The sequence below is a fragment of the Paenibacillus sp. P4_E11 genome (genome assembly GCF_056401635.1).
The window spans coordinates 1-115,343 of sequence record NZ_JBFUIX010000002.1 but is presented as its reverse complement, the minus strand read 5'-3'; the positions used below and the strand labels follow the sequence as shown (position 1 = coordinate 115,343).

Annotated in this window: 91 protein-coding genes, 1 tRNA gene, 2 pseudogenes, 2 riboswitches and 1 other annotated feature (1 of these 97 running past the window's edge); of the genes and pseudogenes, 63 read left to right on the top strand and 31 right to left on the bottom strand. The window is 51.2% G+C overall.

Features of this window, described 5'->3' with window-relative positions:
• The 4 genes and pseudogenes from AC1DWB_RS01475 to AC1DWB_RS01460 all read left to right on the top strand — a co-directional run.
• Nucleotides 1-249, top strand: partial view of a branched-chain amino acid aminotransferase gene (locus tag AC1DWB_RS01475; protein ID WP_477539248.1) — the 3' end only. The gene continues 834 nt to the left of window position 1, outside the view; only the last 249 of its 1,083 coding nucleotides appear in the window; the start codon falls outside the window, past its left edge; its stop codon occupies nucleotides 247-249.
• A gap of 531 nt (nucleotides 250-780) precedes the next feature.
• Nucleotides 781-1,428 (top strand): carbohydrate-binding family 9-like protein, encoded by a 648-nt coding sequence (locus tag AC1DWB_RS01470; protein WP_477539247.1) that lies wholly within the window; start codon nucleotides 781-783, stop codon nucleotides 1,426-1,428.
• A gap of 88 nt (nucleotides 1,429-1,516) precedes the next feature.
• A riboswitch (cyclic di-AMP (ydaO/yuaA leader) is annotated at nucleotides 1,517-1,758 on the top strand.
• Nucleotides 1,759-1,761: 3 nt separating this feature from the next.
• A complete protein-coding gene (locus tag AC1DWB_RS01465) occupies nucleotides 1,762-2,628 on the top strand; it encodes a C40 family peptidase (RefSeq protein ID WP_477539246.1) in 867 nt (288 codons plus the stop codon).
• Between the two features lie 218 nt (nucleotides 2,629-2,846).
• Nucleotides 2,847-3,041: pseudogene (locus AC1DWB_RS01460) on the top strand (flagellin); the annotation flags it as partial.
• Between the two features lie 69 nt (nucleotides 3,042-3,110).
• On the opposite strand, the gene AC1DWB_RS01455 reads toward AC1DWB_RS01460, so the two are convergent.
• A complete protein-coding gene (locus tag AC1DWB_RS01455; RefSeq protein ID WP_477539245.1) occupies nucleotides 3,111-4,523 on the bottom strand; it encodes an extracellular solute-binding protein in 1,413 nt (470 codons plus the stop codon).
• A 241-nt stretch (nucleotides 4,524-4,764) separates the two neighbouring features.
• Here AC1DWB_RS01455 and AC1DWB_RS01450 point away from each other — a divergent pair, with 241 nt between their 5' ends.
• Nucleotides 4,765-5,784, top strand: a complete 1,020-nt coding sequence (locus tag AC1DWB_RS01450) for a Gfo/Idh/MocA family protein (protein ID WP_477539244.1) — start codon at nucleotides 4,765-4,767, stop codon at nucleotides 5,782-5,784.
• Nucleotides 5,784-6,716 carry a Gfo/Idh/MocA family protein gene (locus AC1DWB_RS01445; protein WP_477539243.1) on the top strand — a complete coding sequence of 311 codons (933 nt, stop codon included), beginning with the start codon at nucleotides 5,784-5,786 and terminating at the stop codon, nucleotides 6,714-6,716. The genes AC1DWB_RS01450 and AC1DWB_RS01445 overlap by 1 nt, the downstream gene beginning before the upstream one ends.
• A 43-nt stretch (nucleotides 6,717-6,759) precedes the next feature.
• On the opposite strand, the gene AC1DWB_RS01440 is transcribed toward AC1DWB_RS01445, so the two are convergent.
• Together AC1DWB_RS01440 and AC1DWB_RS01435 are read right to left on the bottom strand one after the other, a co-directional pair.
• A complete protein-coding gene (locus tag AC1DWB_RS01440; protein WP_477539242.1) occupies nucleotides 6,760-7,533 on the bottom strand; it encodes a M55 family metallopeptidase in 774 nt (257 codons plus the stop codon).
• Complete coding sequence (locus AC1DWB_RS01435) at nucleotides 7,530-8,843, bottom strand: neutral/alkaline non-lysosomal ceramidase N-terminal domain-containing protein (protein ID WP_477539241.1); 1,314 nt, start codon at nucleotides 8,841-8,843, stop codon at nucleotides 7,530-7,532. Before AC1DWB_RS01435 ends, AC1DWB_RS01440 begins: the two co-directional genes overlap by 4 nt.
• 225 nt (nucleotides 8,844-9,068) lie before the next feature.
• On the opposite strand from AC1DWB_RS01435, the gene AC1DWB_RS01430 reads away from it, so the two are divergent.
• The 5 genes from AC1DWB_RS01430 (at nucleotide 9,069) to AC1DWB_RS01410 (ending at nucleotide 13,802) form a co-directional block, all read left to right on the top strand.
• On the top strand, nucleotides 9,069-10,544 hold the full coding sequence (locus AC1DWB_RS01430; RefSeq protein ID WP_477539240.1) for an esterase-like activity of phytase family protein: 1,476 nt from the start codon (nucleotides 9,069-9,071) through the stop codon (nucleotides 10,542-10,544).
• A 121-nt stretch (nucleotides 10,545-10,665) separates the two neighbouring features.
• On the top strand, nucleotides 10,666-11,499 hold the full coding sequence (locus AC1DWB_RS01425; protein WP_477539239.1) for an inositol monophosphatase family protein: 834 nt from the start codon (nucleotides 10,666-10,668) through the stop codon (nucleotides 11,497-11,499).
• Nucleotides 11,500-11,612: 113 nt separating this feature from the next.
• Nucleotides 11,613-12,047, top strand: coding sequence for a hypothetical protein (locus tag AC1DWB_RS01420; protein WP_477539238.1), 435 nt, complete (start codon nucleotides 11,613-11,615; stop codon nucleotides 12,045-12,047).
• A 195-nt stretch (nucleotides 12,048-12,242) separates the two neighbouring features.
• Nucleotides 12,243-13,016: an amidohydrolase family protein gene (locus AC1DWB_RS01415; RefSeq protein ID WP_477539237.1), complete on the top strand. Its 774-nt coding sequence runs from the start codon at nucleotides 12,243-12,245 to the stop codon at nucleotides 13,014-13,016.
• A 3-nt stretch (nucleotides 13,017-13,019) separates the two neighbouring features.
• Complete coding sequence (locus AC1DWB_RS01410) at nucleotides 13,020-13,802, top strand: amidohydrolase family protein (protein ID WP_477539236.1); 783 nt, start codon at nucleotides 13,020-13,022, stop codon at nucleotides 13,800-13,802.
• A 152-nt stretch (nucleotides 13,803-13,954) separates the two neighbouring features.
• Here the strand turns inward: AC1DWB_RS01410 and AC1DWB_RS01405 are convergent, their stop codons facing one another.
• The 5 genes from AC1DWB_RS01405 to AC1DWB_RS01385 form a co-directional block, all read right to left on the bottom strand.
• Complete coding sequence (locus tag AC1DWB_RS01405; protein WP_477539235.1) at nucleotides 13,955-15,022, bottom strand: Gfo/Idh/MocA family protein; 1,068 nt, start codon at nucleotides 15,020-15,022, stop codon at nucleotides 13,955-13,957.
• A 202-nt stretch (nucleotides 15,023-15,224) separates the two neighbouring features.
• Nucleotides 15,225-16,559, bottom strand: coding sequence for a hypothetical protein (locus AC1DWB_RS01400; RefSeq protein ID WP_477539234.1), 1,335 nt, complete (start codon nucleotides 16,557-16,559; stop codon nucleotides 15,225-15,227).
• A 441-nt stretch (nucleotides 16,560-17,000) separates the two neighbouring features.
• The gene (locus AC1DWB_RS01395) at nucleotides 17,001-18,395 is read right to left on the bottom strand and encodes a sensor histidine kinase (RefSeq protein ID WP_477539233.1); all 1,395 of its coding nucleotides are present in this window, start codon (nucleotides 18,393-18,395) and stop codon (nucleotides 17,001-17,003) included.
• Between the two features lie 2 nt (nucleotides 18,396-18,397).
• The gene (locus AC1DWB_RS01390; RefSeq protein WP_477539232.1) at nucleotides 18,398-19,072 is read right to left on the bottom strand and encodes a response regulator transcription factor; all 675 of its coding nucleotides are present in this window, start codon (nucleotides 19,070-19,072) and stop codon (nucleotides 18,398-18,400) included.
• A 437-nt stretch (nucleotides 19,073-19,509) separates the two neighbouring features.
• The gene (locus AC1DWB_RS01385) at nucleotides 19,510-20,772 is read right to left on the bottom strand and encodes a M16 family metallopeptidase (protein ID WP_477539231.1); all 1,263 of its coding nucleotides are present in this window, start codon (nucleotides 20,770-20,772) and stop codon (nucleotides 19,510-19,512) included.
• 119 nt (nucleotides 20,773-20,891) lie between these two features.
• Between AC1DWB_RS01385 and AC1DWB_RS01380 the strand changes: the two genes are divergently transcribed.
• Nucleotides 20,892-21,014, top strand: a complete 123-nt coding sequence (locus AC1DWB_RS01380; protein ID WP_477539230.1) for a hypothetical protein — start codon at nucleotides 20,892-20,894, stop codon at nucleotides 21,012-21,014.
• Here the strand turns inward: AC1DWB_RS01380 and AC1DWB_RS01375 are convergent.
• Complete coding sequence (locus AC1DWB_RS01375; protein ID WP_477539229.1) at nucleotides 21,011-21,883, bottom strand: helix-turn-helix domain-containing protein; 873 nt, start codon at nucleotides 21,881-21,883, stop codon at nucleotides 21,011-21,013. The two genes, AC1DWB_RS01380 and AC1DWB_RS01375, sit on opposite strands and share 4 nt — an antisense overlap.
• A gap of 478 nt (nucleotides 21,884-22,361) precedes the next feature.
• Between AC1DWB_RS01375 and AC1DWB_RS01370 the strand changes: the two genes are divergently transcribed.
• The 3 genes and pseudogenes from AC1DWB_RS01370 to AC1DWB_RS01360 all read left to right on the top strand — a co-directional run bounded on the left by AC1DWB_RS01370 (nucleotide 22,362) and on the right by AC1DWB_RS01360 (nucleotide 28,024).
• Nucleotides 22,362-23,879: an ABC transporter substrate-binding protein gene (locus tag AC1DWB_RS01370; RefSeq protein ID WP_477539228.1), complete on the top strand. Its 1,518-nt coding sequence runs from the start codon at nucleotides 22,362-22,364 to the stop codon at nucleotides 23,877-23,879.
• A gap of 113 nt (nucleotides 23,880-23,992) precedes the next feature.
• A complete protein-coding gene (locus tag AC1DWB_RS01365) occupies nucleotides 23,993-26,710 on the top strand; it encodes a phage tail protein (RefSeq protein ID WP_477539227.1) in 2,718 nt (905 codons plus the stop codon).
• A 101-nt stretch (nucleotides 26,711-26,811) separates the two neighbouring features.
• Nucleotides 26,812-28,024: pseudogene (locus tag AC1DWB_RS01360) on the top strand (IS91 family transposase).
• Nucleotides 28,025-28,438: 414 nt separating this feature from the next.
• On the opposite strand, the gene AC1DWB_RS01355 reads toward AC1DWB_RS01360, so the two are convergent.
• Nucleotides 28,439-30,778, bottom strand: coding sequence for an alpha-galactosidase (locus tag AC1DWB_RS01355; protein WP_477539226.1), 2,340 nt, complete (start codon nucleotides 30,776-30,778; stop codon nucleotides 28,439-28,441).
• Nucleotides 30,779-31,000: 222 nt separating this feature from the next.
• Entirely contained in the window at nucleotides 31,001-31,138 is a 138-nt protein-coding gene (locus AC1DWB_RS01350) for a hypothetical protein (RefSeq protein ID WP_477539225.1), read from the bottom strand.
• A 218-nt stretch (nucleotides 31,139-31,356) separates the two neighbouring features.
• Here AC1DWB_RS01350 and AC1DWB_RS01345 point away from each other — a divergent pair, with 218 nt between their 5' ends.
• Nucleotides 31,357-31,686: a hypothetical protein gene (locus tag AC1DWB_RS01345; RefSeq protein ID WP_477539224.1), complete on the top strand. Its 330-nt coding sequence runs from the start codon at nucleotides 31,357-31,359 to the stop codon at nucleotides 31,684-31,686.
• A gap of 409 nt (nucleotides 31,687-32,095) precedes the next feature.
• Here AC1DWB_RS01345 and AC1DWB_RS01340 read toward each other — a convergent pair whose 3' ends face one another.
• Nucleotides 32,096-32,962 (bottom strand): helix-turn-helix domain-containing protein, encoded by an 867-nt coding sequence (locus tag AC1DWB_RS01340; RefSeq protein WP_477539223.1) that lies wholly within the window; start codon nucleotides 32,960-32,962, stop codon nucleotides 32,096-32,098.
• A 499-nt stretch (nucleotides 32,963-33,461) separates the two neighbouring features.
• Here AC1DWB_RS01340 and AC1DWB_RS01335 point away from each other — a divergent pair, with 499 nt between their 5' ends.
• The 6 genes from AC1DWB_RS01335 (at nucleotide 33,462) to AC1DWB_RS01310 (ending at nucleotide 39,465) form a co-directional block, all read left to right on the top strand.
• Nucleotides 33,462-34,748, top strand: coding sequence for a neutral/alkaline non-lysosomal ceramidase N-terminal domain-containing protein (locus AC1DWB_RS01335; RefSeq protein WP_477539222.1), 1,287 nt, complete (start codon nucleotides 33,462-33,464; stop codon nucleotides 34,746-34,748).
• A gap of 79 nt (nucleotides 34,749-34,827) precedes the next feature.
• The gene (locus AC1DWB_RS01330) at nucleotides 34,828-36,162 is read left to right on the top strand and encodes a DegT/DnrJ/EryC1/StrS family aminotransferase (RefSeq protein ID WP_477539221.1); all 1,335 of its coding nucleotides are present in this window, start codon (nucleotides 34,828-34,830) and stop codon (nucleotides 36,160-36,162) included.
• 55 nt (nucleotides 36,163-36,217) lie between these two features.
• On the top strand, nucleotides 36,218-37,228 hold the full coding sequence (locus AC1DWB_RS01325; protein ID WP_477539220.1) for a Gfo/Idh/MocA family protein: 1,011 nt from the start codon (nucleotides 36,218-36,220) through the stop codon (nucleotides 37,226-37,228).
• A 395-nt stretch (nucleotides 37,229-37,623) separates the two neighbouring features.
• Nucleotides 37,624-38,094 (top strand): hypothetical protein, encoded by a 471-nt coding sequence (locus AC1DWB_RS01320; protein ID WP_477539219.1) that lies wholly within the window; start codon nucleotides 37,624-37,626, stop codon nucleotides 38,092-38,094.
• Between the two features lie 126 nt (nucleotides 38,095-38,220).
• Nucleotides 38,221-38,796: a hypothetical protein gene (locus AC1DWB_RS01315; RefSeq protein ID WP_477539218.1), complete on the top strand. Its 576-nt coding sequence runs from the start codon at nucleotides 38,221-38,223 to the stop codon at nucleotides 38,794-38,796.
• Between the two features lie 81 nt (nucleotides 38,797-38,877).
• Nucleotides 38,878-39,465 carry a hypothetical protein gene (locus AC1DWB_RS01310; RefSeq protein WP_477539217.1) on the top strand — a complete coding sequence of 196 codons (588 nt, stop codon included), beginning with the start codon at nucleotides 38,878-38,880 and terminating at the stop codon, nucleotides 39,463-39,465.
• A 74-nt stretch (nucleotides 39,466-39,539) separates the two neighbouring features.
• On the opposite strand, the gene pepT is transcribed toward AC1DWB_RS01310, so the two are convergent.
• From pepT to AC1DWB_RS01270, 8 genes are all read right to left on the bottom strand, one after another.
• Nucleotides 39,540-40,781, bottom strand: coding sequence for a peptidase T (pepT, locus tag AC1DWB_RS01305; RefSeq protein WP_477539216.1), 1,242 nt, complete (start codon nucleotides 40,779-40,781; stop codon nucleotides 39,540-39,542).
• Between the two features lie 15 nt (nucleotides 40,782-40,796).
• Entirely contained in the window at nucleotides 40,797-41,111 is a 315-nt protein-coding gene (locus AC1DWB_RS01300; protein ID WP_477539215.1) for a hypothetical protein, read from the bottom strand.
• A gap of 219 nt (nucleotides 41,112-41,330) precedes the next feature.
• Nucleotides 41,331-41,984: an ABC-2 transporter permease gene (locus AC1DWB_RS01295; RefSeq protein WP_477539214.1), complete on the bottom strand. Its 654-nt coding sequence runs from the start codon at nucleotides 41,982-41,984 to the stop codon at nucleotides 41,331-41,333.
• A gap of 2 nt (nucleotides 41,985-41,986) precedes the next feature.
• Entirely contained in the window at nucleotides 41,987-42,841 is an 855-nt protein-coding gene (locus AC1DWB_RS01290; RefSeq protein ID WP_477539213.1) for an ABC transporter ATP-binding protein, read from the bottom strand.
• The gene (locus AC1DWB_RS01285; RefSeq protein WP_477539212.1) at nucleotides 42,841-43,221 is read right to left on the bottom strand and encodes a GntR family transcriptional regulator; all 381 of its coding nucleotides are present in this window, start codon (nucleotides 43,219-43,221) and stop codon (nucleotides 42,841-42,843) included. The genes AC1DWB_RS01290 and AC1DWB_RS01285 overlap by 1 nt, the downstream gene beginning before the upstream one ends.
• A gap of 347 nt (nucleotides 43,222-43,568) precedes the next feature.
• On the bottom strand, nucleotides 43,569-44,141 hold the full coding sequence (locus AC1DWB_RS01280; RefSeq protein WP_477539211.1) for a collagen-like protein: 573 nt from the start codon (nucleotides 44,139-44,141) through the stop codon (nucleotides 43,569-43,571).
• A 760-nt stretch (nucleotides 44,142-44,901) separates the two neighbouring features.
• Nucleotides 44,902-45,357 carry an MBL fold metallo-hydrolase gene (locus AC1DWB_RS01275; RefSeq protein WP_477539210.1) on the bottom strand — a complete coding sequence of 152 codons (456 nt, stop codon included), beginning with the start codon at nucleotides 45,355-45,357 and terminating at the stop codon, nucleotides 44,902-44,904.
• Nucleotides 45,358-45,360: 3 nt separating this feature from the next.
• A complete protein-coding gene (locus tag AC1DWB_RS01270; RefSeq protein WP_477539209.1) occupies nucleotides 45,361-45,681 on the bottom strand; it encodes a ferredoxin in 321 nt (106 codons plus the stop codon).
• Nucleotides 45,682-45,946: 265 nt separating this feature from the next.
• Nucleotides 45,947-46,192 (top strand) — a binding site (T-box leader).
• 58 nt (nucleotides 46,193-46,250) lie between these two features.
• On the opposite strand from AC1DWB_RS01270, the gene AC1DWB_RS01265 reads away from it, so the two are divergent.
• Nucleotides 46,251-48,293 carry an arginine--tRNA ligase gene (locus AC1DWB_RS01265; RefSeq protein WP_477539208.1) on the top strand — a complete coding sequence of 681 codons (2,043 nt, stop codon included), beginning with the start codon at nucleotides 46,251-46,253 and terminating at the stop codon, nucleotides 48,291-48,293.
• A 24-nt stretch (nucleotides 48,294-48,317) separates the two neighbouring features.
• On the opposite strand, the gene AC1DWB_RS01260 is transcribed toward AC1DWB_RS01265, so the two are convergent.
• A complete protein-coding gene (locus AC1DWB_RS01260) occupies nucleotides 48,318-49,229 on the bottom strand; it encodes an ArsR/SmtB family transcription factor (protein ID WP_477539207.1) in 912 nt (303 codons plus the stop codon).
• A 173-nt stretch (nucleotides 49,230-49,402) separates the two neighbouring features.
• Here AC1DWB_RS01260 and AC1DWB_RS01255 point away from each other — a divergent pair, with 173 nt between their 5' ends.
• The 4 genes from AC1DWB_RS01255 to AC1DWB_RS01240 all read left to right on the top strand — a co-directional run bounded on the left by AC1DWB_RS01255 (nucleotide 49,403) and on the right by AC1DWB_RS01240 (nucleotide 53,813).
• Nucleotides 49,403-51,193 (top strand): glycoside hydrolase family 2 protein, encoded by a 1,791-nt coding sequence (locus tag AC1DWB_RS01255; protein WP_477539206.1) that lies wholly within the window; start codon nucleotides 49,403-49,405, stop codon nucleotides 51,191-51,193.
• 137 nt (nucleotides 51,194-51,330) lie between these two features.
• On the top strand, nucleotides 51,331-51,969 hold the full coding sequence (locus AC1DWB_RS01250; protein WP_477539205.1) for an FMN-binding protein: 639 nt from the start codon (nucleotides 51,331-51,333) through the stop codon (nucleotides 51,967-51,969).
• 1 nt (nucleotide 51,970) lies between these two features.
• On the top strand, nucleotides 51,971-52,966 hold the full coding sequence (locus AC1DWB_RS01245; protein ID WP_477539204.1) for an FAD:protein FMN transferase: 996 nt from the start codon (nucleotides 51,971-51,973) through the stop codon (nucleotides 52,964-52,966).
• Nucleotides 52,950-53,813 carry an RnfABCDGE type electron transport complex subunit D gene (locus tag AC1DWB_RS01240; protein ID WP_477539203.1) on the top strand — a complete coding sequence of 288 codons (864 nt, stop codon included), beginning with the start codon at nucleotides 52,950-52,952 and terminating at the stop codon, nucleotides 53,811-53,813. The genes AC1DWB_RS01245 and AC1DWB_RS01240 overlap by 17 nt, the downstream gene beginning before the upstream one ends.
• A gap of 41 nt (nucleotides 53,814-53,854) precedes the next feature.
• On the opposite strand, the gene AC1DWB_RS01235 is transcribed toward AC1DWB_RS01240, so the two are convergent.
• The 6 genes from AC1DWB_RS01235 to AC1DWB_RS01210 all read right to left on the bottom strand — a co-directional run bounded on the left by AC1DWB_RS01235 (nucleotide 53,855) and on the right by AC1DWB_RS01210 (nucleotide 59,780).
• Nucleotides 53,855-55,114: a BaiN/RdsA family NAD(P)/FAD-dependent oxidoreductase gene (locus AC1DWB_RS01235; protein WP_477539202.1), complete on the bottom strand. Its 1,260-nt coding sequence runs from the start codon at nucleotides 55,112-55,114 to the stop codon at nucleotides 53,855-53,857.
• Between the two features lie 193 nt (nucleotides 55,115-55,307).
• Nucleotides 55,308-56,225, bottom strand: coding sequence for a hypothetical protein (locus tag AC1DWB_RS01230; RefSeq protein WP_477539201.1), 918 nt, complete (start codon nucleotides 56,223-56,225; stop codon nucleotides 55,308-55,310).
• Nucleotides 56,226-56,286: 61 nt separating this feature from the next.
• The gene (locus tag AC1DWB_RS01225) at nucleotides 56,287-57,945 is read right to left on the bottom strand and encodes a hypothetical protein (RefSeq protein ID WP_477539200.1); all 1,659 of its coding nucleotides are present in this window, start codon (nucleotides 57,943-57,945) and stop codon (nucleotides 56,287-56,289) included.
• Nucleotides 57,946-57,964: 19 nt separating this feature from the next.
• On the bottom strand, nucleotides 57,965-58,402 hold the full coding sequence (locus tag AC1DWB_RS01220; protein ID WP_477539199.1) for a divergent PAP2 family protein: 438 nt from the start codon (nucleotides 58,400-58,402) through the stop codon (nucleotides 57,965-57,967).
• A gap of 78 nt (nucleotides 58,403-58,480) precedes the next feature.
• Nucleotides 58,481-58,831 carry an SMR family transporter gene (locus tag AC1DWB_RS01215; RefSeq protein ID WP_477539198.1) on the bottom strand — a complete coding sequence of 117 codons (351 nt, stop codon included), beginning with the start codon at nucleotides 58,829-58,831 and terminating at the stop codon, nucleotides 58,481-58,483.
• Between the two features lie 28 nt (nucleotides 58,832-58,859).
• A complete protein-coding gene (locus AC1DWB_RS01210) occupies nucleotides 58,860-59,780 on the bottom strand; it encodes a decaprenyl-phosphate phosphoribosyltransferase (RefSeq protein WP_477539197.1) in 921 nt (306 codons plus the stop codon).
• Between the two features lie 280 nt (nucleotides 59,781-60,060).
• Here AC1DWB_RS01210 and AC1DWB_RS01205 point away from each other — a divergent pair, with 280 nt between their 5' ends.
• The 14 genes from AC1DWB_RS01205 to AC1DWB_RS01140 all read left to right on the top strand — a co-directional run bounded on the left by AC1DWB_RS01205 (nucleotide 60,061) and on the right by AC1DWB_RS01140 (nucleotide 73,475).
• Complete coding sequence (locus AC1DWB_RS01205; protein ID WP_477539196.1) at nucleotides 60,061-61,263, top strand: HEAT repeat domain-containing protein; 1,203 nt, start codon at nucleotides 60,061-60,063, stop codon at nucleotides 61,261-61,263.
• Nucleotides 61,260-62,714 (top strand): glycosyltransferase family 2 protein, encoded by a 1,455-nt coding sequence (locus tag AC1DWB_RS01200; RefSeq protein ID WP_477539195.1) that lies wholly within the window; start codon nucleotides 61,260-61,262, stop codon nucleotides 62,712-62,714. The genes AC1DWB_RS01205 and AC1DWB_RS01200 overlap by 4 nt, the downstream gene beginning before the upstream one ends.
• Nucleotides 62,715-62,764: 50 nt before the next feature.
• Nucleotides 62,765-63,586: a response regulator transcription factor gene (locus AC1DWB_RS01195; RefSeq protein WP_477539194.1), complete on the top strand. Its 822-nt coding sequence runs from the start codon at nucleotides 62,765-62,767 to the stop codon at nucleotides 63,584-63,586.
• Between the two features lie 15 nt (nucleotides 63,587-63,601).
• The gene (locus AC1DWB_RS01190) at nucleotides 63,602-63,799 is read left to right on the top strand and encodes a hypothetical protein (RefSeq protein ID WP_477539193.1); all 198 of its coding nucleotides are present in this window, start codon (nucleotides 63,602-63,604) and stop codon (nucleotides 63,797-63,799) included.
• A gap of 38 nt (nucleotides 63,800-63,837) precedes the next feature.
• Nucleotides 63,838-66,048 (top strand): hypothetical protein, encoded by a 2,211-nt coding sequence (locus AC1DWB_RS01185; RefSeq protein WP_477539192.1) that lies wholly within the window; start codon nucleotides 63,838-63,840, stop codon nucleotides 66,046-66,048.
• 312 nt (nucleotides 66,049-66,360) lie between these two features.
• Entirely contained in the window at nucleotides 66,361-67,599 is a 1,239-nt protein-coding gene (locus AC1DWB_RS01180; protein WP_477539191.1) for an NAD(P)/FAD-dependent oxidoreductase, read from the top strand.
• Nucleotides 67,600-68,237: 638 nt separating this feature from the next.
• Nucleotides 68,238-68,966: a DUF3221 domain-containing protein gene (locus AC1DWB_RS01175; protein ID WP_477539190.1), complete on the top strand. Its 729-nt coding sequence runs from the start codon at nucleotides 68,238-68,240 to the stop codon at nucleotides 68,964-68,966.
• Nucleotides 68,967-69,072: 106 nt separating this feature from the next.
• On the top strand, nucleotides 69,073-70,179 hold the full coding sequence (locus AC1DWB_RS01170; RefSeq protein WP_477539189.1) for a hypothetical protein: 1,107 nt from the start codon (nucleotides 69,073-69,075) through the stop codon (nucleotides 70,177-70,179).
• Between the two features lie 136 nt (nucleotides 70,180-70,315).
• Nucleotides 70,316-70,477 carry an anti-repressor SinI family protein gene (locus tag AC1DWB_RS01165; protein ID WP_477539188.1) on the top strand — a complete coding sequence of 54 codons (162 nt, stop codon included), beginning with the start codon at nucleotides 70,316-70,318 and terminating at the stop codon, nucleotides 70,475-70,477.
• A 162-nt stretch (nucleotides 70,478-70,639) separates the two neighbouring features.
• Complete coding sequence (locus tag AC1DWB_RS01160; RefSeq protein WP_477539187.1) at nucleotides 70,640-70,981, top strand: helix-turn-helix domain-containing protein; 342 nt, start codon at nucleotides 70,640-70,642, stop codon at nucleotides 70,979-70,981.
• Between the two features lie 112 nt (nucleotides 70,982-71,093).
• A complete protein-coding gene (locus tag AC1DWB_RS01155; protein ID WP_477539186.1) occupies nucleotides 71,094-71,915 on the top strand; it encodes a hypothetical protein in 822 nt (273 codons plus the stop codon).
• A gap of 115 nt (nucleotides 71,916-72,030) precedes the next feature.
• Nucleotides 72,031-72,435, top strand: a complete 405-nt coding sequence (locus AC1DWB_RS01150; protein WP_477539185.1) for a DUF3905 domain-containing protein — start codon at nucleotides 72,031-72,033, stop codon at nucleotides 72,433-72,435.
• 112 nt (nucleotides 72,436-72,547) lie between these two features.
• A complete protein-coding gene (locus AC1DWB_RS01145) occupies nucleotides 72,548-72,982 on the top strand; it encodes a BrxA/BrxB family bacilliredoxin (RefSeq protein ID WP_477539184.1) in 435 nt (144 codons plus the stop codon).
• Between the two features lie 142 nt (nucleotides 72,983-73,124).
• On the top strand, nucleotides 73,125-73,475 hold the full coding sequence (locus tag AC1DWB_RS01140; protein WP_477539183.1) for a P-II family nitrogen regulator: 351 nt from the start codon (nucleotides 73,125-73,127) through the stop codon (nucleotides 73,473-73,475).
• Between the two features lie 87 nt (nucleotides 73,476-73,562).
• Here the strand turns inward: AC1DWB_RS01140 and AC1DWB_RS01135 are convergent.
• From AC1DWB_RS01135 to AC1DWB_RS01125, 3 genes are all read right to left on the bottom strand, one after another.
• Nucleotides 73,563-73,639: transfer RNA gene (locus tag AC1DWB_RS01135), tRNA-Met, on the bottom strand.
• 87 nt (nucleotides 73,640-73,726) lie between these two features.
• The gene (locus tag AC1DWB_RS01130) at nucleotides 73,727-74,464 is read right to left on the bottom strand and encodes a hypothetical protein (RefSeq protein ID WP_477539182.1); all 738 of its coding nucleotides are present in this window, start codon (nucleotides 74,462-74,464) and stop codon (nucleotides 73,727-73,729) included.
• Between the two features lie 27 nt (nucleotides 74,465-74,491).
• Nucleotides 74,492-76,831, bottom strand: a complete 2,340-nt coding sequence (locus tag AC1DWB_RS01125) for an outer membrane protein assembly factor BamB family protein (protein ID WP_477539181.1) — start codon at nucleotides 76,829-76,831, stop codon at nucleotides 74,492-74,494.
• A 151-nt stretch (nucleotides 76,832-76,982) separates the two neighbouring features.
• Between AC1DWB_RS01125 and AC1DWB_RS01120 the strand changes: the two genes are divergently transcribed.
• From AC1DWB_RS01120 to AC1DWB_RS01100, 5 genes are all read left to right on the top strand, one after another.
• Nucleotides 76,983-77,498 carry a DinB family protein gene (locus AC1DWB_RS01120; RefSeq protein WP_477539180.1) on the top strand — a complete coding sequence of 172 codons (516 nt, stop codon included), beginning with the start codon at nucleotides 76,983-76,985 and terminating at the stop codon, nucleotides 77,496-77,498.
• A gap of 102 nt (nucleotides 77,499-77,600) precedes the next feature.
• Nucleotides 77,601-78,548, top strand: a complete 948-nt coding sequence (locus AC1DWB_RS01115) for an RNA polymerase sigma factor (RefSeq protein WP_477539179.1) — start codon at nucleotides 77,601-77,603, stop codon at nucleotides 78,546-78,548.
• 187 nt (nucleotides 78,549-78,735) lie between these two features.
• Nucleotides 78,736-78,912, top strand: a complete 177-nt coding sequence (locus tag AC1DWB_RS01110) for a hypothetical protein (RefSeq protein WP_477539178.1) — start codon at nucleotides 78,736-78,738, stop codon at nucleotides 78,910-78,912.
• Entirely contained in the window at nucleotides 78,905-79,492 is a 588-nt protein-coding gene (locus tag AC1DWB_RS01105) for an ATPase (RefSeq protein ID WP_477539177.1), read from the top strand. Before AC1DWB_RS01110 ends, AC1DWB_RS01105 begins: the two co-directional genes overlap by 8 nt.
• A gap of 164 nt (nucleotides 79,493-79,656) precedes the next feature.
• Nucleotides 79,657-81,366 (top strand): stalk domain-containing protein, encoded by a 1,710-nt coding sequence (locus AC1DWB_RS01100; protein WP_477539176.1) that lies wholly within the window; start codon nucleotides 79,657-79,659, stop codon nucleotides 81,364-81,366.
• A gap of 4 nt (nucleotides 81,367-81,370) precedes the next feature.
• Here the strand turns inward: AC1DWB_RS01100 and AC1DWB_RS01095 are convergent, their stop codons facing one another.
• Entirely contained in the window at nucleotides 81,371-82,117 is a 747-nt protein-coding gene (locus AC1DWB_RS01095) for a polysaccharide deacetylase family protein (protein WP_477539175.1), read from the bottom strand.
• A 303-nt stretch (nucleotides 82,118-82,420) separates the two neighbouring features.
• On the opposite strand from AC1DWB_RS01095, the gene AC1DWB_RS01090 reads away from it, so the two are divergent.
• From AC1DWB_RS01090 to AC1DWB_RS01010, 17 genes are all read left to right on the top strand, one after another.
• Entirely contained in the window at nucleotides 82,421-82,555 is a 135-nt protein-coding gene (locus AC1DWB_RS01090) for a hypothetical protein (RefSeq protein ID WP_477539174.1), read from the top strand.
• Between the two features lie 84 nt (nucleotides 82,556-82,639).
• Nucleotides 82,640-83,884 (top strand): MFS transporter, encoded by a 1,245-nt coding sequence (locus tag AC1DWB_RS01085; RefSeq protein ID WP_477539173.1) that lies wholly within the window; start codon nucleotides 82,640-82,642, stop codon nucleotides 83,882-83,884.
• A complete protein-coding gene (locus AC1DWB_RS01080; RefSeq protein WP_477539172.1) occupies nucleotides 83,881-84,864 on the top strand; it encodes a zinc-dependent alcohol dehydrogenase family protein in 984 nt (327 codons plus the stop codon). Before AC1DWB_RS01085 ends, AC1DWB_RS01080 begins: the two co-directional genes overlap by 4 nt.
• Nucleotides 84,861-85,127 carry a CD3324 family protein gene (locus AC1DWB_RS01075; protein WP_477539171.1) on the top strand — a complete coding sequence of 89 codons (267 nt, stop codon included), beginning with the start codon at nucleotides 84,861-84,863 and terminating at the stop codon, nucleotides 85,125-85,127. The genes AC1DWB_RS01080 and AC1DWB_RS01075 overlap by 4 nt, the downstream gene beginning before the upstream one ends.
• Before the next feature lie 212 nt (nucleotides 85,128-85,339).
• Nucleotides 85,340-85,451, top strand: a riboswitch (cyclic di-GMP riboswitch).
• 88 nt (nucleotides 85,452-85,539) lie between these two features.
• Nucleotides 85,540-89,721: a fibronectin type III domain-containing protein gene (locus AC1DWB_RS01070; RefSeq protein ID WP_477539170.1), complete on the top strand. Its 4,182-nt coding sequence runs from the start codon at nucleotides 85,540-85,542 to the stop codon at nucleotides 89,719-89,721.
• A gap of 1,590 nt (nucleotides 89,722-91,311) precedes the next feature.
• Nucleotides 91,312-93,996 carry a fibronectin type III domain-containing protein gene (locus AC1DWB_RS01065; protein WP_477539169.1) on the top strand — a complete coding sequence of 895 codons (2,685 nt, stop codon included), beginning with the start codon at nucleotides 91,312-91,314 and terminating at the stop codon, nucleotides 93,994-93,996.
• A gap of 25 nt (nucleotides 93,997-94,021) precedes the next feature.
• Nucleotides 94,022-94,957, top strand: coding sequence for a hypothetical protein (locus AC1DWB_RS01060; RefSeq protein ID WP_477539168.1), 936 nt, complete (start codon nucleotides 94,022-94,024; stop codon nucleotides 94,955-94,957).
• A gap of 19 nt (nucleotides 94,958-94,976) precedes the next feature.
• The gene (locus AC1DWB_RS01055) at nucleotides 94,977-95,906 is read left to right on the top strand and encodes a hypothetical protein (RefSeq protein WP_477539167.1); all 930 of its coding nucleotides are present in this window, start codon (nucleotides 94,977-94,979) and stop codon (nucleotides 95,904-95,906) included.
• A 44-nt stretch (nucleotides 95,907-95,950) separates the two neighbouring features.
• Entirely contained in the window at nucleotides 95,951-105,751 is a 9,801-nt protein-coding gene (locus AC1DWB_RS01050) for an RHS repeat-associated core domain-containing protein (protein WP_477539166.1), read from the top strand.
• Nucleotides 105,752-105,760: 9 nt separating this feature from the next.
• Nucleotides 105,761-106,198, top strand: coding sequence for a hypothetical protein (locus tag AC1DWB_RS01045; RefSeq protein WP_477539165.1), 438 nt, complete (start codon nucleotides 105,761-105,763; stop codon nucleotides 106,196-106,198).
• A 505-nt stretch (nucleotides 106,199-106,703) separates the two neighbouring features.
• Nucleotides 106,704-106,931, top strand: a complete 228-nt coding sequence (locus AC1DWB_RS01040) for a hypothetical protein (RefSeq protein ID WP_477539164.1) — start codon at nucleotides 106,704-106,706, stop codon at nucleotides 106,929-106,931.
• Nucleotides 106,932-107,660: 729 nt separating this feature from the next.
• The gene (locus tag AC1DWB_RS01035; RefSeq protein ID WP_477539163.1) at nucleotides 107,661-109,433 is read left to right on the top strand and encodes a sensor histidine kinase; all 1,773 of its coding nucleotides are present in this window, start codon (nucleotides 107,661-107,663) and stop codon (nucleotides 109,431-109,433) included.
• A gap of 4 nt (nucleotides 109,434-109,437) precedes the next feature.
• On the top strand, nucleotides 109,438-110,913 hold the full coding sequence (locus AC1DWB_RS01030) for a response regulator transcription factor (RefSeq protein ID WP_477539320.1): 1,476 nt from the start codon (nucleotides 109,438-109,440) through the stop codon (nucleotides 110,911-110,913).
• 108 nt (nucleotides 110,914-111,021) lie between these two features.
• Nucleotides 111,022-111,936, top strand: a complete 915-nt coding sequence (locus AC1DWB_RS01025; RefSeq protein ID WP_477539162.1) for an ABC transporter permease — start codon at nucleotides 111,022-111,024, stop codon at nucleotides 111,934-111,936.
• Entirely contained in the window at nucleotides 111,930-112,790 is an 861-nt protein-coding gene (locus AC1DWB_RS01020) for a carbohydrate ABC transporter permease (RefSeq protein WP_477539161.1), read from the top strand. The genes AC1DWB_RS01025 and AC1DWB_RS01020 overlap by 7 nt, the downstream gene beginning before the upstream one ends.
• A 14-nt stretch (nucleotides 112,791-112,804) precedes the next feature.
• Nucleotides 112,805-114,331, top strand: coding sequence for an extracellular solute-binding protein (locus tag AC1DWB_RS01015; RefSeq protein WP_477539160.1), 1,527 nt, complete (start codon nucleotides 112,805-112,807; stop codon nucleotides 114,329-114,331).
• A partial coding sequence (locus tag AC1DWB_RS01010) for a M14-type cytosolic carboxypeptidase (RefSeq protein WP_477539159.1) occupies nucleotides 114,321-115,343 on the top strand: 1,023 nt, incomplete at its 3' end. The genes AC1DWB_RS01015 and AC1DWB_RS01010, both read left to right, overlap by 11 nt.

The following is a 115,343-nucleotide window of genomic DNA, read 5'->3' as shown; positions in this document are numbered from 1 at the left end:
AGAGTGTCCATTCAGGAGCTGTATGACGCTTCTCAGAACGGTACGTTGGAAGAAGCATTCGGCACAGGGACGGCAGCTGTTATCTCACCGGTCGGCGAGCTGAACTGGGAAGACAAGAAGATTGTGATCAACGGCGCCAAGATCGGTGACCTTGCGCAACGTCTGTATGACACGATCACGGGCATTCAGAACGGCACGCTAAGCGATACGTTCGGATGGACGGTGCAAGTGGAGACGGCTAAGGCTTAAAGAAGACAACCGAAAAACATAAGCCCGATCAACTGCTTCTTGCAGCTGATTGGGCTTTTTTGCAACGATTCAGAATGATTAACTTCGCTGATTGTTCATCGTCTAGGTAAACGCACGGCGTTTATCCATGACATTATAAGAAAGTTTATGTTCTTCACCGTACTAAAGTGATTATGGGTGTAGAGCAAGGTTCATAAGGTGATTTCATCACTCTATCGGGCTGAAAAGTGCTGAAATCGGATGGAACAAGAGAAATAAGATGATCAAACAGCGTTACTTTGTGATTTTTTGTCATTCGAACAAAATAAGGTGATGAAACAACGCTATGGGTCGCAAACTGAACGAAACGACCAAGGACCCCACTCGCCGGGTTTTATTAACGAAAGTCGTGAATGACGTTGCCTGCGTATACTTTGACAAGAGCAGGAGATGAGGGCTGTGGCAGCGAATGTAATTTATTCATGCGGATTCTGAACACCAGGATCGAACCAAACAGACCAAAAGTTTATTTTCCGGGAGGAAGTCAATAACATGAGCGAGTACAAATACGTATGTCGTAGACTGCCGCTTGTAGGCAAACAGGTGTTACCACTAGAAGCTGCGGTATGGGAGCGGATTGAAGAAGTACAGTTGAGTGAAGTCGTATCCGGCGACAAGCCGATACTGCCTACTAGCGTTCGTGCCGCATGGAACAATTGGGGCGTGTATTACCGATTCGAATGCGAGGATGACTACATCTTGAGCACGATGACTGAGCGTGATGATCCGATCTATGACGAGGATGTCGTCGAAGTGTTCATGTCCCCGACCGGGGATTTGGCAAGGTACTTCGAGTTCGAGTTCAGCCCGGCTGGCGTCCTGTTCGATGCCAAGATCATCAACGATTTGTCCGATACTAGGGGTGATTCGATTGAAGTGGATACGGCTTGGGACAGTGCGGAGCTACAGTCTCATGTGAGTGTAGATTTGGATAACCGCCGTGTAGTTTATGAAATTGCGATCCCGGCAGCCGATCTGCTGGAAGGGAAATCCATCCAGGCTGGCGATGAGTGGAGGACGAATCTGTATCGCATCGACCGGAGCCCGAACCGTGATCAGGATGAGTATACCGCTTGGTCCCCGACGGGGATTGTCCGCTTCCATATTCCGCGACAATTTGGAACATTCGTCTTCGAATAGTGGATTTAGGGTCGTTTGGATGCCTTTTTCCAAGTATTAGATGTTGAATCCTGTTCATCCCTATGCTAGCCTAATTGATGAGAAGATTTACATAATCAAGCCGAATCTGGTCGTGCCGAACGACCGGTACGGGGGACCGACGGAAAGGAAGAAGCTGACGGATGCTACGGCGTCCTGTCGGCCTTTTCTTTCCCATGTGCATTCCGGCCGATGGCCGTGGATGCGCTAGTGGGGTGAATGCGAGCCGCTCTGTGAAGGAGCGATGACAAGCTAGGGAACACTCTCTTCCCGAACCCGACACCTAACCTCGGAGGCACTAGGAGGGAAGCAAGTTTGAATAATTTATTCAGAACCGTGGCCTATTCATGCGCCACACTGGGACTGGCTGCCTTGCTGTATGCAAGCACGCCGTCTGAAGCATCCGCAGCACCGGTCGATATGAGTGTCAAGCTGCAAGTAAACGACTCGCTAGTCGCGTTCCCTGAGGCTGGGCCGATGATGAGTCCGGCTGGTACACTGCTCGTTCCGCTGCGTGTCGTAGCCGAGCAGATGGGTTACAAGGTGGACTGGGCGATGGAAGGGGCGAACATCAAGCTGAAGCTTAGCGACGTCAAGCGCTCGATTAGCTTGCAGACCGGCTCTTCTGATGCCGTGGTGAACAGCCAGCCCGTGAAGCTAGAGACGGCGCCTGCCATCGTGAACAACACGACGTATGTACCGCTTCGGTTCATCTCCGAGAGCTTCGGCTACCTCGTGCAATGGGATAACGCCAACCAATTGGCGATCATCGGCCAGGACGGTAAGTACCATGCGCCAGCTTGGTATGCGCCGCCGAAGAAGTCTACGAGCGATCTTCTGCTCGAAACAGCTCAAACCTACATAGGCATCCGCTACATGTGGGGTGGGACGACGCCGGCCGGGTTCGATTGTTCGGGATTCGTGAACTATGTATTCGATCAATACGGCCTGGATCTGCCTCGCACTTCACGCGACATGTACGACAACGCAGGTTTCCAGACAGTTGGGCTCGTTCCAGGTGATCTTGTCTTCTTCAATATCGGGAAAGTAACCACGCATGTAGGCATTTACATGGGGGATGAGCGATTTATATCCGCGACTACCTCAAGAGGCGTGCAAATTGACTCGCTCAACAGCAGCTACTGGGGGTCCCGGTTTATTGGGGCTAAACGCGTAATGTAAGGAAGTTTTAGCGGTACGGGCCTGGCTTAGGCTCGTGCTTTTTTTTGTGTAGCGGAAACGTTCGAGCTAGAGCCAGAAGCGTGGAGATATAGGCAGGGATTCCGGCCGCTGCCATTGAATCCGCGTTACAGCCCCCGGCGCGGCCATCGGGCGGCACGAACGAGGCTGTCGGGGATACGACTTTTGGACTATTTGTAACCGATCAGGTTCGTAACTATCGGCTCGAGCATACGATCCATAACCTTGGCACCTCAAGCGAGAACTTGACTGCTTCTGAATCGAGAATTCGCGATGTCGATATGGCGAAGGAAATGCTGGGATTCACGAAGGACAACATCTTGTCGCAAGCGGCACAAGCGATGCTGGCGCAAGCGAACCAGCAGCCGCAGGGCGTTCTGCAGTTGTTGAAATAAGATTCTCCGTTAATAAACAAAGGCTATCCTTAAAGGTCGATTCAGACCTTGAGGGTAGCCTTTATTGTGTTACAAGCCCTTATCTTCCATCCACAGTACGCCCGCCTGCTCGTACAACTCTTCCTCCGTAATTAAATCCGCCCAATATTTCTTAAGCAGCTGTCGGAACTGTGGAAGAGCGCGGATCGGGAGATTAAGCTCTCGATGCAGCCGATAAGAGAACATGATTTCCCGGAATAGAAAATACCGAGACGGTCGATTCATCGCGTCTACAGTTGGGTCGATCGGTGCTTCCGCCACCTGCTTCCGCGCAGGTAGGCTTAGTGTGCGCTGCCGGATAATCTGCTGGGCCCTGGGAGAGGCGAGATAATCAGCTAGCAGCTTCGCGGCTTCCTTGACGAGTGATGCCTTGTTCACCGCTACGCCGATTACATTCAGCAGAGAACGAGGCTCGAACAAGTAGGGCAAGGGAGAGATGTCGTAGTCGATGTCTGAATGCTTGATCTCGTTAAGGGTCATGTAGTTCGTCATAATCATCGACACCTTGCCTTGCATGAACAGCTCATTAACGTCGTCGTTGTTCTCGGACATATAGGTTGGGAACAAGGAGCTGTCGGTTACGATCTGCTTGCATAAGCGGATGCTCGCCATCATCCGGGTACCTTTCAACTGCACGACACCCGACTCATCCGGCTCGAAGCGCATGCCGCTCTGTAGCAGAAACGCAGGCCAACGGTTGTCCGACATGAGGTGGAAATACAGCCCGTGGCGCTTGCCTGGAACGGTTAAGGCTGCAGCATGCCGGAGCGCTTCATCCCAAGTCCAACTGCCGTCAGGCTCTGGAACGCCTGCTTCACGGAAGTGATCGCGATTATAGGCGAGCAGAATCGGGGAGAAGACGATCGGCCGCGCTAGCAGCTTCTCCCCGCTCAGGAAGACATCGTTCGCGAAGCCATAACAGCCCGGATCAGGATCGAGCGGCTCCAGTAACTGCGTGGAGTCGTTGTCGACGCTGAACATGAAATCCATGTTATTGATCGTGAATAGGTCCAAGCTCTCATTCTGCAAATACTCCCGGGCAGTTCCTCGATAGTCGCCGGATACTAAGCGAACCGTTCTGACACGGATCGAAGGATGGAGGTTATGGAAGTCGTCCAGCAGCACCGACAAGTGAATGTCTCGCTCAATGGATGAATGACAGCCGAAGATCAGCGTGACCATAGTGCCGGTATCGGCAGCAAGCTCTGTCACTTGGCTCCCGATCCGATTGATCTTCACGACAAGCCCATCACGGATTAGCTGCTCCAGCCCTTTGCGCACAGATTTGTTGCTGAGTTTATATTGCTTCACAAGTGAAGTTTCTGAAGGCAAATAGTCGCCCGGTCTGTAGTCGCCGCCCCGAATCTGATCGCGCAGCTGCTTGACCATCTCGTTCAACCGGGTATGAAATGTGGTGCGGCTTGTCTTACCGATTTTGTCCATAATCGCCAAACCTTTCGAAGTCTCTACAGGAATCATACTGAAAAAGAAATCGATTGTACAGTAGGTTGCTGTATATGAAAGAAAAGTGTTGACAGTATTTTGGGTGATTGAGTAAACTGATCTCATAAATATACAGTAAGATATACAGCAGACCGCAATGATTTACTTTTTTTGATACTCATGTACAGCAGAGACTTGGGTTAGATCGATGTTAATTCATTAGAAAAGGACAGGTGTATCCATGGCAAACGTAAGAGTCGGTATCATCGGATGTGGCAATCTGGGTAGAACGCATGCGGAATGTATCCAACAGTTAGAGGGGGTGGAGCTTGCCGCGTATGCCGACGTATTCGAGCAAAATGCACAGAAGTTGCTGGAGAAGTTCGGCGGCGATTACGCAACAAGTGACGTCAGCAAGCTGGTCGCTGATCCGACTCTGGATGCGATCTACGTAACGACGTTACACGATACACACGCCGAATATTGCATCCGGGCTTTGGAAGCGGGTAAGCACGTCCTTGTTGAGAAGCCGCTCGCCATGAACTTGGAGGAGTGCCTGCGGATTGGCGCGGCTGTGACTAAGAGCGGGAAGAAGCTGTTCACAGCGTTCAAGATGCGCTACTTCGATATGCTGTGGAAGGCGAAGGAACTCATTCCTCAGCCCGTCATGGTTACGATGCAGATGATGGATGGCCGGTGGCCAGATAGCATGTGGGCGAACGATCCGATCATGGGTGGCGGCAACGTCATCAGCCAGGGCTGCCACTCGACAGACATCTTGCGGTTTGTCGCCGGCGGAGAACCAGTGGAAGTATATGCGGCTGGCGGCAACTACTATCAAAAATCCGGTGTCATCGATAACTTGGTTGCCGTATATCGGTTCGATAACGGGACAGCTGGGAACCTGGTGCAGGGCGATTGCAATTGCCCGGAGCTGACGAGTAAGTTCTTCATGCAGCTATTCGCGGAAGGGAAGTCGATCACGATCTGCGATCGCTTAACGACATTAACCTACCAGGAAGCAGGCCAGCCAACCGTCGTCTACAAAGGGAGCGAATCTGGATTTCTGGAGGAGAATCGGGCATTCATCCAATGCATACAAGACGATACTCCACCGTTAATCGATCATGTCGACGGCTTGTATGCGACCTTGATGATTCTGCAGGCGATTGAGTCACTGAAGAGCGGTAAGCCCGAACCGATCAAAGCCGTAGTAGAGCAAGCGCTGTCCACGATTCCAGTCACGGAGGTAACGAAATAATGAAACAACTGAAGATAGGGATGGTCGATCTCGATACGTCTCACCCGAAGAGCTTTCTGCCGATTATACGCTCCATGGGCCACGAGGTTACGGCTGTGTTCGATGGCGGTGCGGTGAATCCGGAAGGCTATGCGGAGTCGTTCGCTCTTGAGCAAGGGATAGACGAAGTGTATACATCGCTTACGGACATGGCGCGATCTGTGGACATGGTGCTCATCCATAGTTGCAATTGGGATGTGCATGTGGAGCGTGCGCGTCCGTTTATCGAGGCTGGCAAGGGCGTGTTCATCGATAAGCCGCTGGCTGGCAACGTGCGTGATTTGCGACAGCTGCTCGAATGGAGCAAGCAAGGTGCTGCACTTACTGGCGGCTCGGCGCTTCGCTATTGCGTTGAGGTCGAGAATTGGCTTGCACAGAACATTCCAGCAGACGAGTGGGTATATGCACTGGTAGGCTGCGCTGTCGATGAGTTTAACTACGGCATACATGCTTATTCCATGCTGCACGGCTTGGTCGGGCCGGGAGTCAAGCAGGTTCGCCACCTGGGGACGTCGGGTCAGCAGCAGGTTGAATTCACTTGGGCGGACGGTCGGAAGGGGATCGTGAGCGTGGGGAAAACGTCAGGCTACCTTCCGTTCTATGCTAATGTGGTGACCCAGAAGAAAGTGGATTACATCCAAGTAGACAATGGGAAGCTATATCAGGCGTTGCTGGAAAAAATATTGCAATATTTCGCTGAGGAAACAGCGGCTCCGCTGCCGCTTGAACAGCTTGTGGAAGTGGAACTGGCGGCGATCGCAGCCAAGCTGTCGCTTGAGCGTCAAGGACAGCCTGTACTGCTGAGCGACATTCCGGAATCGTATGAGGGGTATGATGGGGCAGCTTTTGCCGTCCAGTATAAGGAATTGAAATACCCGACGGTTAAGGCTTAATATGATCAGGAAGGCTGCCAGTCAAAATGGCAGCCTTCTGCCGTTAAAAAAACGGCAGTTCCCGATAGTTCATCGTCTCGATTCGGAATGTCCGTTCATCAACGAGATAAGCGTTTGGCATGTTCGCGAGCGCTGCTGAGTCCACTGGTTCATAATTGCGAGCTTCGAAGACATAGGGCGGCTGAAACCGGGCGAATGGCGGGATCTCGACGAGTCGCCGCACGGCTTGAGCCGCTCCTTCTCGGATGACACGACAGGCTTCGTCCGGTTGTAGATGTTCGGCTGCTTCGATACCTTTGCCGTATTTCGTCACGGACGTTTCGATCTGCGGGATGAACATTTGCGCTTCCAAGGCTGCCTTATCGTCGCCAGCAAGGAATATGGTTGGCACACCGTTCAGTCCGGCATAATTGGCGAATGCTGCGAATTCACCGATATAGACGTCGTTCAACCGGTAATACTGGACCCTCAGCGAAGAGTATGTATGACACAACGGGGCATCGATCGTCCCCGCCATAGCATGCTGCCCGACATACAATAAGGCGGCGTACTTCTTGAGCTCGTGTTTAAAGTCCGAGTAGCGTACATAATGGCTGCCGATCAAGTCTTCTGGAAACAAGCCGCCCGTTCCATGCCCATCGATGACATCCACGATCGCGTTAGAATCGACCGCTTGAATGCCTTCCACACAGGCGTTCACTTCCCGCGCTAGCTGCTTCATCGCCGCTCCTTTCTCAGCTAGGTCATGGGTTCTAGTCTGCCGAAAGGAATCGACACCGGCTGCCCCTTCGAGATCCGTCATGATTAAGTAGTTCATAGGGTTCTTCTCCCGATCAGTGTGGCAATCCCTTGCTTGATAGTTTCTTCAATACAATCGTCGTAGGGCGACGGGAGTCCATGTCTATAAAAAAAATCGGCCGCTTCATAGCCACCTTCGGCAAGCTGTCTGGCTGTCGGCACATAGCCGGCGATACCGTTGGTGTAGCCAATCGGTATAACATTTCCCGTACTGGCAGCTTTGATGAAATGCCCATAATCGGCAACCATCTCCCCGCTCATCGCGAGGAACGACAGTTCATCCGCTAGGTGGATGTAGGTCATCTCCAGTGTTCCGGAGCGCATCAGGAATTCTGGGTTCGCAAGAAGCTTGCGGCTCCATTTTCCCCGATCCCCCGAATCATCCCGGTATGCGGCAAGCTCCTCCAATGTAGGCACCGAACGAAACGGGAGCTCAACGCTAAGCTCACGGCAGACGATACCGGAGGGTGTGACGGGCTGCATGGGACGCTCCACAATGGCCATCGTCTCATCAGACAGCATCTGTGCCAAGCGGACAACATCCGCATCTGTACCGATATAATAGTTGCCGTCTCGAATCAGACCCGGTCGAATATCACCGCTGCAGCCTTGCAGGAACAAGGATACCACGTCATCCCCGAGCTGCTGTTCGATTTGTTCCATGGCGGTGCCTGGATAATCAGGCGAGATGTAATCGTCGTATGTTATCGTCGGATGGCAAGCATATTGGACTATCAAGGCTAGAGTCGTACCTACTGCACGTTTGAAGCGGATGACTGTCACTTCAGGATCCTTCGGACCCTGTTCGTCAGGGGCCATCACCCATTGCCCTTCTACCTGCTTGCGCCTGTAGGAGGAAAAGCCACATTGCCCGCTGCCTCGTTCTACAGTTACTTCTTCAAGCGCAGCTATTGCGGTTCCGATCCCGGCGATCACCGCGTCCTCCAGCCCCCGGATATAGTCATCAAACTCTTTATCCAGCGAACTGTCGTAAGCCGCTGCGTATAGACCGTAAGTAGGAAAAGGCGCGGAATGGGTATGTGTGACGTGCAGCATGACCGCTGATCTGTCGATCTTCCACTTGTTATAAATGCGTGCCCTTAGGCTAGCAACACAAGTGAGTGGTATCATCAGACTGTCAATTGAGACGATGACGGCGTCTTGTTCTGTCCCCTGTTGGTCCTTCTGCCTGGTAACGATGATCCTGGCGTAGAGGCGGCGTACCGTGCCTAAGTTTGTCCGTGGTGAATCGCTAGTCGGAATGAGATGAATCGGATGTTCTGGCGTAATATCGACCTTGGCTGTGCCCGCATAGAACGTCGCTTGCATAGTAAGCAACTCCTCCTATCGTAGTCCAATCTTCTATTCCGTACTGCCAGTTCTAGCTGAATCATAATCCTGCATCACACCCCAGTCAATATGGAATTGCCGAGTCTTCACAATATCTTAACTCATGCTTTACATGCCGCAAATCATTCTCCCGTATGCTGGTCATGTGGAACTAGAAACTGACTAGTAGCAGGGGGACGACGACAAATGAGGAAGCGGTTTAAGATGAAGAGAAGATGGATATTCTTGTCGCTAGCGGCGTTAACACTGGGCGGTACGCAAGCTGTCAACGCGGGATCGGCTGCGCTGGAAGCCATTGCTGTGAAATTCCCGATCGTCTCGAACGGCAAATCGGTAACGCTGGAAAAAGATCCAGTCGTGATTGACGGCAGTACATATGTACCACTACGTGCACTGGGCGACATACTGGGCAAGCAAGTGGAGTGGGACGACTGGAATCAATCGATCCGCTTGAAGGATGCACCAACTGTAGAAGCGATACACCAATGGAAGAATCCAGCTAAGCTGGGCAGCACGGAAATCAAGGAAGGCGGATTCTCCGGTCTGCTTCACCTGCCGACTGATCCTGCCGATGTGTTCTATACACTCGCTGACCGTGGCCCGAACGGCGAGTTCGGCAAAGACAAGCTGCGCACGTTCCCGGTTGAGCAATACATCCCACGCTTGTATAAGATCAAAGCATCTGGTGGCGTGATTGAAATATTAGAGACGATTCAGCTCCACCTGCCGGCAGGCAAGACAGATAGTTTTACGGGCACGAACTTTATCTCGGGTGTGTCGAACTTGAAAGGTGTAGACGAAGTTCCTTACGACGGCACAGCAACGAAGCAATTGGCCTATGATCCAGATGGGCTTGATCTTGAAGGGATCGGCTACAATCCTACAGATGACACGTTCTGGTTGAGCGACGAATACCGTCCATCCCTTGTACAAGTGAAGCGCGACGGAACGATCGTGGGCCGTTACATCCCGCAAGGAACGAAGGACGCACTGGTCACAGCCGGCGCTCAAACCGAGCTGTTCGACACCTTGCCTGCGGTATATGCGAAGCGGGTATCGAATCGTGGCTTCGAAGGGGTAACGATAACGCCGGATGGTAAGTATTTGTACGCCTCCATTCAGAGCCCTCTAGCCAACCCCGACAAGAAGGTGAGCGATGCTTCACGCAACCTGCGCGTGCTGAAGATGGACTTGGCTACGAAGAAAGTGATCGGCGAGTACGTATATGTAGCGGAGCAAGCATCGCAGTTCGTGAAGGTAGCGCAGAAGGACGTCGTGATCAGCGATCTGTCCGCCCTTACAGCTGACGTGCTGCTTGTAGACGAACGCGACAAGAATGTAGGTAAGGAAGCGCAGCTTAAGCGGATTTACAAGTCCGATTTCGCCAAGGCGACGAACATTCTGGGCACGACAACAAGCGATAACCTCGAGTCACTCAGCGTAAGCCAGTTGAAGGAAAAAGGCATCGTGCCGATCTCGAAGGAACTGGTCGTCGACATGACTAAGCTTGGCTACCCGTATGAGAAGATGGAGGGCATCGCAGCCATCGACAACCAGCGGATCGCGATTGTGAACGACAACGACTTCGGCGTGGACGGGTATAACGAGAAGGGTGAGCTGCAATTGAATGCTACCCCAAGCGAACTGTATGTCATCAAGCTGAACGAGAATTTGAAGTAGTCTCCGCCATACATTGACAATGCGAGCAGCCCCTTTCTATGGAAGGGGTTGTTCGCTATAGTCATCTTGCCGTAAACTACACTTATCAGCCGATCAGATGACGTAAGGGAGATGCATTCGTATGAGTATGAGGATAAGCTGGGTAAGTGAAGCGATCAAGGTAGCGGAGAAGGCAGCGAAGGACGCGGGAGAGTATGCCCGGGAGCGCTTCGGAGGAGCTCTCTCGGTGGATCATAAAGGGGACAACGGTGATCTCGTGACCGAGGTGGATCTGCACACAGACACGATGATCGTTTACCGCATTCGCAGCAGCTTCCCAGAGCACGCTATTGATAGCGAGGAAGCAGGACACACAGGCGGCGGTACAGCTGATACAGATGTACTCTGGCACGTCGACCCATTGGACGGAACGAACAATTATGCGCTCGGCATTCCGCTGTACGGGGTGTCCATCTCGGTGAGTGTGGGCGGCGAGCCTGTACTTGGGGTCGTATACGATTCGAACCTGGGCAATCTGTACACGGCTATCGCGGGCAGCGGCTCGACCCGGAATGGCGAACCGATTGCAGCCAAGCCTGCAGCTGATCTGCGCAAAGCGACGATCTCCTGGATTCAGGGGCACGGGGTCGGCAAGACCGACCAGACCTGCCTGAATCTGCGGCATACGCTGGAGTCGCGGCTGAAGCGCGTGCTGCGCGTGTGGGCGCCATCGCTCACATGGGCTATGCTTGCTCGCGGCGACATCCAGGGCATCGTCTTGTACAACTCGGAAGGTTGTGACTTGTATGCAGGTATGCTGCTTGCGCGCGAAGCAGGAGTTCGGGTCACTGACTTCAACGGCCAGCCGGTAACCGGGATATGCTCAGCCGAGCCGTACTTGGTATGTGCACATCCTGACAATCATGCGGAGCTGCTACGTATTGTTCAAGAAGCTGTAGGGATACAGCACACATGAATCGTTTGTGGGGGTGATGGAAAAGCTAACCAAAGATAAACGCCAAAAGGCGTCCTTTGACGCCGTGCGTTTGCCGAGACGATGATTGAATCGTTTAAAAAGGAGGCTTATCCATGAGTCATGTTCCCATGATTTTTCAGTTTCAGGACAGGAAGTCTGCTGCACTAGCGTACGATACGTTGAAGGAAATCGGGTACCACGTTCATCGAGCCGAGCAGGCTGATCAAGCGGTAGTCCAAGTATTCGTGGATCACAGTGAATTGACATCCGCGTTAGAAATCGCACAGGCGCACGGCGGCGATCTGATCGCGGCAGAAGCTGGAACGGGAGAGAACCAGGAATTTGGCAGCACATCTGAGAATGATCGGCAACAGGTTGTGACCGGCGGGCAGCTATTCAATACCGCTTACGGGATGGATATGGTTCCGATTCCTGCGCACTTGGTCAATGAGGACAGCATCGCTGATGAAATGTCATCCGCCGAAGCCCCCGACTTCGATCCTTCCGGTGATGACTATGACGGATTCCCGGCGGGCGTACATCTGTAAGATCAGTTCCGAACAATCGCTGTAGCGCTGAAGAAGCCCCAGAACCACTATGAAGTGGCAGCTGGCGGCTTCTTTTCGCTTATTTCCATTGACAGCTATTTCACACGTACTTACAATACAAGTAGGAACATGCATACAGGTCAAATACAAGATTGTTTTGCTATAAAGTTTTGCCTAGGAGAGGAGTTATTCATCATGATTATCGACAGCCATCTCCATCTCTGCTTCACCAGAGAGCAGCGATGGGAACCGCTTGTCCAGCAAACGTTGTATCACATGCAGATGATGGGGATCGAGAAGACTTGTCTGATGTCGCACCCACAGTTCGCCGGTAATATATTTCCGAATCAGGCCGACATGACGTTTCAAGCAGACATGCTTGTGGAAATGGCCAACGCCTATCCGGATATTTTCCTGCCGCTATTATTCATAAATCCGTCCTTGCCCAGTGATTTCACATTGAAGCTGATGGAGAAGTATATACTGAATGGTCCTATTATCGGGGCCAAATTCCATATCTCGATGATAGCGGATGACGAGCGGTATGAGCCGATCTACAATTTCCTGGAGCATCACGACATCCCGCTGCTCTTCCACAGCTGGTACAAGAGCACGGAGCGCACTACGTTCGAATCGACGCCGGCGGACGTTGCCCGCATGGCCCGCAAGCATCCGAATTTGCGCATCCTGATGGCGCACTTAACGGGAGCGAAGCTTCGCGGTGTCCAGGACATCAAGATGCTTCCGAACGTGTATCTCGACACGTCCGGCTCGCAGCCGGAAGAAGGCTACTTGGAGTATGCCCTGAAGGAATTGGGGCCGGATCGCGTGCTGTACGGCTCCGACTATCCGATCCGCGCCTTCTCTACGCAACTCGCGCGGATTGATTCCGTAGCGATGTCGCAGGAAGACAGGGACAAAGTGCTGTTCCGTAATGCTCTGCAGTTTTTCCGCAAAGGAGGGGCTTAACCGATGGCGAAGCATCTGAACAAGGTGATTGATATGGCAACTTGGACGGGGAATTGGCCGTTTCTGAAGTTGCGCTATACGGAGCTCCCGGCCTTGAAGGAGAAGCTGCAATCCTTGAATGTGAAGCAGGCATTCGTCGCGCCGATTGAAGCGATTCTGGAGCAGGACCCGATGCGGTCGAACAAGGCGTTGCTGGAGGCCACACAGGGCGATGAATTCTATTCCCCGGTGCTCGTCGTGGACCTTTCGTATGCCAATTGGTCCGAAGTCGTAGAGCTAGCCGTGCAGGACGGCCGCGTCCGCATGGTGAAGCTGCTGCCGAGCTACCACATGTACGACATTAGTGAGTCCACACTGGAGCCGCTCGTCAAGCTGACTCAGCAGCACAAGCTTTTAATCAGCTTGCAGATGCGGGTCGAAGACAAGCGCGGGATGTATCCACTGCTGAATGTGGTAGATCCGGACATCGTCCGCGTCGTCAAGGTATTGTCGTACTTCCCGGAGCAGTTGTTCGTGCTGAGCAATCCGGTCATCTCCGAACTCGCAGAGGTGCTGAACTCCGTGCACAACGTATATGTAGAGTTGGCGAGCCTCGAGAACGTGGACGTCACGTTGCATTTGAAGGACAAGTACACGCTGGACCGAATTGTATTCGGCTCGCATACGCCATTCTTCATCCCGGAGTCGGTGCTGTCGAAGCTGAAGTATACCGATGCCACGCAAGACGACGTGGAACAGATTGCTTCCCGCAATGCAGAACGTCTGTTGGAGTGGTGTAAGAAGTGAGTGGGGGCCTTTTCCTCTCGATTCAGAATGATTAACTTCGCTGATTGTTCATCGTCTCGGCAAACGCACGGCGTCAAAGGACGCCGTGCGGCGCTTAGCCTTGTGCGTTATACCTGGATGACACGGCGAGTTCTGGAATGCCTTCGTGTGTGCTACACTAGCTTGATCGCAGGATCGTCCAGCCGAACCCTTCGCCCTTCACGTGAGGAGACATATGTGGCAAGCACCATCCGCAGCGTGGTCAAGCCTTCCTCCGCCGTGGCAATTGGCAATCGTTCCCCATGCAGGAATTCGGCCAGCGGTTGGGCCAGCGCCTGGATGCGGTGGCCATGATTCGGCGGTGAGGCGATGTCGCTGACCGTCCATTTCCCATCGGCCGGCTTATACCATTTCAACCCTGCTCCACCTTCCGGACGCGGTACATTGCAACTGACCGCATCGCCGTAATTCTGGACAATCGTACCCCACTCGCAGACGATTTCTGTCGTATTCTCGGCAGCTGTACACGTGAATGAGCAACTAACTTCGGCAAGTGGACCGCCCGGATAGCGGAATATGGCGATACCGTTGTCGTTTGGAATGCGCGGGTTATACAACGATCCTAATTCCGCCGTCACACTGTCCGGCACACCGAGAAGCCAATGGAAGAAATCAAGTGGATGCGCGGAATCGTCAGCCCATATATCGCGATTGTAGTCGGGATGAACGTGCCAGGAGCTAGCGAAGTCGGCGTTCAATCCCATGGCCAGCCCATGCCTTCTGCGAACCATGAACACTTGGCCGAATTCGCCGCTTGCAAGCATCGCCTTCATCTGTGCATTTTGCGGATCGACCCGCATTTGCCACGCCATCGTGAACGGGATGCCATGCCGGTTAACGGCAGCCACGATCCGCTCGGCCTCCGCGAATGTGAGCGCGATCGGCTTCTGCAGCACGACGGCTTTCCCCTTCGCTGCGGCAAGCTCTACGAGCTCCGCATGCAGTGACGTTTCGGAGCCGATGACGACCGCTTGGATATCGCCACGGGCAAGCAGCTGCTCCACTTCATCGTAACTGTCCAGACCGAGTGTCGTACGTGCCGTTTCCAACCGTGCCGCATCGTGATCCCAGCCTGCTGCTACGGTAATTCCGAGCTCCGGTCGATTGATCCACTCTTTGCTATAACTCGTAACATGTCCATGAGCGAATCCAAGCACGCCAATTTTGATCATCTTGACCATTAATTGCTTCGCCTCCCTGTTGGAATTTCGACCCCATCAAAACCGTTTCTCTTTATCATAATCTAATCCACGTATGGAATCATTGCGAATCAGGACATTGATGAGGTCGATCTGGACAGGATGGCTGGACCAGCGGAGCAAACAAGCATCGCGCCCCCGCCTTCCAAGAGGGTGAGGGGCGCGACGCAGTATAGGATTAGGGTTAAGCTTGCGAATCGGCCGTGTTTGAGATGGTCGTGAAGAAGACCTGGCCCTCCATCGGTAGTGCTGGTACAAGCTCGTATGCTTGATCGTTCAGATTCGATCGATCGAAGTGTTCGATTCGGACCGGTAAAGCGAAGCCAGGTCCACCAGTCAGCCGCTGCTCTGCGCTTGCAGCGAAGTTCTCTTTCAGCTTCGTTGCCTGCTCTTCGGTCATTGTGCCAGCCTGCACGGCTTGGTCGATGTTAGCGACGAATTGCTTCGATTCGAATTCGATCAACTGCGTTTTCGTGATACCCTTGGACTCCGCGATCTGTAGCAACGACTTGCCATTTTTGATCTCCGACTGGAACGTCTCCTTATCGATGCCTAGGAATGTAAGCAGCTCTTGATCAGGCAAGATGCTCACAGCAATGGCGTGACCTTCAACCCCCGGCAGCTGGGGCAAATCTCCTATCGATGACAGCTTATCAATCGTAATACTGTCTAACATTTGGACTCCGCCTTGAATGCTGGTCGCGCTTCCTGTCGGCAGAGCGAATATAGCTTTTCCGTCCAGACGCTGTTCTGCATGCTTCGCGAAATCTTCCTTGATCTTGGCCGCCTGCTCATCTGTCAATCGGCCAGCTTTCACAGCTTGGTCGATGTTGGCGGCGAATTGCTTCGATTCGAATTCAATCAGCTGTGCTTTCGTGATGCCCTTGGTCTCCGCGATCTGTAGCAACGACTTGCCGTTCTTGAGCTCCGATTGGAACGTTTCCTTATCGATGCCCAGGAATGTAAGCAGTTCTTGGTCAGGTGCGATGCTCACGGTGACCGATGAGCTCATATTCCCTTGCACTGGCATCATGGGTGCAATTGATGCGATGCCTTTGTTAGTGATGATCGCTTCCGCGTTTTTGATCAAGTTGGCCTTCAACTGATCGGCTTTCTCCTGCGTCAGCCGGCCTGCCTTAACAGCATCCTCCAGCGGCTTGGTGAGCGCACTGACTTGTGCTTCCAAGAGCGACTCCTTGCTTACTCCGCGACTCTCCGCGATTTCCAGCAGCGATTTGCCGGATTCCAATTCCTTACTCAGGGTATCGCTATCGACACCTAGCAGCTTGGCAATTTCGGCAGAAACTCCGATTCGAATGCTCATGGCGGATCCTGTGGTGGAGGTTTTACCCGGCGAGTTCAGCCGATCCTCTGAGATGTTGAACGTTTTCACGGCAATCGCAGAGCTACTCAAGCCTTCGCCCGTATTCACCTCAGCCGCATTAGCTCCCATTGGGATTGCTGCCGCAAGTACCGCTGTTACTCCAAGTGCCATCCAACCTTTTGTCTTTTTCTTCATGATTCTCTAACCTTCTTTCTCTCTATTATGGATTTTGTCTTGGCGGGTGTCCCGCTGACATAAGCCCATTATGGAGGATCAAACTTAAGTTAATTTTTGAACAACCTTAAAGGTTTTTTTGAATCCATTAGACTTCCATGGCGCTACTTGGTATTCAGGGTTTGACCTGTATGAAATTAAAGATGAAGCCTTCGTTGCGGACCTGAAAGACGTTATTTGGTTTAATAAGCAGGTATAGACAGACCTGACGGACATAGGATGCGCTATTCGTCTCGGGAAGCGACAATAGGAGCTAATTGTAAATGAATAGTGGCTCCTGTGTCCGTAATTACTTTTGAGAGGGGCTGAAACGGACGAATAACGGTTCCTGTGTCCACAAGGGCTAATGAGATAGGCTGTCGATTCATTGTGGAATACAATCCAGGGCCGATTTCATTTCAGTCATTTCAAGGGCAGTTGAATGGTCATGATCGTTCCTTGCCCCCATGTGCTGGATGCTTGAATCGTACCCCCGTGCTTCTCGACAATCCATCTCGCGATCGTGAGGCCGAGCCCGGTTCCCCCGTCAGCTCGATGCCGTGCCTCATCACCTCGATAGAAGCGGTCGAATATGTGGGTCAAGTCCTTCGGTTTGATCCCTATGCCTGTATCGGACACCACACACTTGATGGTGGAGCCGGTCTTCACGCAGGATATCCGGATGCTGCCTTGGGGTGGAGTATGCTTGAGAGCATTATCCAGCAGGATGACGACCAATTGTCGCAACCGCTCTTCATCGCCGGAGAACGGGACGGTGCTACTCAAGTCGGTCTCCAGGGTGACCTGGTTCAGCTCGCAGAGCGGACGGAACGACTCCGCCGCTTCAGCCAACTGCTCGTTCAACAATAGCGGCACTCGATTCAGCTCCAGTTGGTTAGAGTCCGAACGTGCCAGTGTGAGTAACTGCGTGACGAGCTTCGATAGCCGCCTGATCTCCTTCAGAATAGGAGCGATGACATGGCTTTCCTGCTCGATCGTATGATCGGGATGGCGCAGCAGCATCTCGGCGTTCGCGCTCATAACAGCTAGAGGGGTCCGCAACTCATGAGACGCGTCTGCCACGAATTGCTGCTGGCGTTCCCAAGCGTCCCGGATCGGCACCAGTGCTCTGCCGGCCATGTAATAGCCGGCCATTATGACGAGAATGCAGCCGACCCCTCCCGCAATGGCGAGAACGATAAGCAGGCTCTTTAGCATGTTCATCTCCGAATCGATGCTCATGATGGCGTAGGAGGACGTTACCGCAGCTACAGCACGGGCGCTCGTGGTACTCGTAATACTCATGTTGCTCATGGTACTGGTGGTGTCTATTCGTACGCTGTTGACGGGGAGATCAGACAGTTGAACGGGTGAAGCACTCACCCGATAGCTGTGACCGTCCACATGAACGGTGCTGAGCGGACGTTCGTCTGCTTCCCCGATCATCGTATCCAGCGTGTCAGGCTCCAATTCCATGTTGTTGGCGAGCGAAGTCAGGAATGCGCCCTGGGTGCTCTTATACACAAGGAAGATGCGCGGATCCATGACGATTGCGGCTGGCCGGATCGACGTGACGGGTACCACCGTGGGAACCGCGACGGTGCCTTCGACGGGGAGGGTGGCGAAGCTCTGGGCTGAGATGGAGATGCTGCCGCCGATCGCACGGTCCTCCTTCATCTGTTGAGTCAACGTGGCATCCACCTTGGATAGCAGGTGGTTTTCGACAAACACGTAGATAGCCGTACCAAGAGCCGCCAAGATAAGTAAGAAGAGAGCCGCATAGCTGAACGCGAGCCGTGTCTTCATTTGTTGGAACATCGTTAATTCCTCCTAAGCATGAAGCCGACGCCCCGGACCGTACGAATCCATCCTTGACAACCGGCTGCCATCAGTTTTTTGCGCAAATAATGGACGTATAGATCGACAAGACTCAGGCCGGCCTCGGAGTCGAGCCCCCATACCCGGTCGAACAGCTGCTCGCGCGTCACAATCTGCTCCCGGTTACGGACGAAGTATTGCAGCAGCTCGTATTCCTTGGTCGACAGCTGGAGCAAGGTATCCTCGAACCAAGCCTCAGGCTGCAACGGATCCAACCGGAGGGTGTCGTAGCTGTATTCACTCTCTGATCCTGCCTGGGGTTTCCGTCGCAATAGCGCTCGGGCTCTCGCCAGCAGCTCAGGGACGGCGAATGGCTTGACCACATAGTCATCAGCTCCTGTATTCAGCCCCTTCACCCGGTCTTCTACGCTATCCTTAGCCGAAAGCAATAGTGCCGGGGTATCGATCGTTCGATCACGAATCGTCTGAAGCAGTTGAAGCCCGTCCAGCTCCGGCAGCATAATATCCAGTATGAGCAAGTCATAGATGCCTGTCTCGGCGTAATACAGCCCTTCATCGCCTGCTGAGGCGACATCCACCATGTACCCTTCCTCGCGGAACAGCTGAGCGATCGCTGTCAGCAACGGAAGTTCGTCTTCCACAATCAACACTCTCATAATCTATGTATCTCCTTCATCAGAAAAAGTCCGTAGAATTCGGCTCCATTATAGCGCACGAACCTTAACATACTTTTAGAAGATCGGACGACAACCTTAAAAGGACATAAATTTTCGGGGATGGATTGGAAAAGGCAACTCTAGGCGTAACCCAAACGGACACAGAAGCCCTTATTTGTTAAATATAGAGTCGAATTGCTTTCTATCGGACCCAGAATACCTTATTTGCTTGTAATGGAGCCCGAATGCATGGAATTGTGTAAAATAAGGTCCGCTGGGTCCGTAAGGATCGAGCAACAGAGACGTAACTATGAACATGGTGATGAACAAAACGACCAAAAGCCATACGTGTATGTATGGGTTTTGGTCGTAGTTCAAGCACTGTGCGGGTTTACGGGTCACGCCATGGACAGCCTTTTGAATGTGTACTGACAATACTAACTAGCAGGAAGGCTGCTGCCGCTTGTGACTGACATGTCCGCCTCGCGGCTGACCTGCACGTACAGCATGCGTTCGGGCGCCAGATACGTCTGCGCGAACGCCAGCACCTCATCGGCGGTTACGCCGTGAATCCGTTCGGCGAAGTAGCGCGCATCGGTATTCAGGCCATACAGCTGCTGTACGGCCAGATTGGCATTGATCGCTTCGGTACTGTCCTGCGCGATCAGATGCCGCCCGGTCACGGCGCTCTGCGCTCGTTCCAGCTCCAGTGCGGTCAGCGGCTCCTGACGGATGCGGTCCAACTGCGCGGCGATGATCGCCTTCACTTGCCCTACCTGCAGCGGATCTGTCGCGACGAAGCCGGTGATGAACCCCTCGGAGATCATCGGATGAATGCTCGCCGATACGTCGTAGGCAAGACCTTTGTCCCCTCGCACATCCCGCCACAGCCGGGAAGCTTGCCCGGAACCAAGAATATGCAGGGCGACGATCCCGGCGTACTTCGTATCGTTATAAGTGTCCGGCCCGTACATCCCCCAATGCAGCTGTGCTTGCCGGATGTCTCGTGAAATATGGACGACCTCGCCGCTCAGCGCATACGGCTGCAGCTTTCCTAGCTCGGTTGCTACAGAAGGCTGTTCCGGGATATCCAGCGTGCTCACGTAGTTGACCAACTCGTTATGCTGCACATGCCCCGTCGCCGCAAGCACGATATTGCTCGGTCTGTAATAGTGGTCGTGGAACTGGCGCAAGTCGTCCCGGGTTAAGCCTGACACCGTCTCTTCCGTTCCTAGGTTGCTGGCGCGTTCCGGGTGCATCGCCCGGAGCAGCCGCATCATCGTCCGTGCCCCATGATCACGGGGGCTGTCGCTGGCCCGGTGGATTTCCTCCAGCACGATCTTTTTCTCCAAGATAATTTCGTCGTCAGGGAGGGTGGAGTGAAACATCATATCCGTGAGCAGCGCGACCCCTTGCTTCCACTTGTCATAGGGGGTATAAGCTACGTAACGTGTCCGATCGGTTCCGGTCGCCGCACCGAGTCTACCTCCGTACAGCTCGATATCGGTAGAGATTTGCTCCTTCGTCCGCAGGCTTGTTCCCTTGAACAGCATATGTTCGAGAAAATGTGCTGTCCCATACGGGTGCTGGGATTCATAATGCCCGCCTGCCTTGACCCAGTAGCAGAGCATGGTTGAGGAAGCTTGTTCGTTATGTTGACTCACGATGGTGAGGCCGTTGTTTAGCTTGGTCATGCGCATAGGAATTCCTCCTTTTATAGACATCTTTTACGTATTACACTTGCTGATTTGTCTAAAGAGCTTGGACTATAACACAGGTGGACAGTGTCGTTTGGGACGTTTGCGAGGCGGCTTGTCAGTTGGCTGATTCCTTGATCCGTTGCGGGCATCGACGTATGCTGTATGTCGGCGATATCCATTCCCAGCGAGGCTACGTCCTGCGCTGGCAGGCATACCGTGATTGGGTGGAAGAGAATGGTTAGTTAAACCGATCGATCATCATTTTCCTGTAATGGCCGGGGCTTGCGCCGTACAGCGATTTGAAAAAGCGGGTAAATGGAAACGGCTGTTCATAGCCGACCCGATTTGCGATTTCATGGATCGTCAAATCGGAAGTAGCCAGCAACGATTGCGCTTTCTTATATCGCTGCGATTGAATATATTGCAACGGAGAAACGCCGAACGCCTCTTGGAACTCTTTATGGAAATGCGATGTAGAGATGAACATCAGGCCGGCTAACTGGGATATGATTATTTTCTCATTCAGATGGCTTTCGATATAATCGAGTACCGGTTGGAAACGCTGAAGTTTACTGATTTTCTCAATGCCCCCGGATTTGTAGCGAGAAAATGACATGACCAGCTCCAGCACGACGTACATAAGCTGCTTCACAAGGCTGGCTGTGCGTAGAAGCTCGCCGGGATCAGACCGCTCAGCATGAACGAGCTCGTTAATTTGTGTTTGCAGCCTCCTTACCTCGTTTCCGATGGATACAGGGGATACATAAGGAACATCGAACAGTTCTAGCAGCGGAAAATGTTCAAATACAGTGAAATTGAAATTAAGCCAGTGCGAGACTATGTCGCGGTCGATCAGTTGCAACTTGTAAGGCTGATTGGCCGGTATATACAGCGCTTGCCCCGGATTCACGATAAACGTTTCATGCTCCAACGTAATTTGTACAGGCCCGTCGGTAATTTGAGTCAGCAGCGCCCACGGCTGGATGCGAATGGAAGTGTAGTAGCTTTTGCCGCGATACGTGCCTAGCGTGGAAGTCCCACATTCGAAATCGGACAGCCTCAGTGTCGTGAGCAAATGAACGAGGCGGAAAGCATCTGGCGAACCTTGCATACGAGTCCCTTCCTTACCGATATTCACCTGATACCCCTTCGAAAAGAGGCTGTACTACGCGGTGTCATGCTACCATTATAGGGGGTATTGGGTCGCAGTCAATACGAATCTTGCAGGCGTTTCGAAAGTGCAGAGGAAATGTGTACTCGACTGCACAATCCGTGCTTTTTGTCCGAAGGTCCATGTGTGATAATGGCTTTGCAACACATGAGCGCTTGAGTGGGCAATAAGCCAAATGGGTAACGAAGGGTGACAAACAAAGTGAAGATCGGTAGTTTTGGGAGGTGGAAAGATTTTGTAGGCGCGTGATTCGGCTTTTGTGCGGTCAAAAGACAAGGATTTGTTTTTTTCTTGATGTAAGCGCTGTCAATTTCTGGTGGGTGGCGCTATCATGAGCTGTCTCAGATTGACGTGCTTCATCGGGTGAGGGGGCGACATTCAATCGGTTACTTCGATGTCGTAAGTCGAGCCGGACCGGATGGAAGGCGAATCGCTCGGCCCGTATCGCGAGAATGGAGTCCGAACACTCGTTCTTTTACTTAAGGAAATGCAGCTCGATTTGGGCTTCTTCCGCTTGCCCTATTGGATGGAGTCCAAGAAGGTAAGCGAACTGTACGACATTGTTACAAAGTTGCAAGACCATGTTTCAAGCAATCCAATTTATTCAATGGGGTGGGTCTATATGAAAAAATGGAAGTGTGCAGCATTAGCCGTTGCGATGGCCATCGTTTTGCTGATTGCTGGATGCGGTGGCGGGAATGAAAGCGGCACGAAAACAGAAGGGACTGCCATACCGGGCAGCAATATGCCTGCGGAACCGGCGAAGCCGGTCAAGCTGCTCGTCATCACGCCACAAGGCGGCAACATGGAATGGTTTATGACCCGATACGGCAGTCAGATTCAGAAAAAGTATCCCAATTATGAGTTTGAAGTGGTGGAGAGCGTAGGAAAGAATGTGCAAAATCTCGTTATCGAGCAGCGCAAAGTCGATCTGATCATTTCCTCCGTCAACAACTACCGTTCCAGCCTGCTCGACCTGTTCGGCGGCGATATCTCGGATCTGATCGCGAAACATAAATACGATCTCAGCCGACTCGAGCCTTCATATGTAGAAGCGGCGAAGGTGGACGGGAAAAACCAGAACGGCTTGCCCTTGTACGATTTGCGGTTGACGCTGTATTACAATAAAGATATTTTCGATAAATTCGGCGTTCCTTACTTGAAAAATCATATGACTTGGGAAGAAGTGGCGGAGGTTGCGACGAAGCTGACGCGCAGCGATGGCGGCGTGCAGTACCGCGGATTTGTCGCTAGCCCAAACCCGTTGCTTGTTGTGAATCCGCCTTCTATTCCGTATACCGACGAGAAGGGCGAGAAAGCCGCCTTGCAGACCGACCAGTGGAAATCGTGGATTAACACGCTGCTGCCGTTGTATAAAGCGCCGGGCTATGACGCCAAGCTTATGAACGATGCGCGGAACGTCTTCGTCAAAGAGAAGACAAGCGCCATGTTCCTGGCGTTCAACTCTGACGCTCCGAAGCCTGAGGAAAATATAAACTGGGACGCGGTCAGCCTGCCGGAGCTGAAAAGCTTGTCGGGCGTCGGCTCGCAGCCATACCCGGTCATTATTACGGTAGCTCCGACAAGCCAGCATCGGGATGAATCGTTCCAAAGCATCGCCCATCTTTTGACCGATGAAGTGCAAACGGCGATCACCTCCGACTTTGCCGCGATTACGCCGCTGAAGAGCCAGGCGGTGAAAGGGGCGTTCGGCCGTAACGTAGCGCAGTGGAATGGGAAAAATGTTAGCGCGATCGCTGCACTAAAGCCCGCTGCGCCAGCCCGTGCCGGCGTGTTTGATTCTTACGCGACGGGCTTGATGAACAACGCCGTCATGTCCGTCATCGCCGGAGAAACCGATCTGAATACGGCTCTGCGAGACGCCGACGAGCAAGCGACTAAGAAGATCGCCGAAGCGATTCAGGCGAAAAAGTAACGAATAGTCCCCAAATCAAATGATTTTGATTTGGGGATTTACCCAGGTGTCGTTTTATATTTCCTAATATGTCAATGATCAACAAAATTGATTTAGAAGGGGGAGGATAACTAATGACAGGCGCAATATTAACAGCAATTGGCCAAGCAAAATTAGCCAGTGCAACCTCTGAAAATCAGCTTGAGATTACACATGTCGCCGTTGGTGATGGCAATGGCTCATATCCTGTTTTGACTGAAAATATGGTGGCATTGGCTAACGAAGTTTGGCGTGGTACTGCTTCTACTCCAATCCATGATACGCAGGCACCAAATACATTGATGTTTGAGTCAGCTATTCCACCAGATGTTGGCGGCTTTACCATTCGAGAGATTGCTGTTTTTGACAGTTCAGGTGCAATGATTGCAATCGGGCATGTTGACCCTGCACAGCAAAAACCACTACCGAAGCAGTCAACTGGCATCAATATGACCGTACGTATCATTATCGCACTGGCAAATGCTGCTGAAACAAATCTTATTTTACAAACAGAAAAGATGGAGTGGCAAGCTGGGAAAGGTATGGAGCAGGAACGGCCGGAGGAGCCCGTCACCCATGTAAGCCGCAGAAAGCTGCTAACGGCCTTCGGCATGGCCGGTGCGGCATTAGCCGCGGGCAGCATACTCCCGGGATCGTTAACGGCTTACGGGAAAGAGGGTTTATCGGTTGCCGATTCCGTATACGAAGGGTCTAACGGCAAGGGCAAAATTCCCCCAGGAATAGCGGCGAAGCTTGAGCTTGTAACCCATAACGAGCTGGCAGGTCTTGATATGGCTGGAGCACATCCAGCGAGCGCGATTTTGGATTCAAGCGGGTTATCACAGCAGCAGGTTAATGATTATAATCGCTATGTTGATTCCATCTCCGACATGCTGGCCATAATTTCACCGCAAAATGGTATGCGTGTTGCTGTAAAAAGTTATCATTCACCCGACATTTTTATTGAACTTAATCCATATAAGGGTGGTGGTAACTTTATTTGGGATGCTACAAGTACATCTTCAGCAAATAGCGGTACAGTTTTTCAAGTTTCTGGAATTGCTACTGGTCGGTGGATTCGCTTAGATTGCTCTGAAGTTACAGTAGAGATGTTCGGCTCAAAAGGTGATGGTGTCTACGATGATCGACCTTCATTCCAAGCTGCTATTAACTACCTGCACGGGCGTGGTGGCGGTGAGTTAGTTGTTCCAAAGCCTATAGTAGAGTACCGCTGGAAATCCTATGATGCCACAGACTCCGCATGTTTAGTTATACCTGCGCCAACACGAGGCATTTACTTAGATCCTATCTCTATTCGTGGTACGGCTAACTTAACGTCTATTAAAGTGGATTTAGGCACAGGTGTTACAATTGAAGCCGCAATTCTATTGAAAGGCGGTGGTCTGTATAAGAAATTTGAAAACTTATCGGTATGGGGTGGGGCAACCGCAACAGCTCCAAACTGTAATTATGTTCTAAAAGGTTCAGACACCTATTACCCGAATATGGCTATTCGCCAATGCCAATTCTATGTTGCAAAGAAAGACTGTGTTCGTCTAGCAACCTATGTGACATTGCTTGAGCAACTTCAAACGGCTTATTCTCCACGTGGAATTGTTATCGCAGGACCCGGGGTTAATAATTCAGGTGTATGTACTTCTGTGACATTAAATAGTTGCTATGCTTTAAACCATACAGAGTTCGGTTACTGGTTCGGTGAGTCAACATATATGACTTTCAACTCATGTGCAGCAGATCACATCATTAATGACACGGGCAATGGTGTAGTAGCTTATCCGTACTATATTGATATTGCTCGAGGTGTAGCCCTTAATGGTTGCGGTGCTGAAAGTTCTACTCGCATTATGAAAGTCCGTGTTGCACAAGGGTTGAATATTAATGGATTTATGACATTATCAATCGGCAACGCCACAACTCCGCCAGACCACTTAATACGAATTGACGGTGGTTCTTCTACCACAATCTCAGGGTTATGGAATCATAATAAGTTGGGTGCGACTTATGTATTATCGCTGGGGAATACATTCTCTGCTGAAAGCGTCACAATTCTTGATCAGAGTATTTTTGCTAAAGAAGTGACTTATTCATCTAATTTCCGATTTGAAAATCCTATCAGATTCATATTGAATGACTTTTCTAAAAAGACACAGGATAACACTTTAACAAACACAGGTAATGCCACAACAAACACGACTAATTTAGCAAATTTAACAACATTAGCTTACGATACTGAGTTAGTTCATGATGTAATTATTCGATTACCGTCAGGAGATTACGAAATAAACGGAACCGTTTATTTGTGTAATTCAAAAACCCGTGGTGTTGGTAGAGTTCGCTTAATTGGCCATGCAGATGGAACAAGTAAAATTGTGTTTTCTGGTAATGGGGGGATTTCATTTGGAATTCCAAGCCAACTATCTAGCGTTGACTTCACTGTGGAAAATGTAGAGTTTTACTTAGGACCTGCGATTAATGTCAGTAATAAAGGTGTATTGTTCTATAAGGCAAATGTAGCATTTACAAATGCAAAAATTACATCAGACGATGGGGCTAAACAATACTATTCTGCCGGTCAAGCGACGTTAACTTTGGATAATAACTCAAGAATAACGACGCCGCTGTATGGTGCAATTGAGGTTGCTTACAGTTATAAAGCTACTGCCGCTCCAACTAACAGCACAAAATTGCCAGCAGGAACTATATTTAAAGCGTCTGACCCTAATGCAACTCGCATCGGTTGGATTAATACATCAGACAATGGTGCAAACTGGCTTCCTATGGTGGTTACTTAAGATGAAGCCCTTCGGGGCTTTTTTGACATACTAGAATTTATAAGATTATTGGGGTGGAGCCAGGGGTTCCCCCTTTTTAATTTTTTTTGATAAGTAGAGGGATGAAACAAGACATCTTACACCGAATCTTCTTTGATGAACATAAGCACTGGGAAGCCTTTGTGACCAAGCATGGGACAAAGATCCGTCCCGTCGTGCTAAAGGAAGTAATGAAATTTCGAGATTGTGGAAACCCGAAAAAGGGATTCAAGCTAATGGCCTGCAAAGGAAGCCATGACCTGAAGATGGTACTGTATCGATGCAAAGGACGATTCTGTACGACATGTTCTTGCGGTGAAACGGAAGAGTGGAGTCGGATGCTGACCGAGGATGTATTTCAGGTGAATCATCGACATGTCATACTTACGATTGACGAGAGACTAAGAGAGCTTTTCCTCAAGCACCGGGAGTGGTTAAAGCCCTTTATGGACGAGGGAGTGCGATTATCAAGGAATACTTCAAAAAGAAATACAAAGTGACACCCGGTGTCATTGCAGGTTTGCATACGTTCGGATCAAAGCTGAATTTCAACCCTCATATCCATATGCTGGTGACGATGGGAGGGATGGCGAAGAACGGGGAATGGAAGGCGACGAAGGACTACATCCCATTTGAAATGCTAAGAAAACAGTGGCAGACTGTGGTATTGAAGCTCATCCGGAAACTTCTAAGCCCGGAAGAAAAGAAGAAAGTTCAGCCGTTGTTACAGAAGGCCTATTCCGAAAATGAAAAAGGCTTCTATGTACATGCGCCGAAGCAGAAAACGGACAAAACAGATGGGGAAGAAAAACGGAAACGGTGAGCGTGGAAGAGTTCATAGCGCGAGTCATTCGACATATCCCGGATGAACAATTCAAGACGATACGGCACGGCACTATGGAGTGTACTCCAGACGGACGAAAAGTCTAAACAAGAAGTTGGTAACCACGTGGCAAAAAGAAGCAAGAAAATGGATCGTAAAAGGCAAACGGATGCTGCGACGCAAAACGTGGAGCGAGAAGGTAAAGGAACATACTGGAACAGATCTATTGGTCTGTCCGAAATGCAAGTGTTACTATGAGTACAAGGGAGAAGTCTTTCTGCAGGACGGAAAACTAACCGTGAAATATGCCGTGTGCAAAGATACACAGGCCTGTTTAGAAAGGATGATACGTGATGTCACCGGTATCCGAAGAAACGAAAGCCCGAGAAGAAAAAGAAGAAAAAGCCGTTAACCGTAGCAAGCAACAGCCTGCTGAACAAGGGAGAAGTGAACTATATATGTTTGCAGTGTGAGCAACGCGAAGCAATCCCACTTGGAGTGGTTCGAGACTTTGACCGGATGGACGGTGGAGATCCAAGCGTGCCGCCAAAGTTTGGTTGCGAAAGCTGTGGCGGTGAGATGTACCCGGAGTACTACAAAAGTGTGCATGGATACGAATACCGGATTGAGGATGTACGACTTGCAAAACCGGACGTGTAGCGTACGGACAACGTAACGCCTTAAACGAAAGAAGAACAAGAGAGGGCAGGCAGAGGGAGTGGAGAAACGGTAGCGTCCGCCTTTGAAATCTTGTGCTACCCTTAGCCCATTCCAATCCAAAGCACAAGATTTCAACAGCGGTCGGAACCCCTCTGCCTGCTCGCCCCACGCGCCAACTGAACGCCAACGCCAAGGACCTCTGGAGTGATCTGCTCCAGAGGTTTTTCTTATTCCAAAATGACTCTCTCTTCCCCGACATGCAGCAAGTTGTGAAGTTCCGCTTCGTCTTCCGGTTCGAAATCGATGCGCCAAGTGAGTGTCTCTGTTCGAAACGCCAAAGGTTTGAGGACGATTAAGCTTTTATCCATTGGGACTTTTGCGGTTTGAAGCCCTGCATATTGAACGGGCTTCCACCCTTTCGGAAGCTTCAAGAACAAATTCCCTGTTTCCTCTTTTGGCCGGATGCATACGCCGCTCAAATAGCGTTTGTTCGGATTCCACTCAAGCTGTTCGATTTCGACCCCTCCTTGGGTTACATGCATATCGGTCCCAATCAGCCAAGGATGAGGCCTCGACCTTGCTATTCGAAATACCCGAATATGATGGGGCGGCACCTCGACCTCGAGACGGTCTTTTATTTCGCCCAAATACATCTCGTTCCAAAAATCAAACACGGTGTAGGTAGGGCCGTGTTCCAACTCAAGTTTGTCCAGCGAGAGCTCCATTTTTACGGTCGCAGGTTCGGTGTTCAAGACGCCGATAACGTTCCATTCGTCCCAGTCCTTCTCGACCTTCAAATTGAATATTTTGGGCCAATCCGGATATACGGCGTCAAACAAGTCTGCCGGTTTTGCCATCTTGTTGTATGGCGGAAGCGACTTCTTGATAAGCGCAAGCCGTTCTTCGCCAATGGTCGAAATATCGTCCCCGAGCATCACGGGACCGCCTGACAAAGCAAACATGCTGACTGTGATAATCGCTTCGTTCAAAGGAACAGGCTTATCGATGGTCATCACATTGAAAGCGTCGTTATAATACAACTTCCGATCTGTAAAATAAGTGTTGGCCATTGTGGTCGATACGGTTCGAATCAAATTCCACGTATTGATCGTATACATCGCAGGGTATTCATTCATCCCTTTTATAAGCGGACGTCCTTCACCGCAATCGGGGGCAACCCTTACAGCATCGACACAACCGATGTTTTGGAATGTTGTTCCGGTCGAAGACAAAATATACGCATCCTCTCCTGCAGCTTCCCGGATCGTTTTCAAAGCCTCTCTGTATACTTCGGGACCTTTCACCTTGGAGCGGTCGAAATATTCATCATAGAGGAAGTGTCCCGGGGTCGAGCCCGATCCCGTATAAAGAAAATCGATCATATAGTACCTGATCCCCAGCTTCTGATAAAATTCAAAGGTTCGCTTCAAAAAATCAACCGTATCGGGATGACTTCCATCCAGGCAATAGAAGCCAACCCGTTCGTCAGGCGGCAAATCCCCGGACTTCCCGAACCTCCACCTGGAATTGCTTTTGACGAACTCTCCTTGCCTTTTTAACAGATGGTGCTTGTGTTCTTCAAACAGCGGACTCAACTTGTCCGGTATCCAGAAAGGAGCGACCCAAAAGCCAAGACGTTGTCCGTTTATCGCCAATTTGGAAACAAGCCATTCGATATCGTGGGGGAACGACGTTTTGTTAAATGCTGTCCAGTTTCCCGGCAGCATATGCTTTAAATTGCCGATGCTTACCCAGAAATTCGTGACATCAAACCCTTCGAGTCTCGTTTGGATGGCGGCGGAATTCTCCAGCACAAGTTCTTCGTACGTTTGTTGGGTAAAACCGTCCCTCCATGTCCATCCTCCGAGCCAGCCGACGGACGGTTTCAGGGCTATCCGGGGCTTGTAATAATGGCTCACCTTCGCTGCCCAATTTTCTAAAGACGCGTAAGGATCGTATGACCAATCGCACCCGATCGTTTCGGACTCGATTTCCTGATCCGGCTGAAGCTCATAATCATCAAAGTCGCAGTAACCATCAACATGAATCTTGTTGTGGGACGTGCTGTATGCAATCTCCGTATTTATTCGGTCAAAGGTCATAAAGCTGCAGTTGAATGCAAGTTTATGGGACCGATTATACAGCAAACCGACAGTTTTGCTCCGGTGACAGTTGTTTTCAGAATAAAGCTTTTTCACATAATTATCGGTAACCCAGGCCGTTTGACAAAGCGCCACCGTTTCCTCGGCTCCCTCGCCAAGATCAATATTGCCGCTCTCGTGCAATAAATGGCATTTCCCGAGCTTAATGGCTGTTTTCCCAACATTTTTGACCCGGGCTTGTATGGTCAAGAAGCACTCTTCTTCATATAACCGGAACGAAATCGCAAACTTCTTCCCCGTACCTGAGGCGCCGCAATCGGCAACAAGTTCCGAGTATCGTCCATGCAAGTCTTTGCCTTGATTCATTTCGACCGAATTGGTTTTCTCCAGACAGCGGATCTGGGAGCCATCTACTTCCCATACGAGCGAAAAGGATTCCATGACCAAGCGTTGATCTGCAGTCATTGACCATGTTCCTGCAACGGAATCAAATGAAATTGCTCCGAATTTGTTACTTAACGGGTATAACATGCCTATATACACCTCTATGTTTGAATTTTTATGGTTTTTACGATGGAAGGGCTTCGGACGATTTCATTCTAATTTCCTCATCCACTTCCGTGTGTTTTTCAAATTGGTCATCATCTTATGACAGGTCTCATCGATTCGATCCCGGAGTAAGAACCATTAATTTAATTGGTTGCGGTTTATCCGCCTGCGATGACTGTAAGGCATTTCGGTCGACCTCCTTCTTGTTGGTGCAAGCCGTTCCACAGCCAGCAAAGATGCGATTGAAGCTAACATGACCCATTTTTTGTATTGCATGGCGGGTGCCCTCCCTAATTTTATTTATATTATCTCGTGCTGTACGGTGCGGAAACAGCACATATCGTCTGCTTTTATTGTCTTATTGGCTTTGCTTCTCGGTGTGACTGCGCGCACGTTTTTCTACAATAAAGGCGTACGGAAGAGAGGGGCATTCGCTTGGATCTACAAAAAGCGCTGCAGAGTATTGTTAGCTCGCTGGAGTTGGAGTATTTCGGTTGCGGCACGACAAGACTGGCTTCTCCATCTTCAACTTTATCGAAGCCCCGGTCACAACCCCAGTGTCACTCGGCAAACGACTCGGACGCATCCAGGCCGAAATCGTCGGGATGATGCGTCCGGAGTGTCCGGAGCCCGCCACGGCACTGTTCAATGCCGTGAAGATCAAGAAACGGCTCATTCGGTTATGGAGTTGGTCTTGTCGTCACGTCGAAAGCAATGGTAAGCGAGATCGCCAGTTAAGTTGGTTTCGACTATACCTTGCCTTTAACCGTTTGTTCAAATCGGTGGTCGGCGATAGTACTGGCAATTACCGGAATCGATTTTGAAAAGTTTGGGCGAGGAGAGCGACGGCGGTGGGGACGGTAAAGCCAAATGGACGAGGTCACACCGCCTAAAAAAAGCGACCTGCTATTGGGATATTTTATGCGTGGGGGGGAATCGTTCCTGCTGGGAACAGAGAGAACAACTATCGAAGAGCAATGGGGACAGGCCGAGGGGCAAAATGCTTTCCGGGGCGATATGTATGGCCAGCTTAGCGTTCATTATGACAGCGCGGGACGCCTGGACGCCTGGATGGTATCTGATTGGGGAGGCCGTCGCAGCGAAGTGATGTTCTATTACTCCTTTTTATGTCAAAGTAATGGGGATTATTCAGATTGGGATGACGCCTCGGATCATACATGCCCCCTTACCCTTCCGCCTCTCGCACAGCCCCTCCCCTGTCACGCAAATCTGTTACGTCGATCGGTATTTATCAGGCGTTACTCCTTTAACCTTTTTGAACACCCGGTAAAACGTGCGGGATGAATTAAACCCGACTTCAGCGGCAATTTCCGTAATCGTCAGTTCAGACGACAACAGCAGACTAGTTGCACTACGGATTTTTAAGGCATGGATATAATCGTGGAAATATTGACCGGTACATTTCTTCGTTGCATGGCTGATGTACGACGGACTGAGATTGAATCTTTCGGCTATGCCATTCAAGGTCAGTTGATGGTCCATATAATTCAGATGGAGATAAGATATGATCTCCCAGATGACCGGCTCGGTCTCTGATCGGCCTTGTCTCAACAAGTCAGGCTGTGTCTGCTGCCGGGAACGGACAAACATAAGCAGCGCCTCTGCCAGCTTCATTCGGATCAAGCCGATTCTGCCGATCTGGTCGTCGTCGTATTCGCTCTTCAAGTCGGCCAATATGACCAGCATCCGCCTTAGGCTTTCCTGCTCGAAATAGGCGAATGACGGGTGGGACGAGCCCGTTTTCCACAATAGATGGTACACGGAGGAGTCTAGAGACAGATCGGATAAGATGCCGATACTGAACATGCAGCAATATTTGTAGATCGAAGAACCGGGATTGGAGTGAATCTCGTGATAGTGGTGCGGCAACAGCAGCGTAGCCGTGCCCGGTCGAAATGCATGCGGAACCCCGTTTATCGTCTCAGTTCCGTGCCCGTCGATCACAAATGAAAATTCGGCAAAGTCATGATAATGGATGGAGCTGTTTTCAAACCGGTTTATGGAGATGTAAAAAGGAAATTGTCCTTTGGCCATTTTTGAATAAGCAACCGCATCCTGATATTCCGGATATGCCTTCATCCAAACCCACCGCCTGACAGAAAATATGGCACAACGAAACGATAGAATGGCACACTTTGCAACTATTTTCAGTTTATCATGAAGTTGCTTTACAGATAAGGGGAGTCAAGCAATATCAAAACAGGGGGATGCTGTTTGAAGGAAACAACGGGACCGAGCAAAACGTTGTCCCGCAGAAAACTGCTTGCGACGATGAGCTTGGCAGGTGCTGCGGCGTTAATTACCGGGGTTTCTACAGGAGATACGATGGGCAGAGACGTGCCACGGCACTCAATATCAATGTGGCAAGGTCGACTTGAATACGGCTTTGCGCAATGCGGAAGAAGAAGCGAAGAAAAAAATTGCCGAGTACAAGAGCAGATAATCCGGTACAGGAGCCTCTTCTCTCGCGGAAGGATGGAAATGCTAGCCGGAGCTGTCCCCGGCTGCTCGTGCGAGTCCGACGGCGGCTCCGCATCTATGTTATGTAAACTTCAAGACGATGGAGCTGGAAACGAAAATGGAATTTTTGCTGGGCGCAAACAAGATCGACATTACTCCCGACCCTCCCGTGCCGCTGGCCGGGTACAGCAGTCGCCAAGGCGTCTTTGAAGGCGTGCATCACACCATCTACGCAAAAGTTTTGCTGTTCCGACAGTGGGACGAAGAAAAGGGAAAGGCGCGCAACCGCCTTCTCGTCGCCGCCGACCTCATCTGGTGGGGAACGGAGCTTACAGAGAAGCTGCGTCGGGAGCTTGCGTTGCGCTGGGGCATGGGCGCGGAAGACATCGTCTTGAGTGCCTCCCACAGCCATTCCGGCCCACAAACGTCCCTGCTTATGCCGTCTCTCGGAGCGGCGGACGAAACGTATTTGCAGGAGGTCGAGCGAAAGCTGCTCGCCGGCGTCGAGCATGCCGAGGCTAATCTCGAGCCGGTCGTAATCCAGCGGGGGTCCGGTACATGCGATATCGGCATTAACCGCAGAAAACTGGCGGACGGCAAAATCGTCGGATCGCCGAACGAGCAAGGACCGGCCGATCCTGAGGTAACGGTAATCCGTTTCGTCAACCGAACCGGAGAAGTGAAAGCGTTGATCGTCCATTATACGTGCCATCCTACAACGACCAGCGACAATTTTGTATCCTCGGAATTTTGCGGTATAGCGATGGAACGATTGGAACAAGAAGCGGATAACCGCTGTGTCGCTTTGTTCTTGCAAGGATGCTGCGGCGATGTGCGTCCTTCGTTGCTCCGTGACGGCAAGTTTTACAACGGAAACGACGAAGATGTGCGGCGGCTTGGAGCGCGTTTCTACGAATCGATCCGGGAAGTGCTTGTCCGCCCGATGCAGACGCTGCAGCCCTGCTCGCCGGGAGGGGCGTACATCAAACTTCCGTTGTCGTTCGCTTCCGTCCCGTCCTTGGAGGAGCTTGCTGAATATAGCCAGTCGGCTGATGCCAGAGTACACGAATGGGCGAAGCTGCTGCTGGACCATCCGGAACTGGTTCGGCCGGCCGTGGAGCTCGATATGGTGCGAATGGATCTATCCGAAGGGTTGTCGCTTCTCGCCATGAACGCGGAGATGGTGGTGGAATACGGGCTGTTTGTCAAAGAGATATCCGGCCGAGGCGTACTGCCGGTCGCTTATTGCAACGGAATGATCGGTTACGTGTCTACCGCCAGGCAGCTCGGTGAAGGCGGATACGAGCCGGTCGGCTCCTGCAAGTACTTCAGTCTCTGCTCTCCCTTTACGGAAGCGGCTGAGCCTGCGATCCGCGAAAAGCTGGCCGCCCTTATACGGATATAGACAATTTCAGAAACAGGCATCAGAAGTCGAAAGCTAACGCACTACTACAGAAAAGAAATTGGACAAGGAGTGGAAGAAAATGAGCAGTAACGAAAAGCTTGCCCTATTCGGAGGACCGAAAGCTCTCCATCTGCCGGTCGGTGACATGTTCAAATGGCCGATTATTACCGAGGAAGACGAAGCGGCCGCTTTGCAGGTCTTGCGTGACGGCTCGATGTCCGGCATTGACATCACTCAGAAATTCGAGAAAGAATTCGCGGAGTGGCTGAACATGGACTTCGCGCTTGCTTTCAATAACGGAACGAACTCGCTGCTCGGCGCTTTTTACGGCTGCGGAATCGGCATAGGCGACGAGGTCATCTGCCCGAGCATTACGTATTGGGCCTCCGCCCTGCCCGCCTACTGTCTCGGAGCTTCCGTCGTATTTGCGGAAATCGATCCGGTGTCGCTTTGTCTGGACCCCGGAGATATCGAACATCGCATTACCGGCAAAACGAAGGCGATCGTGGTCGTACATTACCTTGGACATCCGGCGGACATGGACCCGATCATGGCGATAGCAAGAAAACATAATCTGAAAGTAATTGAGGATGTCTCCCATGCCCAAGGGGGCTACTATAAGGGATGCCGGGTCGGCACGATCGGCGACGTTGGCGCGATGTCGCTTATGGCAAGCAAATCGTTTGCGATCGGCGAGGGCGGCATTTTCGTTACGAACGACCGGGAAATTTACGAGAGGGCCGTCGCATTCGGGCATTACGAGCGGTACAATTCGGATGTTCGCACGCCTTATTTGCAGCCTTATGCGGGACTGCCGCTCGGCGGCTATAAATTCCGCATGCATCAAATCAGCTCCGCTGTCGGACGCGTGCAGTTAAAATATTATGACGAGCGGATTAACGAAATCGACAAAGCGATGAATTACTTCTGGGAGCAGCTTGAAGGCGTGCCGGGACTTAAACCGCATCGCCCGGTGCCCGGTACGGGCAGTACGATGGGCGGCTGGTATGCCACGCACGGACATTACGTGCCGGAGGAGCTTGGCGGGCTGTCGTTGACCCGGTATTGCGAAGCGGTCCGCGCGGAGGGCGTATGGATCAACCCCGGCTGCAACCTGCCTCTACATCTCCATTCCCTGCAGCACGAGGCGGACGTATACGGCCATGGCAAACCAACCATCATCGCCAACGCATCCCGTGACTTGCGGCAGCCAAAAGGTAGCTTGCCCGTCTCAGAAAGCGTTGCAGCGAGAACGTATTCCCTTCCCTGGTTCAAACATTACCGGCCGGAGATCATCGATCAATATGCCGCGGCATTCCGCAAAGCGGCGCTGCAGTACGAGGAGCTGCTTCCGGGCGATCCGGGCAATCCGGAAAAGATGGGCGGCTGGAACTTCTTCAAGGCAGGAAACTAACCTCGCCTGACTGTTCGTGGGTAAAAGCTTTTATTCGTCCTAAGGGGGCTCATCCATGTCTTATCGATTCGGAATATACGGCTGCCAGCACGGTCATATCCTCTCCTTTATCGATCAAATGCTGGCTTTAGGAGGAACGTGTTCAGGTATATACGAGCCTGATTCCCCTGGCTTGTCGCAACAAATATCGGATCGCCACGGAATTCCCCTCGTAGATAACCCTGACGTCTTCATCGAAGATCGGGTAAGCATCATCGGATCGTCGGCGGTCAATAACAGGAAGATCGAAGTTGTGGAGTGGTGCGAGCGTCACGGTAAACATGTCATGCTGGATAAACCTGTCGTTACGAACCGCAAGCAGTTGGAACGGCTTGAAGCGGTATTCGACCGGGGGACGATTCAAGTAGGCGTATTGCTGACCGAGCGGTTTCGCCGTTCGATCTTTACGCTGAAGCAATCGATCGATGCCGGCCAGCTTGGCCGAATCGTCAGTATTACGATGCGCAAGCCTCACCGGCTCTCTCCGGCTTCCCGCCACGCCTGGCATTTCTCCAAGGAAGAGAATGGCGGCTTGCTGATCGACTTGTTCATTCACGATTTCGACCTGCTGCGTTTCCTTACCGGCCAGGAAATTACCGCGATCCAGAGCCAAATGGCCAAGCATATTGCTCCCGAACATCCGACCTTCTTCGATACGGCTTCCGCACAAGTGATGATGAGCGACGGGACGCTGGCTCAACTGTATGCGGATTGGCATACGCCCGATCCGAGCTGGACGTGGGGAGATTGCCGCCTCTTCATTACCGGCACGGAAGGATGCGCTGAGCTACGCTTAAACGGCGACCCCGCCGTGGAAGTCGGGGAGCTTTATTTCCAAATCACCCGCGACAAACCGTTCGCGAAAGCGGAACTGCTGCTCGATCCGGATACAAACCTTACTCAAGATTTCATCCGCCGGATCGAAGGGAGGACGAGCATCATCACGCACCGGGATATCGTGGAGACCATCCGTGCGACGGTGCTTGCCGATGAGAGTGCTTTGGTGTTTGATATTTTTAAACGGTAATAATTAATGGAGTAAAAGCACGGCGGCTATTCCTGAATCCTCTATTAAAGAGGCTACGCCTTTTTTTAACAGATAAGAATGTTTAAGTTCTTCACCGTACTAAAGCATAGAGGGTTGCCCTCTTTTTAATCGTTAAATGTTTCGACCCTGAGGCAGCCGTATACAACGTCCTGCCCTAGACTTTTGGCCTGCTTGAATCTACTAACGCCTACAGGAATGTTAACGGGCACGATAGCGCAATAATGAAGCCAGAGAGAAAGCTGCAACGAGTAAACGCCATTCGCAACTATGAATGGTGTTTTTATTACGTTTATGAGTGGAACAAGTTCAACCATAAAAAATATGATGTGCTAAAATGGTAAGGAATTACATCTGACTATATCGAGGTGTCAGGCGTGAAAAATAAAGATCCTAACATACATACTCACTGGGCTGAAAAAACTAAGCATACTAGGCTTAAACATTTGATATTGGAATACTACCTCAAGGAATGGGCTGAAATCTTAGCGAATGCCTCTTATTTTAATCGACAAGAGGATATTTACTACATTGATGGTTTTGCGGGTAGAGGGATTTTCTTGGATGGCGACAAGGGTTCGCCACTTATTGCTGCTGTTCAGAATATATTAGGGAACTTCAAGGATGAGAGCAAGAAGCTTATTGAAAGTAACAAAAAAATACAGACCGATGCTGCCTGTTTTTGGTTTGTTGACCCCTTTTGGTGGGCTAGGGATTTTACATTTGACGATGTTATTGGGTTGATGTTTGACCAAGGCAAACCTCGATTGCGAAAAGAAGTCCTTATTAATTTTACCTTCTTTCAGATAAGAGATTCCCATCTGGCACATAAAATCCTGCTTTTGTGACCAGCGTGATCTAATGAAGGGGGAGAGGAATATCGAAAAGAGAATATGCATCAGATCGTGAAATCATTCCCTGGACGGAAACATTCTAAGATGTGGAAACGTATAACAATCGGGGAGGTGTGTCCGATGAGCCTGTATCATTATATGGCTTCCGCAAAACCGTTGCCACTAGGAGCAAGAGGCGGGAAGAAGTCTTTGGACGATGTAAGCGGTGATAAACCGCCAAAGGCGTTCCGATTCAAGGCCTACGAACTACAGGAAGGTATGACTCCGATTGATCAAATCATGGATTTGTCTCATATTCAAGACGACGAGATCGAAGTGTACGATACCATGGAAGACGCGGCAGGCATCTATATCAACAGTCTTGGACCATGGAACGAGGTTATTAAGCGTCACTTCAAGCTTCCTTATGTGTATGAAGTCGCCCCTAATTGGGGGCAGTTCTTTTACTCAGAGGAGTTGAAGCTCAAGTTCCCGGAGGAGTACCGAGCTAGCCGAAAATGTGTAACCGAGCTATTCCAGCTCATGCGTGATTACGGAGACGAGCAGAATAACGAGTTTGAGCTATATTCCTGTTGGACCGAGAACGAGCATAAAGCGAGAAATCATCGTCTGGACAGATTCATCGAACTAAACACGTTTAATTGGGAGGATTCATTCCAGATGCATGACCAGCAATATATCGTTGTGAAAATTTGAAATGTTTCGATGGAATAATTTGCTGTATGATCAAATAGGGATGAACCATGGGCAGAACAACTCAACTATATGGAGGGAACAATGGAAGCCGAACGATTGAAGAGTCTGCGCTTGAAGCAATTGCTGTTTTTGAACGGCGTTACAGCGCTTACTTTTTTCGTGCTGTGCGGGGTTATTATTGGGATTCAGCCTTCCATCGCGGACGTCTACCGTGTCGTATTCGTGCTAATGCTGGGTTCTATCATCATAGAGCTAGGTTCCATACGGAGGCCGGATCGGTTCCGGTTCTGGTGGGGGCCCACCTTCATACATGAACTCATCGCATACGAGCGGGAGAAGCTGGGGAAGCAGCAAGATACGAAGTCACGTGCTGTGAGAATTGTGCTTCAGGCTTTTCTCGCCGTTCAATTTATGATCCAATCGGTCATGAGCACTAGTAGGCCTATCGTAATCGAGGATGTAGCGGATTTTCTGAAGTTTTACACGATGGTTGGTTGTATCTTACTGGTCGCGATGAACGTAACCATCATATACCGCGGTTACAGCATAGACCGAGCGAGGCCGGATCAACTGGGCAGCCATATCCTACAGACAGTAGTAGTTGGGATCGTCGTTGGTGTTCTTGCGTTAGTTGCTGTAGGAGCGGTCATTAGCCAGACATTGCGCTAAAGATGGGGCAAAATCAAACACCGGCTTACTCACAGGAGTAACCGGTGTTTTTGATCTACGCCAAATATAAGGGGTTACGCCTCGGCTTGCTGTTCGAAGAGCTTAATAATCTCCATGATGGTGTTCGTCGCTTTCTCCATATTGTCAACGGAGACGAATTCGTAACGGCCGTGATAGTTCTCGCCGCCCGTGAATATGTTCGGGGTTGGCAAGCCCATGTAAGACAATTGGGATCCATCCGTACCACCACGGATCGGTTGAACGATCGGCTGGATGCCCAAGTTCTCCATCGCCTGGTGAGCAATGTCTACGATCTCACGAGCCGGCTCGATCTTCTCTCTCATGTTGTAATATTGGTCCTTGATGTCCAGCAAGATGCGGTCATTGCCGTACTGGGCCCTTAGCTCCTCGACTATACTCGTAATCGTGTTCTTCCTCGCGTTGAAGTTCTCTTTATCGAAATCGCGGATCAAATAGTGCAGCTTCGTTTCTTCCACATCGCCGCTCATCGAGATCAAGTGATAGAAGCCCTCGTACCCCTCGGTATGCTCAGGCGCTTCCGCGACAGGCAATCTCCGGTTAATCTCCATGGCGATCTTCGCCGAGTTGATCATTTTCCCTTTGGCTGTACCCGGGTGAACGATCTTGCCCTTGCAAGTAATAAGCACTCTTGCAGCGTTGAAGCTCTCGTACTGCAGCTCGCCGAGCGGCCCACCATCTACGGTGTACGCGTAGGAGGCATCGAACGCCGCGACATCGAAGCGATGCGGCCCGCGGCCGATCTCTTCATCCGGCGTGAAGGCCACACGGATGCGGCCGTGCTTGATCTCCGGATGCTGGATGAGCCTGGCCATCGCGGTCATGATCTCAGCGATACCTGCTTTGTTGTCGGCGCCGAGCAAGGTTGTACCGTCCGTTGTTATTAAAGTATGGCCTGCGTAGCGGCTCAGATCGGGAAAGTCCTTCGGAGACAGCACAATCTGCTGAGCTTCATTCAAGACGATGTCTTGGCCGTCGTAGCAGTCCACGACTTGCGGGTTGACCCCGGCGCCGGTGAAATCCGTAGCCGTGTCCACATGAGCCATGAAGCCGATCGTCGGCACCTGCTTGTCCGTGTTGGACGGTAAGGTAGCCATGACGTAGCCATTAGCGTCCATCGTCACGTCCTGCATACCGATGCCGTTCAGTTCATCTACGAGTATGCGGGCGAGCGTGAGCTGTCCGGGGGTAGAAGGGCATGTCTCGTTACTATCGTTAGATTGTGTGTCCACCTGGACATAAGTTGTTAATCGTTGAATTAGATCTTGTTTTAACATATGTTCTATCTCCTTCTATTCCTCGGTTCGGCCCATCTGATAGTTGGACATTTTCGATAAGCTGCTGCGTGAACTGCCCAATGCCTTCGGAGGCTTAGAAGCGTCCGGATTTTGTGTGAAATAGGCGTTGGTTAAGTTATACAAGTTGTGCTCGATTCGTCCGATTGCCTCGAACAGGAGAGAAATAGCGATGAACACGATGCCGCCGAACATGCCTGCAATCCACCAGTAGAACCCTACTAACCAGCCATCCATATTCCCCATTAGTATGCCTAACAATATTCCGCCAATAATCTGTACGATCCCGCCTATTCGCATAAAGTCTGCCATGGTGCACCATCCTCTCGTTACCTTTACGCTCCCCGCAAAGTAATTGGAATACGCTGCAATGAATACACTCCACTTTGTGGGGTAAACCCCGGGGCCCTCGCAAAGTAATTGGAATACGCTGCAACGACTACGCTCCACTTTGTGGGGTAAATGTTTTCGGGGCCCCCGCAAAGTAATTGGAATACGCTGCGAAGACTACGCTCCACTTTGTGGGGTAAACTAGTAATCTTTTCGCTCATATAAGTATACGGCAATTGTCCACGAAAGTCCCAACAAGAGCAAGGACAAACCGATACAGGCAACGGTCAAGGTGCTCAAGCTGGCGGAAGTTATTGAATGGAGGCTGGTCAGCACGTCAGCGTTCATCCAATCGAGGATGCGGACGAAGGCAAGCCCGAAGCCGGCCAGGGTGAACATGACGATCAGATCCAATACCTGCGCCAACCGGGCTCCCAAACCGAAGTACATCGGGAGGTAGATGGAGTAGAAGACGGAAATCCCAGTGAGGGTAATGAGACAAGATGGAACGGTGAACCTAGGAAGTTCGTTCGCCGGAAGCAGCATAGCGCCCAGGAAGTGCCATATCGTAGTCAGCACAAAGGCGACGCCGATAAACATCAACAGGCTTAAATACTTAGAAGTCACAAGCTCCCATCTATTCACTGGAAAAGAAGCGAGCAGCATCCCGTTGTTGTTCTTCTCATCCATCTTGCTCGCCGTCACAGTCAGAAAATGACCGAAGATGATGGCTGGAACGGCCAGCGGCACCCCTTCTAACGACCCTAAGGCGAAGAAGAAGAATCCGACGAACACGAATCCGATAGCGATAAATTTCCGCGTGATCCGCAAATCCTTCACCAGAAGCTGTACCATGCTTATTGTCCCTCCTGCGTATACACCATAATATCGTCGATGGATGGTCTGGTAACGGTCACACGGCTGTCCAGCCCGCTCTGCTCATACTGCGCTCTGCGCATTAAGCCCTCGAATCCGAGAGGCGTATGCTGGATGCCAGTGAACAAGCCACGTTTGTGCGGATTCAGCCAATCGTTGGCTCCCTGGAGCAGCACGTACATGTCCAGCAATTGTTCCTTACTTCCGCAAAAATGCAGTCTACCGTCGCGAATATAGATCATATAGTCAGCAATGCGCTCTAAGTCAGTGCTGATGTGGGTGGAGAACAGAACCGTTCTCGTGCCGGTACTGATATATTCGCTTAGAATGGACAAGATCTCCCTGCGAAATACCGGATCAAGGCCGGCAGTAGGTTCATCCATGATCAGTAGGTCTGGTTCGTGCGATAAAGCGGCGGCCAGGGCGAACTTCGTCTTCATCCCTTGCGACAGGGCGCCAATCTTCCGTCTCTCCGGTAAGCGGAACTCGTTCAGGTAGCGCTGGAATAGAGCTTCGTTCCATGTCGGGTAGAAGGATGCGATGATGTTTTTCATCTCTCGGACAGACAAGTGATTGTAGAACAAGTCCTCGGCATAGACGAAGCCGATCCGCTGTTTGATCTCCTTCTCCTTCTCGCGGTAGGACTGCCCGAATATGCGTATGTCGCCGCTGTCAGGACGGATCAAGTTCAGGATGGAGCGGATCAGCGTCGTTTTCCCGGAACCGTTCGGTCCGATCAGACCTGTTATGTAGCCGTGCTCAACATGAACGTTGAGATCACGGAATTCGAACTCGCCGTTACGTTTGGTCAACTGCTGGATTTCTATAGCGCGCATCAATCATGCTCCTCCCCATAAAATAACTGGACCAGATCCATCACATCGGCCGACTTGAGCCCTAGTGCCCGGCTCTGCGTGACAACAGCCTTAATCTGGTCTTCAAGCTGCCGGTATTGAACTTCGCGGATCGATTCCGTGTTGCGGCTGGATACGAAAGTACCCTTACCAGAAACCGAAGCGACGAGGCCCTCCTGTTCGAGCTCGTCGTATGCCCGCTTCGTGGTGATGACGCTGATCTGCAGATGCTGGGCCAAGTTGCGGATAGAGGGTAGTAATTCGCCATCCTTCAGACGACCGCTTAAGATGTGATGCTTAATTTGATCCTTGATCTGCTGATAGATCGGTTCTCCCGATGTGTGCGAAACAGATAAATTCATTGTTCACCAACCGTATATGTCGTATATATACAGTATAAACACGAAGTGGGATGTGCGTCAAGTGAAAGTGGGCCTTGCTCGAATGTCGGCCGGCATAAACATGTATCCATTAACGACATGAACATATATGCATTATTGCACTAGCGTTCACCCGTTAACGCAACGAGGCTGCCGTTAAAAGTCGGCAACCTCGTTCAAATTGAATATTCAGCTATCGTGTCCCGTTTAGTTTAGTCCTGTTCGCCTATCGGCGATGATCGGTACAAAAGCACTATATTTGTGTCATAGGAGCACTGTCCCCATGCCAGCTAATTGTACCGCGCAAATAATACTGTATTTCTTTCCCTCTATGCAATCCGCGTTATAACAAGGTGGGCTGAAACTGGTCTTGTTCCTCCTGCAACAGGAGTGATGGTTAGTGCCGTTGATTCGCCAGCAGGATTTCGTACAGTGAGTATTGAATTGATGACTGACGTTTGCACAAGAGCCATTCCTACGATCTGAGATGCACCTGTAGCTCGCCCGACCACCGTATAGGCTAAATCAGCGCCATTGAGAGTTAGCATCAGCTGGCCGGCTTCGGATACACTCACCTCGAACAAGATCTGATAAGTGCCGATTGCAGCCAAGTTAAACGAACTGGCACTGGCACCATTACGGGTGATAGCTGTCCCGCTAATAGGTCCATTTTGCGGAAAGCTTACGTCAGTACCTGGACCAACCGTTGCTGCATTATCGCCAGGCATCAAGGCAAAAAAATCTGCAAAGCCTAATACTCCACCTGCCGGCCCTACAGGTCCCGCTGGTCCTGCTGGTCCTGCTAGTCCAGCTGCGCCCAGTGCTCCTGCAAGTCCTGCTAGTCCTTGGGGTCCAAGTGCTCCTGCAAGTCCTGCAGGTCCAAGTGCGCCAATTGCTCCCACAAGTCCTGCTAGTCCTTGGGGTCCAAGTGTTCCTGCAACTCCTTGAGGTCCAGCTTCTGCAAATGCCTCCGCAAGTCCTTGAAGTATTTGCTGCGGGGAACACGGGCATTTTACTCGAAGACGCCGTTTCTTTTTTTTCTCTTTTGGATGGCACACAATTACGGTTTCCTTTTTACACCGTTTTTTTCTATCCAGACACCTCATCAACGACACCTCCCTATAAAGATGGTTCAGTGTACGTGAGTTGTTTATTTTAGGCATGGACTAATAGCCGGCTATTGGCTAGACTAAAAACTATTTTTAAGAATATTGGGTTTATGGTAGGGTAGTGTTCTACCACAAACCCCAAACACTTTCAGTTAAGACTACATAATTTAAATCAGGACAACTCATCCTTCACTGTGTCAACCCAAATCACATTTGGGTCTTTTTTTTTTGTACTTCAGTTCCCAACATCCGGGAAGTGCTGAAGTCAAGCAAAACAGAGCTTCTTCAAAACGATTAAGGATCTTACTCCTCGTGCACACTCTGAACGCTGGGCTGAAGAATGAACGGAGCGCCTGATCGCAGCGGCCGAACGCAATCCGTCTATGTAAGCAACGAGATGACCAGCAACCTTGTCAGTTTGGAGATCCTTGTCCAATCGTTCTTTCGGTACCAGGAGCACCTTAATGATTAAACTATCCTACCCGTCTAGCGCAATGAGGCTGCCGTAACGCCGGCAGCCTCGTTCCAATTGTTTGTTCAAATTTGGTTAATGCTATAGGGTTAATTGCATTTGTTTGAGTAATCGTACCATTGCTTGTTTCATCTCAGTTGCCTCATGACGAACTCGATCTCCATGCCGTGGTAACACCCATTCAAATTCCTCTTTAGTAAGGTTTTCCATGGATTTTACTTGTTCAGACCAAGAGTAAAAACAATATTCTTGATTCGCTCCAAGCGATTGGGTATTTCTATCCCAGTACAGAGGATCACCCGTGAACAAATACTTCTCATTATATAAAAGAACCATATGACCGATGGTATGTCCCGGAACGATTATAAATCGAAAATCTGGAAGCCATTGAACGGGTTCGTTACCTTCAATAGGATACTCAGCGGTTTCTGCTTCTACGGTTCTTGATCGTTCATTGATGTGCACAACACGTTTAGCCCCAAATCGTTTGGCGTATAATCGTGGCGAATCTATGAGCCAGTTTCCATCAGGATGCACAATTTAATAACTGCTCCCCCCGTATGACCTAGCCGAAGAAAAGCCGCAATAATACACATTTTCTGCAATCAAAAGTGGAAAATCATTAATTGCCTGAGCGATTCCATCTTTCTCTCTGCTTCCGATAGCAGCGGTAGGGCAAGCCAACAGAGCCTGAAATGCTTTTCGCTTATCCTCCGATAACTCCGGCTGGTGTATGACTGCCGACAGTCTATTTACTTCGGCGAACACATTTGGTGCTAACTGCCAACAAATAGTACAACCAATGCATGCTGAATTCACAAAGAAGCATCCCTCTACATTCGTTTCTAATCGTTTACTCATCTTTTCCCTCCTAACTGCTGAATTAATTCAATACCATCATAGGGCAATGAATTGAGTATTGACTTATTTGTCTTTACATAAGGAAATTATACAGGCATTATGCTGACAACGTATGTCAGTGATTCATCTCGTACTGCGTTAAACTGCCCGTTTAGTTTAATGACTAAGTGCGCTCACAAGCCGCACCTCCACAAGCCACGCATAAATCGCTAACCAAAGAAGGCCACTTGACAGGAGGGGGACGATCTGTAAGAATAGTGCTAATATTCAATCAGTGATTGGGACAGTACGTGTTGGTGTTGCGTTCAAGCGAGCCGGGGCAGGTGGGAGCCGGTATGGAGCCAATGCGGAAGCGGACCCGGGAGATGATGGTCTGAACGAGCGCGGCGAACGAGTCGCGGTTCAATAGGACAATCCGGTTGCAGGCCGTTATGCTGGTTAAGGTGGTCAGGCGCAGGAATGGCTTGGCACGAAGAGTGGTACCGCGGGAGTTCAAGCTCTCGTCTCTTGTTATTAGAGACGAGGGCTTTTTGCTGTTTCTGTGGGATAAATCAGGGAGGTACGACGACATGCATACGATCAAAGAAACGATAGCAACTGCCGTGCGCGAGCATGCGAATCAACTGCTGCAGGAAGCGGGGCATTCGTGGCCGCATGGCTTGCAGGTGCTGGTGGAACATCCCGCACACGATGAGCACGGCGATTATGCGACGAATGTGGCCATGCTGCTGGCCAAGTCGCTGCGGAGGCCGCCGCTGCAGATTGCAGCAGCGATCAGAGACAGCCTGCAGGCGAGTGGCAGCATCGGGGGCTTACTCGACACGGTGGAGGCGGTGCCTCCTGGCTTCATCAATATGCGCCTGAACTGGCATAATTGGGCCGAATGGTCGGCAATTCAGGACGCAGAGCAGGAAGGCGGCAAAGGTAACGAGGCTACCGTTGAAGACAAGTCTGCGCTCAAGGTCGTGATCGAGCACACTTCGATCAATCCGAACAAGGCGGCCCACATCGGACATTTACGCAACTCCTGTATCGGTGACACGTTGGCTAGACTATACAAACGGATTGGTTACCGGGTGGAGGTCCATAACTATATCGACGACTTGGGCAATCAGTTGGCTGATACGGTGGTTGGTTTGCTGCATACCGGCAGCCATAAGGAGCATCAGCGGTTTGGCGATTTTTGCTGGGACACATATGCCACGATTAATAAAGCTTACTCCGCCAATCCTGCCCTGACGGAGGAACGGACTCGTGTTCTGCACGAACTGGAACAGGGACATTCGAGTACGGCATGGCTGGGGGAGTTGGTCGCGGAGAAAATTGTACGGGAACATACGGCGGAGATGCGTCAGTTCGGCATTCGTTACGATGTGCTTGTATGGGAGAGCCATCTGGTGCGTCAAGGATTCTGGGCAGCGGCGTTCGCCAAATTGAAGGAAACAGCAGCATTTACCCAAGTGGAGGAAGGTAAGCTAGCCGGTTGCTGGGTGTTGAGACAGGGAGGGGGAGCAGAGGGTGCAGCGCTCGAATCAAGCACGGGCACGAGCCAAGCTTCAAACGAAGCTTCAAGCGGCAAACACTCGACCGAAGGTACAGCTGCCTCTGAAGCGGCATCGGATACTGATCATCAGGCCGACAAGGTTCTAGTCCGTTCGAATGGTATCCTGACATACACTGCCAAAGATATCGCCTACCACTTATGGAAATTCGGACTGTTGGACCAGTCATTCACTTATACCCGTTTCGCTACCGACGGGCTGTGGACCACAGCTTCCGTGCAGGGAGTGAACAAGCGGTTCGGGCGCGCGGACATCGTGCTGAACGTGATCGACCATCGGCAGCAATACCCGCAAGCGATGGTGAAGCAGGCGCTTGAAGCGCTGGGTTTCACAAGGCAGGCGGAGCGGCTGCAGCACGTCAGCTATGGCGTCGTTTCGCTCAGTCCAGGCACGGCGGAGGAACTTGGTATAGACACGTCGGATGGCAAAGCTTCCTACGCCATGTCGGGCAGACAAGGAATTGGGGTCAAGGTGGACGATATGCTCGGCCTCATGGAACAAGTCATCGAGGAGAAGCGCTCCCGTAGGACGGGATTGTCGAGCCGCGCTATAGCCGCAGCCGCGATCCGCTATTACTTGTTGCGGTACAACTTGCACACCGAAGTGGTATTCGATCTGCACAAAGCGACGGAGATCACGGGCAACACGGGCGTCTACTTGCTCTATGCCCATGCTCGAGCAGCAAGCATTATCGCCAGAGCGGAGAAGGAGGTCAAGGGAATTGCTGCTGCGGTGACTCGTTCGACCCCGGAATTTCCGGATCCCCTCGCTCCGAATCAGGGGCTGGAGCCCGTAGAATATGCTTTGCTGCGGCAAATAGCCTATTGGCCGGAGACGCTGGAGGATGCAGCGGCGGAGCGGGCGCCGAACCTGATCGGCACATATGCGCATGAGCTCGCGACCGCCTTCAACACATTCTATGCAGCCTGTCCGATCTTGAAGGCGGAAGAAGGACGCAGAAGCTTCCGGGTGTGGCTGACCGCCAAGTACAAGGAAACGCTTGGTGATGCGCTTCAAGTTCTCGGCTTGCCAACGCCATCACGGATGTAAGATTGGTCGCGAAGCTTGCTGCTGTTACCTTGACAGGACGAGCTTAATATCCTGCGGCACGTTACCGAAGTGCTTGCCGAGTATGTTAAGGCCGCCGCGATTTCTGGCATCGGCCTTAACTGTGAAGCGGACTACGATCGGCTGGTCGGCATCGAGCTTCAACTGTTTCAACGTGACGAAGGAAGAAGGTCTTCCATTGATCGAGCTGCCGTTGTCGTCAACCGTCCACTCGGTCAATAGACCATACTGGGTGCCGCCTACCCACCAGCCTGGGGTCAGCTCTCCCTTCTTCTCGCCGAAGTCGCCGGGGCTAGTCCATGTACCGATGTCCCAGCCGTTAATGGATAATGTAATATCGGATGGCCAGTCTTCTTTGAAGCCAAGCACCTCCGAGCATAGCTCCGCACTCACGGATAAGGAGCGCAGTGGCCTATTCGTACTGGGCGTACTCGGGAACTTGTATTCCAAGTAACCGTCCTCGCTCAACCAGAGGAGAAAGGCTTCCGCCCGTTCCGGCCGATAGAAAGCATGGGGATCGTCGACGTTGCCGATGATCCCTTCTTTGCCGACTAGGCCGCAGGGAGCTTTGGCATGGAAATCGCTATAAAGGCCTACCGGCATTTGAATCGTATATGTATGGGTGACGTCGTTCGGGATTCGCGGAAGATCCAGCAGCAGGGAGTTGCAAGAACGGGAACAAATCTTGCCTCTGCCGAATCGTTGGGCCGTCTCGATCAGCCCGGCAGACTCCAGAATTTGAATATTGATCGATACCGTAGGCTGTGCGACGCCAAGTTGTTGGGTCAGTTCGGTTACGCTCATCGGCCTCTCGCTCAGCGTTTCCAATATGCGCAGACGCAACTCGCTGGCTAGCGCTTTGGCCACCTCCAACACATCCGGGGTCGGAATCCGCTTGCACAAAGCTTCTTCTTCCATTGCCATTACGCTCCTTCATTCAACCATGTTTATTCCATTAGTGTACATGCAGCTATGCGATATTGCAAAAGAATGATAAGTATTATATTTTGTGAATATTAATATTTACAAATAACTATATAGATTATAATATTGCAATATAATTAATTTTTTATAGAGAGGCTGTGAGATGAATGGCAAGAGCGGAATATCCAAGACCCCAGTTCGTGAGGGACACCTGGGTTTGTTTGAACGGAGAATGGGAGTTCGACTATGACGACAAGGATGCCGGAGAACGTGAGCGATGGTATGAGGAGGCTGAGCTGTCGCGTACCATCCAAGTGCCATTCTGCTTCCAGAGCGAACTGAGCGGCATTGGCGATCCTGCCTTTCACGACATCGTCTGGTATCGACGTCAGGTTACGCTGTCAGAAGCTTTCGCTGGCAAGAGAGTGATGTTGCATTTCGGCGCTGTCGACTATTCCGCTAGGGTATGGGTGAACGGACGATTGGCGGCCACACACGAAGGCGGGCATACACCGTTCGCCGCAGACATTACGGACTTGCTGCACGAGGGCTCAGGCACCGTTGTCGTTCGGGCACAGGACTACAGCCAAGATCTTACGCTCCCCCGGGGCAAGCAATATTGGAAGGAACACTCGGAGAGCATCTTTTACACAAGAACGACTGGGATCTGGCAGACCGTGTGGCTGGAGCCGGTTGCTTGTACTCATCTCGACAAGGTCAAGCTGACCCCCGACATCGATTCGGATGAAATCCGGATTCAATCCTTCGTGAAAGGCTTCAAGGCGGATGCGGATGTGGAGCTGAGAACGATTATTTCGTTCAAAGGGGAGCGGGTGGCTGAGGAGACGATGAAGGTCGTGCATGCCGAACCGTCCCGTTCCATCAAGCTTAATGCCCATACAAACGAGGGCTGGAGGCGTTTGTGGAGCCCAACTACTCCGAATTTGTACGACATCGAGTTCGTGCTCAGTGTGGACGGACTGGAGACGGATCGTGTCGCGAGTTACTTCGGTATGCGTAAAATATCCGTGGAGCAAGGCAAGCTATGTCTGAACAATCGGAATTACCAAATGAAGCTGGTGCTGGATCAGGGATATTTCCCCTCTGGGATACTGACCGCTCCGACCGACGATGATCTTCGTCAAGATGTTGAGCTTACGAAGGCGATGGGCTTCAACGGTGCGAGAAAACACCAGAAGATCGAAGACCCGCGATACTTGTACTGGTGTGACAAGCTAGGGCTACTGGTGTGGGGAGAGATGGCTAATGCGTACACGTATTCAGACACCTATGTGGCCCGGGTTCAGCAGGAATGGCAGCAAGCTGTCGAGCGAGATTACAACCATCCGTGTGTAGTCGTTTGGGTGCCGATCAATGAGAGCTGGGGTGTGCCTAATGTAGCGGTGAACACCACAGAGCAGAATCATGCGCTATCGATGTACTACTTGACCAAGTCGCTCGATCCGACCCGCCCGGTCATTTCCAATGACGGTTGGGAGCATGTGAAGTCGGACATTTGCTCGATTCATGATTATGAGAGCAGGGAGGACGTATTGCGTGACCGCTATAGCACAGTGGAGAGCTCGGTAGAGTCTAGACCAGCAGGCAAGGTGATTAACGTTCCCGGCTACCCCTATCAGGGCGAACCGATTCTTGTGACAGAGTTCGGCGGCATCTCCTTCCGCAAGAGCGACTGGGAAGGCTGGGGTTATTCGTCCGCTACTAATGACGGCGATTTCCTGGAGCGGCTGGAAGCCGTTACACGTCCGCTGCTGCAATCCTCTCATGTCCAGGGCTACTGCTATACGCAGCTGACGGATGTGGAGCAGGAGATTAACGGCCTGCTAACGTACGATCGGCAAGCCAAAGTGCCGCTAGAGTGGATTCGCTTGATCAACGAAGGCAAGCCGTTGCCGGCCGAAGCGAAGGCTGGTACGACTGTTGCGCCGGTGAAGTAGACAGCGTGTCGTGTTGGGGGAAAATTTTTTGTTGCAGGATGAGCTAGGAGTTGTTTTTTTCATTTTTTTTTAATGTTCTTCTTATATGATGATGGAAACGATAGTTATCGTCATGATCATTAGGAGGGACTGCAACCATGATGGCTGGAATGGGTAACAAATGGATTGCCTTGTGCTCGGCTGCAGTCAGCGTCATCTATACAGCCGGCTATATCGTGACCGATTCGGGTAATGCTGATGCATCGCCCAGCCCTGGCACTGTCGCAATAGCTCAGCCTGCACCTCAACCGAGTGTGCAGGCTGAGTCATTCCGGCGTTCGGACCGCCAGGGAGGAGAGAACCGCAATCCATCCCCTGAAGGGAAGATGAGGCCAGATGAACGGCAGGAGCCTCCTCAAGGCAATCGAGACGGAAGAGCGCCGAATAACAGCACGAGCACTCACCCGGGCGATTCTGGTGCCGGTGCCGGTGCTGTAACGGGTAAGCCGCCTGCTCCGACAGGCAAAGCCGCGTACAAGGACGGCGTGTTCGAAGGGTCTGGGACCAACAGGTTCGGCACGGTGGATGTAGCCGTAACGGTCAAGAGTGGTTCCATCTCCGGTGTCCAAATTACGAGCAGTAGGACGCGTTACCCGCAGAAGTATATCGACCCGCTCCCCGCACAAGTCGTTGCCAAACAGACGTACCAGATTGACGCGGTTAGCGGTGCGACGTACAGCTCGGAAGACTTCATGAACGCTGTCTATCAAGCGCTCTTGCAGGCAGAGAAGTCCTAGTATGCAGAAGAATCGTATTTATTCCGCCTCCATCATTTGCATGGATACCCTAGTCACGATCAAGATTGTGACGTCATACTCTGAACGGACTGTCGAGGAAGGGATGGAACGCGTCTGGGGTGCATTCCGCCATGTAGAGGCCGTCTGCAGCCGCTTCGATCCACAGAGTGAGCTGCGGCAGTTGTGCAGACAGATCGGAACTCCTGTGCCTGTAAGTCCCCTTCTATTCGAAGCACTCCATTTCGCTTGGGAAGTCGCGGAGCTGACACAAGGGGTGTTCGACCCGACTGTCGGCCAGACGATGGAGCGACGCGGATTCAACCGCAACTATTCGACTGGTCAACGTATACCGTGCGAATCCGGACTGGGGAACACGATCGAGATGCTCGCGGCGGACTCTGGTCATTCGACCAGCTACAGGGATGTGCGGCTCGATGATGAACTGAGGACGGTCGAGCTGCTGAAGCCGGTGGTATTGGATTTGGGTGCAGTTGCCAAGGGCTTGGCAATCGACCTGGCTAAGCGCGAGCTGGAGCCGTTCGGCCATTATATGATCAACGCAGGCGGAGACTTGTATGTGAGTGGACACAATGAAAGGGACGAACTATGGCGTGTCGGGGTACGCCATCCGCTTCATAAGGATCAATCTGTAGGATGGATGAGCTTGACGAATACCGCAGTCTGCACCTCAGGCAGCTATGAGCGGCCTATGTCACAGACTAGCCAGACTAGCCAGACTAGCGAGCGCGAACAAAAGGAACACCACCTGCTCAACCCGCTTACTTCACGTTCCCCGGACGGCGCACTAAGCTGCACCGTTATCGCTCCGTATGCGATGATGGCCGACGCCTTCTCAACAGCGGCATTCGTACTAGGTGCGGAGAAAGGGATCGCCCTTCTGGATAGTCTGGAATTGCCAGGTCTGATGATCACACCGGAGCTTACCACCATCATGACTAGAGAAATGAGGGCGTTATGGCATGAATCTACAAGTTGAACGTCTTCGCTCCCGACCCTCTCGCGGGAAAATAGCGGCATTCGCCGATACGCCCAAAGGCTATTTGCTATTCATCCTACTGGCGCTGCTGACGATTGTAGCTGCCTATTCCCGAAGTGGTGCGGGATTGCTGAATGTCGCCATCGCTGTAGGCTTCGCTGTATGTCTCGACTTAATCGCGGGCTATTGGCAGAAACGCCGCAGGAAGCTACCGGACGGCGCTATTCTGACGGGGCTTCTGGTGTCGATGGTGCTGAGCCCGTCCGTACCCTGGTATGTTGTTGTCTCCACTACCGGAATCGGACTAATGTCCAAATATATATTTCAACTTCGCAAAAAACCGATCTTCAACCCTGCTGCATTCGGTCTTCTCATGGCGCTCCTGATTAACTCGAGCGGGCAAGACTGGTGGGGGGCGCTGCCTTCATTACCGGGATGGTGCATCGTATTCGTCCTGGTCGGCGGCGCCGTGATAACGAGACGGGCCAACAAGTTCCCGCAGGTGTTCGCTTTTCTCGGCGTCTACTTGGGCTTGTTTCTTTTGATGGGAGCGTTTCATTGGGGCGCGGCTGGGGAAATATTCCGTGTACCGTTTATTAATTCGGCGTTGTTCCTCGCGTTCTTCATGGTGACGGATCCGCCCACTTCGCCTGGCAAATACCGCGAGCAACTATTATTCGGCAGCGTTGCAGCCATCGTTAGTGTTGGAGTGAACTATGCGTTCGGTGGATTGTCTTTTCTCCTGGTCGGTCTTTTGTCGGCGAATAGCCTGTATGCTTTGTATAACAAAGTGGGGAATGTTCAAGTCAATCGTGTACAACGGCAGCAAGCGCAAGGTGGTCGATAATAGCTAATGGCTTCCCACGCCACGCGGAGGTACCAAGCCTCTTATAATTGCGCTGCTGCGTTCTTGCCTGCAGTATATCCGGTGGAGAAAGCAGCAGTAATGTTGTAGCCCCCGGTATAGCCGTGGATGTCGAGAATTTCGCCGCAAAAGTACAAGCCTTGCATCAGCTTGGATTCCATCGTCCGCGGATCGATTTCCTTGAGATTGACGCCGCCTCCCGTTACGAAAGCTTCCTGTATGGACAGGGTGCCATAGATCGCGATGGGAAAAGCTTTGATAAGCTTGGCCAGCTCCAGCCATTGCTGCTTCGGGATGTTATCGTAGGTGAGTTCCTCCCTTAGTCCCGTCCGCTCGAAGAAGAGGGGGAGCAGTCGCTCGGACACATAACTTTTTAAGACGTTCTTGATCGCCTTCTTGGACTCTTGTTTGGATAATTCCAGCGTTTCGTGAAACACCTCGTCGACACTTTTGGTCGGATAGAGGTCTAACGTTATCGTGATATGCTTAGCTTCAGACTGCTTCAAGGCCTTTACGACGAACTGGCTGCAGCGAAGAGCAGTCGGTCCCGAGATACCGAAATGCGTGAAGATCATATCGCCTTCGTGGGTAATGATCTTTTTTCCCTTAGGACTCCAGACGGTGAGGCTAATTTGACGCAGTGACAGCCCTTGCAGCTCCTTGGAGCGAATGAAAGGCTCGCTTGACGTAAGCGGTACTTCCGTCGGGTAGAGCTCACTAATCGTATGACCCGCCTTCTCTGCCCAAGCGTAGCCGTCTCCTTCCGAACCGGTGTGGGGAACGGATTTGCCGCCTACCGCTATAATAACCGCGTTGCTCCTGATTTCTTCGCCTGAACGCAGACGTACACCAGTTGTGCGGCCATCACGGTAAAGAACCTCTTTCACAGGACTATTCACCTGGATCTGTACGCCCTGCTCTCTTACTTTGTTCACTAGTGCATCTACTACCGTCTTGGCTCGGTCCGAAACAGGGAACATTCTTCCGTTGTCTTCCTCTTTCAACCGAATGCCCAGTCCTTCGAAAAAAGCGACGATGTCCCGATTACTAAAGTTGGCGAGTGCACTGTGCAAAAAGCGACCGTTGCCCGGAATATGCCGGATCAGTTCGTCCAATTCCTTGTTGTTCGTGACGTTGCATCGGCCGCCTCCAGAAATCCCAAGCTTGCGTCCCAGCTTATCCCCCTTGTCAACGAGCAGCGTCTTGGCTCCATTCGCGCTTGCCGCTATGCTGGCCATCAGGCCAGACGAGCCACCACCAATTACGATTACATCGACTTTCATATATCCGATCCGTCTCCTGTTACTCGCACATGATTTGAATTATGGATTCTATGATACCGTATGGTGGGGCACAAAACAAAGCAAGCATCGAGGAGCGGACGCGGCAGCAAGCCCGATAGACGACAATCACCCGACTGAGTGATATACTCGGTCGGGTGATTCGCTTGTACCAGCAGCAGGGGCTACAACCCATTTACTCCCCTAATACTCGCCAGCTATCGTACTCGTGAATTGCGTAGCCACTATACGCTGGATGACTGGACAGTGCGGCGGCGACCGAGTTCAGCGCCTCGTTCATCTGTCCCCAGCCTAAGCCGTAGAAGCTGGAATTCGATTCACCATTGTCCATCGTGTCCACTCCGATGACAACCGGTTTGCCCGATGCCGCCGCTTCCGCGAGCTCATGGCTGACGGCCTGAACGATGCCGGGGGCGTTGTCGATGTAGGCCATGAGTGTGATCTCATCGAGTCGGCCGATGAAATAATCAGTCAGTGTCGTCGTATCGCCCTTCCCGTCCGGGACGAGGAACCATTGCAGCCACACCGGCAAGTCGGCGCCGACGGTCAAGAACGAATCACTTTTCACCTCTTCGACGAAGCCGCTAACGGTGTCCATCCAGTACCCGATGAGCGTATCCTGTTCGGACTGCCACTGCGGCAGCACGTAAGGCTCCACGTCCAGGTGAATGCCGCTGAACCGTTCAGCGGAGAGGGAGCTATTGTTGTACGCCTTCACCCAATGAATGAATTGGTACAGCTCCCCTTGCCGTTCCGGCAGCACCCAATAAGGTTTACCTCCTAACGCTTGCACTTCGATTCCACGCTCGCCGGCTTCTCGTATGAAAGTGCGGTAGACGTCGACTGGAATGTCCGCGTCCGCTTGCAGATACACCCGATTGATACCGTGCTGAGTCAAATCCTCAAGCGTCTTCTCCTTGTCCCGCCAGATTGCGTAAGTGTTCCACATCCATGTGGCGACGATGGATGAATCTGCTTCGGCGGCCATTGCCGTCTCCGTGCGGCCTGCTGCCGGGGGCAGCACCGTCAAGGAGAACACAAGGACGAGGCAGAATGTTGCTTTCCAGGCAAGTCGGGACCATGATCGGATCATACAATAAGTTCCTCCAGTATCGAATAATTGGGGGTGCTTGCAGCAATCGCACCCAAGCCCACTACTGAGCACCGATACACGCTAGGGTACCGGAGTCCCTCAGCTCCAGTACCGAATCGCATTTCGGTTCCATGTTCACCTCCTTCACTGCAATCCCGGATTCCTCCAGTCGGTTCTTGTTAGAGAACGCATAGGAGAAGTAGACCGTGACCGGCTGCGGCGCTTGCTTCAGCGTCTGCAGCTGTGTTTTCAGCTCGTGGTTCGCTTCCGCCTGCAGCTTGTAGTACGACACCGACACCATCGCCATGTTGATGAACAACACGCCCACCATGAGCCAACTCAAGCCTCGGATCACCTTGCGCTCGGTGAAGCTGAAGCCGAGCAGCGCGATGAGGAAAGGCAGCAGCCACAGATGCGGCACATAGCGCGCCCACCAGGCGGCATAGTTAATGAAGACGGAGGCGAGCAGGATACCGAGCAGTCCGATCACCACCATCGTTCTGGGCACATTGTACAGGAACGCCATCACAAGAATGATCAACGCTAGCACGAGCACTCCACTGAACAAGGGGCCGAATCCGCCGATGGCGGTGTCGGGAATGCCGTAGTATTGAAGCTCCTCCAGGCTGAACGTAAAAGGAAGCTTCAGCGTGGTTTCGTCGCGCTTCGTGCTATTGCCCTCCGACTGCGAGAAGTAGGAGACGGCCGCTTCCTCGAACCGGTTCATCGTCATGAAGCTGGTTGGTGTGAATGCGGCCACGACGTCCTTAGAATCTTCCCCGGCGAGCGGGTAGAAGGGATTCTTGTACTTCATCATGTTGGTCACATACGGATTGAATCCAAGCAGAGCGACGCCGATTATGGCGCTGGCTGTCATGACGATCAGCATTTTTTTCAAGATACCGTGCTTCTGGGTAATGTAGAGCGCTAGTACCAATCCGATGCATAGGATGCCGACATATGCAAGTGCCGTGAATTTATTGTTAAGCGCCAGCACGATGCAGAATGAGAACGCGACGAGATGAGGCCACTTAGGTCGTTTATAGATCAGTACGCTGAGTGCTATGAGACAGATGAGCAAAGAGCCGAGCTGCCCGTCAACATAGAAGCTGAGGCTCTGATAGATGCTCACWGGGTTACAGGCGAGCATGAAGGCGAATAAGGCGGCCAGCCCGCGTCTGCGGGGAAGGATGGCAGCCAGCGCAGAGAAGCTGAGGAAGAACGAACCTGCGATGAGCAGGAAATTGAACACTTTGCTCAGCTCGATGGTGCCGGTAACAGCGTACAGCGCAGCCGCCATCGTTTCGCTTGCTTTGGCATAGTGGTCAATCCAGATTGCATAAGGGACGCCCTGCTCGCCAAGCGACTTGTCATAGAACGGATTCCAGCCTTGGGCCAGCTTCAGAATGCCCTCCTGGTGGTACGTCTGTCCGTCATAGCTCAAGTCATAGAATGAACCGCTGATGGCCAAAAAAATAAAAAAAACAACTAGCGAGGCCAACAGACTGATGCAGAAGTAAAGCGCGCGTTGCTCGGGAAAATATACTTTGGTTGCGAACCACATGATCGCGGCGGTTACAGCCAACGCCAGAAACAGATTAGCAACGGTAATCTCAATATGAACCAGGAACAAAAGTGAGGATACGGCGAAAGTTGCCGCTGTGAATACAAGCAGGGCTATCCCTGTAAGTAAGCTAAGTTGTGGAATACGTTCTCTCATCTCTATCTCTCCTAATTCCTTATAAGGATATGAACCACGACGCGATCCAGCCGATCAGCGTGCCGACTCCGAGACCACCGATGATTTCGAATTTGGTGTGTCCCTGCTTCTCCCTTAGGAGTGACGCTTCGTTCTCTGGATGCTGTCTCGACAACACATTAATCCATCGCGCATGGTGGCCCACCGCCCTCCGTACACCCGTCGCGTCGATGGCGACAATCATCAGCATCGCCACGCCCAGACCGAACAAAGGGTTGTCCCAACCGACTGTGAACCCGATCCCCATAGTAATGGAGGAGACGACAGACGTGTGTGTGCTGGGAAAGCCACCATTACCGATATGCTCGCGAGCCTGCGACCCATGCTTGAGCAGATTGATCGCGAACTTCAAGCAGCCGGAGACGACCCATGCGAGGAGGGGCAGGAGGGCAAACATGTAGCTATGAACCTCGTTCATATCGGTTCCCCCTTATTTGTAAATAACTGTAGTTATTGCTACTCAATCGGACCATAGATCCGCTATTCCAAATCCCCATTAATTTCTAGCTACAATTACAACACCGACCAAGATTACCCCAATGCCCACCCAGCGAACGGCGGACATCGGTTCATTGAACAGGTAGTACCCAGCGAGCGCTACGCCCACATAGCCGAGACTCACCATCGGATAGGCTACGCTGATCGGCATTTGCTTCAAGGCGAGCAGCCAGAACACAGAGCTGCACGCATACGAGATCAAGCCGGCCAGCACAGGCCAAGAGCTGATCGTTCGAGTGAAGGACGGGCCTCCCGTCCAGAGTGGCTTCGGCTCCACGAGCCCCCATTTCATAAGCAATTGTCCGACAACCCCCAACAGGACAGAGGCTAACAGCCATACGATTTTCATTCAAGTGCCTCCTATCCGAGATCAACGGTTACTCCAGATAAATCAAGATGAGCGCGACCGAAAAAGCATACAGCATGACGGTGACGAGCAAATGACGGTCCTCGAACAGCACTTTTTCCGGCTTGCCCCCTTTGTCCTCCATATGAATCAGGTACAAATACCGGAACACACCATAGATCACGAACGCGAGCGTCCACATAAGGTGGATCGTATGACCGGACGTGAACGTGAACAAGGCATAGCTCATGATCGTCGCGGTCGTCACAATGCTGTTCAACTGATTCAGCAGCTCGATGGAATAAAACTCAAGCACCTTCCGATGCGCGCCTCGATCGTTCTGCAATGCATGGACCTCATGCCGACGCTTGCTAATGGCGAGGAAGATGGAAAGCAGCAGCGTACAGATCAAGAACCAAGGGGTCAGCGATACCCCGATGACCAGACCGCCGCCGATCGCACGCAGCACGAAGCCGGAGGCGACGATCAGCACGTCCACGATGACGACATGTTTCAGCTTGAGCGAGTACGCTACATTGATCGTGAAGTAAGCGAGCAGCAGCAGTCCGAAGATAGGGCTGAGCAAGAATGCGGTTGTGAGTGATCCGATCAGCAAGACCGCTCCTAGCATAATAGCGCCATGAGGGGGGATCGCCCCGGACGCCATCGGACGGTGCCGCTTCTCGGGATGCTGCCGGTCTGCCTCGCGATCCACGAAGTCGTTCAGAATGTACACACAGCTCGAGACGAAGCAGAACAGGAGGAAGCCAGCGACGGAATGCATCAGCATGTCCATGGTCGACTTCTGAATCGAGAAGATCAGGGCGGCGAACACGAGCAAGTTCTTGGTCCACTGCCGGGGACGAAGCTGGAGGACGTACATGTGCAGCGTGTAAGGAAGCGAGCCGGCTTTCTTACCCTTCGCGCCCGCATTCGTATTAGGTATATTCATCCTATCAACCATCCTTTGTGTTTCAAGTCCGAAGTCTATGATGCCAATTGTACTCAATAAAGAACAACATGTTTCATTATATTCAATGTATCGTTCTATATAAAGTTTTGTTTTGGTTGTATTCGGGAATATTCGGGAGGAAAACAGGGGATATTGTTCTTTTTAAAGAATTTTGTCGGTATTTTGCTGTTTTTCAATTCGTCTGTTCTAAGGTATACTCGTAATTGGTTCGTTAATAAGAACAGCCTTTCCGTAGATAGAGATTAGGAGGGAAATCCATATGTCTGACAGTAGTTCGGAGTTAATCATTCTGGCCTACATCTTACTTGTGATCATCGTGCTCATTTTCACCAGCTTGTTCGGGTTAAGAGCGCGGTCGATCTGGCTGGACCGTCAAACTCTAGCTTATCTTAGCAAGCATCAGGATTACTTCGATTATGTAAAAGCTCACCTGCACGAAGACGTACCGCTTCAGAAGCCGGTCGGAACGCTAACACGCACGGAACTGAAGGTCATTCAGGGGAAGTTGTTCCAGTGGATGGACACCATTGTTGGAGCAGAGAGAGACAAGCTGGCGGGATTGTGCCGCGATCTCGGTCTCGTCGACATGAACGTACGCCGACTGAGGAGCGAGATTCATTGGATTCGCCTGGACGCAGCCTACAACCTCGGCGTACTGCAAGCAGGACCTGCGGTTCCGCTTCTGCAGCAGCTGCTCGACGAGGAGCGTTACGGTTCCCCAGCGTTCGTCATAGCTCGTGCTATCTCTAGAAGCGCAGAGCGCGTCGAACAGCTGGACGCGATGGTTCGCAGCCTGGCGAAGCATCGCAAGCAGTCACATCGTCTCGTGGCGGAAGTGCTGACACTATCCCGCATGGACTATACAAGCCTCTTGCTCGACTACTTGCAAGCACCGGACGATGAACTGCAGAGGATTGCCCTGACGGGCCTGCAGAACCGCTCACTGCCGGACGCCCTTCAGCTTCTCCCGCCATTCCTGGCCTCGGAAGATCCCGAGCTGCGACTATTAGCGGTCCAGACACTGGCACGGCAAGGGACCGCCCCGACGGTCGATCAGCTTACCGCCTGGATGAGGCACGAGGATGCGACCGTTCGGGCTGAAGTGGCGGATGCCTTGTGCCGGATGGGACTCGATCCCTCGATCGAGCTGCTGAAGGAAGGATTGTCCGACTCCGACTGGCGCGTTCGCATGAATAGCGCCCGCAGCTTGGTCCACTTGCAGGACAGCGGCTTCCGAGCGTTATGTGAGACAGCAGCTAGCCTGGAGCATTCGGAGTCGTCGAGCTTGGCCTACGCGGTCATCCAAGAGGAACTGATGCATGGTTCCCTGTACATGGATGATTTCGAACAAGCCTTGCAGCATAACCGTAGACTGCAGATTTATCGGCAATTTTTTGAGGGACGCCCTTACGGAGGGCAGTCGTCGAATGGGCTCCTTATATCGAGGGGGGACTTTGCTTGAAATCGTTACTGTTAGGCTATGCTCTATTCGCCTTATATTCCGTCATTGCCGTCTATGCGTTCTACTTCATTCTCATGCTGCTCTCCCACAAACGAATCATTCGTATTCTCAAGGGAGCGAGATATGCCAGGTACCGGGAGCTGTCCGGCTCCGAGCAGGTGCCTCCGGTGTCCATCCTCGTCCCTTCCTATAATGAAGAGCTGACCATCATCGAGAGTGTCGGCTCCCTCCTGAACCTCGGCTATCCTTCCTATGAAGTGATTGTCATCAACGATGGCTCTACCGACACTACGCTCCAGGTACTGATCGACGCCTTCCGCCTCGTGCCGAAGATTAACCATTCCGATCAAGCGGGACTCGAGGCGATGCCGATCCGGGGCGTGTATCATAATCCGCGCTACCCGACGCTCTATGTCGTGGACAAGGAGAATGGGGGGAAGGCCGATGCGCTGAACGTAGGCATCAACGTATCACACTACCCGCTCGTCGCGACGATCGATGCCGATTCGCTGCTGGAGAAGGATGCCCTGATCCGGCTTGCCTCCGTCTATATGGAGAATCCCGAGGAGACGATCGCCATCGGCGGCAACGTTCGCGTTGCGAATGGGTGCAAGATCGAGAATGGCAGCGTCACCGAGGTGAGCTTGCCGAACAAGCTGCTGCCGATGTTCCAGAACATCGAGTATTTGAAGTCGTTTCTGGCTGGGCGTATCGGCTGGAGTGCGATCAACGGGCTCATCATCGTGTCGGGCGCGTTCGGCTTGTTTCGCAAAGATTACTTAATCAAGGTCGACGGATATCGGGACGGCTTCCCGGGGGAAGACATGAACATCATTATCAAGCTGCACAAGCATATGCTCGACCACGGGCTTCCGTACCGGATCGCTTATTGTCCGGATGCGGTGTGCTGGACGCAAGCGCCGGAATCGCTGCGCATTTTGCAGAGTCAGCGCAAACGGTGGTCGCGAGGCAACATCAAGAATATTTTCAGATACAGCAGCATGATGTTCGTTCCCAAGTATCGGGCAGTGGGACTGTTGTCGATGCCGTATACACTTATTTTCGAGACACTAGGCCCTTACTTGCGTCTGACCGGGTACATGGCGCTCATCGGATACATCGCACTCAATATGGCCGATTACAAGATGATGCTGCTCATACTCGGGGTTAGTCTGCTCGTCGAAATTGTGTTCAGCTGTGGGGCGCTATTAATAGAAGAGATTGCGTTCCGGCGCTACCCGAAGTTCAAGGATTTGATCAAAATGATCGTCTACTCCGTGATCATGACACTCGGCTACAACCAGATCAATGTGTATTGGAAAATACTTGGCCATATCGATTACATCCGTAATGACGACTCGTGGGGCGTTATGGTGCGGACGAGCTGGCAGGACGAGCCTGAGGATAAAGGTCGCCAGCCGGTCCTGCATAACCAACCTGCGAACAACTAAACCAGGCAGACTGCTGCAGTATGCGGTCTCCGAAGATGAGGTGAAAGAATATGACCAGTCCATTATTGGATATGGCGGTGGATACCCATCCCTTGTTCACACGTTTGCACCAGGCACTACTCCACTCGAATGAGACCGCATGCGGCCTCATTTTGGTTAGCAGTCCGCTGGGCCCAGTGGGACTCGGCCGGTTGCAGGCGCGGATCGCGCAGAGCGAGCAGGAGCTCGAGGTGCAATTCTCGGAAGACTCGAGCCCAGGCACCTTCGCTTTGCTGCTCCCTGACCGCGTCTTGAGCGACACACATTATGCCGCCTTGTCGGTCAAGCAGCTCATGCAGGAGGAAGGGATCGCGGCGGGCGGCATGATCATTGCCAGCTTCCCGGACTGCGGCTCTCCGAAGGAATCGGACATGCTGGCGATGCATGACTTGCTGGAGCAGGAAGCGGACGGGGAGCCGTCCATCCTGATCTACAATCCGCCGGAGGCGAAGCGGAAGTCGGCCACGATCTTGATCGTTGACGAGGACGAGACCGGTGGGGAGCTGCTCGATACGCTGCTGCGTCGCAAAGGCTATGAGGTATTCCTGGCGCATAACGGGCGCGACGGCTTGCGAATGTATCAGACACTGTCCCCGGACCTGGTCATTACGGAGCTGTCGCTGCCTGTCTACGACGGGTACGATCTGATTCGCCGCATTCGGGAACGGCAAGCCATGCAAGGAACATCAGCGGATTGCAGCATTATGGTGCTGTCGGAGAAGCGGGTGGAGCGCGATATCAGCGCCTGCTTCGATCTGGGGGTGTCCGATTACGTCAAGAAGCCGTATTCCCCTATGGAAGTAGAAGCCCGTATCCGCAGGCTCTTATCTTAAGGAGGTGCTTAGCCGTTGAACGCGCACGCGACGAAAGCAACAGGAGATCTCGATGGCCTCTGCTTGGAGCTTCAACGATTTATTGCATACGCCCAAAGAGACCCATCCGAACGGCGTCAGCCCCTGGATTTGTATGTGGGTGAGCTTACCCGCATTTTACGTAGTCATATGGAGGCTACGGAATCTGGCATTGAATATGGCCCTCATGAGTAGTAGAAGGAAGTAGCGGCAGTAAGGAGTCGATCGTCCAAATGAAGAGAAATATCAAGCTTCGTCTAAGTTTGCTAGTGCTGGCCATCCTGATCGTCGGCTATACGGGGTGGTACTATTATGGGCCGCTTCAGGCGGTGAGTGCCGAGGTGGAGAGTGTCGTGCTCGAGAATGGTCAACATGTGAAATTTCGTACGCAAGGGGATCAGATCGAGTTATATCAAGGTGGGAAGTGGCAGCCCTTTTTCGCCAAAGGGGTGAACCTCGGAGCGACCGTTCCCGGTCACGACCCAGGGGAGTTGGCGATCGACAAGTCGACCTTCCTGAAGTGGTTCGCCGAAATTCAAGAACTCGGAGCGAATGTGATCCGGGTGTATACCATACACGAGCCGGTCTTCTACGAGGCGCTCGTCGAATTCAATGAGCAGCATCGGGACTCGCCGCTCTATTTCATTCAGGGTGTCTGGTCCCCTGAAGAGCAGCTGATCAAAACCCACGATGCCCAAAGCCCGCTTGTCATCAAAACCTTCAAAAAAGAGATCATCTACGCGGTCGGGGCTGTGTACGGGGATACTAGCATTCCGAGCACAACGGGTAAGGCAAACGGCCGCTACCTCGCGAACGCCGGTCCGTATCTCATGGGCTGGAGTGTCGGCACGGAATGGGACCCCTCGATCGTGGACGCGTCGGACAAGGCGAATCCGAACATGGAGCCTTATCAGGGGACTCATTTTAAGGCGAAGGCGGGCGTCACGGCGTTCGAGAATATGCTGGCGGAGATGCTCGACACCTTGGCTTCTTTTGAAATTGAGCAGGGCTGGCAGCATCCGATCGCGTTCACGAACTGGGTGTCGACCGATCCGCTCGCGCACCCCGGCGAGATCGATCGCGCCGAGGATCTCGTCAGCGTCGATCCGATGCACATCGAGCCTGTCGACTGGCAGGGCGGGTACTACGCTTCGTATCATGCGTATCCCTATTACCCGGAATTTCTGCGCAGCGATCCGTCCATTCAGAATGTGAAGAACGACCGGGGCGAGATCGATACGTACAAGGCTTACCTGCGCTTGCTGAAGGAGCACCATACCGGCATGCCGATCATGGTGACGGAGTTCGGTGTGCCTTCTTCGCTAGGCATCGGGCATCTATCCAACCTGGGGCGAGATCAGGGCGGCCACACCGAGGAGGAGCAGGGGAGGATTAACGCCGACCTGCTGCAGACGATCCACCAGGAGCACTACGCCGGTGCGATCTTGTTCATGTGGCAGGACGAGTGGTTCAAGCGGACGTGGAACACGCAGGACTTCGAGCAGCCGGTCGACCGGCGCAAGTATTGGCTGAACGTGCTCACGAACGAGCAATTGTTCGGGATCACCGGGATGTACTCGAGCAAGGACGGCCCGCTGCTGATCGACGGTCAGCTGGACGACTGGATGCAGCTCGAGGACAAGAAGAAGTTCGATCCCGGCGTTCCCGGCTGGACGAACATGTGGGTGACGCATGACGAAGCGTACGTCTACATCGCGGGAGAACTAGACCATGACTTCGACCCGGCTCGAGAGCTGATCCAGATCGGCGCCGATACGATCGGAGGCGGCAACCGCCATGCCGATGTGCTCGGGAACCGCACGCTGAGCGAGGGGCTCGAGACGCTGATCACGATCGGCCGCGAGCCGGAGAGCGAAGTCCGCACCGCCTCGAATTATGATTTCACGACCCGCTTGTGGGGTGTCATTAATGGCATGGCTCCTGTTCAGGAGGCCGAGATGCAGGACGATTCCGGCGTGTTCTCGCCCTGGAAGCTCATCGTCGACATGGAGTTCAGTCCGCCGTGGGCGAAGTATTACCGCCCGTACCGGGACATCCCGGCCGGCTTGCTGCCGCGGGGTACGACCGACCCGTCGTCCCCGGACTACAACTCGCTCGCCATGTGGCAGGCGAAAGGGAACGTCGTCGAGATGCGCATCCCCTGGATGCTGCTCGGCTTCGCCGACCCGAGTTCTCTGAACGTAATCAGCTACGGAGAGAAGAACGGCAAGCTGCTCACCGAGAAGGTGAACGGCATCCGCTTCGTTCCGTGGATCGTGGACCGTAGCACAGGCGAGGTCCGTGGCCTCGGAGACGGCAGCGACGTCGTCGATGTCTCGAAGCAGCCGTTGTACAAGTGGAAGCCTTGGAATCAAGTGAAATACCAGGAGCGGCCGAAGAAGAGCTACGCGATCATGCAGCAGGCGTTCCGGGAGCTGAAGTAGGGGATTTGCTATTAGAGCAGACGACTACCGATTTATCACAAGACCACTCAATCGAGTGGTCTTTTTTTCATATGGCTTAGGGGAACGAGAGTCACCCGCATTTCGATTGGAAACCAAGCACATAGCGGAACCTCGTTCCCACTCATTCACGCGGAATTGCCGAATCATGAGCTTGTCAGTACTGGTACAGGAACTCGAAGTTTGTGACACCAATGACAAAAACAATGACAGTCTGTAACTTCTTGCGGGGGCAGCTTTTTAATACAATGGGAGGAGGAATCAGTTGCATCATCAGTAGGATGGAGGGATGACTTGAGGGACCAAAAGTATGACGTCATTATTGTTGGAGCGAGGGTCGCTGGCTCGTCGCTAGCTTATGAGTTGTCGAAAGTAGGCTACAAAGTGTTGCTGCTGGACAAAAGCACATTCCCGAGCGATACGTTGTCGACCCATAATTTCTATGGCAATTCCTTAGCCATGCTCAGGAAGATGGGGGTGTTGCCCCAACTGTTGGAAACCGGCACACCGACTTACAAACGGGCCGTCATTCAATTCGAGGATGCCGTCATGGACGGCGAGTTCCCGGAAGTCGACGGAGAGTCGGAATGTCTGTGCATCCGGCGCACGCATCTGGATGAAGCGCTGTTCAAGCATGCGTCCTCCCAAGCCCGTGTTACCTCGATGGAAGGGTTTCGCGTGACGGACGTGATCCGGGAGGGCAATACGGTCAAGGGGATTTTGGGGATTAGCCGCGACGGGGAACTGCATCAGTTCCACGCCAATCTCGTGGTCGGTGCGGACGGCCGTAACTCCAAAGTGCGGACCTTGGTCAATAGCGCATACCGAATGGCGGTGCCTACCGATTATGCTTCCTATGTAGGCTATTACGCCAACTATGTCCAGGACGGAGACCTACATGCGGAGTTGTATAAAATCCAAGATAAGATCTCAATTGTCTTCCCGACGAGCGACAACCTGTACGTGGTGGGTATCATGTTCCCCTTGGATAGTGAGGAATGGAGGGAGTCGTTCAGGCATTCCCCGGAGCAGGCCATGCGTGATGTGATCGAGAGCGATTTTCCGAATACGCCTCTGCAATCGAGGATGCGTGGTACTTCTCTGGTAGGGCCGATCAGAGGATTGCTCGGCTACGATAACGATTGGTATCAGGGGATGGGACCGGGTTGGGCGCTCGTAGGCGATGCGATTTCGTTTAAGGACCCGGCGGTTGGACAAGGGATGCAGGACGCGTTATACGCGGCGCGGATTTTGACCGATGTGCTGACCCGATACTCCAATTGGGGAGAAGCATGGGATGAGATGGCGGAAGAGTACCAGAGCATAATGGAATCGAAAATGATGTTCCATTTCCAACTGGCATGCCAATACACGAAGAATGTACCTTTCACGCCGGAACAAATCGCGATGAATCGGTTAATCGCGGCGAATGCAGATGCGACACGAGCGTTTCTGGGCATCTACAATCGTGCGGTGGGACCTCAGCAGTTCGAACAAGTCATTAACGAGTTGCTAGCGAAGATGGAGAAGTAGTAGCAAGTGCTGTGGGATACGTCCTGCAGCACTTTTTTAATATATAAGAAAGCTTATGTTCTTCACCGTACTAAAGTATTTATGGGTATCTCTTTTTTAGGTCAAAGATCGTAATATTTGGGGGGTGGAACAGGAGGTTTCTTATTTTACTACTAGAGCAAGATTCATAAGGTGATTCTCACTCTATTTTTCGGGACTGGAGAATCCCAGCACAATTAAGGTGACATCACTCTATCGGGCTGAAAAGTGCTGAAATCGGATGGAACAAAAGAAATAAGATGATCAAACAGTGTTATTTCGTGATTTTTGCTTATTCGAACAAAATAAGGTGATGAAACAACGCTATGGGTCGCAAACTGAACGCAACGACCAAGGACCCGGCCACTGGCCGGGTTGTTATTAATGAGAAGCGGAGACGGCCGTTCCAAGTGAAAAAAGACCCTTAATCGGAACCTACCCCATGCCCTCCCCCCGCACCTAACAGAACATATACGTCGGTGATCTTAAGGTCAGGTTGATGTTATTTGCTTTGTGACGCTAAGGTCATGGGCAACGTCCTGCGCCATTCACTGGGGTATTACTGCGCAACTTCATCCATAATTTGGGGTATAATCCATATATATTAGCGATGGGGTGTGTTGAATTTGAAAAAGTTTATGTTAGGGTTAATTTGTGGGATCATAATTGCAACATGTTCGGTAGGGTATGCTTCTGGTGTCATTCAGACGTCACTTTTTCCCGTGGAGTATTGGTTCAACAGTCAACCTAAAGTGTTGAGCGACGAATATGCTACGTTGAATTATAACGGTCATGCCTACGTTCCTGTTCGATTTATCGTAGAAAATATGGGTGGGACCGTTGAGTATAATCCTGATTATGGCATGATCTCAATTCGCCAGCCCCTTGTCGTTCCTTATCGGAATGCTGCTGAACTCGGGACCTTCAGTATCGAAGGTTATATTACTAAGGTAGATAACGAACGCATCCTTATTGTAAGTCCAGAGCCTAAGACGACAGGCGAGAAAAAAGAATTTTATGACGCGGTATGGGTTTCGAATGTGCCAAAAGAGGTTAAGGTGGGGCAGAAGGTGCAAGTTTCGTTCCAAGGGATTGTAATGACTTCTTATCCGGGTCAAGCGATGAGCGATAAAATATCGTTTGCACCAAACGAGAAACCTGAGCATGCTACCCTGTCAGAAGAGCAGGCGATCCGTCAAGCTATACAAAATATAGATGACCCTAAGCCAATTGCATTTGTAGTCAAAAAAGCCCAATACGATGAAGCATCAGACACGTGGTCGATTCGGTACAAAGATGGGTTTCATCCTGAAAATGGGGAGCATGAGCTTGTTATTGCCGACAAATAAGTTCTTCCAATTCGTTCTCTGGAACCTTGTGCAGATCCAGTCGTTGGATTATAGTTTCTTAGGAAATTAAATCCAACATGGGTTCAACTCGAAGGAAGGAACGAAAATGAAACGTAATACAGCAACATTCATTGCCGGCCTCTTAATTCTCTTAGCTTCCTATAGCACGACCGCGACAGGAGGGGAAGTAGGGATGTTCGAATCGCAATCGCAAACCCACAACACGGCTTACTTGAACTCCTACTGGTTCGACGGGACGGAGCCTCTGACCGATGACGAGATGCGGGATCGGGTGCGAGAACTGCAGCGATACGGGATCGAATATCAGCTGGCCGATCTCGGAGTATTGCGTTCTAGCGAAGATTCGCTCAACGGGACGCTGCCGGAGGAAGGGTACCAGCATCTTGCGCGGTGGATCCAGATCTCCCGTGAAACCGCGTCGGATATGAAAGTAATCGTAGTCGTGAATGATGGCAGCCGTTATGCATGGAAGTTTGGCAAGCGCGTAGCCAATCCGAACTTCGGGAACGACCGCTATAACGCGAATCTGAGTGCAGTGGCCGACAAGCTGGTGAACCAGGGTCTTCAGAACGAGGCTGGAAATGTGTACCGAGCAGACGGTATTCAGCTCGATATTGAAGGATTCCTGCCGAATGACCGGGTACTCGTTGCTACCGCGGCGCATGTCCGGGCCCATCTACCCGACAATGCGATCTATTCGATCGCTACTCCAGCCGACCCTGCTGTATGGTCAGACGCGTACATTAGCGAGATGGCTGGCATCTTCAATATGCTGAACCCGATGATGTACGATCAGATGGGTTGGGGGTCGAAGGTAGTATCGGCGGATACGTACCGGCAGTTCTGGAAGACGACCATCGTGCGGTATGCGCACGCTATCGCGAACAGCGATCATCCAGAGACGAGACTGAACCCGACGATGCCTGCCTACGAGCGGAAAGTAGCAGACGATGAGACGGTATATCACGACCCCGTGATCGAGAATGTGGCGAATGCCGCACAAGGGCTGGAGCTTGCCCGGATGCAGCTGGTGCTCGATCGGGCCTCGAATGCGAACCTCAATCCGAATGGGGTGCATGGCTCAGGTATTTTCTGGTGGAGCGCCTTCATTCGTCCGGAGCCCGACCCTCGTACGGGGTATGATGCTTCGCAAGACCGGAACGGATGGATGGAGACGTGGGTCAGGCCTTAATAATTCCAAGTTTTGGATGACCCCCGTATTTCTGTTCGTTTTCTCGAATCTTATAACAGCCGCTATTAATTTTTCATGAGATGAAGCAGACAAGCCCCTTTGTCGCTGAGAAAAAGATATCGGAGGTGCCCCTGCAATGAATGCAAGAAAACCGGTGTCGAAGCCGGAGCTGGATGTCGAATGGATCGATTTGATCGCTACGGCTCAAAGCATGGGGATTCCCTTGGAAGAGGTCCGGCACTTCATTCAAGAAACCGGAAATTCCGAATCCCAAGATCATAAAGACTGTTTTGCGTAGCCCATTCCCTTTGTTCAGATAGTGTAAGTCCCTGAGAATCCTTTTTCCGTCGGCGGGAGAAAGGAATTCTTTTTGTGTTTTTATTGAAAATTATCACATGTTTGATAAAATGCTTGTAGACCTTATATATACATAACAGTGGTCATCTAGGGGGATATAGGTATGATAGGGCAACGCGTCAAACAACTGCGCGCGGAGAAAGGTTGGTCTTTGAACGAGCTTGCTGAACGGGCCGGTGTGGCCAAGTCCTATTTGAGCAGCATCGAGCGGGATATTCAGTCGAATCCGTCCATTCACTTTCTCGAGAAAATATCGGTGGTGTTGGACGTCCCGATTCAGACTTTTTTTCAGCCTCAGCCCCGGATAGACGAGCAAGAGCTCGACCCGGAGTGGACCATGCTCGTTCGCGAGGCGATGGAGTCCGGTGTGACGAAGGATCAATTTGTGGAGTTTCTGGAGTATAACAAGTGGCGCACCAACCAGGTGAAGAGTAAGGAATCGTAAACGACAATCGTGAGCCGTGACAAGTGCGGTTGCCTTGTCGTTTTTTGTTGAGGAGTAACCTGCCTGCTTCGCTATTCGAATCCGAACAGATTGATAAAGGAGAGCCGCTATCTTGAATGATATATTGCAGCTAGGTCCATTCGTTCTCAATAAATCTTTGCTTGTCCTGATCGCTTCACTTGTGTGCGGATGGGGCGCGATTCGTCTGCGCCTGCGTGTGTTCGGGGAGGCGGCTGCGCCTGCCCTGGAACTGATGCTGAATGCCGCGCTCATCGTTCTGCTGTTCTGGAAGTTCGGCCACGCGCTATTCGCGCCGTCCTTGATCTGGCAGCGGCCGATGTCGTTGTTGCTAATGAGCGGTGCCGCGCGAGAAGTGGGTATCGGCTTACTGGCAGCAACGGCGTTCATTATGTACCGCACTCGGAAGATGAGACTACCCATACGCCTGCTGCTCGATCTGCTTGCCTATGGAGCTACTGCTGCGTTAGCGGCGTACTCCCTGTTGCGTTGGCGTTACGGAAGCATAACCGATTTGCCGTGGGGAATCTCAGACGGATATGGGTATGAACAGTTCCATCCACTGAACATCTACATGTTTATCGTGTCCGGGCTAGTCGGATTCAGGCTATGGAGGAAGGCAGAGGTCGGCGAAGCAGCGAGCGGCCGAATATTTCAGGAGGCGGCAATCCTGCTTGGCATCGGTGGCATGCTCGTATCTTTTTGCGATAATCCAGGTGAACCGGTCCTGCTTTACTTGACCGCTCAACAGCTGCTATGGCTGGGTTTGGCTGCGATCGGGGTTATTTTTCCTGTAAATACACATAATACCGGGGAGAAAGGAGCTGATAGCTATGAAACCAACGGAGCAGAACGGCGACTCGCTGGAACAACAGAAGCAGAAGAGCCAGAACGAGGCAACAACGAACAAAGGTGAAGAAGATCGATCTACTAATGATAAAAAACTAAACGGTCCGAACCGGCCTGCCACTTAACGATCCGCTTATCTCTGCATACGGCAAGGACTCATACATAAGGAAGGAGGGATGCGTATGACTATGGATAAGCAGCCATCAGATAAGCAGGAAGCACATAACCTGGACCCGTTCGAAATTAACTTTTTGCCGCAGTTTGAGGAAGGTAGAGGTCCGCGCGAAGCGTTCGTGAATGAGCATGGTGTATGCATCGGGGATCATATGTACGAATCGGACAACTCGCCCTTGCACAATTGGTCCACAGCGACTGATCCTGCTATTATGGCGGGAGACGAGTGGGTGCATCCGTTCAAGGACATTGGCTTCTTGTCGGAGGCGAACCGGGAATATTTTGAACAGGGGATTGTACCGTCTGCTACGGGTGCGACCTTCATGCATCCTGACAAGGACGTTGCTTACCAGGAGGGCGTGGAACAAACAGAAGGTGAAGGCGATGAAGGCCATTCCGATCCGAATCGTTAGCTGGTAAGCGTAGACAACGCTTTGCTTCTTCTTCATGGAGATGTATAATACGAATAGAAACATACATTTTCATATCTGAAAATTTCAAGATAATAGAGGGAGTGAAGCGACAATGTCGATGTCATTTGAGTCTTATATGCGGGATATGATTACCCCGATGCGTGAGGATTTGACCCGTCTGGGGATTACGGAGCTGAAGACGCCGGAAGAGGTAGTGGAACAGTTCGCCGATAGTGAGGGAACCGCGCTCGTCGTTGTGAACTCTGTCTGTGGATGTGCTGCAGGCCAATGCCGTCCAGGCGTTGCCAAGGCGTTGCAGAACGAAGTATTGCCAGACCGCTTGTACACTGTTTTTGCGGGTCAAGATAAGGAAGCGACGGCCAAGGCTCGCGAATATTTCGCACCGTACCCGCCTTCGTCCCCTTCGATTGCACTGATGAAGAATGGGGAATTGGTGCATATGATCGAGCGCCACCAGATCGAGAATCGTTCAGCCGATGAGATTGCTCGTGATTTGGCAACAGCTTTCGAGCAGTATTGCAAGTAATAGTTGGACCGAGATAACCGTTGGGAGCTTGCTYCCGACGGTTTTTCTTATTTGGAAGGCTCCCACCTTGCAGAGACTTGGTAATTTCAGTAACATGAAAGTTAGGATGAGCAGGAGAGACAGGAAGAAGGGGGGCGCGAGTGTGAAAAAGATTGAAGCGATTATCCGGCCCGAGAAGCTGCGCGAAGTGATTGAGGCGTTGCGTGACATTCAGGTGACCGGCTTTACCGTTACCCAAGTACAAGGACGTGGACAGCAGAAAAATGCTACAGGTGTGTATCGCGGCAAAGCCTATACGGTCAACTTGCACTATAAGGTGAAGATGGAGATCGTCGTGTCCGACTACAAGGTGCAAGAGACGATCCAGACGATTATCAAGACGGCGCAGACAGGCGAGATGGGCGATGGCAAAATATTCGTGTTACCGGTGCTGGAGATGTACAATGTGCGGACCGGATTAGTCGATGAGACGATCGATGAGCTGCAGCCATAGAAGGAACCTTCAGTCCCAATTGCATTCGCAACACCAAAAAAACCTCGACGATTTCGTCGAGGTTCTGTCATGTGCTAGAAGGTAAATTGGTTGCGGGGGCAGGATTTGAACCTGCGGCCTTCGGGTTATGAGCCCGACGAGCTACCGGGCTGCTCCACCCCGCGGCAAAGGTGTAATTGGCGTGTTGATCACCAATTTGAACCGGAAATGTAAGTATACATCATCCAGGGACGAAACACAAGTGGGTATTTCTATTTCATCGGTACTGCCGTAAATCGAGTACCATCGAACGCGTAGATCGACATCTCCGTTTGACGTTTCCCTTTGACAGTGACCATGTCTTCTTCCAACAGCGTGACGGTTTGCCAAGCATACAATAGGAAGTCACTTTCGTCCACCCGATAGCCGCCCATGATCGAACGGTACACGCCCATCGTCGCCGTCTTCTCCTCCAATACACCCTGCCAAGCTTCTACTAGCTTCTCTTGCTCCAAGTAATACAGATGGGCGGTCTCGACATGCACACCTGTGCCCCCATCACTCTGCACGACTTCGAACAGCTTGTTATCCGCGATTTCGATTGGATCCTCCAATACGAGTCGGTCCGCCTTCCAATCTGTTTCCGCGATCAGCTTATATTGGCCGTCAGGCTGTCGGTCGAATAGGAACCATGTGCCGAGGTGAACGGCCCCATCTATGACGGCCACAACCTCAAGATCGTCATCCTGATCCAGATTCGCGGTTCGAATCGATAATCCTTCCCAGAAATAGGAGTCGACTTGATCACGTCCTTGAGCCTTGATCCAAGAGATCACCAGATCCCGTGTTACTTCAGGCACTTCCTGTGCGTTGATGTGCACCGCTTGTTCTTGATTGTTCCCGTTCACAAGCACCCTAACCGCATCTGACGCTACAGCTGCAGTGGCCGCGATCAGCAGCAGACACCCGGCTGCCACAGTAACAACCCCTTTTACACTAAACCTATTCATTATTCGCGACTCCTCACGTGGATGGATCTATTGTTCACTCTTGAGTTTCTGGAACGTGCCGTTCGCTGAACCGACGTAGAGGCCGTCATCCAGCTTGTTGAGCATACCGTAATCGGTGTCGAATATTTTAGTGGCTGCGCTTCCCAATACAATGTTCCCCAGTTTATTTTTCAGCTCTCCGGTATGCCGGTCGAACACGAATACTTGCTCTCTGCCCGGCACCCATAGTTCATCGTTCACGACGATCGGTTGTTTGTCCCCGACCTTGAACTGGTCCCGTTCTAGATCCTTCACCGTGTAGGGGGATTGCCATAGCTGCTTGCCGCTCGCGAGCTCTACTGCCACAGGGCGATCGTCCAGCAAATAATACAGCGTATTACCAGCCACAGCACTGTATCGGCCTCTGCCATTCGTCTGCCATACGGTCGTTTGCCGCTTCAGGTTATAGAGCGATGTTGTGAACGTGGTTCCCCTCCAATAGTCGGGTGAATCGGATTTGTAGATGAACATATAGTCGTCGTTCACGGCTTTGTAAAAGTTCCCCGGCTCGTAAGGCAGTACTGCGATCACGGCCCCACTCGTTATGTCGAGGCATGTATACCCGCCTTCCAACAGCAACCACAACCTGGAAGTCGGCTCGGAGCCTAGGCTTCGGTTATCGGAATTGGAAAGCTCCAAGTACCTTTTAAGCTGATTATTGATCGTCGTATCTTTGACAACAGCTTGACGGGACCAGACGATTCGACCCGAGAGAGGATCATACGCCCGAATGGATTGGCTGCCGATTACGATCAAGAACGGGTTGCTGGAATTATCGTACAACAGTTTCTCGTCTGCCGAGAGCTTCTTCTCCCACAGCAGACTGCCTGAGCTCTCCTGCAGCACTCGCAGCGAAGCTGCTGCTGATCCGCTACTCGAATCTTGCCGCTCTTCCAATACCACTACGCCTTTTGCGCTCGATAAGCGAGAGAACTTCCCTGACTGCTCCTTCCACTTCTGTTCCCATACCTGCTGACCGGTCAGAACATCAATCCATTGCAGCTTCGTCTCGTATTCCTTCGTCTGGGCATCGAGGAAGGTAAGTACTGCGGTATGCTTGCGATCGGACGAGAGCGCGAAGGATAGACCTTCGAATTTAGCGGGAACTTCCCATAGCTTACGACCCGATTCCGCGTCGACTCCATACAGGATCGAGTCATTGTGGTGTCCGCTGTACAGCCCATCGTGCCCTAGCACGAGCAGAGTTCCAACCGCTCGGCCTACGAGGAAGTTGTACCTGAGTCCGCTTGAGAATTTCCATTCCGCAACAGACTGACGGGAAGGGATGAGCGGTACGTTCGTGACGGTAGTTTTCTCCAACCCATACGGGAGGGCATGGAAATTCACCGTCTGACCTCCCACGCCCGAAGATGCTTTGTAGGTAAGATTGTACTCGAGGACGTTCCCCTGCTCCGACCAGGTGATGTCCAATTGATGCCAAGTATTCTCGTATCGCCACCCGGCATAGACAGCCGGATGATCTTCGAACCCGACAGCCCGGACTGCATCAGGCTCTCCGAGCAGGCTCTTTACCTGCTCCTGCGTATCGCCGATGACAAGGGACTTCTTAACCATCAGTTCCGGAAATGCCTTGCTCAGATGCTCTCGGCTGAGCTCTGCTAATTGTTGATTCTGATACGCAGTAAGCAAAGCATCCGGGCTCGGATAAGCGTGGAATTGATTGTCTTCCCACAGGAAGTAGCTCCGAACCGTTGTTCCGGTTGAATTGTCATAATACGAGGTTTGGAAGCCAGGTTGTTCGAGTGTGGTGAAGCGGACCGAGTATTCCGAACTCGAGTTGAACAAGGTCGAGCTGTTTTCTACAGGCAGTTGGGCTATTCCGTCAGGCCCGATGGTAAACAGTCTGTAGACATAACCATTGCTGGAACCCCATTGACCGATTGCAACATCCGGGTACCCGTCCTTGTTGTAATCATCGAATAGCAGAGGGAATGATCGGGTGAAGATCAGGCTAGATTGTCCGAACGCCTCGTTCAGACTCAATTGTCCGAGCTTCTTCCCGTCCTCATCCGTCCATACAAGAGCGAAGTTGCCTTCCCACCTATCTCCCATGAATGGCCCCGGTTCAGGGTCGTATACTTTTTTGCCGGCTGTCATCATAACCTGCAATTTATCTCGACTATTCGTAGTTCCTCGAATGAATGTATTATCGGAAATGATTGCGGATGGACCTGGAGACGACTGCGCTTGTGCATTAGCCTCTGTTGTTAACCGCGGTTGGTTCACCCGATTCGTAACCAGCACGAGGCTGAACGAAACGACAATAACTGCAATTCCTGTAGCAATAACTTTGCGCTGAATGAACAATGCGGCCGCCTCCCGAGCCGACCCAGGGTCGACAAGTGATCCCAATATCTTCCTGAACCTATATGCAATAGACGCGCCATAATGAAAAATGTTGCAATCCAGCCGATTATAAAAGTGGTATACTAGGCTCAAAAGAAAGGGTGATGGATGTATGAGCAATCGACCTTCAACAGAAGAGTATGGTCCCTACTACGAGACTTATATCCGACTTGTACCGGAGGGGGACATCGGCGAAATTTTTGCGCAATCATATGAATCCACACTTGCCTTGCTCTCATCCGTTACAGAGCTGCAGGGCCAATATCGGTACGAACCAGGGAAGTGGAGTCTGAAGGAAGTGATCGGTCACGTGGTAGATGGGGAACGCATCATGAGCTACCGTCTGCTGCGAATCGCGAGGGGGGACAAGACGCCTCTGGCTGGATTCGATCAGGACGAATATATCAAGAATGCCTCATTCGATTCCATGAACGTATCAGATTTACTCGAAGATTATAGCAACGTTCGTCGGGCAACATTGTCCATGCTCCGAAGCATTTCCGATGAAGCTTGGCATAGAACAGGTTCGGCGAACAATAGCGTGTTATCGGCAAGGGCGCTGGCTTACATTATTGTGGGCCATGAGATGCACCATGTCCGGGTTATTCAGGAACGTTATCTCTCGTAGGAGTTCGAACGAAGCGTGTAAAAATAATGAACAGGTGGGCGTATGATTCCCGCCTGTTTTTTCGTCTATAACACTGAAATCATATTCCGGAGGGATACCAGCATGACGAATCGAGTAGATCCGATTGTTACAGAGGCTAGAGAGCTGCACAAACGCTTTGAAGAGATGATTCAGCCGCATCGGACAGCGCTATGGAATTATTGCAGAACGATCACGGGATCGTCGTGGGACGGTGATGATTTGTTTCAGGATACATTGCTGAAGGCTTTCGCTACGTTGACCCAAATGTGGCATGCCTTGCATCCCAAGTCGTATTTGTTCCGAATCGCGACGAATACTTGGATCGACCAGCTGCGGCGGAACAAAGTGAAGCTGGATTCGTACGAAGACAGCCATGGACACACTGTTGATCCGGATCGATCGGTTGTGACGGAAGCGGTTGAAGTGCTCGTCACACAGTTGCCTCCACGGCAAGCCGCTGTCCTATTGCTCATGGATGTGTTCGAGTTCAAGGCTCTGGAGAGCGCTAGCATGCTCAAGATGACGGAAGGCGGCGTGTACTCTGCACTACACCGGGCCAGGAACAACTTAAGGGCGCTGCCCCGACGAGCGGAGAAGGAACCGGAACCTGTCCCCAGCCACGCGACACACGGCAGCCACGATTTGATTCAACAGCTCGTGACCGCTATGAACGAAGGGAATACAGCGTTTCTCGTTGAGGTGATGAGTGCAAGCATCCACAATAACGCATCACCCGGCTTCCAAGAATATTCGAAGGACGATATGCTGGGCGGATCATTCGGTCACAAGCCGGCAAGATCGTTCGTCGAGTATCGCGAGCTCTGGGGGCGGCACGTTATTGTCGCACAAGAGAAGAACAGCGATGGAACGCTCGAGCTGCACGATATTCGAGAGTATGAGGTTCAGAATGGGCAAGTCGTCTACCATCGCGGCTATTATTTCTGCAAGGAACTGTTGTTCGCCGCAGGAAGAGAACTTGGCATACCGGTTCAATTGAAGAAAGCCCCGGGATTGAACTGGGAGTCCTGAATTTCAAGGTATTTTACCTTATGTTGAGGGAGGAACAAAAGCAGGGGTGCCATTTCCAGTTGAAGTGTCTCTGTTCTAAATGAACTGGATGCTGTGAAGAGCATGAAGTGCGGTAGTGGTGAACTTGAAGAGCTGTAGTGTGCTATAATTAGGAATATTATTGAGCTCGGATTGGAGGGTGTATGTCTTGAAACAAATCCAAGATTTAAGAAAGTTAATTAAGCTCACAGGGGATCGAGCTAAGTTGGATGCTAAAGCGAACGGTACTTACATTGTATATAAAACTGACAAGGGCCAGATTGTGAAAGAGTACAATAATGGTGAAATTGTCCCAATCGAGTTCAAGGGTCCCTCTTATGAGTGAACCTTTACCGATTATGTTTGTTTTTGCTGGAAACAATGGTAGTGGAAAAAGTACGATTCGAAATCTTATTGTGGATCGGCTTGGAATCAGCGTAAACATAGATCCTGATGCCTTAGCGCGCGGAATTGATTCTGTTCACCCAGAACGTCATCGAGTCTCTGCAGGAAAAGATGCTATTAAGCTCGCAAGAGATTGTATTAGTAATAAACGGAATTTTTCTATCGAAACAACACTGGCCGGTGGTAATGTGATTCGACAAATACATGAAGCCAAGTCGAATGGTTTTGAAATCACAATGTTCTATGTTGGACTTGGTGATTATCGCCTAAATATCGAAAGAGTTGCTGTTCGCGTTAAGAATGGGGGGCATCATATTGCCTCGGAAGATATAATAAGACGGCATGAGACATCCATAAACAACTTGCTTTCTCATTTACATCTACTTGATCACTTAATCGTGATCGACAATAGTGACTCTGACGGAGAGATCGTACTCGAGGTTTATCATAATGCGATAAAGTTTAAAGCAGAGCCTATTCCAGCGTGGGTTGAAGTGATCGAGAGGCAAATACATAAATAAATATGTTTAATCCATAAAAGAACAGCCGAAGGACAACTCTGTTGCTGTTCTTTTGCTACGCTCATCTCCAAATGATTATTTTCTCAGGAAATGAACGAATTGCCCTTCTCAACCGTATTAAAGGAAGAGGATACAAAATATAGAGTAAGAGAGGGAGAGGTATCATGAAAAAAAAGTTAAGTTTGTTGAATGCTAGAATGGCGGTCACGGCGATATTGGCGGCTTCGTTGGCCGTTCCGGCAGCGGTGCAAGGGGCGTCGGCTGTACCCGCGACGGCACCCCAGTTACAAGCGGCAGCGGACTCCGCTGTGCAAGGGCAACAGCTAGTTCCGGCACGGTTGTTAGCGGAATCGCTCGGTGCAGAGGTTACGTGGGACAATGACACGCGCACCGTAGGCTTCAAGAGAGGGAAGACAGAAGTTCGAATCCGCCTCGGCGAATCCCAGGCTGTCGTTAATGGGGCGAGCATCCAACTATCGTCTGCCGTCCAACTTGTTGGCGAATCTACATACATACCCCTGGAAGTCATTCGACAAGCGTTCGGCAATGGCATCAGCTGGAATGAACAGAACAGTCAAGTTATCGTGAGTCAACAGGACTATGGTTCTATGGCAACGGTGTTCTTGTACGAGCTGGAGAATGGCAAATACAGCGAAGCCTGGAACCGGTTGAGCGCTCCGTTGCAAGCCGTGTTGCCGCAACCGTTGCTGCAGGCAATCTGGGAAGGCAATAAACCGATGTTCGGCAAATATTTGCAGCAGGATCCGATCCGCGTGCAATCGAACGCCGTGCATAATAGTGTGACGATAGCCAGTCTGACGGAAAAGATGCCGATCGAAATCACGATCCGCTTCGCACCCGATGGACGCGTCGACGACTGGTCTCTCGCACCAGTGGCGGGGGAGACGGGGCCATACCAAAATCCTTCCTACGACAATAAGAGTACCTATACAGAGCGCGAAGTCGTCCTAGGGAGCGGCACATTCGCGCTGCCAGGGACCCTAACCCTGCCAGAGGGAACGGGACCATTCCCGGCCGTAGTTCTGGTGCAGGGATCGGGCCCGCATGATCGTGATTCTACTCTAGGCGGCGCCAAGCCGTTCCGAGACATTGCAGTTGGGCTCGCAAGCAAGGGCATCGCTGTGCTGCGGTATGAGAAGATTACGAAAGAACATCCGTTCAAAGTACAAGCTATTCCCAACTTTACAATCGACCAGGAGTCGGTCGACGATGTTAGTCGGGCTATCGATGTACTGGCTGGTACCCAAGCAATCGATCCGAAACGAATCTTCGTTGCGGGTCACAGCCAAGGCGGCTTCGTACTGCCCAAGATCGTGGCCAAGGACAGCAGTCATCGTATTGCTGGAGTCATCGGCTTAGCCGCTCCTAGCGGTACCTTCGTGGACGTGCTTCAGGAGCAGCAGCAAGTGCTGGTCGAGCAGATGAAGAAGGCTGGCCTGCCGACCGACAACGTACTGCAATCGGCAGCTATGTGGGACGGGATCGTGAAGATCGTGAAAGATCCGCAGTATTCCAAGGACAACCTACCTAAGCAATTCCCATTGGGCGGAGCCTACTGGTGGTACGAGCAACGGGATTATTCCGCCGCAGCAGCAGCGAAAAATCAGTCCACCCCGATGCTGCTGCTCCAGGGGGAGAATGACTGGCAAGTGCCGATGAGCCAACTCGAAGGATGGAAGAAGACGCTTAGTAACCGCACTGATGTAACGTACAAGTCGTATGCCAAGCTGAACCACCTCTTGACCGAATATGAAGGTCCATCTACGGGAATCGAATATAGCCGCTCGGCGAACGTTCCGGCTGATCTCATTCAAGATATGGCCGATTGGATCAAAGGGTTGAAGCGATTATAGTCCCTTACTTCTTGACCGGTTGCGTGCCTGCATACTTCAGAAGCTCGGATACCGTGACGAAGCGGTATCCCCTGCGTTGCAGTTCAGGTAGGATGACCTCGAGCGCTTGCTTCGTTTGCGACGACGGGTGTACATGATCATGGAACAGGACGATGTCTCCGTTCCTCGCATTGCGCAGCACTTTATTCGTTATTCTGGTCACGCCTGGCAGCTTCCAGTCAAGGGTGTCCTGGTGCCAGGACCACAAGATTGGCTTAAGCCCGGCGTCATTGGCCACTTTTACAAGCGTATCGTTATACATGCCACCTGGGGGACGGAATAACACGCTTCTGTGATTCGTCACCTTCTCGATGGCTTCTTCCGTTAATGTCAGTTGGCGCTGGATCTCTCCGACTGGAGTCGAAGGTTTGAAATATACATGATTGTACGTATGATTGGCCAGCTCATGCCCTTCCGCGACGGTACGTTTCGCAATCTCCGGATATTTCAACACCCGCTTCCCCACAACGAAAAATGTAGATTTGGCATTGTACCGACTTAGCAACTCCAATATTCCCGGCGTTTGATCCGGATCGGGGCCGTCATCGAACGTTAATGCGATCAGGGGCTGGTCCGTCTTCACTTCCCATACGATCTCGCCTTTTTTCTCATAATAATACCGGTCTTTCTTAATCGGTGCACTTGACACCGGGCTCCCTATTGCGAATAGGAAAGCAACTGCAGTTAGCAGTGCTGTAACTCGAATATGCATGCCATCACCTTACATTTTTTTGTCTTAGCGTCTCCCTATTCCGTTTCCTTATTCCTCCTCACGAATCGAATATTGGAATTGCCAGCAGGACATAATGGGAGCAACGAAGAATGGGAGGAGGGTGTGCGTCATGTCTCGAGACAATGCGAATAACAACGGCAAGAAGACACAGCCTGGCAACAGTCAGGATTCGGAAGTCGCAGAATCGAAGAAAGAGAAGAATACGAACAACAAGTCGAACAATTCGTAAAAGTATGCTACAATGATATCCAATTGATTATACAAGGAAGGCAGGTGAGAGGGATGTGCAAAGAGCTCGAGTATTTGGTGGAAATCGTACGCACGATTAAATTTACAACTGTGCTGAACGGGACGGGTCTGCCTATGGACGGATACTCGGATCAGCACATCCTTAAGCCTGTCGGACGGAGTATGTAGGGCGACAGCCCGGAACCTCTCATCCTAGAAGCTATGGAGTGCTGCTCCATGGCTTTTTATTATGGAATGAAAAGGATGAGGACTGTGAACCGGAGCAAGCTGGCAGCCAATTTGCCATTATTTTATGTATATAAATTTCTAAGCTCGTTTATATTAGATCGCGCTATATGGATGCTGTTCCTGCTGTCGAAAGGGTTCTCGTTGTCGGAGATAGCCTTGATCGAATCGGCGTACCATCTGACGATATTCCTGTTCGAGGTGCCTACAGGTTATGTGGCGGATCGCTATGGGAAACGGGTTAGCTTATTGCTCGCGGAGGTGGGTGGGATTGTCTCATCGCTCTTGCTGCTGTGGGGAGGCCATTGGTCGATCCTCGTTGTGGGGTTCATGCTCGGAGGGTTGGTAGGCACCTTCCAATCGGGGGCTGCCAGCGCGATGATCTATGAGACGCTGCAACTGCTCGGCAAGGAAGGGACGTACAAGCGCTACAACTCACATTTGTCGGCTGTTGTGCTCGTTACCTTAGGGATCAGCGGCATGGTGGGCGGAGCCGTATCCGATATCGACTGGGCATGGGTGTATGCGGGAAAAGCACTCTTGAGTCTCTTAACCCTCGGCGTGGTGTGGCTACTGACAGAGCCGAGCGTGTCTGACTCCTCGGAAGGCGCGACTGCTGAAGAGAAGTATTCGTTCTTCAAGCAGTTGAGGAAAGGATATGAGTTCGGACGAATGAACACAGCCTTTCTTGCGCTATGCCTGTATGGGGCGATCTTGTATTCGATGTCATGGTCGATTGCGTTTTATAGTCAAGTGGTGTTCCAGCATGCTGGTCTGAATAATAAAGTGATCGGATTGCTGAATGGGTTCGAAACCTGGGTCTCTGCAGGTATTGCTGCTGTTGCATTCCTGGGGGAACGCTGGCTTGGCAAGCGGGGGTCGATCTGGTTCGCAGGTGTCGGGTTTATCGTATTCCTCATCTTGTTCGCGGGCTCTTCGGGTGCCGGGAACGTAATTACCTCGTACTTCCTGATGGCCATTGTGATCAGCTACCTTGAGCCTTTGCTGGAAGCGTATTTGAACGAGCTGCTGCCCTCCTCCATCAGGGCTACGATGTTGTCGGTGTTCAGCATGCTCATTTCTACCGGTATGATGATCACGTTCTCGGTTATAGGGTTCTTAGCAGACTGGACAGATATATCCACTGCGTTGAAATATGTTCTTGTAGGCTGGGTACCGGTCTGTGTGGCTTCGATCTTCTGGGCGGCGGCCAAGGCATCTGCCACTACTAAGTTGGTAACCGATGAGAGAAGGGGAGAGGAAAGAGTATGAGATCCATTAGCTTGATCTTCAGCCGCTTCGGCGATCCGCTCGAGGTAGTAAGCTGCGTAAGCCGGGATATCCCGCCTCTAGGTGTAGGGGAGCTGCTGGTGCGAATGAAGGCACGGCCGATCAATCCGTCCGACTTGATTCCGATTCGCGGGTCTTATGCCCATCGGATTGGGTTGCCTTGCATTCCGGGCTATGAGGGGGTGGGCATCGTGGAAGACGTTGGTGCGCATGTGTCCCCTTCCTTGCTTGGCCAACGGGTCCTTCCTCTGCGCGGCGAGGGAACATGGCAGCAACAATGCATCACGCCTGCCGACTGGGCCGTTCCGGTTCCCGATTGGCTGGATGATGAGACGGCCAGCCAGCTGTTCATTAACCCTGTTACTGCGCTGCTACTCTGCACGGATATTCTGCACCTGCAGCCGGGCGACTGGGTGATTGTGAACGCCGGCGGCTCGGCCATCGGTCGCATACTGGCACAGTTGTCTATTGTATTCGGCTTCCGTCTAATCTCAGTGACACGGGATGATTCGCATACCGCTGAGCTTCTTGAGCTAGGCTCGCAACATGTCATCAACTCGTCAGACGCTTCCGTTCGGGAGCGTGTGATGGATGTCACCGCTGGAAGAGGAGCAGCGGCGGCAATTGACAGCGTAGGCGGGGCGAGCAGCCTGGAGCTGCTTGGGTGCACCCGCTCGGGAGGAACGGTGCTCAGCATCGGTCTGTTGTCCGGTGAACCGGTTAACTTATCCGAACATGTGCGTGACACGGGGGTTATCATTCGGCTGTTTCATCTCCGGCATTGGATGCAGGGCGTTACGGTGGCGAGGTGGCAGGAGACGTTCCAGACGCTCTTCCGCTTGATTCGGGGCAATCAGCTTCGTCTGCCGGCAGTTCGGGAGCGCTTTGAGTTGCATCATTTCAGGCAGGCTATTGTTGCGGCGGAACAGAAGGGACGGCCAGGCAAAGTGCTGCTGGTATGAGGCATATGTTGAGAACGGCTCACTCAGAAAGTCTCGTTAAGGAAATTCAGAAGTACGTCCAAGGCGTTCACGTGTATGTACCGAGTGTAGAGCGTAAATCGTGGGGGACGGAGAGTGGTTTGCGAGAAGAGCTGGAGCAGCGGAATCTGGAGATCGTCTTGCAATATAGAAGCGGCCTTGAAATATCACGATTGTCGGAGCTGTTCGGGCTGAGTGAAGAACGGATCAAATTCATTGTATACGGCAAGGTAGACCCCGATTAACTTATCCTGGAGATTGGATGAGGCGAGCGAAAAGCCCCGTTGACGGTGATTCTTTCACCGACAAAATGCGTGAGCGCTGACAGTAGAGGGACTTTAGACTCTTATCGAAATGTGTCGAAATTCACATTTTACTAGTCTTGCAGGATTTTATTACCAATGATAGACTAATATAGTGATAGAAGAACCACAGATGTAGGATGATAGAACCAAGTTAACTGAAAAGGCAAACCCGTCGAAAGGCGGGGACGCAAAGCCACGGGCCTAAATCATAGGTCAACGACCTCACAGATCGTTGATTGCAGATACGGCGGCCGGGTTGCCCGTGAACCTTGGTTTTTTTGCGTTTACATAAGTTAATATTTTCATTTTTTTAAAAATAAAACCATATAAAGTGAAATAGGGGGAACTAGGAATGTCACTTGCAATCAAGAGAATTGGAGTATTCGTGTGTGTTCTTATGCTGATTCAAGCCGTTTTTTCCAGCTTCATGATCGTGGTGCCTAAGGCCTTAGCGCAATCCGCAACGGTATCCGTCAAAGTAAAGTTTCAGCCTGCAGCCTCTAGTATTCCGGCCGGATACATAGCCGATTCGGGTGAACTGCACCGTGACCACGATGGGCTCCGCTATGGATGGAATCTCGACCATACTGACGCAACCGTCAGTCGTAGCACTTATCAAGCACCAGAGGTCGATTCGTTTGTTCGTATGCATACCGGCGGCATATGGGAGATGGACCTGCCGAGTGGGTCTTATAACGTAACGGTAAGTGTAGGGGATGCGGTGTATGCCAGCACCAATACGCTGTTCATAGAAGGGATGAACGTATGGAACGCTGCCTTACTGCCTGCGGGACAGCATGCCGTACAGACCAAGACCGTCCAAGTGACAGATGGAAAGTTGACGTTAGGTGAAGGCGGAGCGGCGGAGCAAGTCGGGACGGCTCTTAATTATATTGAGATTATCCAACTGACGTCTGCACCAGCTCCTATTCCTACACCTGTGCCTGTAACAAGAATGACTTATGCTCCGGTTGATTCAACAACGCCTCAGATTGCACCTCCACCGGAGCCCCGAACGATAGCAGGGAACAAAGTACTGATTTCCGGCAATATGATCAACGAACACAACGCTCCGGCCTTCATGCATCTGGACGGACTTCAACCGGAGATCGATCGGTACATGAACGAGCAAATTCAAAGCGTGAAGCAATCTCTCACCGAGTACGAACTTGCAGCCGAAGATTGTTCGCATTGCGATGCGTCCGAGATCCGCCAAAAAATAATAGGCAGCCATCGTTCTCCGGTCATAGTGAAGACCGGCCACCTGAACGTGGACGCCAGCGTTGTATTCGGCAGTCCCACTCAACCGGTTGTCGTGATGGTGAGCGGGTTGAATGTGAATCGGAACGCTACGATCGATGTTTATGGGATTCTCATCGTAGATGGTAATGTGAACGCGAATGCGGATTTGATCTTGAATGCATATGCCCCCGGCGGACAGGATGGGTACGGACATTTGTGGGTTACGGGGGCCCTACATTTGAAAGACAATTCCAGTCTTCACCTGGCCAATCAGTTGTATGCCGGCTCCTTGAAGTTCAACAACGGATCGCCCTCTGTGCAGGCAAAGCGAATTCTCATCGAGGATACGATGCACATCAATACGAGTGCGGTGATGAACGCCCAGGAGGAATTGGCTCTAGGCGAGCTCATTTCGAATAATCAAACAGCGAATCTAACCGTGACGCGCGGAGACTTTTTCATCCGTGGCGATGTCAGTGTGAATAACAATCTTACGATTCGAACAGGCGGAGTATTTGCCGTAGGCGGCAACATGACGGCCAATCAAAAGCCGTTCATCGCTACAGGATTCGGAGGACAAGGCGAAACCTTGCTCAAATATACGCTGCATGGGCTGAAAGCCGAATATTTTAACGGAACGAATTTGTCGGGTCCTTCCTCGATCCGGCTCGACAGTATGGTACAGCTGCAGCCCAGCACGATTCTGACTCCGGTAGGCATCGCGAGCAATCAGTTCTCCGTGCGATGGACGGGTCAGATCGAACCTCGCTATTCCGAGGCCTACGTGTTCGACCTAGATGCTGCCGGCGGGGTCAGGCTGTGGGTGAACAACGAGCTCCTGATAGATGCATGGGCGCAATATGCGAATACCGCCAGCAGGTCGATCGTTCTAGAAGCGGGCAAGCGCTATGACATTCGGCTGGAATACTCCAGCAACACGGGAGGGAAGAAAGCGAATCTATATTGGACCAGCGCAGCTCAGCTCCGGGAACGGGTTCCTCATAGCCAGCTTTATCCGATCTCGACCGTTATTCAGCCGACAGCGACAGAGACCGGCATTACGCTCAACTGGCCCATTACCAATGCCAATGGCTATGACATCGTAGTGGACGGTACAGCATTTACACTGCCCGCTACCACGGTCTACGAGCATACGGATCTAGCTCCGGGTACCGAACATACGTATCAGTTGAAGGGGCATTTCGACGATATGATCGGCGAGTGGTCGCCCGTACTCCGGTATTGGACGCTTCCTGCCATCCCGCAATCGATCCAGGTTGCATCCACATCTAACTCAGTAACACTAGAGTGGGACCCGGTAACTGGCGCGACAGGTTATGAGATTCAGGCCTACGATACGATTATCGACAATGGAGCCTCGACTCGCTATGTGGATGCTGGGATCAATCCGAATACGCAGCACACATACCGTGTAAGGGCCAAAAACTCGAGCGGATCGGGCAAGTGGAGCGAGCTGATCGTCAAGACGGCGCTGCCGGGCGTTCCGGCCAATCTCCGTGGCACGGCTTATGACACTTCCATTTCTGTAGAGTGGGATCCAGTATCCGGTTCCATTGGTTACGACCTTGAAATTAACGGTATCGTGGTTTCGAATCTTGCTACGGCCCGTTATACACACGCGGCTGTTCAGCCTAGTTCATCCCATACGTACAGGGTGAGAGCGAGCAATGCAGACGGCAACAGCGAGTGGAGCCGCGCGGTTAGGATCGTCTCACTACCAACTACACCTGCGCAATTGGCTGGGGTTGCTTCCAGTTCATCGATCACGGTATCGTGGGCGCCATCGGCAGGGGCTTCGAGCTATGACTTGGAAATCGACGGTGCCGTGGTCGGTAACGGTCTCATTACTTCGTATACCCATTCCGGGCTGATAGCCGGTTCCGAACACAGCTACAGAGTCCGGGCGAGGAACGTTTCGACAGCCGGACACTGGAGCAGCTTGATTCAGGTCAGGACCTTACTGACGGTGCCGTCGAATGTGCAATTAACCGTGCCGAGCAGCACGGAAATCCTTGTAACGTGGGACGCGGTCGTAGGAACGCTTAGCTATGAGATTGAAGTGGACGGCCAAGTTCTGCCTAATGGATTGAATACGGTCTATCTCCACAGCGGGCTTACGCCTTTCACGCAGCACAGCTACAGAATCCGTGCCGTGAATGCCGGAGGGCCAGGCGATTGGACAGAGCTGTACACAAGAACGACCGGGTTGGGACAACCTCTTAACTTGACTGCCGTCATGTCGCCTACATCCATCCTGCTGTCTTGGGATGCAGTTCATGGGGCGGATGGCTACGATGTCTTGGTCGACGGTGTGCTGATCGACAATGGAGCTAGTACTTCGTATGAGCATGCGGGCCTGGCTCCGAACACGCGTCATCTCTATCGGGTACGGGCCAAAAGCGGTTCGTTGTCTGGCGATTGGAGCGAAACATTATCCCGCGTGACGGCGCTGGGGACCCCGGCGATCATCGATGTCAAAGCGTCCAGTACGCAGATCAGCCTTACTTGGTCCGAAGTGAATGGGGCCGCCGCTTACGATGTGGAAGCCGACGGCATTGTTCTGGATAGCGGGACATCGTCGACATTTACACATGCGGGGCTGTACCCCAATACTACTCATACCTATCGAATCCGCGCCAAGAATGGCGATGCTTACGGTGAGTGGAGTGAAGGGAGCCAATGGAGTACTCTTGTCGTGTTGGCGACTCCTCCCGGCATTCCGATCAATTTCGAAGCGGTACCGGATACGAACTCGATTCGTTTGACATGGAGTCCTGTCCTAGGCGCTCGATTGTATGATGTCGAGGTGGATGGGATTGTCCTCAGCAGTCTAGCTAACAGTCAGTACTTACATGAAGGACTGGATCCCAATACGATGCACATCTATCGCGTAAGAGCGGTAGGCGACGGCGGGAAGAGCGGGTGGACGTCACCGCTGCAGGTCAGGACGACCCCCGAACTGACGGTTAACGTCGGCAAGGACACGATCTTTAACTTTGTCGTGGTGGTTCCGCAGAAAGCTGGCATGTCTGAGCGCCGCATCAAGGTAGTCTACAATCCGGCCGACATAGAAGCGCTCGACCTGAGCGCGATTACTCCGGCATCGGAGCTGGCAACGGGACCGATCGCCGGGACGAATCTTATTGTGATGGCTTTCCGTCCGGGGACGATCGAGTATGTGGTCCGGAACGCGGAGAAGACGGTGACGAACACCATCCGGTTCCAGGCGAAGACGAATGAGTATTCGAAGATTAGTTATACGATTGAGTGACATTATAGTGCAGTACGTTGAGAGGAGTTACTAAAAGTGGGGATGAAAAGGAGAAATAGAGTACTCGGCATCATGTTCTTATTTGCAATCTTCTGGAATCTGATACCCGTTGTACCTGAAGTGGATAAAGTTCTTGATGGCGGAAAGGCTGAGGCGGCTCTCAGGTCAGCAATGGTTTTGGATTCGAGCGGGGTTGATAGGTCTTATCTTTTTCCATCCTTAGAGGGAGCCATTGCCGTCACCGCTTATTGGTATGATGGCAGAACTGGATTTTTGAATGGTAGCTTTAGGGGGTACGTTCTTTATAAAAACGGAACTATCAAAAGCAAAGTAACCAGTTGGAGCCTATATAACTTAATGAGTGGCGTCGACATGCGGCGGGTAGACGGTGTTTCAGAGTATGACGTTACGAACAGTTGGCCTTCGACCGTAAATGCCGTCTCTATAGCTACAGACGGAATTAGATACTATGTGGCTTACTCAAATGGAGCAATAAAATTTAAGATGCCGAACAGTGGACAATCCATTTCTGATAATAATTCAAGTATGTTTTATGGGTCCGGAGCAATAGGATTAGATGCAACGGGGTACTTCTTCTTTTGGAGTGGTCAGGATGCTAATAGCAGCGGCAATGTTACTGGAAGAATAAGTAATGGGTTGTATAACACATTCGACGCAACTAATGGGTTTCCACCAAAACAGGGTAGAAGCTCTATAATTCCATTAGGCAGTAGTGGCGGTTGGAGAGCAAATAATTTAGAAGAACCAGCCTATCAAGGATACAAGTGGGATGTTTTTAGAAATAATGCAGGTAGTGGGACAGACGAAGAAGGAAATACGTATCATGATCCTCCCATAAAAGGGGCCTATTTATATAGTGTTTGGGATTTTGGCGGCTATCCTATGGATGGTACACGTGATGACGGGGACGCACTTTGGTTTACTAGAGTTGATCCAACACCATGTACCACATGTACGGTTATACCACCAACTATGACAGATATCGTCAGCGGATGGATTCCGAATACGCCAACGATAACATGGGCCTTTAATAATCCGGACCCACAAGTAGCTTACCAAGTCCAGAGATCAAGTAACGCATTGTTTGCATCCATAGATTATGACAGCGGGATAGTAGATTCAGGGGCAACGTCTCATATTGTGTCAACATCTACTACAGGGAAACAATGGTATCGGGTTAGAGTGAAGAGCAATGCAGGAGCTTGGTCCTCTTGGAGTATGCTTTATCTTGATTATGCTCCAGGATATACCGCGCCGGGCATTCCTTCTGGTAGTGCTAGGTGGAAGGTTTATGGGGTAATTTATCATATTATTGACAGCAGACAGGAATATGTAAATTCTGGAGGGCAAACGGTATGTAATCCGAATAATGGAAACGACTGTTGGATTACTGAAGATCAATGGGGATGGACAACAATAAATACTTGGGGATTTGATAATTCAGGGGTGTTTGAAGGATACATAACGGGGGCTGCAGGAACCTATCCTGACAACGGAGCAGGAGACGAACCATTTGGATTTAAAACCCCTGCCTCAAAGTGGTTTGTTAAGGTTAGTTCTGCGCCTATTATGACTCTATTAAACGACGCTTCGGTATATTACAGCAACGAATCCAGCTTTATCCCGGCAGTAAGCGTAGCGGATGCGGATGGCGATTCCCTTATTGTCTCTTATTATATTGATAATGAAAGTGCACCTCGAGAAAGTAGAACCATTACGAATACAGCATCCGCCCAGAATGTGAGTTTTAATGCTTTGAATATAGGGGCATTGGCGGAAGGCTCACATACATTCCGCTTCACCGTCAATGACGGGCAATTCACAACCGAACAATCTATCGACATCTACGTCGACAAAACACCCCCAGACTTAAGCGGAGTGCAGTTCACTTCAACCGGCACGACGATCACCATCACCGGCTCGGCCAGCGATGCGCTCGCCGGACTGCCGTCGGCTCCATACCGTTATACGGTCGGGGGCGTTATGACCGAGTGGACCAGCCAGGCGTCCTATACTCAGCCTGGTCTCACCCCGAACACGGAGTACAGCGTCAAATTCGAGGCGAGAGACAATGTAGGGCTAGTCGCTTCAAACGAGCAGCGGCTCTTTTCTAAAGCACAGGCTCCCTCGCTTAGCGTCGTCGGCGCCGCAGAGTCCGCGCTGGATCTTACTATCAGTGACGCGAACCCTGCCAGCACGAGATTCATGATTCAATCCGGAGCGAACTATGTGACGGCGACGGGTGCACTAACGACTGCGCCTACCTGGATCACTTTATCATCCAAGAAAATAACCATAACCGGCCTTACCGCCAACACAGCCTATTCGTTCCAGGCAAAAGCTATGAACGGCAACGACATCGAAACCGCCTATAGCCCGACCGTCGCCGGTACCACGCTAGCTGTGCCTCCGGTGAACGTTACTGTTACGCCTTCCCAACGGTCTATCACGATCGCATGGCAAGGGATCAGCGGCGTGTCCTCCTACGAGATCGAGGTGGACGGCCAGATCATTAACAACAGCACTTCAACGACGTATACGCACAGTGGGCTCATTCCAGAGACACCGCACACTTACCGAGTCAGGGCCATGAATGCCGGAGGAGCAGGAAACTGGAGTCCGCTTATCCAGAAGAATACGCTGCCTGATCCACCTCCAACGCCAAGTAATGTGCAGGCGACACCCCTGCAGACTACTATTACGGTTGTCTGGGACAGCGCGGCGAGGGCAACCGCCTATGAACTGGAACTAGACGGGACGGTAAGAGATGTAGGCCTCACAACCTCCTACACCCATACCGAACTAACTCCCGAAACGACTCATTCATACCGGGTGCGAGCCAAAAACATTGGTGGAATAAGTGACTGGAGTGCACCTATCACGCTTGCAACCTTGCCCTACCCGCCAGAAGTACCGACGAGTCTTACTGCGGATGTTACGAATCGGAGCGTCGTGATTCATTGGACAGCGCCTGCCCGCGCCGTAGATTACGAGGTCGAAGCTGACGGTCTGATTTTGGATAATGGCTCAAGCACCAGCTATCAGCACGAAAGCCTCGAGCCGCTCAGCGGTCATACATACCGGGTGCGAGCCAAGAACGCAGGAGGTAAAGGTGTTTGGAGTACGCCGCTCGACGTCACCACCCATCCGGACAAGCCGGTGACGCCAGCTAATATCATGACCACTTCGGACGAAACGTCGATCACGCTCATGTGGTATGAAGTTCCACATACGGATAGCTATGAGGTAGAGATTGATGGAGGCACGGTAATTACCTTGACGGACAAGCAGTTCGTTCAAGTAGGGCTCAGTCCCAATCAGAGGCACACGTATCGGATTCGGGCGAAGAACATTACCGGCTACAGCGAGTGGAGCAATCCAGTTACGATGGGAACCTTGCCTGTCGCTGAGAATGGGACTACGCTGTCGCTGACCAACATGGCTGCGATCGTCACCAATCGAACGATTACGTTCTCCTGGGATACGGTGGCGCCTAACGCCAGGTATGACATAGAAGTTGATGGCGTCCTCCTCGATAACGGGCACAACACGATCTACAACCATACCGGACTGCGGGCGAATGAATTCCATACGTACAAAATCCGCATCCACAATGAGGACAACAACGGAGAGTGGGTGGCGATCCTGGCTTTGTCCACGCTGCCGGATCTTCCGGATGCGCCGACCCATATCGAGGCGTTCGCCATGAACAACTCCATTGAACTACGCTGGGAGCGGACCAATGACGCAACTGGGTACGAGATCGAGGTGGATGGTGTAACGTACGACACTGGCACGAATTCCGCCTACGTGCATGGCGGTTTAACCACAGGTACCGGCCATACGTATCGGGTCAGAGCCAAGAATATAACCGGCGTCACCGCGTGGAGCCCGGCCATTACGAAGAGCACTACAAGTCCGACTTACCAAGTGAACGGCGTCAAGAACCAGAACTTTGATCTGTCGCTGTATGGGTTCAATGTTCAGGATTTCAGCGAATTTTCTTTCGTCATCACCTATAATCCCTCTGAAATCGAAGTGGTAGACTTGTATAATTTCACGCCAAAGCTGGATGTCCTTAGCTCCGGCACCATTCCGGGGTCCAACCTGGAGGTTACGTACACGCCGGGCATGATCCGTTACAAAATGAATCAAAACGTAGTTCCAGGCACTTCCTGGTCGGGAGAGGTTGCAACGGTTACATTCCGATCCAGGATCGACGGACTAGCTTCCATCGATGTAACGGCCAACTAAATCCAGATACGGGGTTGAATGAACGATGAGATCGAATAAATCTACCAGAATGATCGCCATTATCATGATGATAGCCTTGATTGCACCGCTAGTCATAATCGTGTCGGCGAATACCAAGCCGGTACAGAGCCAGGAGATTCCTGGTGAAATCCGGCAAACCGCAGCCGACATTTCCAATATGACTGGGGTTCCGATCGAGAACATTATAACGCTGAAGCAAACCGGCCTTACTTGGAACGAAGTGCTGGACAAGCTGAAGAAAGCGGATGGTGGCTCGCTTCGCGATAAGGATAATCGATTGCAGACGCTCGCCGAGACGGGAATCGGGGACGAATTGGTGCAAGAGCTGATCAAGCAAGGCTTAACGAAAGAAGCCATTTTGGAAGCCAAAATGGCCGTAGAGCGGGTACAGTTCCAATTGTCAGAACTAGTAGACGCGGCGAAAGCCGTTGCTGTGGTGCCGAAGGTCGAAGTGATGCCTGAGAAAGGCACACCCGATGCCGATAACGGTTCAGCTTTCCGTGAGGTCGCGGGCAAATTTGACGCTCCATTAGCCATCCGTCTCATTCTACGGCTTAAGCAAGAGTTCGGCAGCCTGGAAGCGGCGCTGGACGAATACTTATTCGCTTTGCAATCCGGCCTGAATCTGGAAGATTACCTGAAAGATAGAGACGCGTACAAGCAGACTAAAGAGGACAAGCGGCTAGGTCTCTTGCGAGAACGACTCGTAACCGTGGCCAGTATCGAGCAAGCCATCCTGGAGCAGATCGGGCGTAACAACCGTGCTGCAGACCGGGATGAACTCCCCTCAGCCGGTGTCCAGTCTCCGCTTGATGGAGGATCGAAGAACGGACTGCCGGATGTGCCAAGTGCACCGATGCCTGCAGTGAAAGATGTGAAGCCGAAGAATCCGACCGAAGAGCTTCGAAACGAGCTCCGCACGTTGAATCCGAATAAGTGAAAAGGGAAGGAAGCCGGACATGAGAAAAAAGTTCATAGTGCAGCTGTTTGCGGTAATGATCGCGCTCAGTTTATCCGCGCAGGTCGCATTTGCCTTATATACGCAAGTAGAGAAGTTGAACGCTCCCGATACGGACAGCAAGGAGGATCCCGTCGTCATCGCCGCCGCATCTCCTAGCCCGAGCCCTGCCCCATCGTCTCCCGCCAATTCCAGCATAACCGGAACGGCTCCGATATCAAACTCGATCGTAATCTCGGAAGAAGTTCTAACTAATATCCAATCTTCCGATCCCGAGCACTATGACAAGAACTTGAACAACTATAAAAACCTGTTAAGCAGACTGAATGTTCACCAGGCATTCCAAGTCAAAATCGAGCGGTTGATCCAAGACGGTCGTCCGCTGCCTGACATTCTGACCGCCTATGAATTCGTTTACCATCAATCCGGGATGTTCCAATCGGTCGAACAATTCGTCAAGCAAAGACAATCTGGAACGATGTGGGAGACGATCTTCCGCAGCTATACCCGCAGTCATCCTCGCTTCGCTCCGAGAGCGTTCGAGCCGGAATTATTGGAGAGTTGGATGAAGACACCCGGCTTGACCGCGGACGACATTATGATTGCCGACCGGATTTCGTTCGAATCCGGGAAGCCGGTGCCGCAACTGCTGGCAGCCAAGAATGAGTCGAAAAGCTGGCAGGAGCAGAACGCCGAGCTCGGCATTGTGTTCAGCGCATCCATACTGCCTCGCGTTCGGGTGACGGCCGAGCAATTGGACAAGTTCACCAAGAAGTTCAGGATGACAGAGCAGCAAGTGGTGGAAGCTTTCGTGTTGGCCGACAAGCTGGGACTGAAGCCGGAGGACGTGGTGGCGAAGCTGGGGAGCGGCCTTGCCGAAGAAGCCGTCTATGCCGAGAGCTATACGATCAAGTACGGATCCGGCGTATAACTCGCTATGATTCCTAGCATAAGTCATTCCTGGAGGGTTCCCCTATGAGATTTGTTGGCCGTTTGCTTGCTTTTGCCTTTCTGCTGCTATGGATTCCGGGTCAGGCCGCATTCGCCGAGACGCTGGAAGATCAATTGAACCATTTGATCGGACCGAAAGAGCAATATAATACGATGTTATCCCCCGTTTATCTGCGCAACAACACGACCGAGGAGCAGATTAGCCCGCAGAGCGGAGAATTAAGCTTGACGCAGACCGATTACGTGCTGCCGGGCCGCAATGGATTGGATTTGGAAATCAAACGGATCTACAAGAGCGGTTCATCGAACGTTCAGGACATGCAGGTCAAGTACGTGAACGGGGCATGGGTCGATTATGTTCAATCCGATGCGACTACTTCGTCTTTTTATGAAGAACGGTACAATCTCGGGATCGGCATGCGGTTCTCGTTTCCGAGTATGGAAGTCATCCGGAATTCGGACGGTACGAGCCATAAATTCCTGCATACGGAGAGCGGCGACGTGTATCGCCTGAAGGCGCAGGTTGTGAATGGGGTGCCGACGTCGACATATGTCCCGGAAGGCCAGACGATCAAGGATGTCGAAGTCAAGGAAACGAACGAATACAGCAATGGGCAGCCCGACGGTACGTCCCAATACATGATGGTAGGCAAGGACGGGAAGAAGACCTACTTCACGGAAGACGGGCGTATCGTGGGCATCGTCGATCGATACGGCAATACGATTAAGTTCGAGTACACTAGCATGACCTACACGATAGACGGCACCACATCGAACCGCAATCTCCTCTCCCGTATCACGGATACGATCGGCCGGGTGACCACGATTGAATACAAGGAAGACGAGACGTTCACGGCGGGTCCCGCAACAGAGTCCATCTACGGTCCGGACGATACGTTCAACGCCACGCAAAATCCGAATCCGATCGATTCCGGCGACTTGCAGGGCAAGTTTCAAGTGATCGTCCATCTGCCTGGTGACAAGCAACTCGTATACGACAAGTCGGCCGTGCTGGTTAGCGCGTCGAAGCACGTCATCCGGACTAGGCTGCAGCGTGTATTCGATGTGGACGGCAAGGCGAAGTACCATTATTGGTACGAGCAGCCGGATCTCGGATTTACTTATATGAACGGTGCTCAATATTCAACTTACAACCGATATGAGAATCTCGTGCAGATTGATTACAGCAAGACTAACCGGATCAAGCGGTATGTGTACGAGACCTTCACGAAGCAATTGAACAAAGGCAGTATGCAATATCGGAAAATTTTCGAAAAGAAAGAATTGGTGAAGCTGGGGTTCGATCCTGCTCAAGGCTCATTCATGGAGAAGCTGATGACCGCTGAGAAGGACAAGCTCCACCACAAGTATACGAACGAAGCCGATGGGTACGGGTCGGCCGAGTATAAGGAGTTCGACAACAGTTATTTGCACGATACGTACCGGTATTACTCCGAGGTCACGGACCTTCGTGGCAATACGACCAAGTATACGTATGATGGTGTGCACCAACTATTGCTCACGGAGAAGCAAGGCGCCGACCATAGGGAAGTCATCACGACTGATCGGGACGAAATGAAGTTGGTGAAGAAGCAGGAAAGCTTGCTCTACCAAATCGTGGACGGACAAGTCGTCGGAGATCCGATGCGAACGATCGAGAACTACCGCTATGACGAGTATGGCAATCTGACCAACTACACAGGCCCGGAAGCCTCACGAGACGAGACGGGCTATCCGACCGATAACGAGCATACCGTCGTGTATACGTACGCGTATGACAAGTTCCATGTGCTCAATCTGAAGACATGGAAGAAGGATCCGCTCACCACGAGCCAAGTTCAGCATGACATCGACGGGAACGGCAACGTGGTCAAGGAGACGAAGGTCAATTCGGACGCCGCCGCCAACTGGGTCGTGACGGATTTCCAGTACGACGGCTACGGCAATTTGATTCGGAAGGAAGCGCATTCCGGCGGACAGTCGTTCGTGACCCAATACGATTACGGAGTCGATGCGGGCGGTACAGACCTGAAGGGAGCCTACCTAGCCAAGGAGTTCCAACTGCTAGGCGGGCAGGAGATTGCCAAGAAATTCACGTATGATCTCAACACAGGTCGCAGGTCGGCAGAGATTGACGCGAACGGCAATCGAACCGTCCATGAATACGATGTCCTGGGCAGGGTCGTGAAGACGACGATGCCGGATTTGAGCTGGAAGGAATATAGCTACCTGGAGCGCCCTTATTCGAACTTGCAGATCCAATATACCGATCCGGAGGGAACCCCAATCCGGCAAGAATACGACATCCTGGGGAACCTGGTTCAGTCCAGCGTATTCGATCAAGGGCAGTGGAATGTCCTGAAGTCGATCGAGTACGATGCGAAAGGCAACATAACGAAGGAAATCGACGCCAACGGGCACAGCGTTCGATTCGAGTATGACAGCTTATACCGCTTGATTCGCAAATCCTCGTATGAGCTGGATGCGGTCAGCAAGGGAGACATGCAGATTGATTACTCCATCGGCCAGGTGGCGGAGTACCCATTGATCATGACGACGACCGATGAGGAGGGGTATGTCAAGAAGTTCTATTACGATATTCGGAAGAGGCTTCAGAAGGTGGAGGCGACGCCGGATCGCGTGCAGTTCATTACGACGTCGTATACCTATGACTATGTGGGCAACAAGCTGACGGAAACGGACGCTAATCAAGAAACCACTACCTACACGTACGACGCTCACAACCGACTTGTACGGAAGAAGGATGCGCTGGGCTATGAGACTTCGTTCGTCTACAATGCCCTGGATCAAGTCGTACATAAGAAAGAGCCGGGAGGCAGAGTAACCGATACACAGGTGGATGCCCTTGGACGAATCTCGCAAGTCAAAATATACGGGGAAGGTGCGAGCTCCTACACTTATACGTCGTATGAATACGATGCAGCGGGCAACATCAGCCGGATGAGGCAGGGGCTATCGGATGCAGGCGTGGACCGTGTCGCCACCGCGACCTCCTACGTGTATGATGCATTGAACCGGTTAGTAGATGAATTCCGCCAGGTGGACGAGACCCGAACGGCGCATACACACCATACGTATAACCGTAACGGGAACAAGACCCAGACGATTCAGTATGCGGATGCAGCGGAGACGGAGGTTCGCGTATTTGACTATGGGTATGACTACAGAGGCAAGGTGAAGGAGGAGCGCGGCGCCTATAGGGAAACGGACGGGACAGGCGGGACGGTCCAGTATGGGTCCTATCAGAAGCTATATGACCGGGATTATGCTGGGAATGTCGTCCGTGAGATGATGTGGAATGGATATGGCTTCGATACGACTACGTATGCGTACAACTATAAAAACCAAGTGGCGGCAAAAGAAGAGCCCTATGCCAATGGCAGGACGAAAACGACCCGCTACGAATACGACAAGGTTGGCAATAAGATAACGGAAACGCTGACGATTCAAGGCGATCCGACTACCGTAACCTACGGGTATGACGGGTTGGGACGGCTGATTCATACGATTGATCCGCTCGGGAATGCGACTCGGTATGCGTACGATGCGAATGGGAATCGGATCAAGCAGGTCGATGCCCGTTATATGAGTCAGTCTGTTGATGCGGCGCCGGGACTCGAGACCGAGTATGACGCTCTGAACCGACCTGTGAAGGCGATCGCATTCGACGGCCATTCCAAGGTAGTGATCGGGTACAAGGAGTATGACGCGCGAGGCAATGTGACGAAGGAAGTCGATGGCGAAGGGTACAATGCTGCTCAGCCGGAACAATCTGTCGGTATTCTCACGACATACGATGCCAACAATCGGAAGATCACGGTCACTACGGCCCAAACTGCGGCTGACAATGCCGGGAACGGTACACAGCTAGCGAACCAAACGTTTACATACGATGGTGTCGGCAACGTGCTGAGCGTCACAGATGCGGCGCAGCGAACGACCCGATATACGTATTACGGAACCGGATTGCCGCGTGAGAAAATGTATCCGGACGGCTTGAAGGAAAGCTATGATTACGACCTGACCGGCAAGGCAATGGTGCTCTCGACAGACCGTGCGGGCAGTGTGACGAAGTCTTATTTGACTGTGTTTGATAAACCGTACCGCATCGAATACCCGGATGGCAGCTCGGAATCTTTCGCTTATTCACCGAAGGGTGAGTTGACCGAGAAAACCGATCAACACGGCCACACCGCGTACATCAAGTATAATGCTGCCGGTAATCCGATCGAGAAGGCGGAATGGATTCGTTCCGACGGTGGTACGGCGGAGTACAAATTGTCCAAATCCGAGTACGACGAAGCGAACCGTCCGATTGGCAGCGAGACGTTCCAGCTCCGGACCGCAGGTCATCCGTTGTTCGGAGGCTCAGCCGTTTCGGCCGGAGACCGTGTGGAGATGACGTACGACAAGGCGGGCCGAGTAGTTCGGGTCGCAGGACCTCACGGTCGTGAAACGCGGATGGAATACGACCGCGCCGGATTTAAAACGACGGAGCGGAAGAAGGTGGCCGATGACGATTATGATGTGACCCGCTTCGGATATGACACTCTCGGACGCTTAACGGCCAAGTCTTTGCTGGTTAAAACTTCGGACCTCAGCATCGACCATTTGGCGAACGCCCAGTACGACAATACGTATTTTGACCGGGTTCTATCTACGACGACATACCGATATTACAAGAATGGTACCGTCATGGACCAGACGGACCCGAATGGGTACATGGCGACCTATGAATATGATTACGACGGCAAGGTGACAAAGAAGATTGATCCGATGCATGCGTCTACCAGGTATCGTTACGATACGAACGGGAATCTAGTGGGTGAGACGAATGCGAATGGAGCGGTCACCGTCTATGAATACGACGCGATCAACCGCTTGATTCGCAAGAAGACGCCGGCGGCCGACGGGAGCCTGGCCGTAACGCGCTATGTGTTGGATGCGGTGGGGAATATCGTGAAGGAGATCGCGCCGAATCAATACGTGGAGTCGTTGGACCTCTTCGGGACGAAGGGACAAATGGCGGGTGCCTCCTACACCTACGACAGCATGAAACGCCGGACATCTACTGTATCCCCGGATGGCGAGGGGATCGAATATATCCGTTACAACTTGAAGGGGTTGGCGGACAAAGTTGTAGATGGCTTGCGTTATACGGGAGATATGGCCGTATCTACAGGAACTGTATTTGAGTACGACGGCCTGGGGAGAGTCGTGCGCAAGACGGACGCGCTCGGACATCAGGCGGGATTCGAGTACGATGTGCTGGGCAACCTGACGAGCCAGACGGATGAGCGTGGCTATACGAGCCAGTTCACGTACAATCCCGACCGAACCTTATCTGATGCGTCCTACGCTGATGGGGGAAGGGTTAGCTTTACCTACGACAAGCTGGGCCACAAGCTTACCGAGACGAACCAGCTGGGTGCTACGACAAGCTACAGCTACAACGCGTTCGGGCAGCTTAAGGCTGCCGTCGATCCCTATGGATTCAGCGTCGAATCCAAGTATGACCTGGCCGGGAATCTCGTGTCGGCGAAAGACAAGCGGGGCAGCGTCAAGCTGCTCAAGTACGACGGCAACCGCAGATTGACCGAGAAGCGCGTCCCTTTGGAGCTGGACGAGAGCGGCAATACGGTGTACCGGATCGAAACCTACGGATACGACCTGGTAGGCAATCCGACCCTCCAGCGGATGACCCACTCCAAGGACAAGTCTTTTTTGCGGGAGACGCAGATGACGTATTATGCCAACAATCTAGTTCAGACGGTGTCGGATAACAGCGATGCACGGAAGCAAAGCTACTACGACCGCAACGGAAATGTCGTTAAAGTCGAGATGCTTCGAGAAGCATCCAGCTATGACATCGAGAAGTACGAGTACGACAACCGGAATCAGCTGGTGAAGCAGATTCGTTTGGTAGAGCCATCGAGCTTGTACAATACCACTAGTATGGCAAACGCTGCCGAACTGCAGGACAGCGAATACCCGGATCGGGTTCAACTCGTCACCGGCTATGAATACGATGTGTTAGGGAACCGGGGAACGGCGATCGATCCGAGAGCGTACGCTTATGCGGCTGCGGATTCGGCGAATCGGGATGTGTATACGATCCGTTATACTTACGATTCCCTGAACCGGCTGGAGAAGACGATTCAGAAGGTGAACGGCGTCGATGTCTATAGGGAAGAGGCATACGACGAGGTCGGGAACAAAATCTCAGATCGCGACGAACGGGGATACGTCACGAAGTATGCGTATGACGGCATGAACCGGTTGACGTCGATGACGGACGCCGAGAATCAAACGTTCACGTATGCTTACGATCTTGCGGGTAACAAGGTGTCAGAGACAAATGCCAACGGGAACAGCATGACCTACGGCTACGACGGATTGAAGCGTCGTGTGACCGTCACAGATCCATATGGGGCTGTGGTCGCCCGATATGTGTACGATGAGAATGGGAATGTGACGAAGAAGATTGAGGCGAAGGGTTATCTTGCCGCAGATACGGATGACGCTCGATACGGTACGTTGTACAAGTATGATCTAGCCAATCGCCTCGTACGAGAGGTCGATCCGGAGCTGTCGGCCCGCAATGATCCGGAGCGGTTTACCCGCGCGTATCGCTACAATCCAGTAGGCGAGAAAATCTCGGAAACAGACGCACTGGGCCATACCACGACCTTCAAGATTGACGAAGCAGGCCGTCTCGTCCAAGTCACGAACCCGCTGGACGTCAGCGTAACTTACAGCTACGACAAGGCGGGCAACAAATTGTTCATGGTCGATGGACGGGGCAAGACGACTGAGTTCCGCTACGGCTCGTTCGGATTGCTGGTCGAGACGTTAGATGCCACGGGCCGTTCCACACACTATCGGTACGATCTGTCCCTGAATACGGCTGAGATGACCGATCGGATCGGGAACCATACCCGATACACGCACGACAGCCGGAATGTATTGAGCGGTAAATCCGTAGCGGAAACCGGGGACAGCATGACCTATAGATACGATGAGGCAGGTAACCGAGTGTCCATGACGGATGCGGACGGCACCCACTCGTACGGGTACGATGGGAACCAGCGCTTGGTAAGTGTCGCGATGGACGGACAGCTTCAACTGACCTATACGTATGACGCCATCGGCAACATCGCCACGGTCACGGACAAAACCGGCTTCACTACGTCGTACACATACGACAAGTCCAGCCGGATGGAGACCGCCAGCGCCGCAGGCAAGACGACAAGCTATAGCTATGACGAGAACGGCAACCGCAGCGCGGTCGTCTATACGGGCGGCGTCACCGAGCAGTATGTGTATGACAAGGCTAACCGCCTGCTGGAGCTGACCAACCGGAAGCCGGACGGCAGCCTGATCTCATCCTATTACTACACCTACGACGATGCCGGCAATCAGACGAGCAAGACCGACAGCTTCGGCAAGACGACCTATGCCTATGACGCTGCAGGCCGAATCCTGAAAGTCGAAGCGCCGGGCAAGACGACCATCTACACCTACGACGGTGCCGGCAACCGGCAGACGCAGCATGAGACATATACGTCCGCCCAACCTAGTGGCTATACCGATCCGGTCAGCCAGGTTGAGGTGCAATACAACATCAAGAAGAGTGAGTACCTATACTCGAAAGCGGGCGAACTGCTTCAATTGGCGGAGCGGATGCTGGATGCGGATAGMAAGCAAGTACTGGAGAAGACGACCACCTACTTGTATGACGACAATGGCAATGAGATTCGCCAGAAAGTCGCCTACATCCGCCCCCACAACCGGGACATGAGACCGGTAACCGGCGGTAGCCCGCACGGGGAAACCGTAGCAGACGACCCGAATGCCGTCATCGAGAAAGTCAGCAACACGTTCGACGGCTTCAACCAATTGATCCAGACGGAGCGGGTCAAAGTGGGTGAGCGAGTAACGGTAGAGTACACCTACGACGGAGACGGCCTTCGCACGCAGAAAACGGTCCGCAGCTCCAAGGACAACTACGCGATTCAGGTCACTCGCTACTTGTACGACCGCCAGTATGTGATCCTGGAGACGGATGCTTCCGACCATGTATCCGTGCATTATGTCCGGGGCATCAACTACGTCGCTAGAATCGACGCATCAGACAAGCTGTCTTACTTCCTGTATAACGGCCATGGCGATGTCGTCCACACCGTCAGTGAAGCCGGAGAAGTTGAGAACCAGTACGACTACGACATCTTTGGCAACTCTACGCTGACGATTGAACAGTACAGTAGTTCTATTCGCTATGCGGGCGAGTTCTTCGACGCGGAGGTCGGCTTGTACTACCTGCGTGCGCGGTACTACAACCCGTACACGGGGCGGTTTATCTCGGAGGACAGCTACTGGGGTGAAGATGCGAATCCGCTTAGCTTGAATCGGTATACGTATGCACACAATAATCCATTGATGTTTGTGGATCCAAGCGGACACTCTTCGTGGTTGGTCGGTCTCTTTAGAAGCTTGCTAGAGGGTGTTCTGAATCCCAAAGCCAGTAATAGTGATGACATTGATGATTATTTGTCAGACGACCAAGAAGAAGGCGTAGATAATGGCACGGATTATCACAATCAAGATAACACTTCCGATCCTAGTCCCGAAAGTTCATATGAAGAACCTTCCAATCCTTTCGATGGCAACTTTTTTGATACTTCTCTCGGTGGACCTATGGATGATATTACGAAAGAAGATATAGCTTATTCGATTGAAATTGCTAACAGCAATCGAATGAAAATAGCAGCAGATCGTCAAAAGGAAATGGATGAGATAGATAGAGAACTTGCTGCACTAGAAGAGCAGATAAGGATTAATAATAAGAAAATAGCTGAAATTGAGGCAGAGCTAAATGAAGTCAGAGATCAGTTAGCGCAGCTTCGAGTATTAGGAGAAAGAATCAATCAAGTTATGAATCAATCAGATAAACTTGTAGAAGAGTTCAATGAGCTCAAAGATCAAGCTCAGACATCGTTGGATGAAGCTGAAGTATTTCAAGAGAAGTATAAGTATATAGACAATATTGACCTGACAAAACTAGAAAGCAAACGCAAAAATGTGCTCAAAGAAGTAGTAGTCGGTTTTATACTAGAGATAGGAGACTCACTAGGCGATTCTCTAGATTTTGCAACCTATGCTATTGACGACCCTTATGGTGCGGGTAAGGATGTTGCTCATGGCATTGTTGATACCAGTAAGAATATTTTGGATAAGATCATTGATCCTAAAGCAACGTACGAGGATGCGAAAAATGCGGTTGCCGATTTTTACAATCTGCCCAAAGAGGATCAGGCACGAGCTTTTGGAGCATTGTTAGCTAACTTCTCCCCTACCAGACGTACAGAATTATTGATTCCGGATGGAAAAGGCGGATCTGGCGGAATTGACTCTTCTGGTAGTGAGGTAATATTAGGTAATAAGGGCACGGGTAAAGTTAGCCCTAAAATTACTGAACTTCATACAAAGCTAGACGACCTTGCTGAAAAACATCTTTTGCCGCAATTCAGAGAAATAGACCCAAATCTTAAATCAGGTTATACAGGGTCGTTTAAGACTGGTGCAGTAGGGAATCCTAATAAAACTACTTATGGTCAACCTATTGATTTGAATAAGTATGATATTGATTATTATATAGAAAGTGATATTCTGTACGAGAAATTTGGCAACAGTCTGAAAGCTAATCCAGAATTCAGGAAAATACTTTCCGAGACACCGGGATTTGAAGGGCTAAAGCCAAATAAAGAAGGGTTTTCAATAAAATTTAAGCCATCAAGTAACTAGGAGGTCACAATGGGGATTGCGGACAAGGTATATGGTGCTCACTCAAAGGTATTTATTCAATATATAGGTACTTTACAGGACTTAGGCTCAAAAATAGAAAAAGGACTAAATATACCTACTTTAAGATATGAAAATATGGAAGATGAACCATATGATATGGTTGGTTACGCTGAGATTTTTGGCTTTGAGGTTGAATTAAAGGAATTACAGAACAATGATAAGTGGCCGAATTATCAATATCTACTAGCAGCAACTACTACTGATTCATTCCAAGAGGTATTTAATGACCGTATGTTTGACATTTCACTTTGGATGGCACGGTACATTTCACTTATGTGCGATGTAACCACCATGGCGGAAAATTTAGATAAACAAACAGGTCAATCATTCTATTTGAATACAATTACATCAAAAAGAGAAAGTAGTTTTGTCGAAGCAAAGAAATAGTTTGCAAGCCATAAAGAGGAATCCATCCTCTCTATGGCTTTTCCTTTTGGTGGAGGCTACCCAGTGCCGAATGAACTCATTATTCAACCAATAACACACTTAACCCATGTAATACCGCTACAAGAATTTCTTCATTTCCTTTGTACGCACATAAATGCTTTAGATATATAACCTAAATAACGCTATAGCGATACATTGAACAGGTCGATTATGGTCAGATACCACCATGATTGACCTATTTTTTGTTATCTTCGTTTTCTTGCGTTTTTTATAAATTTATCACAACTATAGAATACCCTTATTCGATATGTAGGGTGAGAAGGTCATCTGATAAGGAAATTTTTTCGCAACTATTCGCAGGGTAATTCCGACCATTATATTGTTCAGGACTTAACTCAGAATTTCACAACGGGAAGGTCATGTGATAAAGGCTAGCCACCGACTCCCTCATCTCTATGAATATAAGCGGCAAATCCGTCAAAAGTTTTGCCCGTGGGGGAGACGCATGAATAACGTACAACTTTCCATTGATAAAGTTTCCGTTGAGTATCATGAAGTGACAGTCAACTTTTACAATCAACTCGCACTTTCATTTCGAGATTGGTTTGATATTAAACCTGCCATTCGTCATAAAGGGTGTGTATACCATTGGAATTTGGCAACAGATGACGCTTATCTTTATTTGCGGTATCAACCGTGGTGGCAGAAGAAATCAAGGAAGTACACGCTATAAATTGAAACCTATCCTAAACACTTGGTTAAGTTCAACGGTTGATCGTTGCACTGTACAGTCATACTCAGAAGGTTTATTTCAACCGATGCGAGTTGGCTTTTGATTTCCGTATCCGATGAGCAATGTATTCATAGCATCAAACACGGGACGTAACATGAACGTCTACGAGGGAACTCGATATTTCGGGAGGAAAGACGAAAGTAAAGTACAGGCCTTTTGCCGTAATTATGACAAGAAGGCTGAGCGGAAATAGAAGGGGATTGAAGAAGTGGGGGAACGAACGAGAGTGGAACTGGTTTACAGACCTGCGGAGAAAATACCATTGGAGAGCATTGTCCAATATCTGCCCAAGTTCAACGACTTTTACACTTGTAGCGTCATCACAGACTTACAAGTTGTTCGGACGGAGAAGAGAGCCATGATATTGGCTCAACAGCATGGCTTGATGACACCCAACGAGTTGCTGTGCGAAGATTCAGCATCAACTTCAGCAATGGATCGCTGGTTTGCCCAATTACATCGGTAGCGTACATCCCAATTTCAAGCTGCGAAAGTTGAGTCATTAACTACACATAATCATAATTATGTTCTATAAAGATAACTAAAATGGGAGTTATTTACGACCCATCAACCTGATATAATAATAGAAGATGAAGAGCCGCTTCCCGATGGGGGAGTGGCTTTTATAACATAACGCCGCCCCTACTCCACATGAAATCAGGTGAAGGAATGAAAGGTCTGAAACGTTTCATTAACCGCATCATGCCTGCCAAGCTGAAGTATCGCTTTTTTTTCGCTTTCCTCCTATTCGTTCTTATGCCGATTGCGGTCATTCAAATTTACCAGTTCAAGAAGATCGAAACCTTAATTGAATACCGGATCAGTCAACTCAACCATAACCAGCTTGAACAAATCGCCCAATCGTTTGAGGAAATGAAGACTCGAATTCTAATGTCCATGTTAACGCTGGAGAAGGATAGAAGCGTGATAGCGGTCTTGCAAAATCCCGATCAGTACGAGGAAGTAGATCGTAAAGAAAGAATCGAAGAGCGATTCAAGATGCTGCAAACGTATGCCTACAGCGAGTACGTACAGTATACCTTGACGGATAATCACGGCAATCATTATACATCGTTCAAGTCCGAGGAAGCCCTCGATCCCGCCATTATTCCGGAAAAGGGATTAGCAAGTCTGCTGTACGGCAGTACTTCCTACCACTTGCTGCTCGATGAAACCGACAGCAGAGAATTATGGGATAACGCGCCGTTGTTCACGCTATATTCGGTCTCGAAGGACTCGAACAATGAACCGACCGGTATGCTGCGGATTCGTGTTTTTTATGAGCAATGGTTCAAATCGGTCGCCAWGGAAATTTCCACGGGTCAAAGTTATGTCATTGCTGACGCTACAGGGGACGTGATTGCACAGACGAAGAACGGACTAACCTTGCAAACCGCGATCATTCATAATCTGGTATCCAACCAGAGCAAAGGCAACGGTCCCGATTATTATATCGACAAAGCTACGAATTCACTGATCAATATCCGATCGCTTCCCTCGATGCAGTGGTATATCATTAACCAGTTTCCCATGGACATGTTCTTAGGTGATTTGAAAGAAATGCGAGATCAAGTGCTGATTACCTTGTACATCATGATCGGTATTTTCTCGGCTATCACCTTGCTCATCTCTGCCTCTATTACACGCCCCCTGCAGCAACTGCAAAAAAAGATGAAAGAAATGGTCAAACGCAATTTGAAAATTCATCTTCCCGAAGGCTCCTACAAGGGCGAGATCCTTGGCTTGAATCAAGCGTTTAATCGCATGGTGCACGACATTAATGAACTGGTGAATCAACTGAAGATCGAAGAACGGCAGAAAGAAGCGATCCATTCGCAGATGCTCCTCAACCAGATCAATCCTCACTTCTTGCTGAATACGTTAAACTCGATCAAATGGATTGCGATGGATCAGAACAATCGGGAAATAACGGAGATTTGTTTGTCGCTCGGCAGATTGCTGGAATCCAGCTTGAATTCGGAACTCGAGCTCATTTATCTGAAAGACGAGATCGAATTAGTAAGCGCTTACGGATACATACAACAATATCGTTATGATGCGTTGTTTGAGATCGTGTACGAGGTGGATCAGGCTTTGGAATATGCATTAGTGCCCAAGCTAAGTCTCCAAACGCTGGTCGAGAATGCGATCAATCACGGGTTCTCCCAGATGGAATCAGGGGGGATGATCACGATTCGTGTGTTCGAGGAACATAACAAGCTGGTCATTGAAGTAGAGGACAACGGGATCGGCCTGGGCGGCTCTGTACTATTGGGCAACAATCGGAATCGCAAGGGAATTGGATTAGCTAACTTAAGAGCCCGCTATCATCTGCTGTTCAAGAAAGAGGCGGAAGTTCAGCTGATTCCGCTTCCTCAAGGTACGAAAGCCATACTAAAGCTACCGTTATTGATTTCTACTCCTTATAGACTGGAGGGCTAACGTGATGTGGAAAATTCTGATCATTGAAGATGAAGTCCATGTGAGAAAGTCGTTTCGTAAACACATTGACTGGAGGGCTAGYGGATTCGAGGTCATCGGTGAGGCGAGCAACGGAGCAAGGGCGCTGGAATTCATGAAGGAGCATCAACCGGAATTAGTCATCTGCGATATCATCATGCCCGTCATGAATGGGATCGAATTGTTGAAGAAAGCGAGAGAAGCCGGCTTGCCCTGCCTGTTCGTCATGCTGACATGTATGAATGAATTCGAATACGCGAGGTCGGCTCTGCAACATGGCGCTTTCGATTATATATTGAAGCTCTCCATGGATGCCGACACATTACGGGACATCCTGGCGAAGGTCGACGAGCAGTTGAGTCGGAGTACGCAGCAAGCATCCCATCAGCTATATCTCGAATATCAGCCCATCTATCAAGGACTGTGGGACTCGTTGACTCAGCTGAAGCAAGACCAAGTTGCCAATTTTTATAGGAATCGATTGCATGGAGCTTGGCCCTATGTAGCGATCTGCACGGTACTGAACGGAAGCGAACCGTTCTCGATCGAAGATGGGCTATCCTTGGGTCTTGTAAGTCAGAATAAGCAGTCGATGATTCACCACTTCTCAGCTTGGGGTCATACGACCCTGTTCTTCTGGAGCCGGAATGAAATTCAAGTGAGTCCGTTCGAGCAAAGCTCCTCGCCGTTCCCGATCGTTGTTGGCGGATCTGTGCCAAGCACTCAATTATTCGAGGCATGGAGGAGTACGCTCAGGAAGCTGGACACATTCTGGTATAGCAGAGAATCAGGGATTCACAGCTTCGATCTAGCAGAGCAGACCCAAGAAAGCGATCATTGGGTGGCATGGAAGATTGAACGCAAGTTGATTCAATATTTCGAACAGGCCAAGATGAACGAATGTGAGGCATTGTTGCGAGAAATATGGGATCGCATGGAACAAGGTGTATTCCCTATGTATGTGGTGAAGCATACGGCGAATCAGTTTAATAAATGGGTGTCCCGCATAACGAACTATCCGTTTGGTGAACCCGATGCGTTATTACACTGTACGAGTCATAAGCAACTGCTGGCTGTATTGATGGCAAGACTGCAAGCCGGGTTGGGGAATCGCAAGGGGATCCAAGCGTCCTTGACCGATCATGGCGAGATCAACAAAATGCTGGATTACATGCACGAACATTACGATCAGAATATGAACCTGAAGTCGATGGCCCAGTTCGTTGCCTTAGAGGAACATTACTTAAGTACGCTGTTTAAGAAGAAGACTGGTGAGAATTTCATTGAATATTTGCATCGTGTCCGTATCGAGAAGGCCAAGTATTTCATGGATCATACGGATATGACCGTTAGTGACGTAGGAGAGCGGGTAGGCTTCCTGAATGACAATTACTTCATCAAAATATTTAAGAGATACACAAACATGACCCCTACTATGTATAGGCAACTCAAAGCGAAGTGAGAAGTACTTAAATTTGTTCTACAAAGTGCATAGCATTGTGAATAATGTGCGATTCGGTGCAGTGATATATTGAATTTGCTCAACAAATAAGCAATAGGAGGTGAACGAATGCAAGGCAGCGCCGTAGCCAGGAGAGCATGGCAGCATCGAGTATTCTACATCATGTTGATGCCTGGTTTATTGTGGTTTGTGATCTATAAGTATTTTCCGATGTATGGTGCAGTAATCGCTTTCAAAGATTTTGATATGTTGAAGGGAATAGTAGCAAGTCCTTGGGCGGATCCGTGGTATAAGCATTTTCAATTTTTTTACGACTCCCCTTACTTTTCCGAACTGTTGCTTAACACGTTTCTAATCAGCTTCTACAAGCTTATATTCGGTACCGTTCCCCCGATCCTGATGGCACTAATGCTCAATGAATGCCGGACGCCTTGGTTTAAAAACCTGATTCAGACGTTAAGTTACATGCCGCATTTTTTGTCTTGGGTTATTATTTACGGCATTCTGTTGGCCTTTCTCTCTCAGTCAACAGGGCTGTTGAATCGTTGGCTAGTCGAGTGGGGGTTCGACGCCGTTCCATTCTTGCAGTCAACGGATTGGTTTCGCAGCATATTAGTCAGTTCGGATGTTTGGCAAAATGCCGGGTGGGGCGCCATTATTTATTTGGCGGCGATCGTAGGAATCGATCCAACCTTATTCGAGGCAGCTCGGGTAGACGGAGCGAGCAGACTGCGTATGATCTGGCATATCACGTTTCCTGGGATTCGTAATGTGATCGTTCTGCTCTTGATCTTAAGATTGGGTCATATGCTCGATGCGGGGTTTGATCAGATTTATATTTTGTACAATATTCAAGTGTATCCCGTGGCTGATATTATCGATACTTGGGTGTTTCGTACCGGGCTCGAGCAGATGAATTTCAGTTTGGCTTCCGCCGTTGGGTTGTTCAAATCGGTCATTGGGCTGATCCTTGTCCTCGGAGCCAATCATTTTGCGAAAAGATGGGRGGGAGGAATATGGTAAAAGGTGTCGAGGATAAGGTATTCAACGTCATTGTGTATACGATCCTGATTATCGTCGGACTTACTGCCGTATTCCCTCTCTTATTCGTCTTATCGGTCTCCATAACGCCAATGGCTGAAGTGCTGAAGAATGGCGGCTACATTATTATCCCAAGAAATATAACGTTGATGGCTTACAAGCAATTGCTGGGGGACTCGGCGATACCAAGGGCATTCATGAACACGTTGTTCATTACCGTTGTCGGTACGGCGGTCAACATGATTCTGACGACCCTCATGGCTTATCCATTAAGCAGACGAACGTTGCCGGGGCGAAGTTTTTTCCTACTGTTGATCGTGCTCACCATGCTTTTCAGCGGAGGGCTGATTCCTCTTTATTTGACGGTAAAGGCAACGGGGCTGTTGAACTCGATCTGGGCGATGATTGTTCCAAGCGCGATCGGGGCTTTTAATGTTTTGATTATGAAAAGTTTCTTCGAGAATCTTCCGGAAGAGCTGTTCGAATCCGCACGAATGGATGGAGCGAAGGAACTGCGTATATTGCTGCAAATTGTGTTCCCTCTGTCCGTTYCCGTGATGTTAACGATTGGTCTCTTCTATACAGTGGGGCATTGGAATGAATTTTTCCAAGCGATTATGTTCATTACGAATCGAGACCTTCACCCGATTCAAGTCATCGTACGCAATATTCTCATGCAATCCCAGAATCCGATGGAAAATGTAGACGTTCCCCTGCCGACTGAAGCGGTTCAGATGGCGGCCGTCGTAATCGCTTGTGTTCCGATCATTGTCGTCTATCCCTTTATTCAAAAGCATTTTACCCAAGGCATGTTAATAGGCTCTATTAAAGGTTGAGAGGAAGGCTGTACATGAGAAAATTCAAATGGGCGTCTCTATCGTTGGTATTCGCGTTATCGGTCGGTGCGATTCTAGCAGGATGCGGGGGAAGCAGTGAGCCTAACGCTAGTGGGAACAACCCGCAGTCGTCTCCAGGCGCAACGGCTACGACTAAGCCCGCTGAACGGGTTAAGATTGAGATCATGACCGATAGCGGGGGTTCGAAACTGCCGGAAGGCGAGAGCAATCGGATGAAAATCAAGCTCGATGAAAAACTGAATACGGATATTCAGATGACCTTGCTTGGCGGGGATGGTGGCAACCAGCTCAATCTACGTATGGCGGCAGCCGATTACCCGGATCTGATCGCGGTGAGCCGCATTCAGATGCAAGAATACGCTAGAAAAGGGCTGCTTCTCGATCTGACTCCCTACATGGGGAAGCTGGAGCAAGCTAAGAAATTTATTGGCGATGACAGCTTGAAGAAAGGTTCGGTTGACGGGAAAATTTATGCACTGGCCAAGAGACCGTCCATTCCGTTCTATAACGTATGGATCAGAAAAGATTGGTTGGACAAGTTGAACCTGAAAGTCCCAACAACGATTGATGAGCTGTTCACCGTARCCAAAGCCTTTACAGAGAAAGATCCAGACGGCAATGGCAAACCGGATACTTATGGAATAACGGGACAAAAGTTGTCGGTCTTCGACCCGATCTTCAGTGCATTTGGTGTTGGGGCGGCCGATACCTTCTACATGAAGAACGGCAAATTAATGAATGCCTTCTACGATCCGGGTATGAAAGACGCCTTAAAATTTATCAACGATATGATCAATGCCGGTGTCGTTGATCCGGATATTCTGGCGAATACTGGAACCCAGCATGAGAAGAAGGCGTTTCAAGGGAAGGTTGGGATGATCTGGAACGGATTTCCACGGATGACCCTTCCGGCCAATGTGACCGAGTTCAAGGCGGTCAACCCCAATGCCGAATGGGTGCAAGTGCCTGCCTTGAAAGGTCCGGGCGGCCAATTCGCCGGGATCTGGGATGTAGGGACCGCTCCGGGGATGCATGCTATCCCCAAGGCGGTTGAGAAAGACCCGGTTAAGCTGCAACGAGTGTTCGACCTGTTGAACTATGTGGCCAGTCCGGAAGGGAACACGTTGGTTGCGCATGGGGAAGAGGGACGGCACTGGAACAGAGTAGACGGTAAAATTGTCAGGACCGAACTCAGGGCCAAAGAGCATGCTTTCATGTATCAATTGCTGGGTCGGGAGGAAATTGAATATTTGGAATCCGGCTATCCGAAGGAAGCTATCGAATTCTCCGCCAAAACGCCGCGTATTGAAGTGTACAACGGCATGCTGAACCTTCCGGATGGGTACAGTCCGGCGGATGCTAATCGGTATATGGAAGAAGAGTTAGCCAAGTTTGCTTACGGCAAACGTCCTATAAGCGAATACAACGATTTCTTGAAGCGTTTGGAAGAGACATTCAAGTATAAGCTCATGCTCGATTCGGCAGAGAAACAGTTGAAGGAACTAGGCATTGTCAAATAGCGTGCAAGGGATAACGATTAGCAGCAACTTTGCCGGAGGCAATATACGTGTAGTATCCGTCGAGGACCGTGTTGTGCAAGTAGAACAGGAGCTTCGGGATTCGACGGGTTGGTGGTTTTATTGGGGCTTTCGAGCGGAATCCAGTCAGGCCCAGTCGATCACATTTGAATTCATGAATGGGGAAGTGATTGGACCTTGGGGACCTGCTGTAAGTAAAGATGGGGTCGTGTGGGAGTGGCTCGGGGCGGATTCGGTTACTTCTGCTTACACTTTCCGGTATACGTTTGGAGATGCGGAGCTGGTGTATTTCTGCTTTTCGATCCCTTATCAGGTTCATCACTTTGAACAATGGTATGCCCGAATCTCCGCCCACCCCAATATCACAAGAAAGGTACTTACCCATTCGGAGCAATTGCGGCCGATTCCACTGCTTATGATCGGCAATCGCTCCGCCAGTCAACATATCATTTTCACCTGCAGACATCATGCCTGTGAATCCATGCCTGCTTATTTGTTGGAGGGATTGCTGGAGTATTACTTGGAGCAGACAGACTCTCTTGTGTTGAGCCAATATCTAATTCATTACATCCCTTTCGTGGACATTGACGGTGTCGAGAATGGAGATCAGGGAAAGAATAGAGCGCCTCACGATCATAACCGGGATTATGTGGAGGACCCCATCTATTGTGCTACGAAGGCCATTGCCGATTATGTGAAGTCACTTGAACTGGCAGTGGGTATCGACTTCCATTGCCCCTACAAATGGGGCGGGCGCAATGACCATCCGTTCCTTGTGAAGAGGTACTCGCCGATCAAGGAAGAGAATGAGCGGTTCGGTAGATGGCTGGAGCTCACGACAGCTAATCGCTCTACCTCTGGCCGAATCGTCTATAATCCGATTCACGACATCGAAATGGGTGAGGACTGGAATCAGCCGAACGGGCATACTTGCAGTTCCTTGTTCGAACGTCACAATATGAAGCTCGCATGTTCCTTCGAGTTTCCCTATTTC

Coding starts and splice junctions, on each gene's coding strand:
- AC1DWB_RS01470 (WP_477539247.1), top strand. CDS start 781: ATGAGCGAGTACAAATACGTATGTCGTAGACTGCCGCTTGTAGGCAAA.
- AC1DWB_RS01455 (WP_477539245.1), bottom strand. CDS start 4,523: ATGGACAAAATCGGTAAGACAAGCCGCACCACATTTCATACCCGGTTG.
- AC1DWB_RS01450 (WP_477539244.1), top strand. CDS start 4,765: ATGGCAAACGTAAGAGTCGGTATCATCGGATGTGGCAATCTGGGTAGA.
- AC1DWB_RS01445 (WP_477539243.1), top strand. CDS start 5,784: ATGAAACAACTGAAGATAGGGATGGTCGATCTCGATACGTCTCACCCG.
- AC1DWB_RS01440 (WP_477539242.1), bottom strand. CDS start 7,533: ATGAACTACTTAATCATGACGGATCTCGAAGGGGCAGCCGGTGTCGAT.
- AC1DWB_RS01435 (WP_477539241.1), bottom strand. CDS start 8,843: ATGCAAGCGACGTTCTATGCGGGCACAGCCAAGGTCGATATTACGCCA.
- AC1DWB_RS01430 (WP_477539240.1), top strand. CDS start 9,069: ATGAAGAGAAGATGGATATTCTTGTCGCTAGCGGCGTTAACACTGGGC.
- AC1DWB_RS01425 (WP_477539239.1), top strand. CDS start 10,666: ATGAGTATGAGGATAAGCTGGGTAAGTGAAGCGATCAAGGTAGCGGAG.
- AC1DWB_RS01420 (WP_477539238.1), top strand. CDS start 11,613: ATGAGTCATGTTCCCATGATTTTTCAGTTTCAGGACAGGAAGTCTGCT.
- AC1DWB_RS01415 (WP_477539237.1), top strand. CDS start 12,243: ATGATTATCGACAGCCATCTCCATCTCTGCTTCACCAGAGAGCAGCGA.
- AC1DWB_RS01410 (WP_477539236.1), top strand. CDS start 13,020: ATGGCGAAGCATCTGAACAAGGTGATTGATATGGCAACTTGGACGGGG.
- AC1DWB_RS01405 (WP_477539235.1), bottom strand. CDS start 15,022: ATGGTCAAGATGATCAAAATTGGCGTGCTTGGATTCGCTCATGGACAT.
- AC1DWB_RS01400 (WP_477539234.1), bottom strand. CDS start 16,559: ATGAAGAAAAAGACAAAAGGTTGGATGGCACTTGGAGTAACAGCGGTA.
- AC1DWB_RS01395 (WP_477539233.1), bottom strand. CDS start 18,395: ATGTTCCAACAAATGAAGACACGGCTCGCGTTCAGCTATGCGGCTCTC.
- AC1DWB_RS01390 (WP_477539232.1), bottom strand. CDS start 19,072: ATGAGAGTGTTGATTGTGGAAGACGAACTTCCGTTGCTGACAGCGATC.
- AC1DWB_RS01385 (WP_477539231.1), bottom strand. CDS start 20,772: ATGCGCATGACCAAGCTAAACAACGGCCTCACCATCGTGAGTCAACAT.
- AC1DWB_RS01375 (WP_477539229.1), bottom strand. CDS start 21,883: ATGCAAGGTTCGCCAGATGCTTTCCGCCTCGTTCATTTGCTCACGACA.
- AC1DWB_RS01370 (WP_477539228.1), top strand. CDS start 22,362: ATGGAAGGCGAATCGCTCGGCCCGTATCGCGAGAATGGAGTCCGAACA.
- AC1DWB_RS01365 (WP_477539227.1), top strand. CDS start 23,993: ATGACAGGCGCAATATTAACAGCAATTGGCCAAGCAAAATTAGCCAGT.
- AC1DWB_RS01355 (WP_477539226.1), bottom strand. CDS start 30,778: ATGACTGCAGATCAACGCTTGGTCATGGAATCCTTTTCGCTCGTATGG.
- AC1DWB_RS01350 (WP_477539225.1), bottom strand. CDS start 31,138: ATGCAATACAAAAAATGGGTCATGTTAGCTTCAATCGCATCTTTGCTG.
- AC1DWB_RS01340 (WP_477539223.1), bottom strand. CDS start 32,962: ATGAAGGCATATCCGGAATATCAGGATGCGGTTGCTTATTCAAAAATG.
- AC1DWB_RS01335 (WP_477539222.1), top strand. CDS start 33,462: ATGGAATTTTTGCTGGGCGCAAACAAGATCGACATTACTCCCGACCCT.
- AC1DWB_RS01330 (WP_477539221.1), top strand. CDS start 34,828: ATGAGCAGTAACGAAAAGCTTGCCCTATTCGGAGGACCGAAAGCTCTC.
- AC1DWB_RS01325 (WP_477539220.1), top strand. CDS start 36,218: ATGTCTTATCGATTCGGAATATACGGCTGCCAGCACGGTCATATCCTC.
- AC1DWB_RS01315 (WP_477539218.1), top strand. CDS start 38,221: ATGAGCCTGTATCATTATATGGCTTCCGCAAAACCGTTGCCACTAGGA.
- AC1DWB_RS01310 (WP_477539217.1), top strand. CDS start 38,878: ATGGAAGCCGAACGATTGAAGAGTCTGCGCTTGAAGCAATTGCTGTTT.
- pepT (WP_477539216.1), bottom strand. CDS start 40,781: ATGTTAAAACAAGATCTAATTCAACGATTAACAACTTATGTCCAGGTG.
- AC1DWB_RS01300 (WP_477539215.1), bottom strand. CDS start 41,111: ATGGCAGACTTTATGCGAATAGGCGGGATCGTACAGATTATTGGCGGA.
- AC1DWB_RS01295 (WP_477539214.1), bottom strand. CDS start 41,984: ATGGTACAGCTTCTGGTGAAGGATTTGCGGATCACGCGGAAATTTATC.
- AC1DWB_RS01290 (WP_477539213.1), bottom strand. CDS start 42,841: ATGCGCGCTATAGAAATCCAGCAGTTGACCAAACGTAACGGCGAGTTC.
- AC1DWB_RS01285 (WP_477539212.1), bottom strand. CDS start 43,221: ATGAATTTATCTGTTTCGCACACATCGGGAGAACCGATCTATCAGCAG.
- AC1DWB_RS01270 (WP_477539209.1), bottom strand. CDS start 45,681: ATGAGTAAACGATTAGAAACGAATGTAGAGGGATGCTTCTTTGTGAAT.
- AC1DWB_RS01265 (WP_477539208.1), top strand. CDS start 46,251: ATGCATACGATCAAAGAAACGATAGCAACTGCCGTGCGCGAGCATGCG.
- AC1DWB_RS01260 (WP_477539207.1), bottom strand. CDS start 49,229: ATGGAAGAAGAAGCTTTGTGCAAGCGGATTCCGACCCCGGATGTGTTG.
- AC1DWB_RS01255 (WP_477539206.1), top strand. CDS start 49,403: ATGGCAAGAGCGGAATATCCAAGACCCCAGTTCGTGAGGGACACCTGG.
- AC1DWB_RS01250 (WP_477539205.1), top strand. CDS start 51,331: ATGATGGCTGGAATGGGTAACAAATGGATTGCCTTGTGCTCGGCTGCA.
- AC1DWB_RS01245 (WP_477539204.1), top strand. CDS start 51,971: ATGCAGAAGAATCGTATTTATTCCGCCTCCATCATTTGCATGGATACC.
- AC1DWB_RS01240 (WP_477539203.1), top strand. CDS start 52,950: ATGAATCTACAAGTTGAACGTCTTCGCTCCCGACCCTCTCGCGGGAAA.
- AC1DWB_RS01235 (WP_477539202.1), bottom strand. CDS start 55,114: ATGAAAGTCGATGTAATCGTAATTGGTGGTGGCTCGTCTGGCCTGATG.
- AC1DWB_RS01230 (WP_477539201.1), bottom strand. CDS start 56,225: ATGATCCGATCATGGTCCCGACTTGCCTGGAAAGCAACATTCTGCCTC.
- AC1DWB_RS01220 (WP_477539199.1), bottom strand. CDS start 58,402: ATGAACGAGGTTCATAGCTACATGTTTGCCCTCCTGCCCCTCCTCGCA.
- AC1DWB_RS01215 (WP_477539198.1), bottom strand. CDS start 58,831: ATGAAAATCGTATGGCTGTTAGCCTCTGTCCTGTTGGGGGTTGTCGGA.
- AC1DWB_RS01210 (WP_477539197.1), bottom strand. CDS start 59,780: ATGAATATACCTAATACGAATGCGGGCGCGAAGGGTAAGAAAGCCGGC.
- AC1DWB_RS01205 (WP_477539196.1), top strand. CDS start 60,061: ATGTCTGACAGTAGTTCGGAGTTAATCATTCTGGCCTACATCTTACTT.
- AC1DWB_RS01195 (WP_477539194.1), top strand. CDS start 62,765: ATGACCAGTCCATTATTGGATATGGCGGTGGATACCCATCCCTTGTTC.
- AC1DWB_RS01185 (WP_477539192.1), top strand. CDS start 63,838: ATGAAGAGAAATATCAAGCTTCGTCTAAGTTTGCTAGTGCTGGCCATC.
- AC1DWB_RS01170 (WP_477539189.1), top strand. CDS start 69,073: ATGAAACGTAATACAGCAACATTCATTGCCGGCCTCTTAATTCTCTTA.
- AC1DWB_RS01165 (WP_477539188.1), top strand. CDS start 70,316: ATGAATGCAAGAAAACCGGTGTCGAAGCCGGAGCTGGATGTCGAATGG.
- AC1DWB_RS01160 (WP_477539187.1), top strand. CDS start 70,640: ATGATAGGGCAACGCGTCAAACAACTGCGCGCGGAGAAAGGTTGGTCT.
- AC1DWB_RS01150 (WP_477539185.1), top strand. CDS start 72,031: ATGACTATGGATAAGCAGCCATCAGATAAGCAGGAAGCACATAACCTG.
- AC1DWB_RS01145 (WP_477539184.1), top strand. CDS start 72,548: ATGTCGATGTCATTTGAGTCTTATATGCGGGATATGATTACCCCGATG.
- AC1DWB_RS01130 (WP_477539182.1), bottom strand. CDS start 74,464: ATGAATAGGTTTAGTGTAAAAGGGGTTGTTACTGTGGCAGCCGGGTGT.
- AC1DWB_RS01120 (WP_477539180.1), top strand. CDS start 76,983: ATGAGCAATCGACCTTCAACAGAAGAGTATGGTCCCTACTACGAGACT.
- AC1DWB_RS01115 (WP_477539179.1), top strand. CDS start 77,601: ATGACGAATCGAGTAGATCCGATTGTTACAGAGGCTAGAGAGCTGCAC.
- AC1DWB_RS01105 (WP_477539177.1), top strand. CDS start 78,905: ATGAGTGAACCTTTACCGATTATGTTTGTTTTTGCTGGAAACAATGGT.
- AC1DWB_RS01100 (WP_477539176.1), top strand. CDS start 79,657: ATGAAAAAAAAGTTAAGTTTGTTGAATGCTAGAATGGCGGTCACGGCG.
- AC1DWB_RS01095 (WP_477539175.1), bottom strand. CDS start 82,117: ATGCATATTCGAGTTACAGCACTGCTAACTGCAGTTGCTTTCCTATTC.
- AC1DWB_RS01090 (WP_477539174.1), top strand. CDS start 82,421: ATGTGCAAAGAGCTCGAGTATTTGGTGGAAATCGTACGCACGATTAAA.
- AC1DWB_RS01080 (WP_477539172.1), top strand. CDS start 83,881: ATGAGATCCATTAGCTTGATCTTCAGCCGCTTCGGCGATCCGCTCGAG.
- AC1DWB_RS01075 (WP_477539171.1), top strand. CDS start 84,861: ATGAGGCATATGTTGAGAACGGCTCACTCAGAAAGTCTCGTTAAGGAA.
- AC1DWB_RS01070 (WP_477539170.1), top strand. CDS start 85,540: ATGTCACTTGCAATCAAGAGAATTGGAGTATTCGTGTGTGTTCTTATG.
- AC1DWB_RS01065 (WP_477539169.1), top strand. CDS start 91,312: ATGACTCTATTAAACGACGCTTCGGTATATTACAGCAACGAATCCAGC.
- AC1DWB_RS01060 (WP_477539168.1), top strand. CDS start 94,022: ATGAGATCGAATAAATCTACCAGAATGATCGCCATTATCATGATGATA.
- AC1DWB_RS01055 (WP_477539167.1), top strand. CDS start 94,977: ATGAGAAAAAAGTTCATAGTGCAGCTGTTTGCGGTAATGATCGCGCTC.
- AC1DWB_RS01045 (WP_477539165.1), top strand. CDS start 105,761: ATGGGGATTGCGGACAAGGTATATGGTGCTCACTCAAAGGTATTTATT.
- AC1DWB_RS01040 (WP_477539164.1), top strand. CDS start 106,704: ATGAATAACGTACAACTTTCCATTGATAAAGTTTCCGTTGAGTATCAT.